The 111,775-nt window shown below is 63.7% G+C and carries 108 protein-coding genes and 2 pseudogenes (1 of these 110 cut by a window edge); 68 read left to right on the forward strand and 42 right to left on the reverse strand.

Translation table 11 applies throughout. The features are described from left to right. Both AC57BR_RS11700 and AC57BR_RS11705 read left to right on the forward strand, forming a co-directional pair. A protein-coding gene (locus AC57BR_RS11700; RefSeq protein WP_496360663.1) for an HNH endonuclease crosses the window boundary here: on the forward strand, positions 1-190 show its final stretch. It extends 389 nt beyond the left edge of the window; the window shows 190 of its 579 coding nt (coding positions 390-579); its start codon lies off the left edge, out of view; its stop codon occupies positions 188-190. Between the two features lie 115 nt (positions 191-305). Continuing rightward, entirely contained in the window at positions 306-1,217 is a 912-nt protein-coding gene (locus tag AC57BR_RS11705) for a GIY-YIG nuclease family protein (protein ID WP_496360664.1), read from the forward strand. Between the two features lie 55 nt (positions 1,218-1,272). Here AC57BR_RS11705 and AC57BR_RS11710 read toward each other — a convergent pair whose 3' ends face one another. Both AC57BR_RS11710 and AC57BR_RS11715 read right to left on the reverse strand, forming a co-directional pair. Then, positions 1,273-2,469 (reverse strand): McrC family protein, encoded by a 1,197-nt coding sequence (locus AC57BR_RS11710; protein WP_496360666.1) that lies wholly within the window; start codon positions 2,467-2,469, stop codon positions 1,273-1,275. A 3-nt stretch (positions 2,470-2,472) separates the two neighbouring features. Next, positions 2,473-4,596 carry an AAA family ATPase gene (locus AC57BR_RS11715; RefSeq protein ID WP_496360668.1) on the reverse strand — a complete coding sequence of 708 codons (2,124 nt, stop codon included), beginning with the start codon at positions 4,594-4,596 and terminating at the stop codon, positions 2,473-2,475. Positions 4,597-4,779: 183 nt separating this feature from the next. On the opposite strand from AC57BR_RS11715, the gene AC57BR_RS11720 reads away from it, so the two are divergent. Then, positions 4,780-5,562, forward strand: coding sequence for a GntR family transcriptional regulator (locus AC57BR_RS11720; protein ID WP_496360670.1), 783 nt, complete (start codon positions 4,780-4,782; stop codon positions 5,560-5,562). Positions 5,563-6,231: 669 nt separating this feature from the next. Here AC57BR_RS11720 and AC57BR_RS11725 read toward each other — a convergent pair. After that, positions 6,232-6,381 (reverse strand): hypothetical protein, encoded by a 150-nt coding sequence (locus tag AC57BR_RS11725; protein ID WP_496360672.1) that lies wholly within the window; start codon positions 6,379-6,381, stop codon positions 6,232-6,234. 28 nt (positions 6,382-6,409) lie between these two features. On the opposite strand from AC57BR_RS11725, the gene AC57BR_RS11730 reads away from it, so the two are divergent. Further along, on the forward strand, positions 6,410-6,862 hold the full coding sequence (locus AC57BR_RS11730; protein WP_496360674.1) for a hypothetical protein: 453 nt from the start codon (positions 6,410-6,412) through the stop codon (positions 6,860-6,862). Between the two features lie 397 nt (positions 6,863-7,259). On the opposite strand, the gene AC57BR_RS11735 is transcribed toward AC57BR_RS11730, so the two are convergent. Both AC57BR_RS11735 and AC57BR_RS11740 read right to left on the reverse strand, forming a co-directional pair. After that, positions 7,260-8,258, reverse strand: coding sequence for a nucleoside hydrolase (locus AC57BR_RS11735; protein WP_496360676.1), 999 nt, complete (start codon positions 8,256-8,258; stop codon positions 7,260-7,262). 34 nt (positions 8,259-8,292) lie between these two features. Beyond that, positions 8,293-9,723, reverse strand: a complete 1,431-nt coding sequence (locus AC57BR_RS11740; protein ID WP_496360678.1) for an MFS transporter — start codon at positions 9,721-9,723, stop codon at positions 8,293-8,295. 142 nt (positions 9,724-9,865) lie between these two features. On the opposite strand from AC57BR_RS11740, the gene AC57BR_RS11745 reads away from it, so the two are divergent. From AC57BR_RS11745 to AC57BR_RS11765, 5 genes are all read left to right on the forward strand, one after another. Continuing rightward, on the forward strand, positions 9,866-10,774 hold the full coding sequence (locus tag AC57BR_RS11745) for a ribokinase (RefSeq protein WP_496360680.1): 909 nt from the start codon (positions 9,866-9,868) through the stop codon (positions 10,772-10,774). A 395-nt stretch (positions 10,775-11,169) separates the two neighbouring features. Beyond that, positions 11,170-11,652 carry a DUF4365 domain-containing protein gene (locus AC57BR_RS11750; protein WP_496360874.1) on the forward strand — a complete coding sequence of 161 codons (483 nt, stop codon included), beginning with the start codon at positions 11,170-11,172 and terminating at the stop codon, positions 11,650-11,652. A gap of 50 nt (positions 11,653-11,702) precedes the next feature. Next, positions 11,703-12,830, forward strand: coding sequence for a hypothetical protein (locus AC57BR_RS11755; protein WP_496360682.1), 1,128 nt, complete (start codon positions 11,703-11,705; stop codon positions 12,828-12,830). A gap of 1,763 nt (positions 12,831-14,593) precedes the next feature. Further along, positions 14,594-14,998, forward strand: coding sequence for a (deoxy)nucleoside triphosphate pyrophosphohydrolase (locus AC57BR_RS11760; RefSeq protein ID WP_496360684.1), 405 nt, complete (start codon positions 14,594-14,596; stop codon positions 14,996-14,998). After that, entirely contained in the window at positions 14,991-17,975 is a 2,985-nt protein-coding gene (locus AC57BR_RS11765; protein ID WP_496360686.1) for a DEAD/DEAH box helicase, read from the forward strand. The genes AC57BR_RS11760 and AC57BR_RS11765 overlap by 8 nt, the downstream gene beginning before the upstream one ends. 423 nt (positions 17,976-18,398) lie before the next feature. On the opposite strand, the gene AC57BR_RS11770 is transcribed toward AC57BR_RS11765, so the two are convergent. The 3 genes and pseudogenes from AC57BR_RS11770 to AC57BR_RS11780 all read right to left on the reverse strand — a co-directional run. Next, positions 18,399-18,611 carry an ester cyclase gene (locus tag AC57BR_RS11770; protein ID WP_496360688.1) on the reverse strand — a complete coding sequence of 71 codons (213 nt, stop codon included), beginning with the start codon at positions 18,609-18,611 and terminating at the stop codon, positions 18,399-18,401. Beyond that, complete coding sequence (locus AC57BR_RS11775) at positions 18,608-18,757, reverse strand: hypothetical protein (RefSeq protein ID WP_496360690.1); 150 nt, start codon at positions 18,755-18,757, stop codon at positions 18,608-18,610. The genes AC57BR_RS11770 and AC57BR_RS11775 overlap by 4 nt, the downstream gene beginning before the upstream one ends. 109 nt (positions 18,758-18,866) lie before the next feature. Then, positions 18,867-19,543: pseudogene (locus tag AC57BR_RS11780) on the reverse strand (MFS transporter); the annotation flags it as partial. A 20-nt stretch (positions 19,544-19,563) separates the two neighbouring features. Here AC57BR_RS11780 and AC57BR_RS11785 point away from each other — a divergent pair. Beyond that, positions 19,564-20,106 (forward strand): DUF6023 family protein, encoded by a 543-nt coding sequence (locus AC57BR_RS11785; RefSeq protein WP_496360692.1) that lies wholly within the window; start codon positions 19,564-19,566, stop codon positions 20,104-20,106. Between the two features lie 22 nt (positions 20,107-20,128). On the opposite strand, the gene AC57BR_RS11790 is transcribed toward AC57BR_RS11785, so the two are convergent. Further along, entirely contained in the window at positions 20,129-20,377 is a 249-nt protein-coding gene (locus tag AC57BR_RS11790) for a hypothetical protein (RefSeq protein ID WP_496360694.1), read from the reverse strand. A 296-nt stretch (positions 20,378-20,673) separates the two neighbouring features. On the opposite strand from AC57BR_RS11790, the gene AC57BR_RS11795 reads away from it, so the two are divergent. Then, positions 20,674-21,924 (forward strand): MFS transporter, encoded by a 1,251-nt coding sequence (locus AC57BR_RS11795; protein WP_496360696.1) that lies wholly within the window; start codon positions 20,674-20,676, stop codon positions 21,922-21,924. Between the two features lie 50 nt (positions 21,925-21,974). On the opposite strand, the gene AC57BR_RS11800 is transcribed toward AC57BR_RS11795, so the two are convergent. Continuing rightward, the gene (locus AC57BR_RS11800; protein ID WP_496360698.1) at positions 21,975-22,406 is read right to left on the reverse strand and encodes an ester cyclase; all 432 of its coding nucleotides are present in this window, start codon (positions 22,404-22,406) and stop codon (positions 21,975-21,977) included. 347 nt (positions 22,407-22,753) lie between these two features. On the opposite strand from AC57BR_RS11800, the gene AC57BR_RS11805 reads away from it, so the two are divergent. The 3 genes from AC57BR_RS11805 to AC57BR_RS11815 all read left to right on the forward strand — a co-directional run bounded on the left by AC57BR_RS11805 (position 22,754) and on the right by AC57BR_RS11815 (position 25,990). Then, positions 22,754-24,439 carry a helix-turn-helix transcriptional regulator gene (locus tag AC57BR_RS11805; RefSeq protein ID WP_496360700.1) on the forward strand — a complete coding sequence of 562 codons (1,686 nt, stop codon included), beginning with the start codon at positions 22,754-22,756 and terminating at the stop codon, positions 24,437-24,439. Between the two features lie 107 nt (positions 24,440-24,546). After that, positions 24,547-24,867 (forward strand): hypothetical protein, encoded by a 321-nt coding sequence (locus AC57BR_RS11810; protein ID WP_496360702.1) that lies wholly within the window; start codon positions 24,547-24,549, stop codon positions 24,865-24,867. Next, the gene (locus AC57BR_RS11815) at positions 24,845-25,990 is read left to right on the forward strand and encodes a flavin-containing monooxygenase (protein WP_496360704.1); all 1,146 of its coding nucleotides are present in this window, start codon (positions 24,845-24,847) and stop codon (positions 25,988-25,990) included. Before AC57BR_RS11810 ends, AC57BR_RS11815 begins: the two co-directional genes overlap by 23 nt. Positions 25,991-26,047: 57 nt before the next feature. Here AC57BR_RS11815 and AC57BR_RS11820 read toward each other — a convergent pair whose 3' ends face one another. Continuing rightward, positions 26,048-27,562, reverse strand: a complete 1,515-nt coding sequence (locus tag AC57BR_RS11820) for an MFS transporter (RefSeq protein ID WP_496360706.1) — start codon at positions 27,560-27,562, stop codon at positions 26,048-26,050. A 256-nt stretch (positions 27,563-27,818) separates the two neighbouring features. On the opposite strand from AC57BR_RS11820, the gene AC57BR_RS11825 reads away from it, so the two are divergent. After that, positions 27,819-28,394, forward strand: coding sequence for a hypothetical protein (locus AC57BR_RS11825; RefSeq protein ID WP_496360708.1), 576 nt, complete (start codon positions 27,819-27,821; stop codon positions 28,392-28,394). Between the two features lie 7 nt (positions 28,395-28,401). Further along, complete coding sequence (locus tag AC57BR_RS11830) at positions 28,402-28,725, forward strand: hypothetical protein (RefSeq protein ID WP_496360710.1); 324 nt, start codon at positions 28,402-28,404, stop codon at positions 28,723-28,725. A gap of 59 nt (positions 28,726-28,784) precedes the next feature. Here AC57BR_RS11830 and AC57BR_RS11835 read toward each other — a convergent pair whose 3' ends face one another. Next, positions 28,785-29,267 carry a winged helix-turn-helix transcriptional regulator gene (locus AC57BR_RS11835; protein ID WP_496360712.1) on the reverse strand — a complete coding sequence of 161 codons (483 nt, stop codon included), beginning with the start codon at positions 29,265-29,267 and terminating at the stop codon, positions 28,785-28,787. Positions 29,268-29,394: 127 nt separating this feature from the next. Between AC57BR_RS11835 and AC57BR_RS11840 the strand changes: the two genes are divergently transcribed. Genes AC57BR_RS11840 through AC57BR_RS11850 form a run of 3 tightly spaced genes read left to right on the forward strand, consistent with a single transcriptional unit; the run spans position 29,395 to position 31,681 of the window. Next, entirely contained in the window at positions 29,395-30,111 is a 717-nt protein-coding gene (locus AC57BR_RS11840; protein WP_496360714.1) for an SDR family oxidoreductase, read from the forward strand. Between the two features lie 47 nt (positions 30,112-30,158). Continuing rightward, positions 30,159-30,683 (forward strand): PaaI family thioesterase, encoded by a 525-nt coding sequence (locus AC57BR_RS11845; RefSeq protein WP_496360716.1) that lies wholly within the window; start codon positions 30,159-30,161, stop codon positions 30,681-30,683. Beyond that, complete coding sequence (locus AC57BR_RS11850; RefSeq protein WP_496360718.1) at positions 30,680-31,681, forward strand: SLAC1 family transporter; 1,002 nt, start codon at positions 30,680-30,682, stop codon at positions 31,679-31,681. Before AC57BR_RS11845 ends, AC57BR_RS11850 begins: the two co-directional genes overlap by 4 nt. 254 nt (positions 31,682-31,935) lie before the next feature. Here AC57BR_RS11850 and AC57BR_RS11855 read toward each other — a convergent pair whose 3' ends face one another. Next, positions 31,936-32,682 (reverse strand): VWA domain-containing protein, encoded by a 747-nt coding sequence (locus AC57BR_RS11855; RefSeq protein ID WP_496360720.1) that lies wholly within the window; start codon positions 32,680-32,682, stop codon positions 31,936-31,938. 713 nt (positions 32,683-33,395) lie between these two features. Here AC57BR_RS11855 and AC57BR_RS11860 point away from each other — a divergent pair. The 11 genes from AC57BR_RS11860 (at position 33,396) to AC57BR_RS11910 (ending at position 44,389) form a co-directional block, all read left to right on the forward strand. Then, complete coding sequence (locus tag AC57BR_RS11860; protein WP_496360722.1) at positions 33,396-34,514, forward strand: DUF475 domain-containing protein; 1,119 nt, start codon at positions 33,396-33,398, stop codon at positions 34,512-34,514. A 24-nt stretch (positions 34,515-34,538) separates the two neighbouring features. Further along, on the forward strand, positions 34,539-35,129 hold the full coding sequence (locus AC57BR_RS11865) for a TerD family protein (RefSeq protein ID WP_496360724.1): 591 nt from the start codon (positions 34,539-34,541) through the stop codon (positions 35,127-35,129). A 36-nt stretch (positions 35,130-35,165) separates the two neighbouring features. Further along, entirely contained in the window at positions 35,166-35,747 is a 582-nt protein-coding gene (locus tag AC57BR_RS11870) for a TerD family protein (RefSeq protein WP_496360726.1), read from the forward strand. A gap of 78 nt (positions 35,748-35,825) precedes the next feature. After that, a complete protein-coding gene (locus tag AC57BR_RS11875) occupies positions 35,826-36,407 on the forward strand; it encodes a TerD family protein (protein WP_496360728.1) in 582 nt (193 codons plus the stop codon). A 25-nt stretch (positions 36,408-36,432) separates the two neighbouring features. Further along, complete coding sequence (locus tag AC57BR_RS11880; RefSeq protein WP_496360730.1) at positions 36,433-37,626, forward strand: toxic anion resistance protein; 1,194 nt, start codon at positions 36,433-36,435, stop codon at positions 37,624-37,626. Positions 37,627-37,656: 30 nt separating this feature from the next. Further along, entirely contained in the window at positions 37,657-38,169 is a 513-nt protein-coding gene (locus AC57BR_RS11885; RefSeq protein WP_496360732.1) for a hypothetical protein, read from the forward strand. Positions 38,170-38,178: 9 nt separating this feature from the next. Then, positions 38,179-38,721, forward strand: coding sequence for a TerD family protein (locus AC57BR_RS11890; RefSeq protein WP_496360734.1), 543 nt, complete (start codon positions 38,179-38,181; stop codon positions 38,719-38,721). Positions 38,722-39,202: 481 nt separating this feature from the next. Further along, positions 39,203-39,655 carry a hypothetical protein gene (locus AC57BR_RS11895; RefSeq protein WP_496360736.1) on the forward strand — a complete coding sequence of 151 codons (453 nt, stop codon included), beginning with the start codon at positions 39,203-39,205 and terminating at the stop codon, positions 39,653-39,655. 29 nt (positions 39,656-39,684) lie between these two features. Then, positions 39,685-40,917 carry an HpcH/HpaI aldolase/citrate lyase family protein gene (locus AC57BR_RS11900; RefSeq protein WP_496360738.1) on the forward strand — a complete coding sequence of 411 codons (1,233 nt, stop codon included), beginning with the start codon at positions 39,685-39,687 and terminating at the stop codon, positions 40,915-40,917. Between the two features lie 17 nt (positions 40,918-40,934). After that, positions 40,935-43,520, forward strand: coding sequence for a phosphoribosyltransferase domain-containing protein (locus AC57BR_RS11905; RefSeq protein ID WP_496360740.1), 2,586 nt, complete (start codon positions 40,935-40,937; stop codon positions 43,518-43,520). Between the two features lie 5 nt (positions 43,521-43,525). Further along, positions 43,526-44,389, forward strand: coding sequence for an HAD family hydrolase (locus AC57BR_RS11910; RefSeq protein ID WP_496360876.1), 864 nt, complete (start codon positions 43,526-43,528; stop codon positions 44,387-44,389). A gap of 250 nt (positions 44,390-44,639) precedes the next feature. On the opposite strand, the gene AC57BR_RS11915 is transcribed toward AC57BR_RS11910, so the two are convergent. Then, complete coding sequence (locus tag AC57BR_RS11915; RefSeq protein ID WP_496360742.1) at positions 44,640-45,356, reverse strand: excalibur calcium-binding domain-containing protein; 717 nt, start codon at positions 45,354-45,356, stop codon at positions 44,640-44,642. Positions 45,357-45,401: 45 nt separating this feature from the next. Beyond that, entirely contained in the window at positions 45,402-46,733 is a 1,332-nt protein-coding gene (locus AC57BR_RS11920) for a GmrSD restriction endonuclease domain-containing protein (protein WP_496360744.1), read from the reverse strand. A 593-nt stretch (positions 46,734-47,326) separates the two neighbouring features. On the opposite strand from AC57BR_RS11920, the gene AC57BR_RS11925 reads away from it, so the two are divergent. Beyond that, on the forward strand, positions 47,327-48,286 hold the full coding sequence (locus AC57BR_RS11925) for a TM2 domain-containing protein (RefSeq protein ID WP_496360746.1): 960 nt from the start codon (positions 47,327-47,329) through the stop codon (positions 48,284-48,286). A 467-nt stretch (positions 48,287-48,753) separates the two neighbouring features. Here AC57BR_RS11925 and AC57BR_RS11930 read toward each other — a convergent pair whose 3' ends face one another. Further along, a complete protein-coding gene (locus AC57BR_RS11930) occupies positions 48,754-50,142 on the reverse strand; it encodes an MFS transporter (RefSeq protein WP_496360748.1) in 1,389 nt (462 codons plus the stop codon). A gap of 244 nt (positions 50,143-50,386) precedes the next feature. Here AC57BR_RS11930 and AC57BR_RS11935 point away from each other — a divergent pair, with 244 nt between their 5' ends. The 3 genes from AC57BR_RS11935 (at position 50,387) to AC57BR_RS11945 (ending at position 52,044) form a co-directional block, all read left to right on the forward strand. Beyond that, positions 50,387-50,803 (forward strand): excalibur calcium-binding domain-containing protein, encoded by a 417-nt coding sequence (locus AC57BR_RS11935; RefSeq protein ID WP_496360750.1) that lies wholly within the window; start codon positions 50,387-50,389, stop codon positions 50,801-50,803. Positions 50,804-50,973: 170 nt separating this feature from the next. Then, entirely contained in the window at positions 50,974-51,516 is a 543-nt protein-coding gene (locus AC57BR_RS11940) for a class F sortase (RefSeq protein ID WP_496360752.1), read from the forward strand. Positions 51,517-51,819: 303 nt separating this feature from the next. Further along, a complete protein-coding gene (locus AC57BR_RS11945; protein WP_496360754.1) occupies positions 51,820-52,044 on the forward strand; it encodes a hypothetical protein in 225 nt (74 codons plus the stop codon). Positions 52,045-52,081: 37 nt separating this feature from the next. Here AC57BR_RS11945 and AC57BR_RS11950 read toward each other — a convergent pair whose 3' ends face one another. Beyond that, positions 52,082-53,032: a helix-turn-helix transcriptional regulator gene (locus tag AC57BR_RS11950; protein WP_496360756.1), complete on the reverse strand. Its 951-nt coding sequence runs from the start codon at positions 53,030-53,032 to the stop codon at positions 52,082-52,084. A gap of 63 nt (positions 53,033-53,095) precedes the next feature. Here AC57BR_RS11950 and AC57BR_RS11955 point away from each other — a divergent pair, with 63 nt between their 5' ends. Beyond that, positions 53,096-54,250, forward strand: coding sequence for an epoxide hydrolase family protein (locus tag AC57BR_RS11955; protein WP_496360758.1), 1,155 nt, complete (start codon positions 53,096-53,098; stop codon positions 54,248-54,250). Between the two features lie 29 nt (positions 54,251-54,279). Here AC57BR_RS11955 and AC57BR_RS11960 read toward each other — a convergent pair whose 3' ends face one another. Continuing rightward, complete coding sequence (locus AC57BR_RS11960; RefSeq protein WP_496360760.1) at positions 54,280-55,029, reverse strand: TetR/AcrR family transcriptional regulator; 750 nt, start codon at positions 55,027-55,029, stop codon at positions 54,280-54,282. A gap of 100 nt (positions 55,030-55,129) precedes the next feature. Between AC57BR_RS11960 and AC57BR_RS11965 the strand changes: the two genes are divergently transcribed. The 4 genes from AC57BR_RS11965 to AC57BR_RS11980 all read left to right on the forward strand — a co-directional run bounded on the left by AC57BR_RS11965 (position 55,130) and on the right by AC57BR_RS11980 (position 58,479). After that, the gene (locus tag AC57BR_RS11965; protein WP_496360762.1) at positions 55,130-55,930 is read left to right on the forward strand and encodes a DUF4386 domain-containing protein; all 801 of its coding nucleotides are present in this window, start codon (positions 55,130-55,132) and stop codon (positions 55,928-55,930) included. Between the two features lie 5 nt (positions 55,931-55,935). Next, entirely contained in the window at positions 55,936-56,532 is a 597-nt protein-coding gene (locus AC57BR_RS11970; RefSeq protein WP_496360764.1) for a hypothetical protein, read from the forward strand. Next, positions 56,529-57,488 carry an NAD-dependent epimerase/dehydratase family protein gene (locus tag AC57BR_RS11975; RefSeq protein WP_496360766.1) on the forward strand — a complete coding sequence of 320 codons (960 nt, stop codon included), beginning with the start codon at positions 56,529-56,531 and terminating at the stop codon, positions 57,486-57,488. Before AC57BR_RS11970 ends, AC57BR_RS11975 begins: the two co-directional genes overlap by 4 nt. Positions 57,489-57,663: 175 nt before the next feature. Continuing rightward, the gene (locus tag AC57BR_RS11980; RefSeq protein ID WP_496360768.1) at positions 57,664-58,479 is read left to right on the forward strand and encodes a slipin family protein; all 816 of its coding nucleotides are present in this window, start codon (positions 57,664-57,666) and stop codon (positions 58,477-58,479) included. A gap of 128 nt (positions 58,480-58,607) precedes the next feature. On the opposite strand, the gene AC57BR_RS11985 is transcribed toward AC57BR_RS11980, so the two are convergent. Genes AC57BR_RS11985 through AC57BR_RS12000 form a run of 4 tightly spaced genes read right to left on the reverse strand, consistent with a single transcriptional unit; the run spans position 58,608 to position 62,070 of the window. Next, the gene (locus AC57BR_RS11985; RefSeq protein ID WP_496360770.1) at positions 58,608-59,000 is read right to left on the reverse strand and encodes a hypothetical protein; all 393 of its coding nucleotides are present in this window, start codon (positions 58,998-59,000) and stop codon (positions 58,608-58,610) included. A gap of 5 nt (positions 59,001-59,005) precedes the next feature. Next, the gene (locus AC57BR_RS11990; protein ID WP_496360772.1) at positions 59,006-59,788 is read right to left on the reverse strand and encodes a carbon-nitrogen hydrolase family protein; all 783 of its coding nucleotides are present in this window, start codon (positions 59,786-59,788) and stop codon (positions 59,006-59,008) included. A 40-nt stretch (positions 59,789-59,828) separates the two neighbouring features. Continuing rightward, a complete protein-coding gene (locus AC57BR_RS11995; RefSeq protein ID WP_496360774.1) occupies positions 59,829-61,181 on the reverse strand; it encodes an APC family permease in 1,353 nt (450 codons plus the stop codon). Between the two features lie 10 nt (positions 61,182-61,191). Further along, positions 61,192-62,070, reverse strand: a complete 879-nt coding sequence (locus tag AC57BR_RS12000) for a carbon-nitrogen hydrolase family protein (protein ID WP_496360776.1) — start codon at positions 62,068-62,070, stop codon at positions 61,192-61,194. A gap of 96 nt (positions 62,071-62,166) precedes the next feature. Between AC57BR_RS12000 and AC57BR_RS12005 the strand changes: the two genes are divergently transcribed. Beyond that, complete coding sequence (locus AC57BR_RS12005) at positions 62,167-62,955, forward strand: FadR/GntR family transcriptional regulator (RefSeq protein WP_496360778.1); 789 nt, start codon at positions 62,167-62,169, stop codon at positions 62,953-62,955. A gap of 12 nt (positions 62,956-62,967) precedes the next feature. Here the strand turns inward: AC57BR_RS12005 and AC57BR_RS12010 are convergent, their stop codons facing one another. Continuing rightward, positions 62,968-63,708 (reverse strand): TetR/AcrR family transcriptional regulator, encoded by a 741-nt coding sequence (locus tag AC57BR_RS12010; protein WP_496360780.1) that lies wholly within the window; start codon positions 63,706-63,708, stop codon positions 62,968-62,970. Between the two features lie 111 nt (positions 63,709-63,819). Here AC57BR_RS12010 and AC57BR_RS12015 point away from each other — a divergent pair, with 111 nt between their 5' ends. The 5 genes from AC57BR_RS12015 (at position 63,820) to AC57BR_RS12035 (ending at position 67,306) form a co-directional block, all read left to right on the forward strand. After that, the gene (locus AC57BR_RS12015) at positions 63,820-64,881 is read left to right on the forward strand and encodes an NAD(P)-dependent alcohol dehydrogenase (protein WP_496360782.1); all 1,062 of its coding nucleotides are present in this window, start codon (positions 63,820-63,822) and stop codon (positions 64,879-64,881) included. Between the two features lie 9 nt (positions 64,882-64,890). Next, a complete protein-coding gene (locus AC57BR_RS12020; RefSeq protein WP_496360784.1) occupies positions 64,891-65,640 on the forward strand; it encodes a DUF2306 domain-containing protein in 750 nt (249 codons plus the stop codon). A 178-nt stretch (positions 65,641-65,818) separates the two neighbouring features. Next, positions 65,819-66,289, forward strand: a complete 471-nt coding sequence (locus AC57BR_RS12025; protein WP_496360786.1) for a DUF4383 domain-containing protein — start codon at positions 65,819-65,821, stop codon at positions 66,287-66,289. 119 nt (positions 66,290-66,408) lie between these two features. After that, on the forward strand, positions 66,409-66,906 hold the full coding sequence (locus AC57BR_RS12030; protein WP_496360788.1) for a DinB family protein: 498 nt from the start codon (positions 66,409-66,411) through the stop codon (positions 66,904-66,906). 4 nt (positions 66,907-66,910) lie between these two features. Beyond that, positions 66,911-67,306 carry a DUF1801 domain-containing protein gene (locus tag AC57BR_RS12035; protein WP_496360790.1) on the forward strand — a complete coding sequence of 132 codons (396 nt, stop codon included), beginning with the start codon at positions 66,911-66,913 and terminating at the stop codon, positions 67,304-67,306. A gap of 22 nt (positions 67,307-67,328) precedes the next feature. On the opposite strand, the gene AC57BR_RS12040 is transcribed toward AC57BR_RS12035, so the two are convergent. Continuing rightward, positions 67,329-67,898 (reverse strand): TetR/AcrR family transcriptional regulator, encoded by a 570-nt coding sequence (locus AC57BR_RS12040; RefSeq protein WP_496360792.1) that lies wholly within the window; start codon positions 67,896-67,898, stop codon positions 67,329-67,331. A 163-nt stretch (positions 67,899-68,061) separates the two neighbouring features. On the opposite strand from AC57BR_RS12040, the gene AC57BR_RS12045 reads away from it, so the two are divergent. Then, the gene (locus tag AC57BR_RS12045) at positions 68,062-69,000 is read left to right on the forward strand and encodes an SLAC1 family transporter (RefSeq protein ID WP_496360794.1); all 939 of its coding nucleotides are present in this window, start codon (positions 68,062-68,064) and stop codon (positions 68,998-69,000) included. A gap of 17 nt (positions 69,001-69,017) precedes the next feature. Here the strand turns inward: AC57BR_RS12045 and AC57BR_RS12050 are convergent, their stop codons facing one another. Next, entirely contained in the window at positions 69,018-69,338 is a 321-nt protein-coding gene (locus AC57BR_RS12050) for a GYD domain-containing protein (RefSeq protein WP_496360796.1), read from the reverse strand. A gap of 312 nt (positions 69,339-69,650) precedes the next feature. Between AC57BR_RS12050 and AC57BR_RS12055 the strand changes: the two genes are divergently transcribed. Together AC57BR_RS12055 and AC57BR_RS12060 are read left to right on the forward strand one after the other, a co-directional pair. After that, entirely contained in the window at positions 69,651-70,694 is a 1,044-nt protein-coding gene (locus AC57BR_RS12055) for a GmrSD restriction endonuclease domain-containing protein (RefSeq protein ID WP_496360798.1), read from the forward strand. Positions 70,695-70,706: 12 nt separating this feature from the next. Continuing rightward, positions 70,707-71,831 carry a hypothetical protein gene (locus AC57BR_RS12060; RefSeq protein WP_496360800.1) on the forward strand — a complete coding sequence of 375 codons (1,125 nt, stop codon included), beginning with the start codon at positions 70,707-70,709 and terminating at the stop codon, positions 71,829-71,831. Between the two features lie 18 nt (positions 71,832-71,849). Here AC57BR_RS12060 and AC57BR_RS12065 read toward each other — a convergent pair whose 3' ends face one another. Further along, positions 71,850-72,536 (reverse strand): GntR family transcriptional regulator, encoded by a 687-nt coding sequence (locus AC57BR_RS12065; RefSeq protein ID WP_496360802.1) that lies wholly within the window; start codon positions 72,534-72,536, stop codon positions 71,850-71,852. A gap of 160 nt (positions 72,537-72,696) precedes the next feature. Here AC57BR_RS12065 and AC57BR_RS12070 point away from each other — a divergent pair, with 160 nt between their 5' ends. Further along, positions 72,697-74,412 (forward strand): L-lactate permease, encoded by a 1,716-nt coding sequence (locus AC57BR_RS12070; protein WP_496360804.1) that lies wholly within the window; start codon positions 72,697-72,699, stop codon positions 74,410-74,412. Then, entirely contained in the window at positions 74,412-77,276 is a 2,865-nt protein-coding gene (locus AC57BR_RS12075) for an FAD-binding and (Fe-S)-binding domain-containing protein (RefSeq protein ID WP_496360806.1), read from the forward strand. The genes AC57BR_RS12070 and AC57BR_RS12075 overlap by 1 nt, the downstream gene beginning before the upstream one ends. Before the next feature lie 39 nt (positions 77,277-77,315). Here the strand turns inward: AC57BR_RS12075 and AC57BR_RS12080 are convergent, their stop codons facing one another. Beyond that, a complete protein-coding gene (locus tag AC57BR_RS12080) occupies positions 77,316-78,113 on the reverse strand; it encodes a DUF2182 domain-containing protein (RefSeq protein ID WP_496360808.1) in 798 nt (265 codons plus the stop codon). Next, the gene (locus AC57BR_RS12085) at positions 78,091-78,708 is read right to left on the reverse strand and encodes a DUF1326 domain-containing protein (protein WP_496360810.1); all 618 of its coding nucleotides are present in this window, start codon (positions 78,706-78,708) and stop codon (positions 78,091-78,093) included. Before AC57BR_RS12085 ends, AC57BR_RS12080 begins: the two co-directional genes overlap by 23 nt. A gap of 315 nt (positions 78,709-79,023) precedes the next feature. On the opposite strand from AC57BR_RS12085, the gene AC57BR_RS12090 reads away from it, so the two are divergent. Then, a complete protein-coding gene (locus AC57BR_RS12090; protein WP_496360812.1) occupies positions 79,024-79,917 on the forward strand; it encodes a potassium channel family protein in 894 nt (297 codons plus the stop codon). Between the two features lie 30 nt (positions 79,918-79,947). Here the strand turns inward: AC57BR_RS12090 and mmuM are convergent, their stop codons facing one another. Continuing rightward, entirely contained in the window at positions 79,948-80,907 is a 960-nt protein-coding gene (mmuM, locus tag AC57BR_RS12095; protein WP_496360814.1) for a homocysteine S-methyltransferase, read from the reverse strand. A gap of 142 nt (positions 80,908-81,049) precedes the next feature. Here mmuM and AC57BR_RS12100 point away from each other — a divergent pair, with 142 nt between their 5' ends. From AC57BR_RS12100 to AC57BR_RS12110, 3 genes are read left to right on the forward strand one after another with little or no spacing between them, the layout of a single operon-like run. After that, entirely contained in the window at positions 81,050-81,535 is a 486-nt protein-coding gene (locus tag AC57BR_RS12100) for a hypothetical protein (protein WP_496360878.1), read from the forward strand. Continuing rightward, on the forward strand, positions 81,532-82,284 hold the full coding sequence (locus AC57BR_RS12105; protein WP_496360816.1) for a cyclase family protein: 753 nt from the start codon (positions 81,532-81,534) through the stop codon (positions 82,282-82,284). Before AC57BR_RS12100 ends, AC57BR_RS12105 begins: the two co-directional genes overlap by 4 nt. A 32-nt stretch (positions 82,285-82,316) precedes the next feature. After that, positions 82,317-83,093 carry an IclR family transcriptional regulator gene (locus tag AC57BR_RS12110; RefSeq protein WP_496360818.1) on the forward strand — a complete coding sequence of 259 codons (777 nt, stop codon included), beginning with the start codon at positions 82,317-82,319 and terminating at the stop codon, positions 83,091-83,093. Here AC57BR_RS12110 and AC57BR_RS12115 read toward each other — a convergent pair. Next, positions 83,090-83,890: an IclR family transcriptional regulator gene (locus tag AC57BR_RS12115; protein ID WP_496360820.1), complete on the reverse strand. Its 801-nt coding sequence runs from the start codon at positions 83,888-83,890 to the stop codon at positions 83,090-83,092. The two genes, AC57BR_RS12110 and AC57BR_RS12115, sit on opposite strands and share 4 nt — an antisense overlap. 125 nt (positions 83,891-84,015) lie before the next feature. Further along, positions 84,016-85,455 carry an amino acid permease gene (locus AC57BR_RS12120; protein ID WP_496360822.1) on the reverse strand — a complete coding sequence of 480 codons (1,440 nt, stop codon included), beginning with the start codon at positions 85,453-85,455 and terminating at the stop codon, positions 84,016-84,018. A gap of 296 nt (positions 85,456-85,751) precedes the next feature. Here AC57BR_RS12120 and AC57BR_RS12125 point away from each other — a divergent pair, with 296 nt between their 5' ends. Continuing rightward, positions 85,752-86,804: a homoserine dehydrogenase gene (locus AC57BR_RS12125; protein WP_496360824.1), complete on the forward strand. Its 1,053-nt coding sequence runs from the start codon at positions 85,752-85,754 to the stop codon at positions 86,802-86,804. Further along, the gene (locus tag AC57BR_RS12130; RefSeq protein ID WP_496360826.1) at positions 86,797-88,209 is read left to right on the forward strand and encodes an aldehyde dehydrogenase family protein; all 1,413 of its coding nucleotides are present in this window, start codon (positions 86,797-86,799) and stop codon (positions 88,207-88,209) included. The genes AC57BR_RS12125 and AC57BR_RS12130 overlap by 8 nt, the downstream gene beginning before the upstream one ends. A 95-nt stretch (positions 88,210-88,304) precedes the next feature. On the opposite strand, the gene AC57BR_RS12135 is transcribed toward AC57BR_RS12130, so the two are convergent. Then, a complete protein-coding gene (locus tag AC57BR_RS12135) occupies positions 88,305-88,772 on the reverse strand; it encodes an Lrp/AsnC family transcriptional regulator (RefSeq protein WP_496360828.1) in 468 nt (155 codons plus the stop codon). A gap of 74 nt (positions 88,773-88,846) precedes the next feature. Here AC57BR_RS12135 and AC57BR_RS12140 point away from each other — a divergent pair, with 74 nt between their 5' ends. The 3 genes from AC57BR_RS12140 (at position 88,847) to AC57BR_RS12150 (ending at position 90,846) form a co-directional block, all read left to right on the forward strand. Next, a complete protein-coding gene (locus AC57BR_RS12140; protein ID WP_496360830.1) occupies positions 88,847-89,578 on the forward strand; it encodes an HAD hydrolase-like protein in 732 nt (243 codons plus the stop codon). 112 nt (positions 89,579-89,690) lie between these two features. After that, on the forward strand, positions 89,691-89,840 hold the full coding sequence (locus AC57BR_RS12145; RefSeq protein ID WP_496360832.1) for a hypothetical protein: 150 nt from the start codon (positions 89,691-89,693) through the stop codon (positions 89,838-89,840). A gap of 58 nt (positions 89,841-89,898) precedes the next feature. Continuing rightward, complete coding sequence (locus tag AC57BR_RS12150; protein ID WP_496360834.1) at positions 89,899-90,846, forward strand: SAM-dependent methyltransferase; 948 nt, start codon at positions 89,899-89,901, stop codon at positions 90,844-90,846. Positions 90,847-90,895: 49 nt separating this feature from the next. Here AC57BR_RS12150 and AC57BR_RS12155 read toward each other — a convergent pair whose 3' ends face one another. After that, complete coding sequence (locus AC57BR_RS12155; protein WP_496360836.1) at positions 90,896-91,441, reverse strand: flavodoxin domain-containing protein; 546 nt, start codon at positions 91,439-91,441, stop codon at positions 90,896-90,898. Between the two features lie 188 nt (positions 91,442-91,629). Here AC57BR_RS12155 and AC57BR_RS12160 point away from each other — a divergent pair, with 188 nt between their 5' ends. After that, entirely contained in the window at positions 91,630-92,721 is a 1,092-nt protein-coding gene (locus tag AC57BR_RS12160; protein ID WP_496360838.1) for a glycerophosphodiester phosphodiesterase family protein, read from the forward strand. 98 nt (positions 92,722-92,819) lie between these two features. Here the strand turns inward: AC57BR_RS12160 and AC57BR_RS12165 are convergent, their stop codons facing one another. Both AC57BR_RS12165 and AC57BR_RS12170 read right to left on the reverse strand, forming a co-directional pair. After that, positions 92,820-93,341, reverse strand: coding sequence for a copper chaperone (locus AC57BR_RS12165; RefSeq protein WP_496360840.1), 522 nt, complete (start codon positions 93,339-93,341; stop codon positions 92,820-92,822). Positions 93,342-93,360: 19 nt separating this feature from the next. After that, positions 93,361-93,966, reverse strand: a complete 606-nt coding sequence (locus AC57BR_RS12170; protein ID WP_496360842.1) for a DUF1326 domain-containing protein — start codon at positions 93,964-93,966, stop codon at positions 93,361-93,363. Positions 93,967-94,290: 324 nt separating this feature from the next. On the opposite strand from AC57BR_RS12170, the gene AC57BR_RS12175 reads away from it, so the two are divergent. Further along, positions 94,291-94,974 carry a haloacid dehalogenase type II gene (locus tag AC57BR_RS12175; protein ID WP_496360844.1) on the forward strand — a complete coding sequence of 228 codons (684 nt, stop codon included), beginning with the start codon at positions 94,291-94,293 and terminating at the stop codon, positions 94,972-94,974. A gap of 28 nt (positions 94,975-95,002) precedes the next feature. Here the strand turns inward: AC57BR_RS12175 and AC57BR_RS12180 are convergent, their stop codons facing one another. From AC57BR_RS12180 to AC57BR_RS12200, 5 genes are all read right to left on the reverse strand, one after another. After that, positions 95,003-96,343, reverse strand: coding sequence for a hypothetical protein (locus tag AC57BR_RS12180; RefSeq protein WP_496360846.1), 1,341 nt, complete (start codon positions 96,341-96,343; stop codon positions 95,003-95,005). A 241-nt stretch (positions 96,344-96,584) separates the two neighbouring features. Next, complete coding sequence (locus tag AC57BR_RS12185; RefSeq protein WP_496360848.1) at positions 96,585-97,667, reverse strand: TM2 domain-containing protein; 1,083 nt, start codon at positions 97,665-97,667, stop codon at positions 96,585-96,587. A 368-nt stretch (positions 97,668-98,035) separates the two neighbouring features. Then, entirely contained in the window at positions 98,036-98,452 is a 417-nt protein-coding gene (locus AC57BR_RS12190) for an ester cyclase (RefSeq protein WP_496360850.1), read from the reverse strand. 140 nt (positions 98,453-98,592) lie between these two features. Beyond that, positions 98,593-99,351, reverse strand: a complete 759-nt coding sequence (locus AC57BR_RS12195) for an SDR family NAD(P)-dependent oxidoreductase (RefSeq protein WP_496360852.1) — start codon at positions 99,349-99,351, stop codon at positions 98,593-98,595. Further along, positions 99,348-100,751, reverse strand: a complete 1,404-nt coding sequence (locus AC57BR_RS12200; RefSeq protein ID WP_496360854.1) for a DUF6421 family protein — start codon at positions 100,749-100,751, stop codon at positions 99,348-99,350. The genes AC57BR_RS12195 and AC57BR_RS12200 overlap by 4 nt, the downstream gene beginning before the upstream one ends. Before the next feature lie 570 nt (positions 100,752-101,321). Between AC57BR_RS12200 and AC57BR_RS12205 the strand changes: the two genes are divergently transcribed. From AC57BR_RS12205 to AC57BR_RS12215, 3 genes are all read left to right on the forward strand, one after another. Beyond that, positions 101,322-102,884 (forward strand): amino acid permease, encoded by a 1,563-nt coding sequence (locus AC57BR_RS12205; RefSeq protein WP_496360856.1) that lies wholly within the window; start codon positions 101,322-101,324, stop codon positions 102,882-102,884. Positions 102,885-103,089: 205 nt separating this feature from the next. After that, positions 103,090-103,416 carry a YegP family protein gene (locus AC57BR_RS12210; protein ID WP_496360858.1) on the forward strand — a complete coding sequence of 109 codons (327 nt, stop codon included), beginning with the start codon at positions 103,090-103,092 and terminating at the stop codon, positions 103,414-103,416. Between the two features lie 162 nt (positions 103,417-103,578). Further along, positions 103,579-105,414, forward strand: coding sequence for a RecQ family ATP-dependent DNA helicase (locus tag AC57BR_RS12215; RefSeq protein ID WP_496360860.1), 1,836 nt, complete (start codon positions 103,579-103,581; stop codon positions 105,412-105,414). A 30-nt stretch (positions 105,415-105,444) separates the two neighbouring features. Here the strand turns inward: AC57BR_RS12215 and AC57BR_RS12220 are convergent, their stop codons facing one another. Together AC57BR_RS12220 and hisC are read right to left on the reverse strand one after the other, a co-directional pair. After that, a complete protein-coding gene (locus AC57BR_RS12220; RefSeq protein WP_496360862.1) occupies positions 105,445-106,887 on the reverse strand; it encodes an amino acid permease in 1,443 nt (480 codons plus the stop codon). 54 nt (positions 106,888-106,941) lie between these two features. Continuing rightward, a complete protein-coding gene (gene hisC, locus AC57BR_RS12225) occupies positions 106,942-108,051 on the reverse strand; it encodes a histidinol-phosphate transaminase (protein WP_496360864.1) in 1,110 nt (369 codons plus the stop codon). A gap of 93 nt (positions 108,052-108,144) precedes the next feature. On the opposite strand from hisC, the gene AC57BR_RS12230 reads away from it, so the two are divergent. From AC57BR_RS12230 to aspA, 4 genes and pseudogenes are all read left to right on the forward strand, one after another. Continuing rightward, entirely contained in the window at positions 108,145-108,648 is a 504-nt protein-coding gene (locus AC57BR_RS12230; RefSeq protein ID WP_496360866.1) for an Lrp/AsnC family transcriptional regulator, read from the forward strand. A 121-nt stretch (positions 108,649-108,769) separates the two neighbouring features. Next, positions 108,770-110,473 carry a thiamine pyrophosphate-binding protein gene (locus tag AC57BR_RS12235; RefSeq protein ID WP_496360868.1) on the forward strand — a complete coding sequence of 568 codons (1,704 nt, stop codon included), beginning with the start codon at positions 108,770-108,772 and terminating at the stop codon, positions 110,471-110,473. A 211-nt stretch (positions 110,474-110,684) separates the two neighbouring features. Next, positions 110,685-111,392, forward strand: coding sequence for a FadR/GntR family transcriptional regulator (locus AC57BR_RS12240; RefSeq protein ID WP_496360870.1), 708 nt, complete (start codon positions 110,685-110,687; stop codon positions 111,390-111,392). Between the two features lie 226 nt (positions 111,393-111,618). Next, positions 111,619-111,775, forward strand: a pseudogene (gene aspA, locus AC57BR_RS12245) (aspartate ammonia-lyase); the annotation flags it as partial.

The following is a 111,775-nucleotide window of genomic DNA, read 5'->3' on the forward strand; positions in this document are numbered from 1 at the left end:
TTTCTACCCCTGGTCCAAGGGCGGATCCACCAGCCTGCAGAACTTCGTCGCGGCGTGCAGCAGGTGCAACCGCGCGAAAGGTGCGCAGATCCCGTCGCCTGCGCAGCAGGAAAGGCTGGAAGAACGACGGCGGACGTACGTTCTGTCCGAGGACAGTGTCCGCGTCGGCGAACGCCGGGACCTTGCCTGAAAGTTCCCTCTTCCAGGTCCACGTGTTGCAGAACGTGAGAATCCACCAGCACCCATAGACTCGTGTGGGCTCGTTGCTGGACGAGCTTTAGGCAGAGCTTAGAAGGACAAAACGCATGACTGTTGGCAAACAAGTTCGGTTGTTCCTTGTCGATGGCACGCCAGGCGGAATGCTGACGGCAGAGATAATGAACTGGACCGGACACGTCATCGCCGCCAGCAGGTCGGACCTAAAGGAATTCCTTCGCCGCGAAGAAGTTCAGCGCACAGGCATTTATCTGCTGCTTGGCTACGGCCTTGAGGATCCGGATGAAACGCTGATTTACATTGGTGAAGGCGACAACGTCGGCGAGCGTCTAAAGATGCATCACCGGTCAGAGGACAAGGGTGGCAAGGACTTTTGGAACCGTGCCATTGTGCTGACCAGCAAAGACGCAAATCTTACGAAGGCGCATGCCCGGTATCTTGAAAGTCGCTTTATCAGCATTGCTAAGGACGCAGGCCGAACAACTGTGACCAATGGGACTGCACCTCCACCACTTCCCCTGCCGGAAGCGGACAAGTCGGACATGGAGTACTTCATTGATCAGGCTAAAATTATTCTCCCTGTTCTTGGTGTCGACGCCTTACGCAGTCTGCCCTCCCCTGCCGAAGCCGCTGCACCTTCAGATGGCAGCCCGTCGAGTTCTTCTCCGGTCTTTGAGATGACCCTGCAGAATTTCGGAATTCGGGCATACGCCCAAGAGACCGACGGTGAATTCGCCGTCCTAGAGGGGTCGGCGGCTCGGCCTGCATGGGTCGGAACGAATCATGCCTACGACAAGCTCCATCAAAAGCTCTTCGCGGCGGGCGTCCTTGTTGCTGATGGAGCGGTAGCCCGATTCGCCAAGACGCATGTTTTCAAGAGCCCGAGCGCAGCGGGCGCCGTGGTCAAAGGCAGGAATGCCAACGGCCGGACGGGCTGGCGGGATCCGGCATCTGGGCTTACCTACGGTCAATGGCAGGAGCAGGGAATCACCACGCCTTAGGGACAGTGAGGCGTCCGCAAGCGCCGAGAGCCTTGCTGTTCGGCGCTGCTGGTCCTCAGGTCGGCTCCTCCGCTCGTGTCGTGACGGGCCTCGCGATCCTGGCGGCCAGCAACTCCATGTCTGCCAGCAGCCGCTCCGGGATTTGATCCAAGTTGAGGGCGTGACAGTGAATAGTCACACCGGGAGGGTCAATGACATAAGACTTCACGTCTTCCTCGCCTCGCGCATAGATTAGGTGCCCCTCCGTCAGCCCAAACTTCAAGCAATAGGCCAGTATCTGATAGACATCCGCGTGCGGAAAGCGCCCGTTTTTCTCTGACTTGTATTTCGCGTCCACAACAGCTCGTACGCATCCATTCGCGCGCACCAAGATGTCGGGTCTGATCTCGACCTGGCCACCTCGATCAAGGAAGGAGGAAGATTGCATCTCAACTTTTTCACCTAGTCCCGCCAAACTCTCATGAAGAGCCTTTGACACGAAATCTTCGAATATTCGCCATGTGTCGAACAGGAAACCACTAGCCGCCGAGATTCCTTGCCGATGTTCAAGAGATGCATTGCGCAGAATCAGTTCCGACAGCCCGACGGCACCCCTGTATCTGTCGTTAAGTCTGTGGAAATGCACAGACGGAAGGGAGCGTCCGGGGCTTATGGGCGTTACACCTTCAAGACGCTGAGTCAGTTTTATGATGGCTGCCCTGTTAGCGGTACCCAATGATGGCAGGGCTAGCAGCCTCAGCGCAGCGGACAGCAGCAATTGATTCTCTGCCGTATCGACTGTGAACTCGTCGAATATGACCTGTGCCGGCAGAACCAGCCCTGCCCGTCGGCCGATCTGCGCCGGGATATCCAGCCGTCCCCGAATCATCGGTACGGCATCATCAAATGTTTCGTAGGCCTGATACATTCCTCGCCCGAGAGCGAGTCCGGCTTGCCTAATGAATGAGTGCGCGATCGTATCCAGAAGGGTGGGTGCGCTGCCCATAGCGACATCATGTTCCTGCCAGAATCTCTGATGTGAAGAGAAACACATCAGGAAGAAAAGCCGTGCAACAGGAACCTTTGGTGCAATTTCCACCTGCCAACCGGCGACGTGGATGACGCCGACCTTGTTGACACCAGAGATCGACCAGTCCCCATTGCTGAGGGGACTGACATTGGCCACGCCCAGAGCAGATATCGCGGCGGCGACACGGGCGGGGAACGAGACGGATTCCTCGTTACGGCCTTCCTCAAGGTTCAGGCGCTGCATGCGTTATTCGGTTCTCGCCGCGGAGTCTGGTGACGGGTCTTGGCGGCGCAGGGCTTCAATCCCGTAGGTCTTTTCGATGTCCATGCCTTGGCCAAAGTGGTGCTCGGCAAGCAACGGCAAGATGTCGTATTCCCAGATTTCCTCTAGTTGGCCCGGTTCGAATGCCAGATGCCCAGGCATAAGGTAGCTTGGTCCGACTTTAAAGTCAGAGTCACCAATTCGCTGGTTGAGTGATCGCAGGAGACGTGCTGGTTCGGCCTCAAGCCCATGATGCTGAAGCCATCTTTCCAGAACGTGCTGAACCGGGTACTTGTCCGGATGCAGCTCAACAAACGAGAACCGTCGCCTCATAGCCGCATCCAGCAGAGCAATTGACCGGTCTGACGTATTCATCGTGCCGATGATGAACAGGTTGGAGGGCAGCTCGAAGAAGTCATCGTCATCACGGCTGTACTGAAGCTTGATGGGACGGTTTCGATACTCAAGGAGAAAGTACAGCTCACCGAAAATCTTGGCCAGGTTTCCTCTATTGATTTCATCAATCACGAGTACATACTTGTATTCCGGATTGCGGACCGCTTGGTCCACAATCCGCCGCAAGGGCCCATCCTTCAGCTCGTAACTCAAAGCACCCGAGTCAGTCGTGACAGGCCTGTAGCCCTGGAAGAAGTCCTCGTAAGAGTAACTGGGATGGAACTGAACAAGCTCCGTGTACTTTGCATCCCCGGCAATGTGCTCCGCGACGGCCAGAGCAACGTAGGTTTTTCCCGTTCCGGGAGGGCCATAGAGGATGACCTGGCGACGGCGGTCAATCAGGTCTAGCTGTTTCTGCAGCCAGTCCTCGTCCATGTGAAGCCGCGTGGAAAGTTCATCGTTCGCCCGTCGGAAGAGCTTGCCCTCTGCAGGCTCTGTTTCCGGCGTAAGTGGTTCATCGATAGGCTCCTGAATCGAACCAGGACCACGCCATTTGGGAAGCAAGGCATCGCTGTAAAAATCAATCGGGCCGCTTTCCGATTGCTGCAGCGCCAGTACGATCTGGAAAAGATCCTCATCAAGGTCGCCACTAGATTCCCCGATTTCACCAAGGAACCTGTCGCGTATTGCTTTCTTGTCCACATCGGGGACGATGGACGTGAAGTAGTCAGGTCGCCCCACATATAACAGTGAATTCCGTTGGGTAGGGTAAGTGTTATCAGGAACCTTTGAAGTGAATTCTTTCCAAGATCGATGGTCTTCTAGGATCTTCTCCTGATCTTCAGGTGGCAATTGGAGCCATTCGTGAATCATGCGGACATGAATGCTGATGGCAGTATGGGCACTACTTACCATCCAAGGACCGGGGTGAAACACCCCATCCTTGAGTGCCTCGCGGATCTCCCGTGGCACCTCAACGGGATGATTCATGGAGGCGAGAATTTTCTCGATACGGGCAAGCTTCGAACGCTCGCCCATCGCGCTCTTATGGAAGGGAAGCAATTGCCAAGTTGTAAGTTCGGCGAGCAGGAGCTTCGCGTCATCATTGAGTCCAGCCAATTGGACCTCTAGCTTGGTGAGGAAGTCGGAACCCTCTACTTCCACGGCGCTTACAAAATGTGTGAGCAACGCGTCGACATTCTGTTTGGTCCAGATAGAGCGCCCGGGGGAAAACACTGAACTGGACTGTGCAAGACCCCTCTCGCGAAATAGCTGAGCGGCAGTTCGAACCCGCTCTTCGCTGGCGTGGCGGGCGACGATCGTTGATCGCAGGAGTTCGGCTTTCTTTTGCCTGTTCTGCTTGCTCCATTCGTTGTACCGAGAACGGGCCTCGAGAGCGAGCGACTCATCATCCGGATACTCGGCCAGCGCCGATTTTCCCGCCTCAGTTATTCTCCAGAGGCCGTCGCCTTCGGGGTTCTTCCACAGCCACCCAGCCTTTTTCAGATCTTCAGAAGCCCAGGAGAGGTTCGCCGTTCCTCGGATGCCTCCGCTCGGGAGCGCCTCTAGTTCGTGTTCAGTCCATGGCACACGTTCCGCGGCGATCGCCATAATTCCCTGCTCGCCCGGCTTGTTGTAGAGGCCTTCCGGATGCTCGCTCAAGAGCTGCAGAATGAGTCGCGATCGAGCGATGTTGCCACTGGTAGCTGCCATGTTTAGTCCTGGTCTATGGATGCTGACGTTGTTACCGAGTCTGCATCATGGGCTCGGCCGCGCGTGGTATTCGTGACCGACTTCTGTCATGGTGTCGAGGGAGATCTTTAGGCCCTGAGTTGTCCGACAAGCGCGTACCACTTGCTACGCTGGAATCCCGAACAAACGCAAGCGAGGCATAACGTGCACGAGGACGCCGTCCGGTTCCTGTCCCAGCCGGTGGAGGCCCAGCCCGGCTCCCCGCTCCGGGTTGCCGTGTACTCACGGATCGCCGAGGCCATCCGCAACAACCTGCTCACGCCCGGCTCCATGCTCCCCACCGAGACCGACCTCGGCACCGACATGAAGGTCAGCCGCACCGTGGTCCGCGAGGCCCTCATGCTGCTCGAGGAGGACGGCCTCATCCGTGCCCGCCGCGGCGTCGGCCGGTTCGTCTCCGACACCCTCCCCCGCATCGGCATCGAACGCATCCGCCCCTTCGAGGAAGTCCTCGGCGGCCCTGGACACCGGGTCCAGATCAAGCGCATCCAAGTTGAACGGCAGCCGGCCTCCGAGTTCGTGGCCCCCGGCGTCGGCGTCGACCCCGGCAGCGACGTCTGGCTCTGGGAGTCTGTCCTGATCCGCGACGGCGAGCCCATCGCACACCTGCAGGAGAACGTCTCCGCCCTCCCCGTCAGCTTCGCCGGCGCCGCCGCCGCGCCTTTGGATGTAAAGGACGACGGCGGCACCACCTTGCTCACGGCCCTAAACAAGGCGGCTGGCAGGGGGCTCGGTCCGGGCGAGTGCCAGATCGGGCTCAGCCAGGTAGGGCCCAGCCGGGCCAAGCTGCTGGACCTGCGCGCCGCGGACCCGGTCCTCGTTCTGACCCAGTACGTGCGGCACGCAAACCGGCCCTTCTACCTGGCCAAGTGCCTCATCGCCGACCGCGCCGGCCACCTCTCCGTCATGCAGTCGCTCCAGTCCTAGTCCTACAGCCGCGTCCGGAGTAGCCGTATCTGGAGTAGAGGCAGCGCCAATTTACGGCATCCCCAACATCGCCGGCCCGAAGATTTTCCCTGATTTGAGCTGGGCCGGATCACCCTATCCCGCAGCGGCATCAAACGCATCCGCCAGAGGAAGTCCTCGGCAGCTTCTGCGCCGCACTAGTCCGCTTCCGGCGGCACCGCCGCGCCCTTGGACATTACAGACGGAGACAGGCCAACCCTTGTCGTGGCGCTGAACAAGGCAGGTGGCATAGGCCCTAACCCGGCGAGCGCCAGATCACGGTGCTGCTGCTGGCGGGCACCCCAAATGCTCGCAGCCTTACGCCCTGCCGCGCCGGCCGTCACATCCAGTCTTGAACCCTTAACAGCTACTACGCTACCGCTGCCGCTGCTGTCTTGACCGATTCTGTCATCTCAATATGCATATTTTATGCAAGATTTAGTGTTAAGCTCGGCGAGCAATTCGCATCTGGACCTGATTTTTGGGGGTATTAATGAATACGTTCTTTCGCCGCAGTGAAGCACGGAAGATGATCAGCCATGAGGCTTCCAGCCCGGTAGGCGCCGGGTCACCACAACGGATTTCTCAACACCGCGCTCGAGGGGCGGCTATAGCGCTCGCCGTCCTACTCTCAGCAACGGCATGCGGAGGTCAATCGGCCGCTTCGTCCACGACGCCCCTGGCCACCGACTCCGCGTCCCCAAGCGCCACGCCGACACCCACTCCAACTGCACCGGCGTCATTGAGCTGCGCCACGGAAAATGCGATCGAAAAGTACTTGCCGAAGGTCTTCATTTGCACGAAGGGCCAAGCTGGACAACTGCTGTGGATGGAGCAGTCGGAATCGAAAAAGGTAACGGACGCGCGTGCGGCGGCAGCCAAGATTGCTGCCGAAAAGGCCGCAGCTAAGAAAGCTGCTGCCGAAAAGGCCGCAGCCGACAAGGCAGCGCAAGAAGCGGCGGCTAAGGCCGCGCAGAAGCAGGCCGCCGCGGAGGCGGCCCGCCAACAGGCTGCGGCCGAGGAGGCGAAGCGTCAGCAGCAGGCAGCTGCCGCTGCAGCCGCCGCGGCAGCGGCAGCCCAGAAGCCCGTGCAACCTGCCGTGCCCGCAGCTCCGTCAGGATGCGATCCAAACTATGCAGGGCCCTGCGTGCCCATTGCGTCGGACGTAGATTGCGCGGGAGGAAGCGGCAACGGTCCCGCGTACGTAGGCGGGCCGGTCACCGTCGTCGGTTCCGACATCTACGGCCTCGACAGGAACGGTGACGGCGTAGGGTGCGAGTAGTTCCTAGCTAGTCTCTCGCTCGCAGGTCCGTCGCCTATGGCTTTCAATTGCCGTGGGCGACGGTCCTGCGTCAGAGACATCTGGGATTTTGGGCCTGACCCAACGCACGTATTGAAAAAGACGATCGATTTCACCAGCCGCGGCGCCGCTCGGGCGCTGCGGCGTGTGTCTCAAGGAAACACACTGGGGCTGAACCTCGTGCACTGCAGCCGAGAGACTCTGCGATAGTTCGCAGAATGTCCGGCGCCGCTCTCGCGGCAGTCGTAGCAGTACCGCCTCCGCCGTCATCTTGAGCAATTACCCCGGACATGAGAGCACGCGATGTCCGCCGCTGCGATCCTCTCCAGCCTGAAACGCCAGCCGCAATAGCGGTTCACCGAGCAACACCCGTTAGACGTCAGGTGTAAGCGCCATCCACCGCCCCTACCGTGGCCTCAATGGAACCAAACGCCAGCAGCGTCTCCACCAGGTGCGGCGCGAAGTCGTCCTCCAGCGACAGCACCACGCGGCAACGGGCGCCGGGCTGCTCCGGGTAGTCCATGTACAGCCCGCGGAGATCGCAGACGGTCTGCCCGCGGCCCGGCCCGGACGTGGTGTCGACGTCGACGTGCACCACCGGGGCAACCGCGGCGGTCACAGCACCAACCGCGAGCGCGGCGGCGAGGGGGTCGTGCATGGCCGAGCAGGCGCGGCCGAAGATGCCCTCGTAGAACCGGAAGTAGTAGCCCAGCATCTCCCCCAGCGCCCGCGGCACGGCGCCGGACGAGGCCAGCAGCTCCTGCCGGTGGTTCTCCTCCAGCACGTTGGTCATGGTCACGTCCAGCGGCACCAGAGTCACGTTCCAGCCGGCGGACAGCACCAGGGCGGCGGCCTCGGGGTCGTTGGCGATGTTCGCCTCCGCCACGGGCGTGAGGTTCCCCGGAGCCAGGGCGGCGCCGCCCATGATGGTGATCTCCGCGACCAGCGATGGCAGGGAAGGCTCCAGCCGCAGGGCCTCGGCAATGTTCGTGAGCGGGCCGATAGCCAGGACCCGCAGAGTGCCGGGGTGCTCGTGGGCGAGCCGGACCAGCATCTCCGCTGCAGTTTCCGACGCGAGCTCGGCGGCCGCCGTCGTAAGGTCAACCTCGCCGATGCCGTTGGCGCCGTGCACCCACGGCGCTCCCCCGCCGAAGGAACCGGCGAGCGGGTCGTGCGCGCCGAGGGCAACGGGGATGTGCGCGTGCCCGGCGAGCTCGAGCAGGTCCAGGGTGTTGCGGGCGCCGACGGCGGCGCTGACGTTGCCGCTGACGGCGCCGATCCCCCGCACGTCCGCCTGGGGCGAGGCGAGCAGGTAGGCCAGGGCGAGGGCGTCGTCGATGCCGGTGTCGCAGTCGAGGTAGAACGGGTGGCTGGTCATGGGTATGGTTCTTCTTTCGGTTGGTGCGGGAAGGTCAGAGGGTCTCGCCCTTGGGGGCGGCCACGAAGAGGCTGACCATGAACGCGGCCGCGGTGATGCCCACCGAGATCCAGAGGGCCGTGGTGTAGCCGGCGGAGGTCGCCTGGGCGGCAAACGGCGCAACAAGAACGACGCCGAGGCTCGCCCCGATGCCGAAGGAGGCGCCGTTGATGCTGGGCAGGGAAGCGGGTGCTTCCTTGGGCGAGAGCAGGACGGAGAGTCCGTTGATGGCGGTGAGGAACAGGCCGTTGTAGAAGATGCCGAGGGACGCGACGGCGACCATCACCGCCACTTGGTTGCCGGAAAACAAGGCGGCGGCCACGGCGCAGGCCAGGCTCAGGGCCGTGCCGGTGCGGAGGGTCTTGATCCAGCCGCGGCGGCCGGCGAGCCAGCCGGCGAGCGGGGCGGCGAAGACGCCGATGAGAGCGGCCGGGGTGAGGAACAGCAGGGCGGAGAGTGACGGGCTGAGCCCGAAGCCGGAGCGGCCGTCCTGGCTGAGCAACACCACGGTGAAGTTCATGACGGCGAAGATACCGGCGAGGGTCAGCACAGTGGTGGCGATGACGGGCCAGACCTGGCGGGAGCGCAGGTGGTGAACGGCGATGAGGGGGTTGCTGCGGCGTTTCTCGATCATCCAGAAGGCGGCGAAGGACGCAATGGTGCCGGCGAGCAGGGCTAAGGTGCCGGGGGCGGTCCAGCCGGCGGCCGATCCGCCGGAAACGAAATAGGTGATGAACACCAGGAACACCGAGAGCGAGCCCGCTCCCCACCAGTCCATGGCGCCGCGGACGTGCTGCGGCCGCCCCTTCGGGACGGTCTTGAGGATGCAGCCGGCGGCAACAGCGGTCAGCACCAGCACGACGGCGAAGATGGACCGGAAGCCGAGGGTCTCGGACATCAGGCCGCCGACGTAGCCGTCCACGCCCCCGATGCCGCCGTTGATGGCGGCAATGATGCCCACGGAGGTTCCGAAGACGCGCGGCTGCAGGTTCTCGCTGAGCACGATGTAGGACAGCGCGAAGACGGCGCTGGACACGCCCTGCAGGAAGCGGCCGGCGATGAGCAGCGGCAGCGTGGGCGCGGCAATGCAGAGGACGGTGCCGGCGCCCATAATCGCGAGCACCAACAGGAGCGCGGCGCGCCGGCCGATGAAGTCGCTCCACCTGCCAATCACTGGGCCGGCGATGGCGCCGGCCAGGAAGAACATGGACTGCACGGGGGCTGCGGCGTCGGGAGCCTGGCCGAAGCTGGCGGCGATCCGCGGCAGCGCCGGGGTGACCATGCTGGCGTTGAGCTGGAAGGACAGCACGCCGAGCAGCAGGGTGGAAATGAGCAGGGCGGCGGGGCGGCCGGCAAGTCTGTTCACATCGGTTTCGCTTTCGACGGCGGTGGGCGGCGAGGCGGTGGCGTTGGCTGGGGTGTTCACATCAAACTCCATTGTTCTCTGCAGGGGATCCTGCGGATGGGAAATCAGTTGTTATACAACCATGTATGACGAACAAGTACAACCATGCCGTACACTATTTCCTAATTCAGCCGCCCTTGGCTCGACCTGATAGGACTTCCTTATGAGCACTCAGCTTCCTGCCGTCACCGTCGTCGGCAGCATCAACCTGGACATCATCGCCACCACGGACCGGCTTCCCACCGCCGGGGAGACCATCGGCGGTGGCGTGCTGCAGCAGCAGCCCGGCGGCAAGGGCGCCAACCAGGCCGTCGCCGCTGCCCGGCTGGGCGGGAGCGCCCGGATGATCGGCGCGGTGGGTGACGACGCCCAGGGCCGTCTGATGCTGGAGGCTCTTTCCGCTGCCGGCGTGGACAGCGCCGACGTGGCAGTGGTCGACGGCGACGCGACCGGCACCGCGCTGATCGTGGTGGACCGCGACGGCGAGAACCAGATCGTGGTGTGCCCGGGGGCGAACGCTGCGTTTTCGCTGGAGGGCGTGGCGTTTGCGCCGGATGAGACGGTGCTGTGCCAGCTCGAAGTCGGCCTGCCCGTGGTGCTGGAGGCTGCACGGAAATCCTCAGGATTCTTCGTGCTGAACGCGGCGCCGGCGATGGACCTGCCCGCCGAGCTGCTGGAGCGCTGCGACCTGGTGATCGTCAATGAGACCGAGTACGAACTCATCCCGGCACTGGCCGACACGAAGCTCGTGGCGGTGACGTACGGAAAGGACGGCTCGGCGATGTTCGAGCACGGCAAGAGGGTGGCCGAGGCGCCAGCCGTGGCAACCGCCGTGGCGAACACGATCGGCGCCGGTGACGCGTTCTGTGCCGCGTTGGTTCTGGCACTACGGGACGGGCTTTCTTACGAGCGGGCGCTGGCCGTGGCTAATGCCGTGGGGGCGGACGCCGTGGGTGATCCCTCATCGCAGCCGAAGCTGAATCCGCTGGAGGAGTACGTCACGCGTGGCTGGACACGGGATGTCGGGCCGATAAACCTTAGTCTGCCGAGTGGAGACCCTTCATCCTGTTGAGAGCGGGAATTTTGTTCCCCTGGTCGAAGGCTGGAGCCGTGAGGGAGACCCCGCGGGGCCGCCAGACAGTGCGATGGCGTTTGAACTTGCCCTGAGTTTCGAATCTGTTGGAAAGATCGAAAGGAACCCCTAGAATTCAATGTCTTCTAAGGATTCCCTTGCTGGCCCGAACATTTTCGACTACTTATGCGCCTCCACCACTTTCGTCCGACACCCCGAAGCATCGTCACTTTGCCGTCACCCCGCCACAGGCGATCACAACGCAGTTGAGCTCGCTGATAAGCTCACACGACAGCGATGCGACGGGGCGCACAGTCCGGCTAGCTAGTCGGATAGGGGGCGAATTGACCACGGTCACAGAGCTGACAAGAGGCGATCTGCCGAAATCTTCGGCAATGGAGGTACTGCAGATTGGCTATCTTCACAGTGTTGCGGCAGCGTCGGGGTGTACACTCGCGCCACCGAACCCTGACCGGGGCATTGACTGGATTCTGACCCACGGATCCTCGACCCATACGGTTGACAGCGAAGCCACTTTGAAAGTCGCCCTCAAAAGCACCTATCAGTTGGCACCGAATCCGCCAGGGCAACATTTCGCTTTTCGCTTGGAAAATGAGCACCTCCGAAAACTGTCACAGTCCCCTGTTACTGTTCCACGCATATTGGTGGTGATGATCGTGCCAAGGTCGATGGACGACTGGATACGCGCGGGCGTTGATTGCCTCTCTGTGAGTCACTGCTCATATTGGGTGAACTTGGAAGGAGTCCAGGCAACGGGCGCGAGCACGACTACGGTCCACGTGCCAACCGAGAATGTCTTTGACCATGTGGCTTTGTGCGGCATCATGGCCCGCATCGGGTCGGGAGGGCGGGCCTAGTGGACTTGAGTGCCCTTTCGGCAGACTTGATACACGCTAGCCCTTCAGTCTTGCCCGAATACCTCAAAAAGAACGGTTGGATCCGAGTCGGTGGCCGAACCAATCTGTATGACCGGTTCAAACCCGTTGCCGACCATGGCAGTGCGCCGAGTCTCATCCTCCCACTGGACCCATCCCGCGCCGATTACTCCGAGCTATTAACCGATCTTCTCGGGCGGCTCGCCGCCGCCAACCCCAAGTCAATCGCTGATCTACAGCGGACCCTAGGAAGTCTTGGCACACCCGGGGATGAGCTTAAGTTCCGCAAGGACGTCCCAACGCTCCACGGGGCCGTGCCTTGGCCAACCGGCCATTCGCTAGTCAATGCCGCACAAGACGTGTTGCTTGCTGGCGCTAAGTCACGGTTGTCCCGCCGCCCTTACTACGGCCAAGCCAACGGACGATTTGCTCACAGGTTCCTGAACGCCGTTCTCATGGGGCAAACAGAAATGGGAAGTTATGTAGTAACTGCCTTCGCGCCTCCAAACCAGTCATTTCCAGATAAGGCTCCTAAGAAAGATGCACCCTCCCTTGAAAGGGTTGGCTCCTATACGGGCCGGGAGATTGTGGAGAGCGTGGTCGGAGGGCTGGAGGCGACGCTGGAGGCAGTACAGCACCACAAGACAACTCATTCGTTAAGCGGCTTCAAAGACGGCGTGAGAGCAGGCGTATCACGGGAAATGGTGGACTCGGTACGCAGGATTGTGGAGGGGTCCGACGGCGCTGACATCAGCGTCGAATGGTCCAAGGAAGGCGACCATCAGAACCTCAAGAAGGAGCTGACGCTCATTCGTTTTGATGGATCGTCTGCCGCCGTCCTCCTGCAGGCTTCTCACCAGCTCGCAAACACCGAACCCGCAGAATACGTGACCGTGACCGGCTGGCTATCTCTCGTTTCCCGCCCGAAGCGCGGTGAGATGGGCGTCGTGCGATTGAAAGTAGTAAAAGGCAGCAGTGCTCCGACCCTCCAGCTGAGATTAGATGAAGATCAGTTCGAGAGGGCGGCGACAGCCATCGCACGGGAAGAACAGCTAACTGCTGCTGGCAGGCAGGAAAAAGACGGAAACCGTTATTGGTTGTTCGATGCGGTGTTGCGCAGCGACGAGGATCGTCCCAGCCGGAAACCCAGCCTTTTCTGAGCTTTGTGCATGAATATCGCGGACGTCACTGAGCCACGAAAGATACCAACATGATCGCCCCCATTGCCCACACCGCACAGGCTGTTGTCGCTACGGATCAAGACAAAGTTGCATTCCTGGGTATTCACCCAGATATCGCGACTGTGCTTTCCCTACTTTTGGCGGGCTTGGTGGCCGTCGTGGCATCCTTCTTTGCGATCCGCAAACATAGGAAGGAGGGCACCTGGATAAAAGTAAGGCTCCGGCCAGCCCTGGCAGACGGCAACGACAAGGTCGTGGCTTACTCAAGGAAACCTCGCTGGGCCAAACATCATCAGCCAGGTTCAGACCATCCCGGACCTCTATCCGAAGTGGCTCTGCTATATGTCGAGAACGTCGGGCGCACCGCAGGAACTGTCTCCGCTCCATCCCTACTCCGCAGGAGGTGGGTCGGATTCAGACCGCACCATTGGTTCCGTAGACCGCCCCGAAGCGGCTGGTGGGACGATTTCAGCGCGGTCCCTCGATTCGAGGCCCTGACGCTGGATGGGGAACCCACAGAAACAAATCCCTCCGTCCTTATTCAGCCATCCACCCATGTGGTTTATGCGGCTCGATTCAAGCCATTTGTACTTCAGAGACGCATCGGCAGTTGCCTGCGCCATTGAGGATTTGTCTGCTTACTTGGGGGACGCCGGCGATTTGAACCCTCAAAGCCTTCATACTCGGATAACTTCTGAGTTCTTTGAATCAGAAAAAATCTTTGCCGCAGATCCCAGGATCCAGGCAGGCATCGAGGTCCGGCATTCCCGACGTGGTGCTGCGGCCCTAGCTAAAGCCCGAGACGCAGGGTCCTAGCCGAGCAAGTTCCCACCCGAGAATCTTGGCAGTGAGCCACGGTCCTTAGTCAATGCACTAGCTTGGCTATTAGCAGCCGCCTTCGCGGGACCTTATCCAGTTCCTTGCACTCGCGACGGACGCGGGGTCGGTATGACCGATGCTGAGCTGGAGATCATGCAGGGTGGCCCCCGAATCGAGGGCGGCCTTAGAAAAGGTGTGCAGTGGGCCATGGAGGTTGATCTTCAGCGGCGCGGGAAAGACGTTGCACTGTGCGGAAGGCCTCGGGAAAGACCTCCGCTTGCCGGTGGCGATGGTGAAAGGAAAGGCCGGCGCCCGACCAGTTGTCTTCACGAGGGTACTCGGCGCAGAGCCTGGCTATGGCAAACGCGGTCCCTCCTCTGCCGAGCCACGGGCCGGGCACAGAATATGCGCAGACCGCACGGTTGGCCTCAGCCAACACACGGCGGAGGAAATGCCGCAGGGAGGTTACGAACTGAGGCGGATGTATCGACCGCCGGTCACGTGGTCCACATGGCGCTTCACTTGTAATGCGTTTCATTGATCGCAACAGCCTTGGCTGCTACTTCGCGGCAGGCCGAGCAACGAGCTATCCGTCCGCCCCGGTTGGCTCGTCGGCACTGACCGTAAGCGAGCACGTAAAGGACTGTGGAGAATAGTCTGGACAGCGTGCTTTGTCACGGCCTTCATCGACAGGCCGCATTCCGACGAAGCACGCATACTCAGGGGGAAATGGGCAGTGCGGCCGCTGACCTCTCAGAAGCCACTCGGGAGGTACCGGACGAGCCCGGCGAAACGGTCCAGAAGCGCGACTAAACTTTCGGCACCTTTTTGAAGTGAATCGGCTGGCCCGACGTTTCGGGTAGGGGATCGTCAATTTTGAGGCACCCGCTCCCCTAGACTGGAACCGACGAAATGAGGTACTTGTGGCGAAGCAGATCAATGTCGTTGGAGCGGTAATTCTCAAAGATGGTCACGTTCTCTGTGCCCAGCGAGGCCATGACAGCGCTCTTGGTGGCATGTGGGAATTCCCCGGCGGAAAGATCGAGGCCGGGGAGACGCCCAGGGAAGCCCTTGAGCGTGAAATTGTGGAAGAGCTCCATTGCCAGGTGGAAGTCGGCGCGGAGGTTACCACCACCATCCACGAGTACGACTTCGGCGTGGTGAGCCTCACGACGTTCTACTGTGAGCTTGTGACGGGAGAGCCGCGCCTCACCGAGCACGCCGAAGTACTGTGGCTCGAGCCGGAAGAACTTGACTGTTTGGCATGGGCCCCCGCCGACATTCCTGCGGTGTCTATGATCAAGGGCGCTCTCGTTAAGAATGGTTGATGTCATATGGGAGTCCGTACCGTTCGTCCTTGAACAAGATGTTCGCTTTGGATACCTGAATCGTCATCTTTCTACCCCCAGGCAGCTCAGCCCGGAAATTGTTTTCAACACCGACGGCAACACCATGCTGCGCGTCCTGCGTCAGAATCTTAGAAAATGTAAATCGTTTACATTTTCTGTCGCGTTCGTGTCCCCACGCGCCATCGCACTACTTAAACAGGAACTTGCCGATTTCAGAGGCAAGGGTCGCATAATCACGTCTGATTATCTCGGCTTCAATTCACCTGAAGCTTTCTCCGAGCTTCTCAACCTAGCGCGGCCAAACAAACTTTCCCAGGCCACAATAGACGTCCGGCTTCACCATCGCAGCGACTTCCACCCTAAAGGCTACGTATTCCATCATCCGAGTAACGTTACCGCCATCCTCGGAAGTTCAAACTTGACCGAGAATGCGTTGGTCAGGAACCACGAGTGGAATCTCAAAGTTGCCGCCGCTCATGACAGCGACCTGGCGGGACAGATCGCTGACTTGTTGAAAAGTGAGACCGATAATTCGGACGCCCTCACGGCCGAATGGATCGAGGAATATCGCGCGGTATATCGCTCTCCTCTCCAGAACGTACGCACAGGAAAGCGAACGGGCCTGAAGCGCAATTCACTAACAACCGAGCGAGCGGAAGTAGAGCACTCCTTATTGACCGATGCTGAGGACCAGGAACTTCCTCAGATCATTGTTCCCAATGCAATGCAGCGCGACGCGTTGCATGCCATCCAAACCATGCGGTTGGATGGCAAAGACAAGGCACTCGTGATCTCTGCTACGGGAACTGGTAAGACGATTCTCTCCGCACTGGATGTTCGTCACGTAGCTCCCAAACGGATGTTGTTTGTTGTGCACCGGGAGCAGATTCTCGACAAGGCCATGCGCGAATTCCAACGGGTGCTAGGCGCTGATGCCTCAAACTTCGGCAAACTGTCAGGCGGATCAAAAGACTTCCACGCCAGGTATGTGTTCGCCACGGTCCAGACCCTCTCTCAACCGGAGGTCTTGCGGCAGCTCGCACCGGACGCCTTCGACTACGTATTGGTGGATGAAGTTCACAGGGCCGGAGCCGAGAGCTATCGTCGCGTACTAGAACACTTCGAGCCACAGTTCCTTCTAGGGGTCACTGCCACACCGGAGAGGTCTGATGGGACAAACATCTATGAGCTCTTCGATTACAACGTGCCTTATGAAATTCGTCTGAACCATGCCCTTGAAGCCGGCATGCTGAGCCCCTTTCACTATTACGGCGTTGCCGATTACGAATTTGATGATGGAACCGCGTCTGCTGATCTGCCCTCTCTCGCCACGCTAACGAGCGGGGATCGCGTTAGCCACATTCTCGAAGCCATCTCGCTGTATGGACAAGCCGGTGTTCCGCCTCGCGGCTTGATTTTCTGCAGCAGAAAAGACGAGGCTGCAAAACTTTCCGAGCAGCTTAACAAACGCAGTCTGCATGGACGGCCATTGAAAACTGTCGCTTTGACAGGCGAGGATTCTATCCAGCGCCGAGAGCATCAGGTGGATCGCCTCGAGCGCGGTGAATTAGATTATATCCTGACGGTGGACATCTTTAATGAAGGCGTCGACATCCCCTCGATCAACCAAGTGATTATGCTTCGGCAGACTCAGTCCGCGATTATCTTCGTCCAGCAGCTCGGCCGCGGACTACGCAAGGATGTGGGCAAGGAATACGTAGTGGTGATCGACTTCATTGGGAACTACTCAAACAACTACTTGATTCCTATCGCGTTGTTTGGCGACGAATCCCTGAACAAGGAGTCGTTGCGACAGAACCTCATCGCTGCCGAAGAAAGTGGAGTGCTGCCTGGACTTTCGAGCGTGCGCTTCGATCGAATTTCACAGGAACGGGTTCTGCAATCTATCGTTGACACCAAACTGGACAAAATGCAGCACATTAAGGCTGCTTTTGAATCACTGAAGAATCGTCTGGGTGGTAATCCAAAGCTTATGGATTTCTACCGATTTGAGTCCGTGGATCCTGTGCTTCTAGCAACCAAGTCGGACAATTATCCGAGTCTTGTGTCCCGCCTGACCAGAATCCCAAGCGGTCTGACGCGAGTCCAGAACCGTTTATTGACCCTCCTGTCCCACGAGGTTCTAACCGCGAAGCGCCTGCATGAAGTCGTCCTGTTGAAAGAACTTCTTCAAACGGGGCAACTCACGCTTGAGGAGATTCGGCGCTTATTCGAAACGCAAGGGCTAACAGCCGATCGCCTGCACGCGCAAAGTGCGGTTGGATCGCTCACAGCGGACTTCAATACCGATGCCGAACGGAGCAAGTACAGTCATGCGGCTGTGAAATGGGTTGATGACAATACTGTCGAACCTACGCCGGAGCTCGCCGACAGTTACACCTCCTCACCAGAGTTTTCAGCCAGCGTAGATGACGTCCTCGATACCGCCCACGCGCTCATATCCGACAGGTATGCCGGCGAGTATCCGTTTGTCGTAGGCAAACAGTATTCTCGCAAGGACGCGAGCCGCCTGCTCTGCTGGCCAAGGAACGTCCAGTCCACCATTTACGGGTACAGGGTGGACCGGAACACGATGAGCTGCCCAATCTTTGTGACCTATCACAAGGCAGAAGAAGTTACCACCAGCACGGACTACGGTGATGAACTCCTCGACCACTCCACCATGCGGTGGTTCACTCGCAGCCGTAGGCGACTGACAAGTGGCGAAGTGGTCCCCATCGTGGCCAATACGGTTGCGCTGCACATTTTCGTAAAAAAAGATGACAATGACGGAGCCGATTTCTTTTATCTAGGGAGGGCGTGGTCAACGGATGCGACTGAAACCAGCATGCCGAATGACCGCAATTTGAGCGTCGTTCAAATGAATTTGAGATTTGATTCGCCCGTGCCACCGGAGATTTACGACTATTTCAAGAGACCAATTACAGTTGGATGACGGCCCTAAAACGGCCCTTAAAACCTTCACGTCGCGACGGCCCGGCGAGCCGATTTTGCCCACGCTGGCCCACAATGGAGGGGCCAAACAGGGTGTGACAGGGCCTGCCTCGCGCTGAAAACATCAGGTAACTCGGACGAAGGACTCTGGCATAGGCGCCGTCCTTCTATCCCACCCCTTGAATGGATCCGCTCCCCATGACTTCGGCCCCGCCCCTGCCTGCGCCCAAACGCTTCCCGCTCTCTGCGATGCTGGTCCTTGCCACCATTACGTTCACGGCCATCACCACCGGCGCTCTAGCACTGACAGCGGCCCGGCGAGCCGGCCCCTGGTGTTTCCTGCCTTCTGTAATCACATCGTGGGCATCAGCCCGGGCTGGCCCATCATTGAGGCCACGTCCGGACGGGCGCGGAAGGAGACGATCTAGCCTTCCATGACGGACCCGAAATACGTCCCGGACCCGACCACCGACTTGCCTGTGGCCGGAATTTCCTTGTCTCCCATGTGGATCGGCCCGGTGTTGGTGCCGGTGGATTCGATTTCCGCCGCCACCTCGTCGTCGCTGACCACCCTTCTGGTGGTTCTGGCGTGTATATCCGGAAACGCCTCAAACCATGCGTCCTTGTAGGCCTTCACCTGGGCCGCGTACGGAACGGCTCCGGCGCCATGACGTCCTTAAAGGTGAAATCATCGGCCAGCAAGTCGGCGAACGCCGCCGTGTCATGCTGGTCCCAGGCCGCCATTCCGCGGTCGTCGAGCTGCTCTACTTCAGCGCGTGACATCACACATCTCCTCCTTGTAATGTCCTGATGCGGCTCATCGTAGGCGCACGGGAGCCACAGTCAACGCTCAGTTGCTAATGCCGAATTGGGACTGGTGACCCGTCCCGGTTCACATCACTGGCGGCCTGTTGGGATGGTCCCCGTGTGCCGCCCGCGCGGCCTCATAGCTGCTGTCGAACGGCAAGGTGTCCATTTCCAGAAGGGGGTTATGGTCCTGTGTCGCCACGAGCTCGCGGGCGGCTTCGTCCGAGTCCACGCTGGGCATGGAGCCTGGCAGGTGCCGCTGGGCGGATTGGGAAGGAAGTGCATCGCGACCGCGGCGATGGCCGACGTCGCCATGAGGTAGAACGCCGGCATCAGGTCGTTGCCTGTCGCCTGGATGAGGGCTGCGATGATGAACGGGGCGGTGCCGCCGAAGATCGCCACGGCGAAATTGTAGGCGATGCCCGTGGCGGAGTAGCGGTGGGCCGTGGGGAACAGCGCGGGCAGCGCCGACGCGAGAATGGCGACGATGAACGCCACCGGAAACGCGACCATGGCCAGGCCAGCGAGGGTGGCGGGAACGGTGCCGATCGAGACCAGCAGAAACGCCGGCAGTGCCAGCACCACCGTGCTGAGGGCCCCTATCCAGAGCGCGGGGCGGCGGCCGATCCTGTCCGAGAGGCGTCCCGTCAGCGGGATGCACAGGGACATGACCACCAATACCGGAACGGTCAGCAGCGTCCCGTGGATCTCGTCGTACCCCTTGTTGGTGGTCAGGTAGGTGGGCATGTCGGACGTGAGCGCCTAACCGATAGGGTTGGGGCATGTCAGCAATTGGGGGAAATCGTTGGTCACCGGCTATTGCGCTTTTGCTGGTTCTGGCCGGTTCCGGAGTCGCACTGAGTGCCTGTGAGTACCAGGACGATAGCCCGGCTTCGAGTAGCACGCCAACCCAAACCTCCCCGCCAGCACCACCTCCCCTGCCGAAGGCCGACCCGGGCATTGCCAAGGCGCAGGCAAGAAACCAAACGCAACTCGACAGGCGCCTGGGCCCCCAGCCTGACAGTCTTGTCTTGGCCGGATCAGGCGGGCTCGGCAACGACGGATTCCGGACATCGGCCGCGGGAATACCAGAGGGCAGGTACAGAGTTACCGCTGCATGCGTTGGAGTAGTCAAAGCATCGCTCACCATCTCGCAGCCCGACCGACGGGGAGGAACAACGCATGATTTGGCCCTCGACTGCGGAACCAGAACGAGCGTGAAAGTGGATCTGCAGGTGGGACCCGTGTCCGCCCACTTCACTCGTATGACCACCGAGTCGGGTCGCGCCGCCGTCGCCGGATTCTGGATGATCCCGGCGAAGTAATCGAGAACGCTCCGCCAAGCCGTCACCACCAGCGGTGAGGGCACTCCGGGTTCTGGCATGCCCACTCAGGTACGCCGGACTCAACCTTGCCGGTGGCGGGATAGATCCGTACTTCTTCAGTCATGCAGCAGCCGGCAAACTCCGTCTTCGGATGCTCCGCCATGGCGTCGGGCATCATCATGCCGTATGCGATCCGCCAGGCCTCCTGCCCGCACACGGGACATCTGCGGACCGCCGTTCGCTTCTTTGCGGACCTCGCTTCTGTGGTCATGGCTGAAATGTATCCCCCGCCACCGACATCTGCAGCACTTACAAAAATTGCGCAGACTCCAAAAATTTTTGTAGCTGCTCCGGACGGAAGGATAGGGTCGCAAGCGACCGGGCCCGGCGTCCACAGCGGATCATCCACCGGATTAACCCGTGACGCGCCCTAAATGGAATGCCCCCTAAACAGGCACTGGCAGGGCCTGCCTCAACGCGAATAAACCGGGTACCTTTGTGGTTGGAACTTCCGGGCCAGCGACGTCCCCTTCCGCTCCTCCCCCTCTTGAATGGATCCGCTCCCCCATGTCGTCCGCCCTGCCTCCGCCTGCGCCCAAACGCTTCCCGCTGGCCGCGATGCTGGTCCTTGCCACCATCACGTTCACGGCCATCACCACCGAACTCATGCCCTCCGGCCTGCTCCCGCAGATCAGCGAAGGCCTGAGTGTCTCCGAACCTGTGGCCGGCTACCTCGCCGCCGCCTATGCCGCCGTCATCGTGGTCACGGTGATCCCGGCCGCACGGCTGCTGGCCAGAATCCCGCGGAAGACCCTGCTCGTCTCGCTCGTCCTCACCTTCGCGCTCAGCAACGTCCTCGTCGGCCTCGCACCAAACTTCGCGGCGGCCATGGGCGGGCGGCTTGTCGGCGGCCTGGCGCACGGCCTGCTCTGGACCACCGTGGCACCGTTCGTTTCACGGGTGGTCCCGGCCGACAAGGTGGGCAAGGCCCTGGCTATCGTGTTCAGCGGCAACAGCCTGGGCATGGCCATCGGCGCACCCGTCGGCACCGCACTCGGCGCGCTCCTCGGCTGGCGGGCATCGTTCCTCTTCCTGGCCGGCTTCGGCCTGCTCCTGACGGGCCTTGCTGGCTGGCTGCTGCCGCAGGTCCGCCGGGTCCCCGACGCCGTCCGTCCCTCAATGCGCAAGGCCATCGCCCAGCCCGGCGTGAAGTCGGTGGCCATCGCCTGGCCGCTGCTGGTCCTGGCCCACTTCGCGCTCTTCACCTACATCGCGCCGTTCATCCGCGAAGCCGGCCTGCCCGACTACGCCATCAGCCTCTCCCTCACCGTCCTCGGCGCCTCCGGCCTCATCGGCATCTGGATCGCCGGCATCACCGTGGATTCGCGGCCCCGCCGTTCGCTATTGATCACGACGGCGGCCATCGCCGTCGCGATGCTCCTCCTCCCGCTGGGTGGGGGAACCATCCCCGGCGCAATGATCCTCATGACTGTGTGGGGCGCTGGCCTCGGCGCCGTCGGCATCTACAACCAGGCCGCCATCCTCCGCGCCGGACGCGAAGACAGGGACGCTGCCAACGGCCTCACAGTGCTGACCATCCAGCTCGGCATCACCATCGGTGCGGTCTACGGTTCCGCTGCCCTGGTGCTGGCAGGCCCGCTCATGGTGCCCATCGCCGCGGCGGTGCCGGTCGTCGTCGCCCTTTTCATCACCTTGGCGGGCCGGAGGCACGCCTACCCGGCCGGCCGCAAAGAACGTGGCTGGTCAGAAGCCCAGGCTAACGCGCCGGAAGCCGCGGAACCGGCGCTCCAGCAGTAAAAGGGGGCCGGCAAGCCGGCCCCCTGGTGCTCAGATACCGCCTTCCCGGCTCACATCCCGGGCATCAGCCCCAACTGTCCCATCATTGAGGCGACGTCCGGATGGGCGCGGAAGGAGACGATCTTTCCGTCCCTGACCGAGGCGAAGTACGTCCCGGACCCGACGACCGACTTGCCGGTGGCGGGAATTTCCTTGTCTCCCATGTGGATCGGCCCGGTGTTGGTACCCGTGAATTCGATTTCCGCCGCCACCTCGTCGTCGCTGACCACTCTTCTGGTGGTTCTGGCGTGCATGTCCGGGAACGCCTCGAACCATGCGTCCATATAGGCTTTCACCTGCTCCCGCGTACGGAAGGGCTCGGGCGCCATGACGTCCTCAAAGGTGAAATCGTCGGCCAGCAGGCCGGCGAACGCCGCCGTGTCATGCTGGTCCCAGGCCGCCATTCCGCGGTCGTCGATCTGCTCTACTTCAGCACGTGACATCACACATCTCCTCCTTGAAATGTCCTGATGCGGCTCATCGTAGGCCTACGGGAGCCACAGTCAATGGGCTGTTTAAAAGCGCGGCTGGTCTGAGCCGGAAGTCAGGGAAACCGTCCCCTGCGCTAACTGAGCGGACACCGCGAACCGTCGGCCCGTCGTCGGCAGTTGAGGCCGAGACGGACTGGTACAAACGGCTAAGGGCCACCCTCAACCCCCGCACCTTGCCGCCGTCTTAACCCCGGCGGTAGCCTGAAAAACAGATGACGGGCCGCGTCCACCCCGGATCCGAGGGTGCCGGGTCCGGCAGCGCTCCAGGCGCAGACCCGCCACCGGAAACGGAAGTCGCGATGTCCACACTCGCACAGGGCCGGGAAGCCTACGCGGAACGGCGCTGGCCGGACGCCGTCGGGCAGTACACCGCCGTCGACCAGGACGCCGAACTTCCGGCCGGCGACCTTGAACGGCTGGCCACCTCCATCATCCTCACCGGGCGTGCCTCCGAAGGGGTGGACACCCTGGCGCGGGCGCACCTGAAGTACCTCGCCGACGGCGACTACCCCGCCGCCGGCCGCTGCGCCTTCTGGACCGGGATGAACCTCATGCTGCTGCACGAACCGGCCCGCAGCGCCGGCTGGTTCGCCCGCGCCCGCCGGATCGTCGAGGACCTGCCCGAGCCCTGCCCCTTCGAGGGCCTGCTGTCCGTCCCCGCCGGGCTGAGCTCCCTCTACCAGGGTGACGGCGCCGCCGCCGCGGAAGCCTTCGCCCGGGCCGCCGACCTCGGCCGGGAACGTGGCGACGCGGACTCGGCGGCCCTCGGCACGCTGGGCCTCGGGCAGGCAAAAATCCTGCTGGGCCAGCTCGACGACGGCCTGGCCCTGCTCGACGAAGCCATGGTGGCCGTCACCGTCGGGGAGATCTCCCCGGTCCCCGCCGGGATCATCTACTGCGCAGTGATCGAAACCTGCCACCTGGCCTTCGACCTGCACCGCGCCCACGAGTGGACCCGGGCGCTGGACCGCTGGTGCGACGCGCAGCAGAACCTGGTGTTTTTCAGCGGCCAGTGCCAGATGCACCGGGCCGAGCTGTACCGGCTGCACGGCGCCTGGGCCGAGGCGCTCGGTGCCGCGAAAACCGCGCAGGACCTCGCCTTCCAGGGCGACCGGATGGCCACCTACGGCGGCTACTACCAAGAGGCCGAAATCCACCGGCTCCGGGGCGACTTCGGCGCCTCCGAGGCCGCCTACCTGAAGGCCCAGGAGACCGGCTTCCCGCCCCAGCCCGGGCTGGCGCTCCTCCGCCTGGCCCAGGGCAGGCCGGACCAGGCCCGGACCCTGCTCCGGCAGGCCCTGGACGTCGCGGGTCCCGACTACCGGCGCCTTATGCTCGCCGCCGGCGTGGAGATCGAACTGGCCGCAGGCGACGCACCGGCAGCACGATCCGCCATGGAGGAGCTGGCCGCGCTCTGCGCCTCGATCGACATGCCCATGCTGCACGCCCTCGCCGAGCAGTCCGAGGCCGCCGTCCTGATCCACGACGGCGACCATCAGGCTGCCCTGGTCCTGCTGCGCGGGGCCTGGTCCCGCTGGCTCGGCCTCGACGCGCCGTTCGAAGCGGCCCGCTGCCGCGCCCTAATGGCCAGCCTGTGCGCCGAGCTGGGTGATGAGGAATCCGCCAAGCTGGAGCGCGAGGCGGCCCGGGCAGTGTTTTCTGAGCTGGGCGCCGCGCCGGCGCTCTCGGCGCTGGAACAGTCGCTGCCTGAGCAATCAGTTCAGGACGCGCCCGCCGCCAAGACAGTCCCGTCGCCAGCCGCCGGGAACGACGCCGGCCACTCCCCCGACGCCGGGCCGCTCACCGCCCGCGAAACCGAGGTGATCCGTCTCGTCGCCGACGGACTGAGCAACCGGGACATCGCCGTCGAGCTGTTCATCAGCGAGAAAACGGTGGCCCGGCACCTGAGCAACATCTTCACCAAGCTGGGCCTGACCTCGAGATCCGCGGCCACGGCCTACGCCTACCGGCACGGACTCGCCTGACGCCCCTCCCTGCATAAAATTGCCCATTGCCCGCGGGCGAGAGCTCGCCAAAGAAATGGGTGATTCGCCCGATTCGCTGCGCCGCGGCGAAAAATAGCGTTAGTGGCATGAACGTTTCAGTGCTCGCAGGAATGGTTTCCACCGTCCTCTTCGCGATGAGCTACCTGCCCATGCTGCTCAAGGCCCTGCACACCAGGGACCTCGACTCCTACAGCCTCGGCTACCTCGCGCTGAGCAACGTCGCCAACGCAGTCCACTCCGTCTACGTCTTCAGCCTCCCGCTGGGGCCGATCTGGCTGCTGCACTGCTTCTACGTCGCCGCCTCCGCGCTGCTGCTCATCTGGTACCTGCGCTTCAGCGTTCATAACCACCCAACTGCACCTGCATCACCAAGGAGGCACCACCATGAACACCACCCCAGCAACTGACACCGGCGGCACTGCCGGAACCGCCGCCGTCGACACCGTCATCATCGGCGCCGGACAGTCTGGCCTGGCGCTGGGCTACTACCTGGCGCAGCAGCACCGGAACTTTGTGATTCTCGACGGCGGCACCCGGGTTGGCGACGGGTGGCGGAACCGCTGGGATTCGCTGCGCCTGTTCACGCCCGCCAAGTACAACGGCCTGCCCGGCCGGCCCTTCCCCGGCGACCGCCTCGCCTTCACCACCAAGGACGAGCAGGCGGACTACCTGGAGGACTATGCCTCCCGGTTCCACCTGCCGGTCCGGCCCAACACGGCCGTCACCCGGCTGACCCACGACGGGCATCGGTTCCACGTCACGGCCGGGGCGCAGCGCTGGACGGCGGCGAACGTGGTCCTCGCCACCGGCGCCTGCCACCTGCCCAAGACGCCGGGCTTTGCGGCGGAACTGCCGTCCGACATCGTCCAGTTCCACTCCCACAGCTACAGGAACCCGGCCCAGCTCAAGCCTGGTCCGGTCCTGCTGGTGGGGGCGGGCAACTCCGGCGCGGAGATCGCCCTAGAAACCAGCCGCACACACGAAACCTGGCTGGCCGGCAGGACAACTGGCGAGATCCCGTTCCGGCACGGCCGCGCCGCGGCCCGGTTCCTCATCCCCCTGGTCCGCTTTGCCGGGATGCACGTGCTGAACACCGGCACGCCGGTAGGTCGCAAGGTGCTGCCCAAACTGGCCGGCAAGGGCAGGCCGCTGATCCGCACCAAGACCGCGGACCTCCGCGCCGCCGGCGTCCACCTGGTGCCGCGGGTCGCCGGAGTTCAGAACGGCGAGGTAATGCTCGACGACGGCCGGAGCCTTCGGGTGGCAAACGTCATCTGGTGCACGGGGTTCACCGAGGCCTATCCGTGGCTGGACATCCCGGCGCTGCCCGCGGACTGGCGGGGGCAGCAGCACCGCGGGATCGTGGATGCGCTGCCGGGCCTGTACCTGCTGGGGCAGGACCTCATCTTCGCGGCAGCATCGGAAACCCTCCCCGGCGTGTGCCGGGACGCCAGGTATCTGGCGAAGCGCCTGGCCGAGACCCGGGTTCCGCAGGACATTGCGGAGGTGCAGAGTGGGCTGGCGGCCTAGCGTATGGTTCTCCGGCGCTGGCTCAGCGGCAATAACTCAGCGGCGGCCGGAGAACCTTCACATCACCGTCGGCTTGTCCGGCCGTCCCCCATGGGACGACCGGGCTTCCTCGTAACTGCTGTCGAAGGGCAGGGTGTCCATCTCCAGCAGCGGGTTGTGGTCCTGCGTCGCCACGAGCTCGCGGGCGGCTTCCTCCGAGTCCACGCTGGGCATCGAGCCGGGCAGGTGCCGCTGCGCGGATTCCGGGAGGAAGTAGATCGCGACCGCTGCGATGGCCGACGTCGCCATGAGGTAGAACGCGGGCATCAGGTCGTTGCCTGTCGCCTGGATAAGCGCGGCGATGATGAACGGGGCGGTGCCGCCGAAGATCGCCACCGCGAAGTTGTAGGCGATGCCCATGGCGGAGTAGCGGTGGGCCGTGGGGAACAGCGCGGGGAGCGCCGAGGCGAGAATGGCAACGAAGAACGCCACCGGAAACGCAATCATGGCCAGGCCGGCGAGCGTGGCCGGAACGGTTCCAACCGAGATCAGAAGAAACGCGGGAAGCGAAAACACCACCGTGCTGATGGCCCCGATCCAGAGCACGGGGCGGCGGCCGATCCTGTCGGACAGGCGCCCGGTCAGCGGGATGCACAGCGACATGACCACCAGCACCGGAACAGTCAGCAGCGTCCCGTGGATCTCGTCGTAGCCCTTGTTGGTGGTCAGATAGGTGGGCATGTAGGACGTAAGCGCGTAGCCGACGGTGTTGCCGGCGGCCACGAGGATCATGGCCAGCACGATGTGCCGCCAGTGGTCCTTGAAGATCCCCACCGGCCCCACCGGGCGGAGCTCGTCTCCGGTTTCGTGGTGTGCGGCGGCCACGGCTTCGGCCTCCTGGGTGGCCTTGAAGGCGGGCGACTCCTCGATCTTCATGCGGAAGTAGATGGCCACGATGCCCAGCGGTCCCGCGACAAGGAACGGTATGCGCCAGCCCCAGGCCTCCATCTGTTCCTGGCCCAGGATCAGCTGGAGGGCGGACACCATCCCGGCTCCCAGTGCGAAGCCGAGGTAGCTGCCCATGTCCAGGAAGCTGACGAAGAAGCCGCGGCGGTGGTCCGGCGAATGCTCGCTCACAAATGTGGTGGCGCCGGAGTACTCGCCGCCGGTGGAGAAGCCCTGGATCAGCTTGGTGACCACCAGCAGCACCGCGGCCCAGATGCCCAGCACCGCGTACCCGGGAAGCAGGCCGACGACGAAGGTGGCCCCGGCCATCAGCATCAGGGTCATGGCCAGGACCTTCTGCCGGCCGATCTTGTCGCCGAGCCAGCCGAAGAAAACGCCTCCCAGGGGGCGGGCGATGAACGTGGCGCCGAACGTCCCCAGCAGGAAGAGGTTCTGCACAGCCCTGTCCGCCTCGGGCAGGAACACCGGGCCCATGGTGGTGATCAGGTAGCCGAACACTCCGACGTCGTACCATTCCATCGTGTTGCCCACGATGGTGCCGCCCAGCGCTTTCCGCAGCGTTCGGTGGTCGACGACGTTGATGTCAGAAACGCGCAATCGTCGCTGCTGCAGGGGTCGCTCGGTCATGGCTCGGTCACCGCCTGTTTTCAGGCTGGGCGCGTGCCGTCAGTTCGTCGGCATCCCCGTTCGGTGGAGGCCCAACTCTCCGATCATCTTCCCACTGGCGTTCTGGCACAACAATGAAAAACCGCAGCCTGCTCACACCGCCCGCGCTACCGCCGTCGTGCGTTTATCGGCGACTGGGATAGGCTCGCTTGCGGCCAAAACAAGGCATCGACTCCAACGGTAAAGGGCTGGGAATTTCTTGGATCTACTGGGCGGCATGAGCCGCGACGAACTCAGCATCTCTTCTTGGGTTGCGGCCGCCGTCTTCGCGCTTGCGGTCGGTGTTTTGCGTCCCGGCAAGCTTCATTGGACTGTGCTTGGTGCCGTCCTGCTCTTCGCGGCACTCAACGCCGGGGCTGGGATCTACGTCCTGAACCATGTCGGTGACCCGCGCTGGTCTGCGGGGGAACAGCCGCTGAGCCCTCCGTCGTTATCCGGTACGCCCATGGTGGGGCAGTTTCTCGGCCCCCTGGACGACTCTCTAAAAGCAGTGGTCGGCGGGGTGAACGCATTGCTGGCATTCAAGCAGGCGCTGCCCGTAGCGTTGGGCTTCCTTGGCACATCCGGCTGGGCCCTGCTGGTGTCGTTCCCGCTTGGCATTCTCGCCACCGTCGTCAGTTACTTCATAGATAGGCGCCGAAAGGCGGACTTCGATAAGTACCGTGCCACGGTTGATCAGCTCAAGATTGAGTTGGAACAGGTGAAGCGGCAGATCGCGTTGGGTGATTCCGCCGGCATGGCACTCCCTGCAGGGGACGACGACAGGGAGCAGACGCCCCGCCGCGCGGGATAATGGAAGCATGACCGATCGGGATCACGACGAGGATTTGTGGCAGGAGTTCGACCGGCTCCCTCCCGCAGGGCCCGACCGCGTCCGGGGACTGCCCGGCGGACAGCCGCAGGGCTTTGGCTTCCGCACGGGTGTGCGCAGTGCCAAGGTGGCCCTCGGGTTCGCCGTGTACGCCCTGGCGCTTGGAACCGTGCTGGTTCTCACCGGCGCGGTCGTGTTCATCAGCCAAGGCCGGTGGCTGCTGTTTGGGCTGATGGTGCTGATCGAGGCCGTCTTCATCTTCGCCTTCAGCCGGCTGGCGCGCCAAGCACGCAACCGGCGCTCAGCGCAGTAGCGGTGGCCATGGGACGACGGCGGGAGGTACCGTCGTCGTCCTCTGTTTCGGTTTTGTTCTTACTGGTCCGACGCCGGGTCCGTACCGCCCGTTGACACCAGCGGTCCCAGCATCAGACTCCCTGGCACGAACTCCTCACCGCATTCCGCGCACAACACCAACGGTTTCAGGTCGGCCCCGCAGCTGTGCCGGTAAGAGGCACGGGGCGTCTCGTCGCGCATCCACGTGCTGCTCCACGCTGCAAGGGAAATGAGGATGGGTGCGACTTCGGCCCCGGAAGTTGTGAGGTGGTACTCATAGCGCGCGGGGCGCTCGGAGTACTGGACGCGCTCGATCACGCCACGGCTTTCGAGGGTGCGCAGTCGGCCCGTCAGGATGTCGCGGGACGCGCCGGTATTGCGTGCGATCTGATCGAACCGGTGAACGCCCAGGGACATCTCACGAAGCGCCAGCAGCGCCCACCGCTCCCCCAACACGTCGAGGCCTGCCGCGATGAAACATGCCCTCGGAGCATCCACTGCCTTATCGGTCGGCCGATTCACCGTTCACCTGCTTTCAGTACATTTCTTCAATTATATAGTCAGTTGGAAAATCCAACCGACTCAGCTAATCTAAAACTCTGAGGCCACGGCAACCGTGTCGCCGCCCGATCCGACACCAGGAGAAACCATGCCACTGCTATCGGGCGCCGTCGTTCTTGTCACCGGCGCGAACGGAGGGCTGGGCCGTGAGCTCGTGGAACAGGCCCTCGCCCGCGGCGCTGCGAAGGTGTACGCAACAGCCCGCCGTCCGCAAAAGTGGAGCGACTCCCGGGTCGTCCCTCTTGCCCTCGATATCACCAACGCCGACTCGATCCGGGCAGCCGTCACCCAGGCCCCGGACGTGACGGTCCTGATCAACAACGCCGGCATGAGCGTCGAATCGGACACTTTGTTGGCCCTCTCCGACGCGGAGATCCGTGAAGTCATGGAGACCAACTTCTTCGGACCCGTTGCCCTGACCAGGGCGTTCGCTCCGGTGCTCGCCGCAAGCGGGACATCAGCGGTCCTCAACATCCACTCGGTGCTCAGCTGGATCGCACTCACCGGCGCCTACAGCGCATCAAAGGCCGCGCTATGGTCGGCCACCAACTCCTTCCGAGTAGAGCTGGCGCCCCAGGGCACGCAGGTCACGGGTGTGCACGTCGGCTACATCGACACGGCCATGGCTGAGGGCGTGGATGCCCCCAAGACCTCCCCAGAGGAAGTCGCGCGGAAGTCGTTCGATGGGCTCGAGCAGGGTGACTACGAGGTCATCGTGGATGACATCAGCGCCGGCGTGAAACTAGGCCTGTCCGGCTCGATCGCGGATCTGTACCCGGCCCTGGCAGCCAACGCCCCAGACTGACCGCCACCAACCGTGAAGATCTGCAGAGAACCTAAGGAGGAAACCCCTTGTCAACCAACGCCTCAGCGGAGCGCTCGGAAACCTTCACCTGGATGGACCCGGCCATCGCACTCGAACAGCTGCCACGACTGTCGGGTCTGGACTACTTTTCCGGCCTCCGCGACGGCAGCATTGCGCCCCCGCCGATCGCTTCCCTGATGAATTTCGATCTCGTCGATGCTAAGTACGGTCACGTCGAGTTCCAGTGCGAGCCAGGCGAAGCGCACTACAACCCCCTGGGGATGGTGCACGGTGGCCTGGCATGCACGCTCCTCGACACGGTACTCGGCTGCGCAGCACACAGCACTTTGGAAGCAGGGATGGGCTACACCTCCATCGATCTGGCGGTCAAATACCTTCGGCCCATCACGCTTCAGAAGGGTGCTCTTCGCGCAGAGGGGTCGGTGGTGAAATCCGGCCCGCGGGTGATATTCACCGAAGGCCGCCTGAGCACCGCCAGCGGAGAACTCCTCGCCACCGCGACGAGCACGCTGCTCATCTTCCCCCACCAACCGGGCGGATTGACGAGATGACTGAGACCGCCACCGCAGTTGCCCTGACGCCTGCCGCCCATGACCGCGTCTTGTCCCCTGCCGCCCCTTCGGGGATGCCGGCGTTGAGCCGCTTCGGCATTCCCCTGGGGCTTGCCGGCCTCGGCGGCGGCTGGTCCGCCGCGAGGGGCACACTCGGATCCCCGATATGGCCGGAGGAAATCCTGTTCGGAGCAGCCGGCTCTCTGTGGCTGGTTCTGACGGCCGTCTACGTGCTCCGGGGCCTTCGCCGAAAAGGAACATTCAGGGCCGACCTGAGACACGAAGTGGCAGGGCCCTTTGCGTCCTTCATCCCGCTGGTGGGGATCCTGCTTTCGTCCCACTACGGCCAGTATCTGCCGCCATGGGGCGCCTGGCTGTGTATGGCTTTCATTGCCGCCCTTGCCATCGTCGCCGCGCAGCTCCTGGCCCACTGGGTCACCCGCGGGGTATCCATGCAATCCATCCATCCCGGCTACCTGCTGCCCGTCGTGGCCGGATCCTTCGTTGCCAGCATCGGATTCTCAAGCATCCACGCCCATGATGCGGCCATGGCCGCGTTCGGCGTTGGCGCGTTTTTCTGGCTGGTCGTAGGAACCGTCGTCACCGTGCGCCTGATGACCGGGGGCGCGCTGCCACCAGCCGCTACGACCGGACTGTCCGCCTACCTGGCTGCGCCAGCAACAGCCAATATCGCCTGGATGGTGTCACATCCAGGACCCGCGGGGGCAGTGCAGCTCGGCCTCACGGGCGTGCTGGTCATCATGGCGCTGATGCAAGTCATGCTCCTCCCCGAGTACCGCAAGCTTCCCTTCACGCCGATGTTCTGGGTGTTTACCTTTCCTGTTGGCGCAACCGCGAACTATTCCATCCGCTGGCTTGCCACAACCGACCTCCCCGGCCGGGAAATCTACGCCTGGACGATTCTGGGCCTCGCAACAGCCTTTACGTTGGTCATTGCGGCTCGCACCGTGCCGACAGGAAACCCACGCCGAAGTTAGCGCGACTCGCGGCGCCACGAAACACAGAAGTGCCCTGATGAGGCCCTCGGCCGGGATACGGATCCGCACACGGGGTTCAGCGACCACCCGGTGTCAGTGCCTGATTACAACCTTGCCGAGGTGAGCACCCCTCTCCAGGTAGGAGGCTGCGTCGGGTGCTGCCTCGAAGGGAAGACACGGTCGACCACCGGCTGCAGCATGGCAGCAGGTGGAGAATCAGCGGTCAGGCCGGGATTAACGGCTCATTGAGGCCGTTACTTGATGAGACCCTTGGTGCGCGCTTCCTTGAGCCAGTCCGGAAATTCCTCCAGCATCTTCTCGAACAGCAGGGCGTCGCTGATCGCGTCGACGTCGCCGATAGGCTCGTAGTTGGCATTGTCGACGTAACGCTGGGTGAGCGTGTCCAGCTGCTCGAGAAATGGCATCGGTTGCCGCCCGATCGAGAGGAATTTCCAGAAGATCGGGGCAGTGGACACTTCGGTCAGAGCCTGAATGGCATCGTTCTTGTTATCCGGGGCACCGTCGGTAAGGAACAGGGCATACACCGGGATGTCTGCGGGGCCGGTCAGAGTAGGTTGTGCCTTGCCGAGTCCGAAGAACCCCCTTTTGGGCGGCGCAAACCCGAAGTGGTTCCGGATGGTGAGGAACGCGTCGCCATAGTTTGTGGTGCCCATATGCCGCCCCTTGGTCAGGCGGTCTACGGAGCCTGCAAAGTCACCGATGCTGATCTCGCCCAAGTACGCGGCTTTAGTGTCAAAGACGAAGAAGTCGATGGCCCCGTCGTCGTCGAACTGAGTTGCCAGTGCTAGTGCCTTTTCGACCAGGCGCTGCATAGCCCCTGAGGCATAAACCCCGCTCATGGAGCCTGAGAAGTCTAAGGCGACCGCAACTTTCGCCGTCTGGCCGTTCAGACCTGAGAGGTCGACGGCGTGAGATGCGGACTTGGCCAATGAGAGAAGGCCGGGCGCCTGTGAGCTGATTTTGTCGAGGGAAAGTGCCATTACTTGTCCTTTTCGTTGAGTGTTGCCTGCAAGCCGTCGCCCGTGGCGAATCCGACAGGGTCCCCGCGTCAGCATCGCCGGGGCGGCCGTCAGCTGTATCGGGTTACCTAGTCGACTTGCTTAGTTCTGGCTGTTGGACCGCATGTGCACGGCTACGAGAGCTACCGCCTCGCCATCAGCTCGTGCATAGCGGACGATCGCGCGAATACATCCGTAGAGCCCGAAGACGATCGCTCCCCAGAAAACAATGTAGGTGCCGCCAGCTCTTGTTGCGGACGTCAGTGTCCCTAGGCTGACGACCAGTCCCGCAGCGAAAATGGCGCCGTTAATCAGTGCAGAGTTACGCGCTTTCCGGCGGATCGCGGAAGCCACCTCGTAGACCGTTCGACTGTTTTCCGACATTTGATACCCCCATCAATTTCGGGCTCGTCAGAGCCTGCCTCCTCGTGGTAGCCCTAGTCCTTGAGCGCGTTGACGCAATGGCTGCGGCTGTAAAAGGAAGCATTTCTGAGTTAATGACTCGTTCCTCAAGATTTGGGCAAGATCGAGAAAGGTTTTCCCAAGGGTGTGATAAAAGGCCCTCTGCAGCCCTGTTCAAGCGACGGAGGGCCGCTAAGATAATCAATGAGTCAGGGGGGACTTACTCCTGGTCGCACGGTCGGAATCATGCCGTTTACTCAGGCAGGACTCGCTTTACAGGAGTTGGTTTAACTTTGTTTTTCAAGACTTTTGGTTGGTCTTTCGCGGTCACCGCTGCCGCCCTAATCATTGCGCTGCTCTACGGCGGCCCGCAGGCGCTCATACTTTGCCTCATATTGGGCATCCTTGAAGTCAGCCTCAGCTTCGACAATGCAGTGGTCAATGCCCGCATTCTGGAACGGATGAATCCTTTCTGGCAGAAAATGTTTCTGTCCGTCGGCATCATCATCGCTGTGTTTGGCATGCGGGTCCTCTTCCCGCTTCTGATCGTCGGCGTCACCGCTAAATTGAACCCGGTAGAAGCTGTCAATCTGGCACTCCAGAAGGGTGACCCGCACACGCCGGGGACTTACGGATACCTGCTGCATGAAGCACACCCACAGATTGCCGCCTTCGGTGGCCTGTTTCTGCTCATGCTCTTCCTGGACTTTATTTTCGAGGACCGGGACATCAAATGGATCAAGGCGCTGGAGATTCCCCTCGCAAAGCTCGGCAAACTCGAGGGCGCGTCTATGGTGGTGGGCCTCTTTGCTCTGGCCGTTGCCGGCCTCCTCTCAGGAGAACATCAAGGCATAGTTCTGCTGTCGGGTCTCATGGGAATGATCACCTACCTCCTTGTCAACGGGCTGGGTAACTTCTTCGATGTGGACGCAGACGACGACGTCGATTTCGACGATGCCGCCGCCGTCACGCACACGGGCCCAAGCGGTGCAGCCAAGGTCGCAGGCAAAGCCGCCTTTATGCTCTTTTTGTACTTGGAAGTCATCGACGCCTCCTTCTCGTTCGACGGCGTCATCGGTGCGTTCGCCATCACGGCGGACCCGATCATCATCGCTCTTGGTTTGGGCCTGATTGGTGCAATGTTCGTGCGTTCGCTAACCGTGTACCTTGTCCGCCAGGGAACGCTTGACGAATTCGAATATCTTGACCATGGCGCCCATTGGGCCATCGGCGCCTTGGCCGTCATCCTGCTTGTAACCATCTCTGTGCCTGTCAACGAGGTTGTGACCGGCCTGATCGGCGTCGTATTCATCGGCGCTGCTTTCGCGGGCTCGATCACCCGGAACAGGAGAAAAGCCCTGGCCGGGGATTCCGCCGAAACGCCAGAAATGGTTACGACAAGTACCAAGTAAGCAATAGACGACAGGAGTAAAACAATGGGGTTGAGTCTGCAAAAAGGCCAGTCGCTATCTTTGACCAAGCAAAACGGTGAGTCCTTGACTTACATCCGCCTCGGGTTGGGCTGGGACTCTGCTGTTCCAGCCAAGCGAGGTATTTTCGGGGGGACAAAGACTGTCGACATCGATCTGGATGCTTCAGCGATCCTTTTTGATGCCAATAAGCAGCCACTGGAGGCGGTGTTCTTCAACCAGCTGCGCAGCAAGGATGGTTCCATTCAACACGCTGGCGACAACCTCACCGGCGACGGCGATGGCGACGACGAGACGATCACTGTCAACTTGGCGTCGGTTTCCCCGGCGGTGGAACACATCGTGTTCGTCATCACGAGCTACAGCCAGCAGACGTTCGATTTGGTTCAAAACGCGTTCTGCCGCGTGATTGACGACTCCGTACCAGGCAGCCCTGAAGTAGCCAAGTACCAGCTCGGAGAATCCGGCCGCTACACGGCAATGGTGATGGCCAAGCTCTCCCGTATTGGCGGCACATGGAACTTTCAAGCAATCGGTGCACCGGCAAATGGGAAAACGGCCCATGACGTTGTCGGCCCCGCAGCCGCAGTCCTCTAACATCCGACCCGACACACAACTAAGGAGACAACAACCTTGGCAAGCCTGACTCTCACCAAAGGAAGCAACCTGTCCCTGAGCAAAGCCGACCCGCAGCTGCGCAAGGCGATGATCGGACTCGGATGGGATCCGCGGACGACTGCTGGCGAACAATTCGACCTGGATGCTTCGGCTCTGCTTCTGACCGCAGCAGGCAAAGTCCGGTCGAATGACGACTTCATCTTCTACAACCAGCTGCAATCAGCGGACGGTTCGGTTGTTCATCAAGGTGACAATCGCACGGGCGAAGGCGAAGGCGACGACGAGCAGATTCTCATTGATCTTGCCGCTGTTTCTCCAGAGATCGAAAAAATCGTCATCGTCGTTTCGATCGATCAGGCTGAGGCTCGGCGACAGAACTTCGGCCAGGTTCGCGACGCTTTCTGCCGGGTAGTGAACGAAGACACCGACAATGAGATCGTCCGGTACGACTTGACTGAAGACGCAGCGGCGGAAACTTGCATGATCTTCTCCGAAATATACCGGCACAACGGTGACTGGAAGTTCCGTGCCGTGGGCCAAGGCTACGCGACAGGCCTTCGCGGCATTGCGTCCGATTTCGGCATCGCACTCGACTAGTTTGACCTGAGGCTCTTGGACGTCTGTGGCGTCCAAGGGCCTCAAACTCATCAGGCGCCAACTTCAAGGAGCATGACAATGGCCGGACTTACCCTAACTAAAGGCAGTAACCTATCGCTTACCAAGTCTGATCCAGGCTTGAGCAAAGTTCATGTCGGACTTGGCTGGGACCCGAGGACAACAACAGGCGATGCCTTCGACCTCGACGCCTCAGCTTTATTGCTGGGTAATGACGGAAAGGTCCGATCCTCCGCCGACTTCATTTTTTACAACCAGCCCTCCACTGCGGACGGTACCGTCGTCCATAAGGGCGACAATCGCTCCGGCGAGGGGGCCGGCGATGACGAGGCCATCGCTGTCGATCTCTCGACCTTGGCCGCGGACATCGCCCGTATCGTGTTTGTCGTTTCAATCGATCAGGCCGACACCAGACGTCAGAACTTCGGCCAAGTCCGGTCCGCGTACTGCCGTGTGGTTAACCAGGAAACTGACGCGGAGGTTGTTCGATACGACCTCAGCGAAGATGCCGCCCCCGAGACCTGCATGATCTTCTCTGAGCTTTACCGCTATAACGGCGAGTGGAAGTTCAAGGCCGTAGGACAGGGCTACGCCTCGGGACTAGCTGGTGTCGCAGCTGACTTTGGCGTCCAACTCACCTAACCTCCTCAACGCGAAGGATCAAACAATGAGCATTCAACTGACCCCGCCGGACGCTTCCGATTCGGCCCTTCTGCTGAAAGCCCCGGAGCCCCCGGAGATCGTCAAGGTAGACGCAGCACCGGGCATGGTTCCGGTGCCGGTCGAGCGCCAAGCGGAAATCAATGAGCAGGCGAGGGAATACATCGCAGAAGTTGCTACCCTAAACCCACTCAGCCCGGAATACACGAGCAAGATTGACGGGATAAACAGGCTGGCCGGTCAGCAGCTCGTAGCGTCTTCCAACACCTCGAGCCGCCTCCTCGAGCGATCCTCCACATCCGTTGCCGGTGCCAAGAAGTCAGGAAACAGTGCCCAAGTGTACGTGGCTTCCACACTGGGTGAATTGCGGTCGACTGTCGAGGACCTCACACCCAACCAGGCAGATTTTAGCGTTGGACGCAAGATTCTCGGTGTGATTCCCGGCGGAAACAAGATGGCTAAGTACTTCCAAAAGTACGAGTCCTCGCAAAAACAGCTGGACAAAATCATCAAGTCCCTCATGGCGGGGCAGGACGAACTGCTGAAGGACAACGCCAGCCTTGCGGAGGAAAAAGCGCAGCTTTGGGAAACCATGCAGGGGCTGAGCGAGTACGCTGTTTTCGCGAAAGCACTTGACACGGCTACAGCCGCAAAGATCGATGCAATGAAGCTTCGAGGACAGATCGAGGAAGCCAATAAGCTGGACTCGGATGTGCTCTTCCCGATCCGTCAGCGACACCAGGACATCCTGACTCAGCTTGCCGTCTCAGTCCAGGGCTATCTGGCCATCGACATGATCCGCAAGAACAACACCGAGCTCATCAAGGGCGTCGAGAGGGCCCGGACAACCACCATTTCCGCGTTGCGGACGGCTGTGATCGTGGCCCAGGCCTTGGCAAATCAGAAGATGGTGCTCGACCAAATCGACGCCATCAACACGACCACCAACAACATGATCCTGAAGACAAGTGAAATGCTGAAGGAACAGACCGGCAGAATTCACCAACAGGCGGCCAGCTCCGGGGTCAGCGTTGAAACACTCCAGAGAGCGTTCGACAACGTCTTTCAGACAATGGACGCTATCGACACCTTCCGTTCCCAGGCCAACAAGAGCATGGAGGGAACGGTCCTAGCGCTCGAGTCCGGGCTGGAACGTGCTAGGCCCTATCTGGAACGAGTGCGTCAGCAAGAGGGCAACTGATGCAGCGCATAGGCAACTCGTGCCGATAACATGGTCGGTAAGTTTCTAGGGTCCCTGTTCGGCAACGGCTCTACGAGCCACGCCGTTGCCGAACAGCGATACGTTGTTGAAGACGAACGCGCCGACGAGCTAGCGGCAAGTAAAGTTGCGCTGACTGAACTGCGCCGCATTCTCCGCCTCAACGGCGCGGAGTTGCCTACCGTCGCCTACTCTCAGTTCCGCCAAATTGATGACCTGCTTGCCGTCTTGATTGCGCACATGCAGGAGTCAGGCGTTTCGACCGAACAGAGCATACTCTTGGGGGCTATCGTAGGTGACTACCTGCCGACGTCGTTGCAGAAGTACCTAATGCTTGGGAAATCTTCCCGGCGCGAAGGTTCTCCGGAATCCCGTACTCTGTGTGCGCAGCTAGCCACTCTGTATCCAACGGCACTGAATCTCGACAACCAGGTCCGGAGCGGGGCCGCTACAGAACTAGCCATTCACGGCCGCTTTCTGCAGGACAAATTCGATCTGGGCAGTCTTCATCTGGAAGGAAGTTAATTGCCATCTATGATTCCCGGCAGCAACGCGTCGTTGACGGCCGAGAACCCCGAACTACGTCGGGTCCTCGTCGGCTTCGGATGGACCGTTACGCCGAGCCACGGACCGCAGTCCGAGCTAGTTCCCATGGCAATCATGTGTGGCCATGACGGCCGAGCTTTGTCCGACGAGCACCTTGTATTCTTCAATCAGCTCTCTAACCCGGAGGGTGGCGTCGAATTTGTGGGCACTCAAGACGAAGAGCAGATCGACGTTCACTTGGAGCTCGTTCCCGACGACGTTCGAAAGATCGCTTTCGTTGTCTACGTCGATCCTGACGTGAGAGGGCTGGGAAATTTTGGCGCCGTGAAAAATTCTTATGTTCGTTTGGCAGATGAACGTAACCGCGAGCTGCTGAGGTTTGACATTCCCGGCGGCAGCCAAAGTCAGATCAAGGCCATGATGTTTGGTGAAATATACCGCCACGGTGACGGCTGGAAGTTCCGAGCCGTCGGACAAGGCTACCAGAACGGGCTAAACGGCGTGGCTGCTGACTATGGATTGCAGCTCTGAAGTGGATATGAACCGGCGGACTCCGCGCCCGGACATCGTCTATATTTCACGACGCACTAAAAGGGTTGAACCGGCCGGAGGCAGCGATGACGTCGTTGGCAGCGCCGCCCATGCGGAGCCACTTGATGTTTCCAGCCCTGGGTCATCGACGAAACGGCCGACCGGCCCGCTGGACCTTACTCGTCCCCTACGTGAGGGCGGAGGATCTTCGCGGGCGGCCTCCCCGTCATCGCCTTCACGATCTTCAATTGAAAATGGGCTCACGCTCCGCCGATCCCCCGCAGCTGGAGCCGCTTCAATGTCCGCCGATTACGTTGCTGGGCGCCCTCGTTCCCTCAACTTGGCAAGACACAGCGGCGGAGTGCCCTCACCCCGGGAGGCCACAGCCGAACCTCCGCGCCGGGCTCAGGACGGCGCTTCTTCCCTCCTGTTTCCGGCTCCTTCTTTCGCTAGCGTCCGCCACCTTTCTCAGGAGACTCCCGTGGTCCGCCTGAACTCGCGTCAGGCGGGGATCGGTACGCTTCTGGTCTCCGGAGCACAGTCAACGGCGTGGGAGGGGAACGACCTGACCACTGGTGCGGAATGCCTTAATGGACAAAAAATGGGTACCACCGTCTTTACCCGGGGGAACCGGCCGCTGGTGGCGTTTCACGAAGGGGCGGTCGCGGTCACTCTTCGCCATCTCCGGCATCTGCGACGCGCCATATTCATTTCAGGACAGGCACCATTGATAGTCCGACTTTTCGATGGAGCAGCAGCAGCCGTCCCTGCCGCGATATCAAGGGACGAAGTTGCTGTCTTGTACCTGTCACGTATTGATGAACTCATTGAGCTCCGAGCCGAGTATGTGGCGAATACCAGTGACGACAAGATATGGGCTGATTTTGGTTTCCGGATGACCACGCCGGTAGACGGCCACATCGCAGGCGGCTGACGCTGCATGACTGAACAAGTTGGGGGAACGTGCGGCATTTCAAAAACTTGAGCCAGGCCGAGAGGGACCGGCTATTTCTCGTCGCGCCGGAAACGCTGGATGTTCGCACCGATTCCTCGCTGCTAGCGGTCGCGCTGGGCGCCACGCTTTATTCGCCGGCTAATCGTTCAGACCTAGCGAAAAGCGTTCTCAGACAGACCGAGCGAGGCTGTGTGAGTCTCGTGCTCTGCTTGGAAGACTCCATCCCGGACACTGACGTCACGGAGGCGGAGAGCAGCCTACTTGCCGCACTGGCGGAGCTTTACTCCCTGCCAGACCGGGACCGGTCACTTCCGTTCCTATTTGTCCGGTGCCGCACACCCGAGCAACTGCTTGACCTCGGGCGAAGGGCAGGTGCCAGCCTCGACATCGTGACAGGATTCGTTCTGCCCAAATTCGAAAACGAGACAGGTCGGGGACGTGCCTTCCTGGAAGCGCTGCAACAACTGAACCGCGAGTGCGGACGAACAAACGCTCGTGCCGGCAGCAAAGCAGACGGTGCACTCGACAACGTAACTAGGCGTCAGGTCCCTCCATTGCGCGCCATGCCGATCATCGAGCACAAGCTAATGACTCACGTTGAAACCAGGCGTGGAGCGCTGGCCAACGCGCTCGCCGTCATGAACGCCTTTCGTGAGCTCGTGCTATGTGTCCGGATCGGGGCTACAGACATGTCCAGCACGTTTGGCCTCCGCCGCTCACGGGATCTCACCATTTACCACGTGAACGTGATCGCCAACGTCATCGGCGACGTCGTCAACATTTTTGGGCGCACGGATGATGGCTGGGTCATCACAGGACCGGTGTGGGAACACTTCAGCAACAAGGAGCGCGTGCTACGTCCGCTCCTACGTGCTACCCCTTTCAGTACCGTCAATGAAGCAGAGCTACGTCAGCGGCTACTCATGGACAATCTTGACGGACTAATCCGCGAAATCGAACTCGACCAGGCAAACGGGCTAGTAGGGAAGACCGTGATTCATCCCAGTCACGTCCCTGTGGTCCATTCGATGTCCGTCGTCAGCCACGAGGAGTACTTGGATGCGGTGGATATCATGGCCGATCTCACCGGAGGCGTGAAGGGCTCGTCGTACGGAAACAAGATGAACGAACTGAAGCCTCACCGCTCTTGGGCTGAGCGAACTCTGCTCCGTGCCCGGGCCTTCGGTGTGGCGAACGTAGGCATCAGTTTTGCAGAACTTTTGGAAGCGAGCATGAGATGAGAGCCCACAAATGCGACTTGGACATCCATGAAGCGGATGTCCTCAACGAACTTGGGGTAACCTTCACCTCGGTTTCGCTCCCCACTTTGCTGCCCGTGGAACAACTCGTGGATTTGGCCCTACGCCGAAACCCAAGACGTGCTCATCTGCTCGTTTCACGAGTCTTGGCAAAGCACGTCCCCACGGAACCGGGAATCGCGGTTGCTGCCGGTCTCCTCCTTGGCCTCGTGGTTCAACGCGGGCTGATAGGGGACGGCGGTTCCATGGACGGAACCCGCGAGGATTTGCAACAGGTCATTCATGACGCCTCCATCAGATTGCTGGGGTTTCTGACTTCTCCCGACGAGCCTGAACCGATCGGAGGGGACCGAAAACGCGCCCTTGACCGCTTCTGCCGCGACCTTCGAGCCCACTCGTCGATCATGTCCGAAGTTGCCACGATCGGATACGCCGAAACAGCCACCGGGTTGGGGCAGCTGGTGGCCGAGGCTCTCGGGACCTACTACATCCACTCGACTCGCCATTCAGCAGTTGGCACAGGAGCGGTGCGCCCGTACGGGATGTTTGAAGAAGCCCATTCGCACGCCCCATCACATCAACTGCTTCCGACCAGACATGCAGCGCTAAGCCAAGTCGACACTATTGTTCTCGTCGACGACGAACTCAGCACCGGGGCGACCATTGTCAACACCATCGTCGCGCTGCACAAGGTTGCGCGTCATGGACACTACGTGGTGGCGACTCTGGTTGATCTCCGCTCAGAGGCGGACAAGGGAAGGCTGGAAGCGCTGGCTGCTGAACTTGGCTGTCGGATTAGCGTTGTGGCGCTCGCCAATGGCGACATTCACCTGCCCGACGACCTGCCCAGTAAGGCAGCTTCGTTGATCGAGCAGTTTCCTGTCCGCGACAACCGGAGCTTAAAGTCGGGACGCATATCGGTGCTCGACCTTTCCGACGTCGTTTCTGGTGTCCGCAGTCCCCGTTTCGGCGTCGACGCCGGCGCGGCTCCGGAGCTGGCGGTGTGCATAGCCGATGAAATAGCCGGCGTAACCCCGGACTCGGGACGCATCCTTGTCCTCGCTACCGAGGAATTCATGGCCTTGCCTCTGGCCACGGCTCATCGCCTTCAATCGCGGCTTCCGAACGCTCACATTCGGTATTCCACTAGTACCCGCTCGCCCATAGCCGTCCTTGACCAGGCCGGGTATGCCGTTCGATCTTCGGTGAGATTTCACAGCCACGACAAAACCATGGACGGTCCCGGGCCGCGATTCGCCTATAACTTCGCTCATGCCGGGGGATGCTTCGACGAAGTCGTGATCATGGCGGAACCGGGCACCGCGGCAGACGAGTTGATCGGACCGGCGAGCATCTCCCACGCGGTCGCGAGTACAGGCACAAACGTTCGCATCTTGCTGCTACGCACTGATCATCCGTTTCCGGAGCCGCAGCTTGGCCCCGCCTTTGGTTCCTATTCGCGAGACGAGGTCCGGTGGCTGCTGAAGGACATCAGCTTCGCCCAGCTCGAAGCCCCAACGGCGAAGAGAGAGGCAGCCATTCAATCCGGATCGGCCCACTATGCAGAATCTCTCCCCCAAGAGTATGAACCCCCGGCTGAGTATCAGGAGCTGTTTCACCAGGCCTTGATGCGTTCGTCGGTCCGGGTGGCACACGCCGTCGGAGCTGTCACAGAAAAGGTCATGGCCCTTCGGGAAGGCCAACCCGTTTTGGTCTCGCTCGCCCGGGCCGGAACGCCTATCGGAATCTTGATGAAACGATGGGCGAAGGCAACACACGACATCGATGTGCCCCATTACACATTGAGTATTGTGCGCGGCGTTGGCATAGATCAAACCGCATTGAGCTACCTTGCTTCCCACCACCGACCCGAGGACGTCATTTTCGTGGACGGGTGGACGGGCAAAGGTGCCATTACCCGGGAACTTACGTCAGCGGTCGAGTTTTTTGAAAGGACTGACGGCGCCCGGTTCCATCCAGACCTCGCCGTGCTGGCGGACCCCGGGCACTGCGTCCAGATATTCGGCACAAGGGAAGATTTCCTCATACCCTCGGCTTGTCTGAACTCCACAGTTTCCGGTCTCGTATCGAGGACCGTATTCAACCGCGAACTGATTCTTCCCAACGATTTCCACGGGGCCAAGTTCTACGACCATCTTGCTGGCCAAGACGCCTCTGGCAAATTTTTGGACGTGGTGACAGAACAGTTTTCCGAAGTGCGGGCTGACGTACTCGCCGAGTCTGTTAGTACCGCTGCAGATGGCCGAGACGTCCCCACGCCCGACTGGTCCGGATGGGCAGCAGTCGAACGCATCAGCCAGGAATTCGGTATTACAAACACGAACCTGGTGAAGCCAGGAGTCGGGGAAACAACTCGAGTCCTGCTGCGCCGGGTACCTTGGAAGGTTCTCGCGCGGCCGGATGCGCGCGAGGATATTGCGCACGTTCTGTTGCTAGCCGAACTCCGCCAAGTGGAAGTGGTCTATGTGCCGGATCTGCCGTACAGCTGTGTCGGCTTGATCCACCCACTGCAGGCTGGACCCGAGGCCGCTGAAGCCCCGATCTCTGCGGCGGTCGGTGCGTGACCGCAATGGCAGTGGGGCCGAGGGGTTTGGGCGAGGATTCGGTCGACGAAACCACGGTGATGGTGGCCTGCGACCTTGACCGCACGCTAATCTACTCGGCTAACTCCATGAAACTCGAAGGCCTGGACCGCGACGCACCGTCTCTGGTGGTCTCCGAGGTATACGACGGGGTTCCGCTCTCCTTCATGACCCGTGCCGCTGAAGGTCTACTGGGCGACCTTGTACGGGAAGCAATTTTCGTACCAGTCACGACGCGCACGAAGGAACAATTCCACCGGGTCCGCATTCCTGGTCGCGGCCGAGGCTACGCAGTCACTACGAACGGAGCTGTCCTGCTGCACAATGGAGAGCCGGACCGGGCGTGGGGCGACCACATCCGGCAAACTATCGAAGCACATTGTGCTCCCCTTACCGAGGTGCTGGACCACCTCACCGGCCCAGGTGCAGTTGAGGCAATACTTCGAGTCCGGTGCGCGGAGGATGTGTTTGTGTACGCCATCGTCAACCGCGAGGATCTATCCGCCCAGTATCTCGAGAACTTGACCGGATGGTGCCAAGAACGGGGATGGAGTACGTCGCTCCAGGGCAGAAAACTGTACTGTGTGCCTTCTCCCGTGACTAAGGAGTCGGCCGTGTCAGAAGTCCGCCGTCGGATGCCGGTCGACATTTTGGTCGCTGCCGGCGACTCGAAACTCGATGCCGGCATTCTCGAATTGGCCGACAGGGCCATTAGACCCTCTCACGGTGAGCTCGAGCAGATGGCCTACAAGCGAGACCATGTCAGCGTGACCTCGAGGTCTGGCATCCTGGCGGGCGAGGAGATACTGCACTTCGCACTGGCGCAGGTAGGCGCGGCAGCGAAAGTCTAGTTGCAGGTGCCTTGGAATTTGTCGCTCGGCGTAGCTGATTGTCCGATCGGTTCCGGTGCTCGCCCAATGAGTTGATCTGCGTCCCGAACCCGCTGCTCAGTGCTCAGCGAGGCTCGCAACGGCGTTAGGGCCGCGAACCATGGACTTCTGCCATAGATCCGGTTCACGTTCTGCGTGGCCCCACGCAATAAGCAGTGGCAGCGGATACCTCCGATAACTGAGGCATCCACTGCCCTACAAGTTTCGGCAACTACTCGCAGGCCACGCCGTCGTGATCGCGGTCAAGGCTGGTGCTGTAGCCAGCCTGCCCCGAGTACAGCGGTGCGGCACCGGCAGCTCGGGCGGCAGCGCAATTGGGGTAGTAAGCGGCGGCTGGCGCTACGGCAGGTGCGACAGGCGCCGGCTGTACCGCCGCCTGCTGTGCGACCAGCTTCGCAGCAGCGGCTTGATCTGCCGCTGCCTTATCTGCCGCAGCTTTGTCTGCCGCAGCCTTCGCTGCGGCAGCTTTGTCAGCCGCGGCCTTGTCTGCCGCGGCCTTCTTGGCTGCTGCCGCCTTCACCGCCGCAGCCTTCACGGCCGCAGCTTTGTCAGCAGCTGCCTTGTCGGCTGCCGCCTTTTCCGCAGCCAGCTTTTCCAGGGACTTGACACCGAGGTGAACGATGGAGCCCTCTGCCACCTGTTCGCCTTCCCCGGCGTTCTGGGACATCACCTGCCAGTTCTTCTTCAGGACGATCGTTTTGCCGTCGACGATGTCCACGGAGTCGACCTCGAACCCGAGATTTTCCAATTGATCCGTGGCCTCGTCCAGGGTCAGGCTCACCACGCTTGGAACAGTGACAGTCTCTGGAGTGGCCGTGGCCGTTGCAGTTTCTGTCGGCTGCGGTGCCGCCTGCTTATCCGCCTGGTTGCCGCCGCATCCAGTGAGCATGAGGCCGGTCAGCACAAGTAGAGTGAGTGTCTTTTTCATTTTTCCCCCTTGGAAAGATTGAAATTGTGGAGTGATGGAATGGGTCTAGCGTTCGCAGGCCACGCCGTCGGAGTCGCGGTCCAGCGCAGGCCGGTAGCCCGCTGACCCCGCGTACAGCGGAGCCGCACCTGCGGCCTTCGCCGCCGAGCAGTTGGCGTAGTAGACAGCCGCCGGCGCCGGCACCACAGGTGCGGGAGCAACAGGAGCCGGGGCCGGCGCCACGGCAGCGGGAGCGGGCGCTGCCGGGGCAGGCGCGGCCACCACAGGTGCGGGTTGGGTGGCGGCAGGTGCTGGTGCCGCAACGGCTGGCGCCTTCTCGTTGGTCGGAGCCAGTTGCCCCGAGCAGTTGGCAAGGATCGTCGCCATCGCGTCGTGTTCCGCTTGGGTTACCCACAGGCTGTACGTCGCCTTCACGGAAATTTGCCGGGCGACGTATTCGCACCGAAAGCTCTTGTTCGGCGGCAGCCAAGTGGCGGCGTCACCGTCGCCCTTTTTCATGTTGGTGGGACCGTCCGTCGACTGGAGGTTGAGCGGGTCGTTGGCGAACGCAGTCCGCTGTTCCGTAGTCAGCTGTTGTGCGCCCTTCTGCCAAGCGTCGCTGAGGGCAACTACATGGTCGATCTGCACGGCGCTGCTTGTGGCGCTCCCCCGCAAGAAGTTGATGGTGGTGCCGGTATATGGATCGGCCAGCGTCCCGGACTGCACCTTGCAGGGCACGCTGTTGGTGTAACTGATGCCGGTGAGGTCACGCTGGAGGATGTCATTGCGTGTGTCGCAACCATTGCGGTCAACGTCGGCCCACGCCTGCCCGAAAAGGCCCCGGTCATATCCCGTCTTGGGCGCGCGGCCCTTGACGGGAAGGGTAGCCAGCAGGTCGATGGCCTCTGTGGCGTACGCAGGCTGTGACGTCGGCGCCGCTACGCTGGCGCCCTGCGCCACGACGCTGGGGCTGTCAGGATCCAGCGGAGCGCCGGTCTTCTGCACGGTTGGGACGGTCGACGGCGTCGGTGTCGCTTTGGCAGTTGCGCTCGCTTCGGGGGACGCTGGCGATGCAGCGCCCTCTGATGAAGCGGCCTGAAGGTCCGTCATAACGGCCCGCGGTAATGCGGCCGCGCCCCCGACAAACAGGGCAAAGGAGACGGCAAGGGCGATGGCCCCCGCCTTCCGCTTGGCCGGGAGCCCAGCCCATGAACGGCGGCCGGTCGCCCAGACATAGAGACCGGTTAGGGCGACCGTGATGGCCAGGAAGACAAGTGCGCCACCAAGGCCGCCACTGAACGCCCCCATGACCATGAAGAGCGCCGTGATGCCTCCAACAATGAAGGTGGAAGTGCGCGGCTTCTTGGGCGGCCCCGAGGCCGATACTCCTGACCGCAAGATAGTCTGATACCTCGACATTGTTGCCCCCATAAATAAGGGCCCGGCATATGGCCGGGCCCTTTGTCTAAAGCCGAATTTTGTTCCAGTGACGATCATATTTCTTCGACGTCGCAGGAAACCAAAACTGCGGTGATCTTGGGACAACGTTGATTGATTCTTGAGCCAATCTTGAGGGTGCTTATGAGCACTGTACTCTCAGCGCCCTCCGTATTGACGTCAGCTAATCATCGGACCTATTGGTGATCAGTGTGGGAGGGATTGCTATGCCCAGACACTTTGTGTTTTCCAAGGCACTACGAAACTCCGTCCGCCGCGTTAATTGTGCAATCCCGGAGCCAGCCCTTCCTCGCGTGTACTGCCACAAATTGTGTAAATCCTGTGTCAAATATGGCCGAAACCGTGCTGTTGCTGAGGCATGATTAATGCGCGGTGCACAGCGGACGCACTTATGGGGGCAATTTAACGACACATCAGCCTGCCATAGCGCGCGAGCCGATCCCCTGCACTTCCCACACGGCCAGCGGCACATTCTCGCACCCGCTCGACCCACGGACGCCCAGCATCAGGACGCCGTATTTGAAAGGAACCCAATGAGTTCAACAGACCCCTTCGGCGCACGGCAGAAGCCGCAGCAGGTCCCCTACGGACAGGCACCCTCTTACGGGCAAGCGCCCGTGTACACACAGCCTTACCCCGGTGCCCCTGGTCCCTACCAGGGCGCTCCAGCGCCCTTTCCCGGAGGTCCGTCCATGGGCCGATACGGCGTGAGCGACAAGTCTTTCCTCGTGACCTGGCTGCTGTCTCTGCTCGTCGGCATATTCGGCGTTGACCGTTTCTACCTGGGCAAGATCGGTACCGGTCTGCTCAAGCTGTTTACCTTCGGTGGCTTTGGAATCTGGGCACTTGTTGACCTCATCCTCGTACTGACGAACAAGCAGCGGGACAAGCAAGGTCTGCCGCTCGAAGGCTACGACAAGCACAAGAAAGTCGCCCTCATCGTCACCGGCGTCGTGATCCTTCTCAGCATCATCTTCAACTCCACCCGAGGTGCTTCAGCCCCTGTCTCTGCACCCTCCACTGGCGCCACTGCCGCCGACGCTCCAGCAGCACCAGCTGCTCCGGCAGACGCGCCCGCAGCCAAAGCTCCGGCTGCATCCTCGGGAAAGAAGGTCGGCGAGGCGTTCATTGCTGACATGGGCAACGGAAACACCGCCAGGATCACCATCCTTTCCGCCACCTACGGTGACGCCATCACCACCGGCCCGTACGTCAGCCCGGCGAAGAACGGCGGCTACCTGATCCTTGATGTGCTTTGGGAGACGGAGAAGGGCCAGACCAGCAGCAACCCGCTGTACTTCAAGGCCAAGGACGCTGACGGCCGCGCCGCCAACGTTGAGCTCTTCGCGGATGACGCGATCGGTTCGGGCGAGATCCCTGCCGGCGACAAGGCGCGCGGCAAGGTTGCCTTCGACATCAAGCCGGGCACTTCTACCGTCATCATCACAAACCCGATCCTGCAGGAAGTCGCGCGCATCAGCGTAACCCCATAACGACCGCCATTCCTGAGGAGCCCCCGCAAGCAGTTCAAGGTTGCGGGGGCTCCGTCTTGCACTTCAGAAGATGACGCTGTCTATGGCGCTGGCATGAGAGCCTCCGCTGGAGCCACGTTCCCGGCGGGCGGCGTTTCAATTCTCCCTGATGAAAGCAGGGAGAACCCTCATCGATCCGAAGCTGGACCTCGGCTCTGTGTGGACCCTCGCTCCGGCGCCTGCCACCTGCAACGGCCAAAAAGCAATCGGCCGCCAACAAGAGATGAGGTAACCCGCCTGGCACTTCGTAACGAGGCGAGTATGCTCTCGCCCCATCCTCTTCGCCGCACGCTCGAGAGGTCTTTGCTTCTCCAGGGTGGAAGCCCTGATCCTGGCAGAAGTTCCTGGCCGAGGTCCTTTAGTCTTGCTCACTGCGCGGCATTACTTATCGGTACCTGCACGGGATGCCGCTCGTGCCGTCGTCCTCCCTACGCCGCCTTCCGCTCCCGCCACAGCAGCGACACCACGAACGTCACCACGCAGAGGCCCAGCATCACCAGCACCATCTGGCCCCAGTTCTCCTGGCTGACGCCGGTGCCGTAAAAGATGCCGATCATCACCGTGGCGCTGATGGCCCCGACGTACCGGCAGGTCTGGAAGATCCCGGCGGCCACTCCCCTGTCCTCCGGCGCCGCGGAGAGGTACAGCCCCTGGTTGGAGGCGATGCTGACCGACCCGTACGGCACGCCCATCAGGGCGGTCAGTACCAGCACCAGCAGGATGGCGAACGACGCGGTCAGCAGCCACAGCGCCGCTGCCGCCAGGGTCAGGAGCGCGACGCCGGCGATGAGCACCCGCCGGACGCCGAACCGGTCGATCGCGCGGACAGCGAGCGGCGTGACGACGACGGACATCGCCGCCAGCGGCAGCATCAGCACTCCCACCAGGCCGGGGTTGTAGCCCGCCGCCTCCTGCAGCAGCTGCGGGAGCCCGAAGAACGCGAAGTAGTAGACGCCGCTGAACACCGTGAAGCCCAGGTACACCAGCAGCAGCGGCCGGTTCCTGCCGAGCAGCCGCAGGTCCAGGAACGGTTTATCGAAGCTCAGCTCGCGCCAGGCAAAGAGCACCGCCAGCACCATGGCGCCGCCGAGCAGCCACCAACGGAAGCCTGGCAACGCATTCAGCAGGCCCATGAGCAGCAGCACCATGGCACCCACGAACGCGAGGATGCCGGGGATGTCGGAATCGCGCAGCAGGGTGGCAATTTTTCCCTGTTCCCTGCGCTCGTCCCGTGGGGCGGCCTTTTGCACGATGAGCAGTGCGGCCAGCGCCAGCGGCACATTGATCAGGAACAGCGCCTGCCAGCCGACCAGGCTCACCAGCAGTCCGCCCACCACCGGACCGACCGCGGCCCCGGACGTGTTGGCCATCTGGATGCGCCCGAGCGGCCTGGTTGAAGTCGAGTCCTCCAGTTTGGCCAGGGTCCCGACCATGACGACGGCGCTCGGGTACGCCGTCGCCGTCCCCAGTGCCATGAGGGCGCGGGCGATGCAGACGAACACGAAGTTGGGCGAGAATGGCGCCAGCGCGCAGGACACAATCACCAACCCCATGCCGAGCATGAAGAGTTTCCGTGGCCCGAAGCGGTCCGCGAGCCTGCCCATCAGTGGCTGGCCCGCGGCTGAGGTGATGTAGAAGGCGGTGATCACCCAGGTGACGGTGGCGACGTCGAGCCGAAAGTCCTCGCGCAGCACCACCAGCGCGACGGCGATCATCGATGAGTTCAGCGGGTTCAGCGACGTGCCCAGGCTGAGGCCGGCGACGGCGAGGCCTGTGCGCTGGCGGGTTTGGCTGCCCGTGCGGGGAGAGTTGCTCACGGCAACAGTCTTCCGTATAGACCACCCAGGTCCCCAACTTTGGCATTAAAAATACCCAGCGTAACACCGGAGCCACCGCGCGGATTTGCGACGGGCGTCACATTGACACTTCAACCATTTTGATTGATATAACTTGCAAGGCAAATGCCAATTTCAATCGCCCACGGGGCGTGCTGCAGGCTTCCCCCTTCACTGATGGTCTGCGCTCGCTCCGTGTGGCGCGCACCAGAAGAATGGGGACAAAATGAAGAAGAGTGTATCTGCCCTTGCAGTAGCAGCGGTTCTGGGACTGTCAGCGATGACAGCTGCCCCGGCCAACGCAACAACCCTTTCCTTCCAGAACTGCGCTGCGGCACGGGCGGCCGGCTACGTCAATATCCCGGCCGGCGCACCGGGCTACGCGCTGCACCTCGACGGTGACAAGGACGGCATCGCCTGTGAGCGTGGCGGCGCTGGCAGTGGAACCACGAATGTCGCTCCGGCTCCGGTAGTTGGCAATCAGGTTCCGGCCCAGGTGGCCCAGATGCCCGTAGGCGGAGCCGAGACCGGCGTTGCTCAGCCGGTAAGCCGGGGCACGGACTTCCTGGCGCTTGGTGGTCTCGCGGTCGCGGCAGTCGCCGGCTCGGTGATCGTGCGCCGCCGCGCCTCCGTCCGCGCTTAAGCTGCGGGATCGGAACAACGCGTCGTATGACTAGCTCAACCGGCGCCCGCCGCAGATGCCAGCTGGCGTCTGCGGCGGTCGCCCTGCTACTTCTAACTGGCTGTGCAACGAGCACTTCTGCGCAGACGGCTGCTTTACCGGCGGAAGCCACTGCTACACCCGCGTCTCCTGTGGAGACCCCGTCTCCCTTCAAGGCTGCGGATGCCACCGAGACCGCGGAGTCATCAGCGCCCGCTACCTCGAAGTATCAGGAGGTTTTGCCAGCCTCGAACCCGGTTTCTGTCAGCATTCCTGCCGCAGGCATCGAATCCGAACTATTAAGTCTCGGCATAAAGGGCGACGGGTCACTGGAAGTGCCACCCGATGGTCCGGGCGCTCCGGCCGGGTGGTACAACGGTTCTCCGACACCTGGCGAGCTTGGCCCGGCTGTCCTTCTCGGACACGTCAATGCAACCGACGGAGGTCCGGGCGTCTTCGCAAACCTCCGTGGACTTAAGGCGGGTGACCTCATCAGGGTTGCCCGTCAGGATGGCACCACGAGCGTTTTCACTTTTGATCACGCTGACGCGTACTCCAAGGACGCGTTCCCGACACAGACCGTGTACGGGAACACCGAGGGGCCGGAGCTTCGGCTCATTACCTGTGACGGTTACGATCCGGCGACGGGCCTGTTCGACGACAATTATGTCGTCTTTGCAAAACTCGTGGCATAGAGGGCTCGTCCTGTCTGCGCTGAAAATATTGGAGGCTTCAACGAGGGCGCACTGAAATACGTGTGAGTTGAAATTCCACGAGGCGGGGGGGTTTGGGGGGCCCCCACAACCCCCCCGCCTCGTCCTCGTTGGGCCTGTTGTTTCAGGAGCCTTACTGATTTCGCTCTACTGCACAGCGGCCCGCATAAAAACCTGAACAAATCCTGCACAAATCTGGCCCATTGCTTGACCGATTCTTGAGCGCTGCCCGCCATAGTCGCTTATATCAAAGGCAAGGCTCAGGACACGGGGAAGGACAGGGCCATGAATGCTAAGACAGTACTTACCAGTCAGCATACTGACAGCCATTGGACTGCTGATGAGGTCAGGGAAAAGCTAGGGCGGGAGCTGGAATCTGATCCAGGTTTGGCCGAATTCCTTGCCGCAGCCCCCAACATGGCGCGCGCCCTCAAAGCCGTCCTGAACCTGGACCTTGGCCAACTGGCCGAGCGGCTGGTCAAAGCCGAGATTAGCGCGATTTTGCATTAGAGGATGCCGGCGGCTTGGGAGTCTCCCGGCCGGGGTATTAATCGGTCGCGCTGGCAAGCCTGGCTGCCAGCGACCTGACGTGCTCGACAAGCTCCTGGGGTTCGTGCACCCGGAAGTCGAACCCTTTGGTTGCCACGTATATGGCCAACTCGTCCAACGAGTTGGACCCGGCCCGCAGGGAGCAGCTGTGCTCGTCGATCGGCTCCAGCGTTCCGGTGGTGGGGGCAATCCGCTCCGCCGCGGTCTCGGCGCTGACATACAGGGTGAACCGGGCCTGGTAGCGGTAGGCCGACGTGGAGATCGCGCGCGAGGTATACCCGCTGATATCCGCGTGTGGCGGGGTGCGCGGCGTGAACCGGGGGCCGGCGGGCGTGCGCGGATCGAGGCGGTCCACGCGGTAGGTGCGCCAGTCCTGGCGGTCGACGTCCCATCCGACGAGGTACCAGCGCCGGCCAGCGTGCACCACCCGGTGCGGCTCGGTCGTGCGGATGCTGCTGGTTCCGTCGTGGGTGCGGTAGTCGAAGCGAAGGCGCAGCGAGTCGCGGCAGGCGGCGGCGATGGCCGTGAGGGTGCCCGGGTCGACGGTGGGGCCGGAGTTGGCCATCGGCACGACCATCGACTGCAGGGCGTTGATCCGGTGGCGCAGCCGGGACGGGAGTACCTGTTCGAGCTTGGCCAGTGCCCGCACTGAGGTCTCCTCGATGCCGGTGATCGAGCCGCCAGCGGCCGTGCGCAGTCCCATCGCGACCGCGACGGCTTCGTCGTCGTCGAGCAGCAGCGGCGGCAGGTCCGCGCCGGCACCCAACCGGTAACCGGCGGCGCCCGCGGTGGCCATCACGGGGTAGCCGAGGCCCCTAAGCCGGTCGATATCGCGGCGCACGGTACGTGAACTGATCTCCAGTCGCTCGGCCAATTCGGTCCCGGACCAGTCGCGTCGGGTCTGCAGGAGGGAGAGCAGTCGCAGCAGTCGTGCCGAGGTTTCCCACATGATTTGGAGTCTGCCACACTCCTAGGACCGAACCTGACCTAACCGCTTCCTAGAGTTGTCGGCATGGAGAACAACACAGAGATCCGGCCCTTCACCATCGACATTCCCCAGGCTGACTTGGACGACCTGCGGGACCGGCTCGCCAGAACCCGGTGGGGCGCGGACCTGCCCGATGTCGGCTGGAGCCGCGGGGTGCCGGTTGGCTACCTCAAGGAGCTGGCCGAGTACTGGCGTGATGGCTATAACTGGCGCGTCCACGAGCGGGAACTGAACAAGTACCCGCAGTTCACCACCGAGATCGACGGGCAGAACATCCACTTCTTGCACGTCCTCTCGCCCGAGCCGGACGCGCTGCCGCTGATCCTGACCCACGGCTGGCCCGGGTCGATCGTGGAGTTTGTGAACGTCATCGGCCCGCTGACCGACCCCAGGGCACATGGCGGAGACCCGGCGGACGCGTTCCACCTGGTGATCCCGTCGATCCCCGGCAGCGGATTCTCCGGCCCCACCGGCGAGACCGGTTGGGACACCAACCGGGTGACCAGGGCCTTCGCCGAGCTGATGAACCGACTCGGCTACGACCGCTACGGCGCGCAGGGCGGGGACACCGGCGCGGTCATCTCCCCGGGGCTCGGCCGGCTCAACCCCGACAAGGTCGTCGGCGTGCACGCGAACGGGCTCTCCGCCTTCACCGAGGTCAGCCCGGACGAGGCGGGAGTGCTGACCGAGGCCGAGCGGACGCGGCTGGATCACCTGCAGTACCTGAAGACCGAGCAGTCCGGCTACGTGATGATCCAAATCACCCGGCCGCAGACCCTGGCGCACGGGCTGCACGACTCCCCGGTCGGGCAGTTGGCCTGGATCGTGGAGAAGTTCAAAGAGTGGACCGATCCGGCCGCCGAACTGCCCGAGGACGCGGTGGACCGGGATCTCTTGCTCACAAACGTGATGCTCTATTGGCTGACCGGCACCGCCGGTTCCTCGGCCAACAGCTACTACGAGACCGCGCACGCCGGAGCCTGGGGCGCGAGTGAACGTTCCACAGTGCCGACCGGGGTTGCCGTATTTCCCATGGACGTGTCGATCCGGCGCACCGTCGAACTCGAACACACTCTCGTGCATTGGTCCGAATTCAGCCGCGGCGGCCACTTCGCCGCCATGGAGGCCCCTGACCTGCTCGTCGACGACGTCCGGGAGTTCTTCAGCAAGCTGCGCTGAAACCAGCGCGGCACTGCGACTGGACCGGATTACCGAGAACTCAGCCGGGAGCTCGTTGGTCCGCCTTGCAATGCCTTGGATGTGTCTGATTCTGAATTGAGTCCGACCGTGATGCCGTCGAGCACCTTGTGCAGTCCCCACACGTATTGCTCGGTGGAGATGTAGCCGGCCATAGTAACTGCAGCGGCCGCGGACAGCGGATGGGTTTCGGCCGGGATGGCGGCAAAGCCGGCTTGGCGTGCGGCTATCCGTTCTCCTTCCGGAGGCAACCGGTGTGTTTCTCCGGACTCCGCGACTTCCAGGGCTATCGAGCCGAAGACGTACACGATCAGCAGATAGGCCGCCTTAGCAGCTTCCCCTGGCGTAAGGCCGGTATCCACGAGAATCCCCATGAGGCGTTCGTTCAGGGCGAGTGCGTGCGGGCCGTTCATGGGGCCGCCAATCATCAGGTTGACCGCGCCCGGATGCGCGGTCAGGCGTTCCCGCAGCTCCAGGGCGAGAGCTTCAATTCTTTGGCGCCAGGGCATGTCGCGGTCCGCGAAGACCGCATGGTCGACCAGTCCGAGCAGGTGCTCGACAATCGCCTGAACCACCGCCGCCTTGTCCGGAAAGTAGGTGTAGACCGCGTTGGGGGCCACGCCGACCCGCGCAGCGATGCCCCGGATCGACGCCGCCTTCATGCCGCCCTCATCCAGCAGGCCAAGGGTGGCCTCCAGGATCTCCTCCTCAGTGAGGGTACGGCGGGGTCCGGGCCTGGATTTCCGGGCTGGTGACGGCATTGTCTCGGGTCCTCTCTTGACAATCTTCTGTACAGCGTACAGTATTTGTACATCGTACACTATTTGTACGGCGTGCAACATTCTCTGGAAGACGGACACCATGGCATCCACGTATCCGGACAGGAACCTCCAACGGGTTACCGGCGGATTGTTCGTGGTGAGCTCCCTGACGTTCGCAGCGGCAGCCACGACCCTTTCGGTGACGTTTGACTGGCCCGACATCCTGCGGGAACCTGCGGGCGTTGTGCTGCCCGCCTTCGCAGCCGGCGGACCCGGGCTGGTCTGGACCTGGTTTGCAACAGCCTGGACCTACGGGCTCCTGGCTGTACCGGTCCTGTTGCTGCCCGCAGCGCTCGGCCTCCGCGACCATCCAGTCATGCGGGTCGCCACTTATGCAGGTGCCGCTTCGGTGCTCCTGTCTCTGATCGGGTTCCTGCGCTGGGTGTTCGTCGTTCCGCCCCTCGCCCGCTCCTACATCACGGGAGATGCACCGACACAGGCGGCGGTTGACGCCGCCTGGACCGCGCAGCACCAGTTCGGCGGGGCGCTGCTGGGAGAACACCTGGGCCAATTGCTTGTCATCGCGTGGTCAATCACCCTCAGCGTGATCATCCTGCGCAGCAGGATTCTCCCGCGCTGGCTCGGCATCGCAGGGCTCCTCGTCAGCATCGTCTACCTGCTGAACCAGGGCGACATCCTCGCCACGGCAGTCCCTGGATTCCCCGTCTGGGACCTGGCCGGCCTCCTCGGCAGCACCGGCTGGGGACTGTGGGTGGCCGCACTGGGCATTTGCCTCCTGATCCGCTCCGCCCGCCGCAGCCCCACAGCCACCACCCCCGCTGCTCCGTCCCCCTCAGCGCCCACAGCGCCCCGGCAGCCAACGACCGGCAAAAGGAATTGATCCCCATGACCCATAGCAAAGCATCCCGAACGACGTTCCTTCGCAGCTGGTTACTCTGGACCGCCGGATTCCTGGCCCTGCCGCTGGCCGGGTTCGCCGGAAGCGCTGTCATAGGACGCGTGGATGGCCCTCTTGCAGCCCTGGCCGGCGGAGCCATCGCCGGCCTCATCATCGGCGCCGGCCAGACACTCACCAGCAGCCGCCGGCTGCCGGCACGGCAATGGATCCCCGCGACTGCCATCGGAATGAGCGCAGGACTATTCCTCGGCGCTGCCGCCGTCAATTACCGCACTTCCCTCGCCGATCTTGCCCTGATGGGAGCCATCAACGGACTCATCCTCGGTTCCGCCCAGGCCCTGGCCCTGCCCCGCCGGACGCACGGGCGCTGGATCTGGGCCGCCGCCATGCCAGCCTTGTGGGCGCTGGGATGGACTGTCACCACGCTCTTCATGATCCAGGTCGGCCAGCAATTCATCGTCTTCGGCGCCAGCGGAGCACTCGTCGTCACAGCAATCGCCGGACTCCTACTGCAAATCCTCCTGCCCGTCCCGGCGCCCGGGGAGCAGCGCCCCGGACGGCCGACCGCTGCGGCCACGGCATGAGCACCGGGCTGCACGTCATCTTCGGCACCGGAGCCATCGGCCTCGCCACGTTCGACGCACTCCGGCGCCGCGGCCAGACCGTCCGCCTCGTGAACCGGACAGGACACGCACGCGTCCCCGACGGCGTCGAAGTTGCCGGCGGGGACGCCAGCGATCCCGCATTCGCCGCCGACGCAGCCCGCGGCGCCGCCGTCGTTTATCAGACCCTGAACCCGCCATACCCTCAATGGAGCACACAGTTCCCCGCGCTGCAGTCCGGCGTTCTCGCCGCCGCAGAAAGCACCGGCGCCCGCCTGGTCAGCATGGAAAACGTCTACATGTACGGACGGCCCGACGGACACCCGCTAACGGAAACCCGGGCTAACAACGCCCACACGAAAAAAGGCCAACTCAGGGCCAGGATGTCCCAAGAACTCCTCGCGGCCCACCGAGCCGGCCGCGTCCAAGTCGCCATCGGCCGCGCCTCCGACTACTTCGGCCCCCGCGGTGGCGCGCAATCCAACCTCGGCGACCGGGTCTTCCCCGCAGCCCTGGCCGGAAAAACCGCCACCGTGCTCGGCGACCCGGACCAGCCCCACACGTACACCTACGTCCCCGACATCGGCGAAGGCCTCGCCGTGCTCGGCGAACACCCCGACGCCCCGGGAGAAATCTGGCACCTGCCCAACGACCCCGACACCCGCACGACAAGAGAACTCGTCAACATGATCTACAGGCTTGCCGGCCAGCCCCGGGCCATGCTCCGAGCCATGCCGCCGCTGCTCCTGCGCGGCCTCAGCCTCATCAACCCCACACTCCGTGGACTCCTCGAAATGCAGTACCAATTCGAAGAACCCTTCATCGTCGACAGCAGCAAAATCGCTGACAGACTAGGGCTGACAGCGACTCCGCTGGACGTGGCCATCGCCGGAACACTAAAGACCTACACCTCTGACAAGTCCTCTCCGCTGCGATAGCACGCTCAAGCTCCTGACCACCATGACGACAGAAGCTCCTGTTACAGGCCTTTTTCCGACTACCGGCTCAAGGGCCTCTTTTGCACCTTTGATGGGAAAATAGAGCAAGGACACCTGTCACGGCGCCGGACCCGGCACCGGCACGTCCCGCTCAAGAGACCAGGAGGGGATCCTGATGGACCCCACCACCAGCGTCGTTGTCATCGTCCTCGTCGTACTGCTGCTCATCGTCGCGAAAATGTCGATCCGGATCGTGCGCCAATTTGAGAAGGGCGTGCTCTTCCGGCTCGGCAGGGTCATCGGAGTCAGGGATCCCGGCCTGCGGCTGATCATCCCTGTCATCGACCGGCTGCCGCTGGTGAGCCTGCGGATCGTGACCATGCCCATCCAGTCCCAGGGCATCATCACCCAGGACAACGTGAGCGTCGACGTCTCAGCGGTCGCATATTTCCGGGTAGTCGACGCGGTGAAGTCCATCGTCGCGATCGAAAACGTGGCCGCGGCCATCGACCAGATCGCCCAGACGACCCTGCGGAAAGTTGTCGGCCAACACACCCTTGACCAAACACTGTCCGAGACCGAACGGATCAACGTCGACATCCGTGAAATCCTCGACGTGCTCACCGTCGAATGGGGTGTCGAAGTCACCTTGGTGGAGCTCAAGGACATCCAGCTGCCCGAAAGCATGAAGCGCGCCATGGCCCGCCAGGCTGAAGCCGAACGCGAAAAGAGGGCGAAGATCATTGCGGCCGAAGGCGAAGCCATCGCCGCGGCGGCCCTCGGAGACGCCTCCGACACCATGATGGCCCACCCGCTGGCCTTGCAGCTAAGGAACCTGCAGTCCCTGGTGGAAATCGGCGTCGACAAGAACACCACGGTCGTCTTCCCCGCCCCGCTGATGAGCACCATCGGCGAACTCTCGGCGTTCCTGGCCCGCGAAAACCTGGCCGCGGCATCATCCGCCGGCAAGGCACCCATCAAGGCGGCATAACTTCCCATCAGGGGCGGCCACGTCCTGGAGTCCTGTGGCGACGTTCTTGTTCCCGGACCGCGCAACGGGCGAAGGTCAGTTAGTGACGATGCGGAGCGGTATGGAAGTCTGCTTCAACCGGACATTTCCTACTCCGCGGGGCTCACCGACGCTCGGTGCTGGTGGAGGGTTTCCTGATAATCCTCGTCGGACCTTTCATCCCGGGGTTCATCGTAGGGATAGCCACCGGGAAGCGCCCCTTTGGCAAGACCGCCCAGGACCAGGTGATGCAGCGAGGTTTGGCCGTCAGCCATGATGGCCGACATAGTGGCCGACGTCGGACTGTGAATTTTGGCGTTTGCCATCTGGTCAACGCCGGACGCGCTGGCGGCACCTAGGAAAATGACCGCCAAACCCGCTATTCCAGGCACAATGGCCCTTCTCCGAAGCCCCATTGATTGATCATCGCCCACGAACATGAAGGCAGCGACAGAAGGCCCTTTGAAGAGGCTGTGAGAGCGCCACGCATCCTGCAGTGGCATCCGAACTACCCCAGCCGCCGCTGCCGGAACATCGGGAACTGCTCCCGGACCCGCGCCACCGTCCCAAGTGAAACCTCCACCGCCCGCACCCCCGGCTCCAGCCCGAGGTCCGCCTCCACGTACCCCATCGGATCCACCAACAAACTCCGGCCCACGGACACCGGCGGGGCCTGGCACACTCCGGCCACGTAGACGCTGTTCTCGATGGCGCGGGCCGCGTTGAGGGCCAGCCACTGCTCCGTCTTGTGCGTGCCGGGCACCCAGGACGAGCAGACCAGCAGCACCTGCGCGCCGGCGTCGGCCAGGGACCTGGCCAGTTCCGGGAACCGCAGGTCGTAGCACGTCATCAGGCCGAACACCGCTCCCCCGGACTCGAACACCACTGGCTCTGTGGACGGCCCGGGTTTGATGAACGTCGACTCCCCGAAGCCCTGCGCGTCGAACAGGTGGATCTTCCGGTACACGGCCAGCCGAGCACCGGAAGGCCCGAAGGCCACCAAAGTGTTGTACGCCTTGCCAGGTTCGTCAGAGGTTTCCACCACACCCGCCACGAGCGTGATCCCGTGGCGGGCCGCGGTGGCTGCGAGTTCCCGGCAGATGGGGCCGTCCAGCGGCTCGGCCACCGCCGGGAACGAGGCGTCCACGATCTTCTTCTCGTACGTGGCGTACTCCGGGAAGGCCACCAGCCTGGCGCCGTCGCCGGCGGCGGACGCCGCGAACCGGTCAATCGCGGCGAGATTGGCCCCGATGTCCGTGCCGGACTCCAGCTGCCCCAGGGCAATCCTCACGCCGGTTCCTCCAGTCTCGTCAGCATCCAGTACAGAAAACCTAGGCGGCGGCCTCGACGGTGGCCTTCTCCGTCGTCGTCATTTCCGGCGGCGCGGCCCGGAAGCCCCGGGTGATCAGCGCCAGGACCACGATGCCGAGCGCCAGCCAGGACAGTCCCAGCGTAATGGCATTGCTGTCCAGCTGGGAGAGCAGGTAGGCGCAGACGATGGCGCCGACCGCCGGGACCACCACGTAGGAGACCGGGTTCAGCTGCTCCCCGGCACGGCGCCGGCGCACGTAGTGGAACACCACGGAAGCGTTGACCAGCGTGAAGGCGGTGAAGGCACCGAAGTTGATGAACGACGTCGACGTCGCCACGTCCAGGAAGATCGCGATCAGTCCGACGACGCCCGTGACAACCAGGTTCACCACGGGCGTGTGGAACTTGGCGCTGAGCCGGCCGAAGACCGCCTTGGGCAGGACCGAGTCGCGCCCCATGGCGTAGATCAGGCGAGATGCGCTGGCCTGCGCGGCCAGGCCGGAGGCGAACTGCGCCACCACCAGCCCGGCGAGGAACACCGCGCCGAAGACCTGCCCGCCGATCTGCAGCGCGATGGCGCTGGCCGCGGAGGCCGAGTCCTCGAACACGCCGCCCGGGTGCACCAACTGGGTGACGTAGGAGACGGCCACGAAGATGCCGCCGCCGATCAGCGCGATGAGCATGATGGCGCGGGGGACGTTCCGCCGCGGGTCCACGGTTTCCTCGGTGAGGGTGGTGACGGCGTCGAACCCGAGGAACGAGTACGCCGCGATGGCGGCGCCGGCGGAGATGGTGGCGAAGCTGGACGTGCTGTTGAAGAACGGTTCCGTGCTCGCCAGTCCGCCCGCGCCCGAGGTGGACACCACGTTGCCGATGGCCAGCACCACAAAGAACACGATCACCAGCAGCTGGAACGCCATCAGCACATAGTTCGCCTTGTCCGCCACCTTGATGCCCAGGATGTTCAGGACCGTGGTGATCAGGATGAAGCCCACGATCCACACCCACATGGGCACGCCCGGGAACTGCGCGCTCAGGTAGGAGGAGCCGATCAGCCAGATCACCATGGGCAGGAACAGGTAGTCCAGCAGGATGGCCCAGCCCACCAGGAAGCCCACCCGCGGATCGATGGACCGGCGCACATAAGTGTAGGCGGAGCCGGCCACCGGGTAGGCGACCGCCATCCGCCCGTAGCTGTGCGCCGTGAACAGCATGGCCACCATCGCCACGAGGTAGGCCGACGGCGCCGCCCCGCCCGTGGTCTCGGCGATGAGGCCGAAGATGGCCAGGACAATCAGCGGGGTCAGGTACGCCAGGCCGAACAGCACCAGCGAGGGCAGCTTCAGCGTGCGGGTCAGGGTTGGTGTGGTCACGTGGTTTTCCTTAGGCATTGAAGGATGGGGGCGTCCAGGTCAGCGGATTGATCCGGCCCTGGTAGACGGGCAGTTCGACGGCGGCCTCGCCGTCGCGGAACTGGGACCAGGGACGGTTGAGGTTCTCCGTCCCGTGGGTGCGGACGTGTTCGACGGCGGCCAGGTCCAGGTCCGCTGTGAGCAGCTCCGGGGCGTCGTCTTTCGCCTCCGCGATGGTGTTGCCCTCGGGGTCGACGATGATGCTGTGGCCCTTGCCGGTGGGGCCGGCGCAGTTGACGCTGACCACGAACACCTGGTTCACGATAGCGTTCGCCTTGGCCAGCACCAGCTCCTGCCGGCGGTCCGGGGTGGTGGTCTTGACGACGTTGAGGATCACCTCGGCACCCATCCAGGCCAGCTGGCGGGAAACTTCGGGGTACCAGGCGTCGTAGCAGATGTTCAGGCCCACCCGGCCGATCCCGGCCAGGTCCACGGTGGTGAACCGGTCGCCGGGGTCGTACGGCTCGAACGGGCGCCAGGGGAAGATCTTCCGGTAGTAGCCGGCCAGCTCCCCTTCTGGCGACAGCACCAGCTGGGTGTTGAACAGCTGGCCTTCCGGGCCGCGCTCACAGACGCTGCCAGGGACCAGCCAGATACCCAGGTCCGCGGCGAGCTGCTGCAGTTCCTTGACGCGCGGGCCGTCCAGCGGCTCGGCGGAGTCCTGCAGGGCCTCGGTGCGCTGCCGGTCCGGGGTCCCGTCGCCGAAGAGGTGGAGCTCCGGGAAGACCACGAGTTTGCTGTCCGGCTTGGTTTCGAGGGCAGCTTTGACCTCCTCCGCGAAGGCCGATACGGGTTCGCCGATGAGCCGGGGCGCTGCCTGGGCGGCAATGAGGGGAAGGATGCGTTGCATGGGTTTGTCTCCGCGTTGGGGTGTGATCTGCACTATATTAGATCAGAATGATCCAATAATGGGAAGGGGCTGCGGATGGGCCGTAAAGTAGCGGATATGACCCGTCAGTTGGAGGACACCGCTTCCCCCGCCGGCGCCTCCCTCACTGGTGCCTCGCGCATCGGCGCCGGAGCTCTGGCCGGCATCGACCGCCGGAGCGCCATCGACGCCGTGCGGCTGCGCATCGGCATGGCCATTTCGCTGGGGCTATTGAAGCCCGGCGAGCGCCTGCCCGACCAGGAGGACGTGGCGCTGGGCCTGTCCGTCAGCCCGATCACCGCCCGCCGCGCGCTGGCGAGCCTGGCGGACCAGGGCGTGGTGGTCCGCCGCCGCGGCCGGGCCGGCGGTACCTTCGTGGCGGATGAGCCGCCCCGTCAGATTCTGGCTGAATTGACTGCATCGCCGGCGGAGTCCCAGGCCGTGAACCGGATGGTGGACCGGCGGCTGCTCTTCGAATGCGCGGTGACCCACTACGCGGCCGTCAACGCAACACCGGAACAGCTGGACGAACTCGAGGGGCTGACGCGGGATATGGCCGAATCCACCGACTGGTCCGGCTACCATCAGGCGGACGAGCAGTTCCACCAACTGGTGGGCACAGCCTCCTGTCTGGGGACCGCCGTCGGGGTTTACCACGAGACGCTGGCCGAGCTCTACGCCTACTTCATCCCCTACCCCATCGAGCTGCTGCACAAATCGAACTGCGACCACGTCGCCCTGGTGGCGGCGCTGCGGGCGGGCGACGTTTCCGGTGCCGTGGAGGTCTCCCGAAAGCACGTGGACATCCTGCACCGGACCATGTTCATGGGGCTGACCGAGGGCGGCACGGGGTCCACGTCGGAGTGATGAACGCCGCCTTCAACCTTTGTTCCGCTGGTGCTTCCTTGCCTGCCGTGATGTCCATCCCTGCCGGTGGAGCCGCTCGAAGCCGTCCAGGAGCAGGTCGAGCGCAAACTCAAACTCAAACTGGTCGTCGCAGCCGGGGCCGACCACGGAGCCTTCATCATGGTTCGCTGCGGTGGCCACCTGAAGGATGTTTGGATAGCGCGCCGCCATCTCCTCGAAGACTGCGGCCTGCACCTCGGGTGCCAACTCAACGGCTCCTCCCCCGCCCGGGCCAGCAGAATCGTCGAACAACTCTTGGGTGAATCCCCAGATGCGGCTGCCCATAGCGTGCATGACGTGGTGGGTAAGGTCCACTGAAAAGCCGCCGGCCAGGAACATGGCAATAAAGGAATCCATGTAGCCGAGGACGGCGGGGGTCTGATTGGTTCGTGATTCCAGGACCTGCCGGGCCCATCTATGCCGCTGAAGCACCGCCCTGGCCGAAAGCACCCGCAGCCTGACAGCGTTCTTCCAGTCGGCGCCGCCTACCGCCGGGTCGATCTCGGAGACGATCGCCTCAACCATGCCGTCAAGGAGTTCCTCCTTGTTGGCCACATGCTTGTAGAGCGCCATCGGCACGACGCCCAACTCCTGCCCGAGCCTGCGCATGCTGAGCTCGTCAATACCGGCCTCATCCGCCAGCGAAACGGCAGCCTGCAGCACGCGGTTTCTGTTCAGACGCACGCGCCGCTGCCCTTCAATCTGCTGGGTCACGGACCATCCTTTCGCTGATTCCAATCTACGGCATTGACAGGTGTACTGCGTACACTTTACTCTCTTTTCATAAGGTGTACGCAGTACACCAAGAGGTGCGAGGAGCATCCCATGAATGCAAAGCAGGCAGGCACGGATCTCGACCGACGTCCCATTGACGCAGACGGCCGCAGCCGCTCCGGCAGCACGATGAGGGCGGCTTCCCACCGCCGGTTCGGCCCGCCTGGAGTGGTCCGCATCGAGGAAATCCCCATGCCGTCACCGGGCCCCGACGAGGTCCTCATCAAAGTCCACGCCAGTACGCTCAGCGCCGCCGACCACCGGGCACGCAGCCGCACCGTCCCGTCAGGACTGCAAATCCTGACGGCCCTCGGACTCGGCCTCCTCAGGCCACGAAACGGGGTTCTTGGGATGGACGTCGCCGGCGTGGTCGCGGCCACGGGTTCGGATGTGAGCAAGTTCAGGGTTGGTGACGAGGTGGTCGCTATGCTCGGGGCCAAGTTCGGCGGTCACGCCGAATACGTGACGCTCGCCCAGGACTCCGCCATCACCGCCAAACCACGCACCATGGATTTCGAGGAGGCCGTCACGCTCGTTTTCGGCGGCCTCACGGCCCGCGGCTTCCTGGCCCGCGCTGACGTCAAGCCCGGCGACACCGTCCTCATCAACGGGGCCTCGGGGGCGGTGGGCACGGCCGCGGTGCAGCTCGCCAGGAACCTGGGCGCCCATGTCACGGCCGTCTGCAGCAACGGCAACCGGGACCTTGCGATCTCGCTGGGCGCAGACCGGGTGATCGACTACACCGCCGAGGACTTCGCCGCCGGGGACCGCACCTACGACGTGATCATGGACTGCGTCGGCAATGCTGCCTTCAGCCGGGTATCCGGCAGCCTGAACCCGGGCGGAAGACTGCTTCTCGTCGTCGCCGATCTGAAGGGGATACTCCAGGCGTCGGGCAACAGCCGCAGAAGCGGAAAACTGGTCACCGTCGGCGACCTGAAGCTCCGGTACACGGCCGAAGACCTCGCCTGGCTCGTCCGGCTCGCGGAAGCGGGCGGGTACAGGGCCGTCATTGACCGGGTCTACCCCCTTCCCGAGATCGTCCAGGCGCACCGGTTTGTCGATGCCGGACGCAAAAGGGGAAATGTCATCGTCCGGGTCGCCGGCGAATAGGAGGCTCCCGTGAACACCACCGGCAATACCAGCACCCAAACTCCCGGTCGCACCGGCAACCCCAGGCCCGGCTCCCGCCAACGGCCTCGCTATCGCTGGCTTGTGCCGGCGGGCCTGATCTTCCTCACCCTCATCCCTTTGATCGCCGGAGCGGCACGCCTCACCGAACTGACCGGTGGCGCCACCATCACCCCGAGGAACGAGAGGTTCTTCACCTCGCCCATCCCGGTGGTTACGCACATCGTCAGCGTCACCATCTATTCCCTCCTGGGAGCTTTCCAGTTCAGCCCTTCCCTTCGGCGGGGCAGGCGCAGCTGGCACCGGGCAGCGGGACGCATCCTGATACCCGCCGGCTTCCTGGTGGCTCTGTCCGGACTGTGGATGGCCCTGTTCTACGCGCTGCCACCCAGCGACGGGCTCCTCCTGCTCATCCTCCGGCTGGTCTTCGGCAGCGCCATGCTGGTGAGCCTGGTCTTCGGAGTCCTTACCATCACGCGCCGGGACTTCGTCAAACACGGCGCCTGGATGACCCGCGCTTACGCCATCGGAATTTCGGCCGGAACACAAGGCCTTATCCTCATCATCCCGGAACTCCTGACCGGGCCGCCCGACGTGACAACGCGGGCTGTCCTCATGGGGGCAGCGTGGACGATCAACCTGGCGGTGGCCGAATACGTCATCCGCCGGCGCTCCCGGCCCAACAGGCCGGCATGGCCCAGCCACCCGAGTCGGCCGGCAGCATCCATTCCAGGGCAGTGAACGTCCCCGTCAGCGTCCTCGCCCACACAGCGGGAACGCTCCGGAAAGCGCTGTTTTCCCCTGCACACGCAAGGTTTTCAGGAGTAGGCTATGGCCGTCGGCAGGGAATCCTGCGACTCCTTGCCGCGAGGCCGGTTCTCCACCTGAAGAGCCGGCAATTAGCGTGAAAGGGAGACTAATGACAACCGCTTCACACCCCGCACACCACCACGCTATGGGGTTGTCCCTTCACAACACCGCATTGGGTCTTGGTGCGGTTTTCCTGCTGGTTGGAGTCCTCGGGTTCATCCCGGGAATCACCACCAATTACGGCGCCATGACGTTTGCCGGACATGATTCCGGGGCCATGCTGCTTGGCGTCTTCCAGGTGTCCGTACTGCACAACATCGTCCATTTGCTGTTCGGCGCGGCCGGCATTGCTATGGCCCGCACAGACCCGATGGCCCGCTGGTTCTTGCTTGGCGGCGGCATCGTCTACGTGGTTCTGTGGATCTACGGCCTGCTCATTGACATGGACGGGGGCGCCAACTTTGTCCCGTTCAATACTGCCGACAACTGGCTGCACCTGGTCCTCGGCGTCGCCATGATCGGTTTGGGCCTCTGGCTAGGCCGGGATGCGATGGCGAAGACGAGGGGAAGCGCCACATAGCGCGCCCCACGCTTCGTGGGAAACCTACGACGGCGGCCGTCCCCCGTGCAGGAAATCTGCTGTGGGGACGGTCTACGTCCGTCATTGCTCATGCGCCGCGCCCTTGGCATACTGCGTGCATGCCTTCCCTTCCCGCCACCTTCGCCGAGGACGTCATCAACCAGCCGGCGCGGGCGCAGTTCGACGCCTTCCTTGATGAGCACCGCCGCGTGCTCAATGCCTGCCTCGACGGCCTGACGGAGGAGCAGGCACGCCGTTCTTTGGTGCCCTCCCGGACGACGCTGCTGGGCCTGGTCAAGCACGTGACGTTCGTTGAAAAGGTCTGGTTCGATGAAGCCATCACCTGCCGTTCCCGCGCAGACATCGGCATCCCGGCCACGCCTGACGAGTCATTCATCCTCGAGGACCACGACACGGTGGCCGGCATCCAGGAAGCCCACCGTGACGCCTGCGAGGCATCGCGCCAGGCGGCGGCAGCGCTGGGCCTCGACGACGTGGTCAACGGCAACCGGCGGGGCCCGCTCCCGCTGCGCTGGGTGTACCTTCACATGCTGAGGGAACTCGCCCAGCACTGCGGGCATGCGGACATCCTGCGCGAGCAGATCCTCCATGGCTGACGGCATGGACTACAGAAAAGACCCTCGCGTCGACCAGTACATTGACGCTCTCCCCGCGTGGCAGCAAGAAGTCTGCCGGCACGTGCGGGACCTGGTGCACGCCGCCGATCCCGCCGTCGAGGAAACCATCAAGCGGACCGTCCAGCCGTACTTCGTCCTGGACGGCAACATCTGCGCCCTGCTCGCTGCGAAGGACCACGTCAACGTTTTCCTGTACGACGGGGGCCTCGTCCCGGATCCTGAACACATAATCACCGCTGGTCACAACAATAAGACAGCCCGCACCGTCGCCTTCCGCGAGGGCGAGTCCGTGAACGTGCCGGCACTCGGCGAAATGTTCAGGACGATCATCGCCACCAACCGGGCCGGTGGCTGGCGGAAGATCAAAGGAAACCAGTAGGCACTCGCGAGCCTGCTGGACGTCACAGTCCGTCGACGACGCCGTCGATGACGGCGCGGAACCTCTCGGGTGCCCCGCCTGCCTTGACGAGCACGCTCAGCCCGATCACGGAGGCCAGCAGTTCGCTGGCGGCAGTGTCTGCAGCCTGATCCAGGCCGAACTCTCCAGACTCCTGCCCCTGCGCGATGGCTTGCCGAAACACGGCTTCGATCTGGGTGAAGAGGTGGTCCGCGATGCGGTTCACTTCATCGTCGGCGGTGCCCAGCTCCGCGGCAGCATTGACCATGACGCAGCCCCGCCGGTGCTCGCCCACGCCGGCAAGGACGGCCATGGCCTCTTTGAGCCGCGGCCGAACAGGCCCGGGCGCCGAGAACATGTCCCTCAGGTACTCGAGCCGCGTCTCGCTGTAGCGCCCCAGGGCACGCATGAACAGCGCGTGCTTGCTCTCAAAAGTGTTGTAGAGGCTGCCTTTGCCGATTCCCAGCTCGCTGGCCAACTCCTGCGGCGTGGTGCCGGCGTACCCCCGGCGCCAGAACAGGTCCATCGCCCTGTCGACGGCCTCGGCGGCCTCGAACTGCATCGGTCTACCCATGGGAAAAGCCTAACCCCCGTGATATTGTACTTCAAGGTCAAAAACCCGCCCGAGCACATCGTAGGGGCCTTCGTGCCCCCTTGTCAGAAAAGGGATTTCATTGTCCGCTCAAATGTTCCTGGCGCCTGCCGCCGCTCCAACACCGGGGCGCACCCGTGTCCCGTTGAACACACTCGCTATCCCCCTGGGCCTGGCCGGCCTGGCCCAAGTCTGGTCCGTGGCGGCTTCCGCGCTGGGCCTCCCGTTCGAGCTGGGGCAGGCGTTCTGGCTGGTCGCTGCGGTCGCCTGGATCTGGACCGTCGTGGTGCACGTGCACCGCGGCACCCGCACAGATCAACCGTTCTCCCATCAGCTCACGCACTTGGCCCAGGGCCCGCTTGCGGCGCTGCTGCCCCTCGCCGCGATGCTGCTCGGAGCAGGCCTACACCGCACGGTCCCGCTTGCCGGAACCGTGCTGACACTGATCTCCATGGCCGCCGCAGCAGCGTTCGCCGCATGGATTCTGAGCTTCTGGATGCGCGGCGAACTGCCGCTTGAATCCGTTCACGGCGGCTACTTCCTGCCCATCAGCGCAGCCGGCCTCATCGGTGCACTCGCCGCCGCACAGACGGGACTCGACTGGCTGGCCGTTGGAAGCTTCGCGGTGGGCATCGTCTTCTGGCTGGTGATCTCCGTGTTCTTCTTCCTCCGGCTCGCACTCCGTCCGACCATGCCGGCACCCCTCGTGCCGACCCTCGCGATCCTGGTCGCTCCCCCGGCCGTCGGGTCAGCGGCGTGGCTCACGATCTCCGGCGGCCGGCCCGATCATGTGTTCGAGGGGCTGACGGCGATGACGGTGTTCATGGTGCTGATTCAGGTGATGCTGCTGCCGCGCTACCGGGCACTGCCGTTCTCGCTCGGATTCTGGTCCTTCACCTTCCCCGCGGCGAGCGTCGCCGCACTTGCGATCACTTGGTTGCGCCTACTCCAGCCGCTTGGCTGGCAGGCCATCACCGTTGGAGTACTCGCCGCCGTCACGCTTCTCGTCGTGCTGATCGCGGTGAAGTCAGTCCTCCTGCTCTTCGCCACGGCCCGGGAGGCAAGGCGGCAAAGGGTCGCGTAACGCGGGACGCCGCGGCCCTACTGACCCGGGGCCCGGTACGACGGCGTCTTCTTGGCCGCTTCGTCGATCTCTTCCGGCGTCATGAGGGGCTTCAGACGCACGTTTACGTTGCCCGTCGAATTGATCATCAGCGACAGGGCTGCGGCACCGGCCTGGTCCGGGACATCAAAGACACCCAGGACGTCCGTGTCCCCGAAGGCGTAATAGAAACTCTCGAGTGAGCCGCCCACGGAATTGAGGGCGTCGGTCAGCGCGGCACGCCGCGCCGTACCGCCTTCCCGCATAAGCCCCTTAATTCCCTCGCCCACATAATTGGCTTCAAACAAATACTTGGTCATGGTCTTTTCCTGTTCCGCGATGTCCAGGACACAGGCAACCGCGGGCGCGCCCGGCACCCTTCCGGCAGGTCCTGGAACGGTCCCCGAATGGGGCCGTGCGCACAGCGTAGGCCCACTTCCATGCGCTGACAACGGCCCGCAGAAAGTCCGCCGACGGCTGGAATTGAGGGCCGTATCAACTCCGCGGAATCCGTGCCATTCATCCATAATTAAGGGCTGTCGCAGCCTGCTGTGGCGGAGTAGGATCCGGGCACAACCATGACGTGCAAAAGGTCGGGCACTGCGATGAAGCGAGCTGTGAAGCACTGCACCATGTTGGTGGCAGCTGGCCTTCTGGCCCTCTGCGGCAGCGGGGCATCCAATCCCGCCGGGCAGTTACCGGCCACGGCCGACAGTCAAAGCGCGGCCTCGCCGAACCGGTACCCCTTCGAAGGAGAGGCCACAGGCAAGGCGCTGCTGAACACCCTGGTTCGGCAGGCGCCCGGAGGTCCCGAATTCGATGAGTCCGCCTTCGAATACCCCATAGTCGGACCCGACGGCTGCACCACCCGCGAAAGGGTAATAATCGACGGCGCCAGCGAGCATACGCTCGGTTCGCCCTGCACCGTGCTCTATCCGCAGTGGGTGTCCGTCTGGGATGTCACCGTTTTGGCGGACCCGGCCGAGGTGGATGTTGCCCACATGGTCCCGCTGGAAGAGGCCTGGTACTCCGGAGCGTGGGCATGGACAGCGAAGCAGCGCCGCGACTTCGCCAATGACCTGTCCAACAGCATATCTTTGCGGGTCCTGACCGCCGCTACCAACGCGGAGCGGGGATCGTCGGACCCGGCCCACTGGTGGCCGCCATACTCCGGAGCCCACTGCAACTACGCCGCCGAATGGGTGTGGGTGAAGACCCGCTGGAACCTGAGCGTCGATCCTGCCGAGTACGCGGCACTCATGACCCAGCTCGACGAAATGGACACAAACAACTGCCGCGACAAGCCCGTCTACGTTCCGCCGCCCGGCCTTACCCCCGGAATGGGCCCCGCATCGATCATCGGCGGCATCGGGGCGCCGTCCGGCACGCTTTACAGCCTCATCAGCGTGCAGGCATTTGACGCAAACCACAAGGTGGTGCGGGAAACCCGGGTGCGGCCCGAGGGATTCTACGAACTGACAGGCTTGCCGCCCGGCGACTACACCGTCAAATTCCTCGGCGGTACCAGCGGAACCTCCGACCAGTGGTACAGCGACCTGCCGGGCGGCCCGGCGGAGGTGATCTCGTTGGCTGCCGGCAGGATTGCCAGCGGTATCACCGTGGCGATGGTCGCAGCTCCAGGCTCAGCGGCACCGGTTCCGGTGTCCGGACGCTAACGCCCGCTGACAATGACGACACTAAAGCGCAAGGCGCGTGGCGGCCTCAGCCCAAGTGCCCGCGACCTGGTCACCGAACTCCTCGGCCTGTGGCTGCTGCTGGCCGTCTTCCTCGACGGCTGGGCTCACATCAACCTGCCCAGCCTGGAGACGTTCTTCACCCCATGGCACGCGGCTCTCTACTCCGGCATGCTGGCGACGGCGGCGTGGACCGCCGTCGTGATCTGGCGCAACCGGGCACCCGGGCAACCGCTGCTGAAGACAATTCCCCAGGGTTACCGCGGGACTGCCGTTGGCGTGGTCCTGTTCGCCGTCGCCGGCGGACTCGACCTGCTGTGGCACGAGATCCTGGGCATTGAAGTCTCGCTGGATGCCCTGGTCAGCCCCACCCACCTGCTGCTCGGCTTCAGCCAATTCCTTATCCTGGGCACCGCAGTCCGCAGCGCTCGCGCAGCCGACTACCGCGGCGCCGGCCACTACTCAGCCGGCCACGCCGCAGCCGGCCACGCCGGAAACTTTGCGTGGACCCCGGCGGTGATTTTCGCCGTCGTCCTCATGACGGGGCTGGGGGCGTTCTTCCTCATCTACGTTTCCGCGTTCGTCCGGCCGGGGCCAACGGCCGTCTTCGTCCCGGCGCCGGTGGGCACGCCCGGCCGCATCCAGTCGGAGCTGCCGGTGGTCATCACCCTGGCGAGCTACCTGCTGACCACCGCGCTGATTATCGCGCCGTTCCTGTTCACGCTCTCCGCCACCCGGCGCCCCGCCCGCGGGATCGTCACCCTGCTGGTGGCGGCGGCGGCCTGGCTGCCCATGGTGATGATCGGCCTGCGCCCAATCTCGGTCGCCGGAGCCGCGGGGACAACGGTGGCCGCCGTCGTCGTCGACCTGCTGCTGACCCGGGTTCCGGACACCTGGCTGAGCAGGGGGCTGCCGGCGGTCACGGCAGGAATCGCGGCGCTGCTGTGGACGGGCCAGCTCGTAGCGTTCGCCGTGACGGACGCGATACGCTGGCCGGTCTCGCTCTGGCTGGGCGCGGTGGTGCTCAGCGCGGCGGTGGCCGCGGGCCTCGCCCTCCTCAGCTCCTGGGGTCCGGCGCCGGACGCCGTCGGCGGAAGTCCCGCCGTTGGAAGTCCCTGACAACGAGCGCCGCCCCGCCTACCCTGTCAGCTTCGACGGCAGCTCCGCCTCCGGGCCCGCCTCGCCGCCCATCGTGGCGACCAGCCGTTCCCGGGCCCGTCCGAGGTGTACGTCCAGGAGCTGCGCGGCGTCGTCGCCCTTGCCCTCCCCGATCAGTTCGAGGAGCTTCTGGTGCTCCGCCTGGATGAGGGTGGTGTCCAGCAGGTGCAGTGACTGCACGCGGGACATGCAGAGCCGGACCTCCCCCACCAGCGACAGGTACATCTTGCTGATGCGCTGGTTGCCCAGGGCGTCCACCAGGCTGGTGTGGAACCGCATGTCCGGTTCCACCACGTCAAGGGGCGCGCCCGTCTTCAGGGCAGCGATGTCCTTGTTGGCCCGCACGGCCTCCTCGGGCACGGTCCGGTTGGATGCCAGCCGCCGGAGCACCTCGCTCTCCAGGTAAGCCCGGGCAAGGTAGATGTCGCGCACGGACTCCGGGCCGAGGTCGGCCACCCGGGCGGTTTTGTGCACTCCCCTGACCAGCAGCCCTTCCGCCACGAGCTTCTCAATCGCGGCCTTGGCTGTGGGCCGGGCAACGTCGTACGAGGACGCGACTTCGGTCTCGGTCAGCGCATGCAGCGCCGGGAGCTCACCCGAAAAGACCCGGGCTCTGATGTCCGAGGCGATCGCCTCGACGATCGATACAGCTGAAACACGGCTCACGGCTCTCCGCTTCTCCACGTCTTCTACACGTCGCTTGAGGGGCTGGCTTCCTTCATTTTGCCAGACAAGCCGCCAAGTAGTCTTGACCGACTTGTGTACTTGTTAGACAATCAAAAGGCGCCACGAAGCTGTGACGCCTCACACATCCTGGAGAGATCTCATGTTTCAGCAGATCCTTGACCCCATCGGCGGGTCGCTAGTCCTTTCGGCCCTTTGCGCCGCATTACCGCTCGTCCTGCTCTTTGTTCTTCTGGGCGTCTTCCGGGTCAAGGCACCCAAGGCCGCCATCGCCAGCCTCGCCGTCTCGCTGATCCTGGCCATCGTGGGCTGGCAAATGCCGCTTGGCCAGGCCCTCAGTGCCACCGCCGCCGGCATCTTCTACGGTCTCTTCCCGATTCTCTGGATCCTGGTTAACGCCCTCTGGATCTACAAACTCACCGTCGCCACCCCATGGTTCGAGGCCCTGGGCCGCACCATCCGCTCCATCTCCGACGACCTCCGCATCCTCTCGATCCTGATCGCCTTCTGCTTCGGTGCCCTGCTGGAATCCCTGGCCGGCTTCGGCGCCCCGGTGGCAATTTCCGCGGCCATGCTGATGGCCGCCGGGATGAAACCGCTGAAATCCGCGGTCGTCTCACTGCTGGCCAACACGGCACCCGTGGCCTTCGGCGCCATGGCGGCCCCGATCATCGCGCTCAACGGCGTCACCGGCCTGCCCCTCCACGATTTGTCCTCGATGGCCGGACGGCAGACCCCCTTCATCGCGCTGCTCGTGCCGCTCCTGCTGGTGTTCATCGTGGACGGGCGCCGCGGCCTGAAGCAGGCCTGGCCCGTTGCACTGGTGGCGGGCCTTGCCTTCGCCGTCTCCCAGTTCGTCACCTCCAACTACCTCGCTGTGGAACTGACGGACGTGGTTGCCGCCGTCGTCACTGTGGCCGCGGTTCTGGTTATGCTGCGGTTCTGGAAGCCGAGTGAAACCATCGGCATGGCCGGCGGCGTGACATCCGTACCCGTCGAGGCGAACGTCTCCCGGGCCGCTGTTGGATCCACGACAGGAACGACGGCGGCTTCCCGCCGTTCCGCTTCCGGCTCGGCTGCCGACCCAGCCATACCAACGGACGCCACCCGCCCGGAACCGCGCCAGATCTGGATGGCCATCGCCCCCTACCTGATCATCATCACGGTGTTCTCCATTGCCCAGATCCCGGCCATCAAGGCCTGGCTGAACCAGGTGGGCACCGTGACGTTCCACTGGCCGGGTCTGGACGTCGCCGACTCCGCCGGCAAACCGGTGGCGGCGACCAAGTTCAAGCTCGACCACCTCAAGGCCACCGGCACCCTGCTGCTGTTCTCCGGCCTGATCACCATGGGCCTCTACAAGATCACGGCCAGCCATGCTTGGCGGATCTACCGGGAGACGCTCGTTCAACTCCGCTGGACCATCGTCACCGTGACCTCCGTCCTTGCCCTGTCCTTCGTGATGAACCTGTCCGGCCAGACCACCACCCTGGGCTTCGCCCTGGCCTCCGCCGGCGGATTCTTCGCCGTGCTCTCCCCGCTGATCGGCTGGATCGGAGTGGCCCTGACCGGTTCCGACACCTCGTCTAACTCCCTGTTCGGCCAGATGCAGGCCACCGCCGCCCAGCAGACCGGGCTGTCCCCGGTCCTGATGGCGGCGTCCAACTCCTCCGCCGGGGTCATGGGCAAGATGCTCTCACTGCAGAACCTCGCGGTGGCCTCTGCCGCCGTGGGGCTGGACGGCTCCGAAGGGACCCTGTTCCGTAAACTGATCGGATGGAGCGTTGGGCTGCTGGCCCTCATCACCATCCTGATCCTCCTGCAGTCCACCCCCGTACTTGGCTGGATGGTTCCCTGATGACAACACTGCAACTTGCCGGTCTCCGTGAGGCCGTGGCCGATCCCGCCCAGGTGAAAACCCGGCCCATCGACCTGCACGCCAACGCGCACGATGCCTCCCATTTCCTGCTCATCCCGCAGGCTGTGGTGGTGGCCGGGAACGCGGACGAGGTGGGCCGCCTGCTCCGCGCCAGCGCCGCCCAGGGCGTTCCGCTGACGTTCCGCTCCGGCGGCACCAGCCTCAGCGGACAGGCCGTGTCCGACGGCGTCATGGTGGACGTGCGCCGCAACTTCCGGAACGTTGAGGTGCTCAACGGCGGTGCCCGGGTCCGCGTCCAGCCCGGCGTCACGGTGCGTGCGCTGAATGCCCGGCTGGCGCCCTACGGGCGCAAGTTCGGGCCGGATCCCGCCAGCGAGTCGGCCTGCACCGTGGGCGGCGTGGTGGCGAACAACTCCTCGGGCATGAACTGCGGCACGGTGGACAATGCGTACCGCACGCTCGAATCCCTGACCGTGGTGCTGCCCTCCGGCACCGTGATCGACACGGGCGCGCCGGACGCGGACCACAAACTGCGAACGCTGGAACCGGAGCTGTACGCGGGGCTGGCGGAGCTGGCCCGTCGGGTGCGCGGCAACAGCGATTCGGTGGGCAGGATCCGGCAGCAGTTCGCCATGAAGAACACCATGGGCTATGGCCTGAACTCCCTGCTGGACTATGACAGCCCGGTGGAGATGATGGCCCACCTGATTGTCGGCAGTGAGGGCACGCTCGGCTTCGTGGCGGAGGCCGTCTTCCGGACGATTCCGCGACTGACCCACGCGGCCACCGGGTTGCTGGTGTTTCCCGACCTGCAGAGAGCCAACGAGGCACTGCCCACCCTGGTGGAGTCCGGGGCCGCGACGGTGGAGCTCATGGATGCCCTGTCGCTCAAGGTTGGCCAGACGCTCAAGGGGACTCCCGCCGTCGTACAGGACCTGGCGGTCCGGGACCACGCCGCACTGCTGGTGGAGTACTCGGCCGAACGGCCGGACGAGCTGGCTGCGCTGCAGCAGCGCGGCGAGGGAATGCTCACTGACCTTGGTTTGGCCGCCCCCGCGCAGTTCACCGGCGACGCCTCCGCCCGGGCCCAACTGTGGCACCTGCGCAAGGGCCTGTACGCCTCGGTGGCCGGAGCCCGTCCGCAGGGAACCACGGCCCTGCTGGAGGACATCGTGGTTCCGGTTCCCGTGCTGGGCCGCACGTGCCGGGAACTGATCGGGCTGTTCGACAAATACAGCTACGCCAACAGCGTCATCTTCGGCCACGCGAAGGACGGCAACGTCCACTTCATGCTCACCGACGGCTTCACCACCCCGCAGGAACTGGACCGCTACAGCTCGTTCACTGAGGACATGGTGGACCTGGTCCTGGGTGAAGGCGGCTCGCTCAAGGCCGAACACGGCACCGGCCGGGTCATGGCGCCCTATGTGCGGCGGCAGTACGGCGACGAGCTGTACGCGGTGATGCGCCGGATCAAGGAGCTGTTCGACCCGTCGGGGATGCTCAACCCCGGCGTCCTGATGGACGACGACCCCCAGGCGCACCTGCGGCACATCAAGACGGCGCCGCCGGTGGCCGAGGAGGTGGACCGCTGCGTCTCGTGCGGATACTGCGAGCCGGTGTGCCCCAGCAAGGACCTGACCCTGACACCGCGGCAGCGCATAGTCACGCTCCGGGCCATCGAGCAGGCCCGCCTGGCGGGAGACTCCTCGCTGGTGCGGCAGCTCGAGAAGGACTACGACTACGAATCTGTGCAGACCTGCGCGGTGGACGGCATGTGCCAGACGGCCTGTCCCGTGGAGATCAACACGGGCCTGCTGGTGAAGCGGATCCGGCGGTCCGAGGCCGGTCCGGTGGAAAACGGCGTGTGGAACGCCGCCGCGAAGCATTGGGGCGGAGTCACGCGCGGGGCGTCGCTGGCTCTCACCGTGGTGAACAAGCTTCCCGCCGCGGCGGTGGTTCCGCCCAACAAGGCAGCCCGCGCAGTCCTCGGGACGGACACCCTTCCGCTGTACTCGGCGGAACTTCCCGGCGGCGGTTCCGCGCGGAAGCGGCCGACGCCGGATGGCGCACCGGACGCTGTCTACTTCCCGGCGTGCGTGGGGACGATGTTCGGCCCGGCGGGTTCTGGCGGCCCCGGTTCTAGTGCCGCAGGTTCCGACGGCGGGGCCGGGGCGGCGGACCGCGGCGTCCAGTACAGCTTTGAGCAACTCTGCGAGCGGGCCGGGGTGACGCTGCTGGTGCCGGACGGCATCGACGGGCTGTGCTGCGGCACGCCCTGGTCCTCCAAGGGCATGGCCGCCGGCCAGGCCACCATGCGGGAGAAAACGCTGGCGGCGCTGCGGCAGGCCACCCGCGACGGGGAACTCCCCATCATCTGCGACGCGTCCTCGTGCACCGAAGGGTTGCGGCAGGCGGTGGAATCCGACACTCCGCTGCCCGGGCAGCGCGAGATGCGGATCGTGGATGCCGTGGACTTCGCCGCCGAGCACATCCTGCCCAAGCTGCCGGACCACGAGAAGCTGGATTCCCTGGCGCTGCACCCCACCTGCTCCTCCACCCGCATGGGCATCAACAGTTCGCTGACTGCCGTTGCCCAGGCCGTGGCCGAGAAGGTGGAGGTACCGGAGAACTGGGGCTGCTGCGCTTTCGCCGGGGACCGCGGCATGCTCCATCCCGAGCTCACCGCCTCCGCCACCCAAAAGCAGGGCAGCGAGGTGGCCGAGATGGGTGCCTCAGCACACGCGTCCTGCAACCGCACCTGCGAACTGGGCATGACCCGGGCCACCGGCAAGGACTACCGTCACGTGCTGGAACTGCTGGAGGAGATGACGCGGAGCTGATGCGCCAGTTCGGCTGGGCGATCCGGGGGTATTGAGGGGTCACATCGTCATGCCTGGCGCCGCCCCGGGCACCAGCACGATTCCCACTGCGATCAGCACCAGCGCCGCCGAGACCGAGCGGTTGGCCAGCCGCTTCCAGGGCAGCATCTTCTCCACGGCAATGAACGCGCCCACCAGCGCCATCCATCCGACGCTCATCACGCCCAGCGCAAACAGCGCCACCATGAGCGCCCAGCAGCAGCCGACACACCAGGCGCCGTGCTCCATTCCCATCCGCAGCGCGCCGCCGTACCCAGTCCGCATGCGGTGCAGGATGAAGTCCAGGGGCGTGCGGCACTTGGTGAGGCAGACGTTCTTCGCCGGCGTCAGTTGGTATACCGCGGCTGCCAGGATCACCCCGGCTGCGGCATAACGGCCGCCGGCGTCTGCGGCGAAAGCAGCGGGAACCAGCTGTGCTGCCGCCTCGTAGAGGGCGTACGCCACCAGCCCGAACGCCGTCCACGAAACCAGGTACCCGGCCACGAACAGCGTGGTTGATCCCCGCGGGGCGTAGCGCCCGGTTTCCCGACGGCGGCGGCTGATCTTGGCGTAGGCCGTCACCATGGGTGCCACCGAGGGAAACATCATGGCGGCCAGCATCACCACCCAGGTGGTGACGAAGAAGTCCAGCGGCCCCGGGTCCGTCCAGCCTCCCATGTCCATCCCGCTCATCCGCCCGGCGGTGAACACCCAGCCCGCCGCCGCGAGGATGAGCAGGACGGCAATCAGCCCGGCCTCGCGCGCGTCGATGGCGCGCAGAGTGTGCTGCCAGGACTCAGGCCCGGCCTTTCGGTCCACCTTCGGCCATCTCGCTGGCGAAGGTGAAGTCCGCCGTCTCGCCGTAGACCGCCTGGTAGTCGAGGCCGAACAGGTCCGAACCGCCCGCGCCTTTGCCGACCCTGAACTCCGGCGCGAAGCCGAACATGGCATTCTTCACCGTGGTGGCTCCCCCGCCGGGGCCGGGAAGGGGTTCGAAAGCCAGGTTGAGGTGCCCTGTGACCGAAGCCGACGGCGTATCCCCGTCGGAGAAGCTGACGCTCCCGCGCTCGACGCCGAGCCACTCGCCGTAGAGGGCGGCGAAGTCGGCGAACGGGCCGCCCTCGTCACCGTGGAGGATGCGCTCCAAGGCCGAGGCCTGGCCCTCGGAGATGCCGTCGTCGAGGACGATGCCGACCTTCCAGTTGCCCGAGGTCAGGTTCGAGGGGAACAGGTTGCAGAAGGCGAAGTCGACGCCCGCGAGATCGGTATCATCGAGCCGGCCGCTGGCGATATGGAAGACCGCCGAGCCCCGACATTCCCCGTTGGGCCCCGTGGGCGGGCTGTCCACCGGGCACGGACAAATCAGCTGGCAGTTGCAGTTCGCAACATACGTTCCGGACATTTCCCATGACATTGAGGACTCTCCTTGGTGGCGCCGTTGCCAGGCGGAAGCGGCGAGGTCGCGCGCCGAAACTACTGGGAAACAGGGCGAAAGGGTCCTGATAACGCTGAGAATACTCAGGGCCGCATGCGTGTCAATAAGCTGTTGCTTCGTCCGTAACGGCCGGCGGTCCACCTGTTCAGAACGCGCTGTCAGAGCGCCACAGCGACCATCTCCAAGGCACTGTTCGAGAAGGTGGGTATGGGGAGCCGCGGGGAGCTCGTGGCCAAACTGCTTGCCTAGATGGGCGGCGGGCACGCCGGGACGGCCCTGATCCTAAGATGAGGCATGGACTTCTGGGACGTGTTGTGGACTGTGATGGGGGCCGGGCTGATTCTGCTGATGCTCGTCGACGTCTTCCACACACTGCTTTACCCGCACGGTTCCGGACCGGTGTGCAGGACAATAATGCACGGATGCTGGCGTCTCTCCAGGCTGTCCAGGAGAGGGGCCTCTTCGATCGCGGCTCCCGTGGCCATGGCCGCTGTCATCGGCGCCTGGGCCGCCATGGCCATCTTGGGCTGGGCGCTGCTCTACCTGCCGCACCTGCCGGAAAGTTTCATCTACGGTGACAGGGTCCCCCGGCAGGCAGATTTCCTCGAAGCGGTCTACATTTCCATGGTCACTCTTTCCACCGTAGGGTTCGGGGAAGTGGTGGCAGGCCACCCTCTGCTGAGGCTGGTCTCCGCCTCCCAGGCGCTCACAGGTTTCGGTCTGCTGACGGCCACGGTCTCCTGGATCCTGCAGATGTACCCAGCCCTGAACCGCCGCCGTGCCCTTGCCCATCAACTGAACCTGTTCAGGGAGGCGGCAAGTCCTGGCGACCCGTTCTCGATGGGTCCCAGCCATGCCGCCGGGCTGCTCGAGTCGCTGGCCGGCAGCGTGGCCTCCGTCAGCATAGATTTGCTGGCCTTCCACGAAACGTACTATTTCCAGGAAGTCGAGCAGAGGGGCTCCCTGCCGGCTACGGTCAAATACGCACAGGAACTCGCGGCGAAAGCCAAGGCCAGCGATCACCCCGATCTCCAGTTTGCCGGGCGGATGCTGGAGGCGGCCTTGGAGGATCTCGCTGGGGTTCTCCGTGGCAGATTCGGGCATGCCGGGACAACGTCGTCCGAGGTGTTCGAGCACTATTCCACGCACCACAGGCATCGCCGGCCCAGCGGGACGGGCACTGATTAGTTCCTGGGCGCTAAGCATTGAGTCCGGCCGTTAGGGATTTTCTGTCCGCCTGGCCACGGCGGCTATATCCTCCGGGGTGGTTCGGCAGCACCCGCCAATGAGCCGGGCACCAAGTTCACGCCAGATGGCGGTTCCTTCCGCAAGGCTTGCGGCATGCTTACGTCCCGGTCCCGCAATGGGCGTGGCCGGCCGCCATGTTTTACTGACGGCGTCATAGCTTTCGCCGGAATTTGGATACGCGATCAGCGGCGTGTCCGTGGCTTTGCCCAGGGTGCCCAGGGCTGGGGCAACCAGCTCCAGCGGCACGCAGTTCACGCCAATGGCCACAACGGACGGCTGCGCCCTGCTGAGCTTTGCCACCTGAACAAGCGGCGTGCCATCGCTGATGTGCCCTCCGTCCCGTAGCGTGAAGGAGAGCCAGCCTTCGACGTCGAACTCTTTCATGAGTGCCACCAGGGCCTCGGCTTCCGGCAAGGACGGCAGCGTCTCACAGGCGAGGAAGTCCGCTCCGGCGTCCACCAGCGCGGCAATTCGCGGCCGGTGGAACTCCAGGAACTCGTTTCGGCTGAGGAAGTAGTCTCCCCGGTATTCCGACCCATCGGCCAGGTACGCGCCGTACGGACCGACCGATCCTGCAATCAGCAGGGGGCCTGCACCCGGGTTTTCGGCCAGGTGTTCGCTGCGAGCCTCGTCGGCCAGGCGCACACTCAATGCCACCAGTTCCAGGGCCTTTTCTTCGCCAATGCCGCGCCGCGCAAATCCCTGAGGTGTTGCCTGATAGCTCGCCGTGATCGCGACCGCGGCCCCGGCGCGGAAGTAATCGCGGTGCACACGCTTGACGAGCTGCGGCTGTTCCAGGAGGACTTTAGCCGACCATAAGGGATCGTCCAGATCGCAGCCGTGCGCTTCCAGCTCGGTGGCAAGTGCGCCATCCACTGTCAGGTTCGCTCCGGCATCAAGCATGCGGGAGAGCTTGGTGTTACTGGGCATCGTTGGCTCCGAGCTGTTCGTTCATCCATGCCTGTCCGGCGTCCGGCACGAGGCACCGGATACACGCGTTATGGACGACGCATCTGTTCATAATAAGCATTTTTCAATGCTTGTAATGATCATCACACCGTGCCACGATGGCATGCAAACACGTTACGAACCGATCAGGAGGCTTCCCTTGAAGATTGAAATGAAAGCAGTACGCAAGCTGCGTGTGCATTGGCCCGTAGCTTCGGAAACCTTCTCGCGGCTCGCCAGCGGCGACGCCGAAGCATTCAGAGACGAAGCGGGCATTGCGGCCCTGCTCGACGCTGTCGCGGAATCCCCTGACCTCGGGGACTTTGGCAACTACCGGCATGTCTTCGAATCCGGTTTGGGTTTCGAGGGGTTCACCTGCGCTGAAGGCGCCAATCCCACGTTGGGGCAGGTTGGTCAGCGGACAATTTCGCCGACCCTGGTCTTGACGACGTATTTCGATGCCGCGCTTGACGACGACGCCGTGGAACGCTTCCTGCAGCACATCGTGGATATCCACCCCTGGGAGGTACCCGTCATTGAGCTGACAGGGCCAATCGGCGTTTCCAACACTGCCCTTCCTGCGTTGGTTGAAAGCCAGGCCACGTCATGACTCCAGTCACCACAACCGCCCTCTGGGACGGCCTGCAGACGCTGTTGGCCGGCAGATCATTCACTGACCTGACGCACGCCTTCCACCCCGGCCAGCCACACTTCCCGGCATTCCCCGACGAAATCAGGGAGCCCGTCTTCGATCTGGAGAAAGGTGACGGTTTCACCGCTCACCGCTACTCGATCATCGGACAATGGGGAACACACGTTGATCCTCCCTCGCATTTCATCTCAGGAGGAAGGACCCTGGACCAGATTCCCGTGGAGGAGATGGTCCTTCCGCTGGCCGTCCTGGACATCACCGAGCGCGTCACCGCTGATGCGGACGCCACTCCCCAGCTGGAGGACGTCCAGGCCTGGGAACACCGCAATGGTGCCATCCCACGCGGGGCCTTTGTGGCATTGCGGACAGGCTGGAGTGACCGTTGGCCTGACGCTGCCGCCATGGCAAACAGGGACGATCACGGTGTCAGCCACACACCTGGCTGGTCGCAGGAAGTCCTCTCCTTCCTGATTGAGGAGCGGTCGGTTACCGCCGTCGGCCATGAGCAGACGGACACCGACCCGGGGCTGGCCACATCCCGCCAGGATTTCGCACTGGAGACCTACGTCCTGGCGCAGAACCGGTGGCAGATCGAGCTGATGGCGAACCTGGACGGACTTCCGGAAGCGGGCGCTGCCCTCATTGCCACCTGGCCCAAGCCACTGCAGGGCAGCGGTTTTCCCGCCCGGGTCTTCGCCGTCCACTAGGAGGCGTTCCTCCAGTGACTAGAATCGGACCTATGTCTAAGACATCCAGCATGGGCCGGGGAATTATGGCTGTCCTAGCGGTGGGCTCCCGCAACGCAGAAGGCCTGCCAGGCGGAACGGTCGCTGATATAGCAACCGACATGGGCAAGGACCGCAGCCAGGTAGCGCGCAGCCTGCGGACGGCCCAGCAGGAGGGGTTCCTGGTCCGCAAAGACCACCGGACCTACACCGTCGACTGGTCGCTCCTGACGGACGCGCAGCTGTTGTCCGAACAACGGTTGCAGACCGACGGCGCCACCGCGCTGGCAGGCTTGGCTCGTGAAACTGATGAAGGATGCTTCCTTGGAATTCTGAGCGGAGACAGCACCGTCACCATCGGTGAGCATGTTCCGGCAAGCAGCAACATGATCGGTTCATGGCTGGGCCGGCCCTATCCGGCCTACTGCAGCGATGCCGGCCAGGCACTGCTGTGGGAAGCCTCCGACGACGAGGTCCGGACCCTTTTCGCCGGTGTCGCTTTCATGCGTCATGGCCCCAATACACCCCTTGACGCGGAGGACTTCCTGTCCCGGCTATGCGCGGCCCGGGCACGGGGATACTCCATCGTCGACGAGGAAGCCGAACCCGGGCTGTATTCCCTGGCCGTTCCGATTCGGGACTTCAAGGGCGACGTGGTGGCAGCGCTGCAGGTCGTCGGCGCCAAGACCCGCCTGCAGCCGAAGCTGGAGGCCTGCGCCACGGCCCTCGTGTCCTGGGGAGGGTGGCTTGAGTCCAAGCTGGGCCAGGCCCCGCCGCAGAACATGCCTTAGCTGGCAAGACCCTTCCGGCCAGCGCTGTTCCGCGTGCCGCCCTGGCACGACCCCAGCCGTTGGGCTGCTTCCCACAGGGCCTTGGCAACGCCATCTGCACCGGACGTGATCTCGGCCCGGCTGCCCAGGACGCTGAGCGCTGCAAGAACGGAACCGTCGGCGGCGCGGACCGGAACCGCCAGTTCGTAGACTCCATGCTCGAACTCTTCCTCCGCGACAATGAAGCCCCGCGCCCGGTCCCGGTCCATCAATTCGACGACTTCCTGAGGCGAATGGGCCGCCCCCGGGCCGCCTACGCCAATGAAGTTGACGTCCGTGAGGAGGGCCTCAACGGCTGGCTGCTCCTCGTCCCACAGCAGGGCCCGGCCGGACCCGGTGCACCACACGGGTGTCACCATGCCGGGTTTCACGAAGCTGCCGGGAACCGCGTCATTGCTGGAAGTCCGCAGGAGAATGACGCGGAAGCCCTCCCGGACGGAAAGTCTGGATCTAAGGCCGAACGAGGACACCAAAGCCTCAAGTTCGGTTCTTGATTCGCGGACCCAGCCGGTATTCAAAGCGGCAGCCAGGCTGAAAAATCGTGGACCGGTCCGGAATGGCCCGCGTTCGACGCGTTCCAGCAGTCCCAGCTCGCACAATTCCTGAGTCAACCGGGAGACACGGCTTTGGTCCATCTCCAGCTCGGATGCGATCTGGGAAACGCCGAGTAGCCGCCTTCCCCGCTTCTCCCGGTCCGCCACCAGCCGAACTATCCGAAGGCCTTGGGCCATGGATGACGCTTCCGAGGAAGAATCCATGCTCCGTGCTCCTTCCGCCTGATAACTACGCCTATTCTCACACGCCCCCACAGAACGCCGAGCCTGGTGGCGGGGGACGAAAGTCTCCCGCCACCAGGCTACGTGGACGATAGGTGGTGACGGCGTCAGGAGGGCTGGTTTGCGCGCGGCTTGCGTCCGTACTTGAAGTAGAAGAAGGCGTAGCAGGCGCCAACGAAACTGAATCCGAAATAGAGCGCTGCTACCTGGTTCGGGTCAAAGGCGATGCCGATGAGCGAGATGAGGCAGAGCGAGAAGGCCAGGATCGGCACCAGCGGGAACAACGGGGCCCTGTAGGGAAGCGCAGAGACATCACCACCGTTTTTGACGAAGGATCTCCTGTGGAAGAAATGCGAGGCGGTGATGGACATCCAGACCCCGACGACGGCGAAACCTGCCACCGATACGAGAGCCAGATATACAGTTTCAGGCGCAACGACGCTGCTGATGAGGGATGCCAGGCCACCGAGCATGCTGACGGAGAGTGCAGTCATGGGGATACCGCGTCGGGTCAGCTTCTTCAGCGCCCGGGGCGCATGCCCCTCGTCGGCAAGGGAGTAGAGCATCCGTGCGCAGGAGAAGAGGCCGCTGTTACCGGCTGAAAGGAGTGCGGTGATGATGACGAAGTTCATGATGTCGGCGGCATAGGGAATGCCGATGGATGAGAAGACCGTCACGAACGGGCTTTCATCGAGCCCGACCTGCTCGAAGGGGATGGTGGCGGCGATGACAGCGATTGCCCCGACGAAGAAGATCAGCAGACGGATGACGGTGCTGCGCATCGCTTTGGGGATGCTGGTGGCCGGGTCAGCGGTTTCGCCCGCCGCCACACCGATGAGCTCTGAACCGGAGAAGGCGTAGAAGACAGCAAGCGCAGTGACCAGGACACCGGTGAAGCCGTTGGGGAAGAGGCCGCCGGAAGTGTTGAAGTTTTCAAACATGGTGGCGTGGTTGGCCGCCTCGCTGAGCGGGTGGAAGCCGAACAGCGCCGCGCCGCCGAAAACGATGAGAACCACGATGGCGCCGACCTTGACGATGGCAAACCAGAACTCGGATTCGCCGAAGAATTTCGAGGAAACCGCATTGAGGCCGAAGAGGACCGAGGCGAAGATAAGGCACCAGACCCAGACGTCAACACCCGGGAACCAGCGCTGCATCAGGAGACCGGAAGCCGTGAACTCCGATCCGATGGCCACCGCCCAGCAGAGCCAGTAGAGCCAGGCGGTGGTGAACCCGGTGGCCGGCCCGATCGACCTCGCCGCGTAGATATGGAAGGCCCCTGACACGGGATAAGCGATGGCCAGTTCACCGAGGCAGGCCATCACGAGGTACACAACAAAGGCGCCAATGAGATATGCGATGACTGCCCCGAGCGGCCCGGCCTGGGAAATGGTGTACCCCGAGCTCAGGAAAAGCCCGGAGCCGATCACCCCACCCATGGCGATCATGACCAGGTGCCGTGCCCCCATGGACCGCCGGAGGCCCGAATCGGTCGACGGCGGAACGGTGGGCTGAGGTTCCAGCTGGACAGGTGATGACGGTTCCATGGTTTCTCCCAGGTGAGTGGCGGGTCTGATGCGGAGGATGCGCACGTGGCCCGGCGTGGGTCAAGCCGACTCGAGCTGCGCAGTAGCGACAGTGATGAAAGTAACACGAAAAGGCGAATTTGATCATTAAAAACATCTCCACATGTCTATGTTGAACGCAGGTTACGTCCTGCGCACATGACGAATCGGCAGGCGGATGGTCAGTTCGCCCTGCTTTTCGGTCACAATCACATGCGCTGACGGACATGGAATGCGGCCAGCATTGAAGGACCGATGTAACTGACTGAAGGAGCACCATGACCACCTACGACATTGCGCTGATCGGCTTCGGCGGCGTCAACAGGACACTGGCCGAACTGATCGCTACCCGTGGTGAAAGGCTTCGTTCCGAACTGGGCTTCGGCCTGCGGGTCGTGGCCATCACCGACCTGCGGCTCGGATCCCTGGTCCAGGCCGAAGGCGTGGACCTCTCCGTTGCCCTCAAACTGGGCGGCGGCAATGCAACCTTTGCAGCGTACGGCGGATCCGCCGACACCAACAACGAATCCGTGATCCGCAACTGCACAGCGGACATTGTCTGCGAGGCCACCTTCACGAACCCCGAAGACGGCGAGCCGGCAGTTTCGCACGTGCGGTGGGCACTCGAATCCGGCAAGAGCGTCTGCACCACGAACAAGGGCCCCGTTGCCCTCCGAGGCACCGAACTGGCTGCCCTGGCCGAACAGAACGGCGTGCACTTCGAGTTCGAGGGCGCCGTCATGAGCGGCACCCCCGTCATCCGCCTTGCCAGGAAGATGTTCGCCGGGCTGAAACTGAACGGCTTCGAAGGCATTCTCAACGGCACCAGTAACTATGTGCTCGGGCGGATGGAAGCCGGCCTGGACTTCGACGCGGCCATCAGGGAGGCGCAGGAACTCGGCTACGCCGAAGCAAACCCCGCAGCCGACATCGAAGGCCACGACGTTCAGCTCAAGGTTCTCATCCTCGCCAACGAACTGCTGGACGCCGGGATAGAGCTCAAGGACGTTCACCGGCAGGGGATTTCGACCGTGACGCCGGAAGATATTCGGAAGGCAGCCCGCGCGGGGCGCCGCTGGAAGCTCGTCGGCGCGGCACGGCGGAATCCGGACGGGTCCGTAACTGCAGGCGTATCCCCAGTAGCGCTCCCCCTTGATCATGGGCTGGCCGGGGTTTCCGGCGCGACCAATGCCGTGTCCTTCGAGACCGATCTTCTGGGCGCTGTAACCGTCTCCGGACCGGGGGCCGGGCGCGTGGAGACCGCCTATGCGCTGCTCTCTGACATCATCGCGATGCACGCAGCCAGGACGGAGGTATCCGCAGATGCCTGAATCCACGCTGTGTTCGACAGAAACCGCGCTGCCACAGTTCCGTGACGTGACGAGCCCCTACGACGGCAGGGTGGTCGGCGCGGTTGCGCTGACCGAAGCCACCGCCGCCAAGTCCGTGATCGAAACCGCCCGCGTCGGCGCCCGGAAGGCACGGGCCCTGTCCCGCGCCGCACGCGGGAAGATCCTGGACGGTGCCGCAACGGAGATCGAGCAGCGCAGCGAGGAGTTCGCACTAACGATAGTGTCCGAGGCCGGGAAAACGATCCGCCAGGCACGGAAGGAAGTGCTGCGCGCGGTCAACACGCTCCGCCTGTCCGCTGCCGAAGCGCGCCGGAACGCAGGCGACGTCATCCCCTTCGACTCCTATGAAGGCTCAGAGGACCGCACCGGGTGGTACTCGCGCGAACCACTGGGCATCATCGCCGCGATCACCCCGTTCAACGACCCCCTCAATTTGGTGGCGCACAAGGTCGGCCCGGCAATCGCCGGAGGAAACGCCGTGATTCTCAAACCCTCTGCGCTGACGCCGCTGTCAGCCCAGCGGCTCGCGGACGCCCTCGTGAGCTCGGGGCTCCCGCCGGAGGCCCTCACGGTTGTCCACGGCGGCCGGGAAGTGGCCGAAACAATCATCAGGTCGCGGGACGTACGAATGGTCTCCTTCACCGGGGGGTTCTCCACGGGCGAAAGCATCGCCCGCACGGCCGGCTTGAAGAAGCTGTCCATGGATCTCGGCGGAAACGCCCCCGTGATCGTCCTGGACGACGCCGACATCGAAAATGCAGTGGAATCCTGCGTCTCCGGAGCATTTTGGGCCGCCGGCCAGAACTGCGTGGGGGTGCAACGGATTCTCATCGCCGCCCCGGTGTACGGCGCGTTCCGCCGGCGCTTCCTGGAGGCGGCGGCCAGGTTGGTTGTTGGAGATCCTTTAGATGAACGGACGGACGTCGGGCCCATGATCAGCCCGGCTGCGCTGCATGAGCTGCAAACCAAGCTGGACGAGGCCCTCGGCGCCGGCGCTGTCCTTCTTTCAGGCAATGTCACGGACGGCAATGTGCTTCACCCGACCGTCCTGGAAGCGGTCCCGACGGACAGCCGGCTGTGGAAGCAGGAGGTTTTCGGGCCCGTGGTCATGTTCCGCCAGTTCAGCACGTTCGAAGAGGCTATCGAAGTCGCCAACGCCATCGAGTTCAGTCTTCATGCGGGCATCTTCACCGACTCCCTGGCCAGGGCCATGGACGCAGCCCAACAGCTCGAAGCAGGCGGCGTCATGATCAACGACTCCTCTGATTACCGCTTCGACGGCATGCCGTTCGGCGGGGCCAAGTACGGGAGCATGGGCAGGGAGGGCGTCCATTTCGCGTATGAGGAGATGACCCAGCCAAAGGTCATCTGCATCAGGAACTGATAGAACTGGAGGGGGCGCGACGCCGCCGTGCGCCCCCTCCAGTTCCTCGCGGTGCTGCCCGCCGGACGTGCGGACCTGTCCGGAGCCTGACCGCATCACTCGGTGGCGCGGGCATCTCCGGGGCCCCGCCTGATGTAACTGGACAGCGTCATGGCCGTCACCGTGTCCGTGACGCCGGGAATGGCCGCAATCTGCTCCCAGATCTCCTGAACCCTCTCCAGCGACCGGGCCTCGACCCTCACCAGCAGATCAAAATCACCGCTCACGACATCACACAAAACCACTTCCGGAATCGACCGCAGTACGGTGATGACGTCCGATCCCCGCACCCGGTCCTTCCTGTAAACCATCAGGAAGGCGGACACCGGCCCCTGCCCCGGCGGGCCGGCAACGATCGTGTACCCCTGGATATACCCTTGCCGTTCCATGCGTTCGATCCGCTGGCGCACGGCATTCCTCGACAGCAGGACTTTGGTCGCCAGCTCCGCGTGGCTCATCCGGGCGTTCTTCGTTAGCTCCGCAAGAATCCTCTGGTCTATCTGATCAAGACTCACTCGATCCATGCCTACCCTTCACACCAAAATTTCCCCGGCACGCCAGCACCGAACCAATTCCACGACCGAAAGCACTCGAAAAAATGACATTTCTGCAGCAAGACCGTCCGCCTCTCACCGGCATTAGCTGCGTCCTGTTTGACATGGACGGAACGCTGCTGGATTCAGCACCCGGCGTTACGGCAAGTGCTGCCCGAGCCCTGGCAGCCGTAGGCGCGCCGGTCCCCGCGATGGACAAACTGCGACAATTCGTCGGCCCGCCGATGATCGAGTCCTTCAGAACAGTCTCACAGTTGGACGACATAACCGCCCAAAGGGCCCTCCAACACTACCGCAAGGCATACGCCGACCACGGCGCCGAACAGTCCAGCCCATACGACGGGATCATCGAACTGCTTGACCACCTTCACTCGGCCGGCATGCCGATGGCTGTCGCCACATCCAAGGTGGAAGATCAAGCGCTAAGACTCGCACGAAGGTTTGGAATCGAAGGCCATTTCATCAACATCTGCGGGGCGTCCGACCGCGACGGAAGAGCGAGCAAGGCAGAGGTCGTCGCCGAATTGCTGCTCCGCCTTGAATCCGAAGGCGTAGATATCTCCAGTCCCGTAATGATCGGAGACCGGAGCTACGACATCGCCGGAGCCGCCCAACATGGAATCCCGACAATTTTCGTGCTCTGGGGCTACGGGGACGCCGGAGAAGCGTCGCAGGCGGCCGCCGTCGTCACGTCCCCCGCAGACCTGCTGCCGCTGATCGTGGCCAACCGCCGCCCGTCGGCCAGTTCCGCGAAGAGGGCCTGCGCCGCTATGTGAGCACACGGATACACAAACGAAACGTTGAATCGATGCGCTGAAACATACCGTGGCTACGCTAATTCCAACCTGAAAGAGGGTCGTCCGCACCCTTGATTGAAAGGAAATAGCCATGCTTTGGAATACCTTGAATCTGTTCTTCACCGCGCGCACTGACGGGAACTCCCAATTCGGAGAGTCCGTGTCGAATACCGATTTTCCCCAGGGCCAGCTCACGTCCGCTGCTTGGGAAGGCTGGTGGGACAGCGCCGCGCAGCTCTGACAGGCATCACCGGGAGTAGGCTCACCAAAAGGGAACCAGCGAACGGGGAGGGTATGGCGTGACAGAGCAAGGACGCAGTACCGAACTTGAGGACCAGGGGCTACCGCTGACGGCGCTGGCCGTGGCGGCGGGCCGTGCCGTCGAGACGTCGCGGGCCGACGCGCTCGTGGCGGATCCTTTCGCCTCCGCCCTAGTGGTGGCCGCCCGCTCCCACCTGGACCTGCCGACGGTGTGGCCGGCTGAACCGGCGGAGGCCCCTCCCCTGCAGCAGCCGCTCCTGCTTGCGTCCATTTACATTGGCATGCGGACCAGGTTCATCGACGATTTCCTGCAGTCCGCCCCCGCTGCCACGCAGACCGTGGTTCTCGGCGCGGGGCTCGACACCCGGGCCTTCCGGCTGCCGTGGCCGGCCGGCGCCAGGGTCTTTGAAATCGACAGCGCCAACATCCTGGAGTTCAAGGCCCATGTGCTGGGCCGGCTGTCCGCGGAGCCCCGGTGCGAACTGATTTCCCTGCCTGCGGACCTTTCCCTGCCGTGGCGTGAGCCGCTTCTGGCAGCCGGTTTTGACCCTTCCCGGCCTACGACCTGGGTCCTCGAAGGCCTGCTGCCCTACCTCGATGCCGCTTCCCAGCTGGCTGTGCTGGGGGAAGTTGCGGTGCTGTCGGCGCCGGGATCCCGTGCGGTGATTGAGCGGGCTGTTGCCCTGCCGAAGACTGACGGCATCGAGGCCAAGCTGCGTGAGTTCAGCGAGCAGACGGGCCTGCCCATGAGCGAGCTGCTGGCGCGGGCCGATCCGCCGGACCCGGCGGAACTGCTGGAAGCAGCAGGCTGGCGCTGCACACGACATACCATTGAGGAGCTGTGTTCGATGTATGGCCGCGTCCTGGCGCTGGCCGCACCCGACGCGGCAGCTCCGGACGCGGCAGGACCCGGTGGGCCGGCACCAGAGCAGCAACCGATCCCCGACCAGTCCCGGGGCGGCTTCGTCACCGCCTTGCGGCCGTAGGCCGTCTCCGGCGCCCACTCTTGGCGAAACCATGCCGTATCCAGAGAAACTATGCCGGGTCCGTGTCCGACGATGCGGACGAAGCAGGCTTCGCGAGTTCGACTGTTATCTGATCCGTCCAGGCGTCGACGGCCGCCCAGTCGCGCAAGTCTCCGAAGCGGCCGCCGGCGAGGCGGAACAGCCCCCGGAGCGGAGCCGACAACTGGGTGGCCTGGTAAACGCCGGAGAAGACAGCGTGGCCGCGAAGCTGGACTTCCTGGAACTGCGTCTCCTCCAGTCGTTGCTGTTGCAGTGCCGCACCGCGCTCGCGGAACAGCTTTGGCAGGCCGTCGGACATCCCCACGCTGAAGGCCCAGACAGGCCGTTCGGCCAACTCGGGGCCATGCTGTGTGAGGAAGGCTAAAGCAGGGGGCAGCCACGCCTGGTTGTGGATGGCGCTGCCGATCATTACAGCCTCGTAGCCGGCGACAGATTCGACCTCCTCCACCGACCGGCACTCGACCTCGCCCAGGGCCACCGCCATTCGTTCGGCCACATGTTGAGCTATTTCCCGGGTGGAACCCAGAGCGCTCGCGTAAGCAACAAGGACAGTCATGGTTGAGCCTCCTGTCTTTTCTTTCTCCATTCTGATGGAAGAAGTGCCAGCTGGAACCTGCCGTACGTCCGGCACTGCCGTTAACCTCACCGCCACCTGCCCGCATGCCGTTCGCCATCTGACCTCCCTAGGGTGAACGGGTCGGCGGCTCAGCGCCGGCCACAGTCTTTCCGGGAGGAACAATCACCATGCGCAAAGTACTGACCGCAGCGGCCGCCGTCGCGCTTTTCACCGCCGCCTTTGCCTCAACGGCGGGACCCGCCGTCGCTGCCCCGACGGCGGACGCCGTGACGCCGTCGTCGAACGCTGCCGGCACCTCGCCAACGGCGAAAACAACAGCCATCAAGACCGACGAGCGCAACGGCTCCTTCGACCTGCAGTCGCACCGCGGCGGCCGCGGCGAGTGGACCGAGGAGTCCCTGGCCGCGTTCGCGAACTCGCTGAAGCTGGGCGTAACCACGCTCGAGCTGGACACGCACCTGACCGAGGACGGCAAGGTCATCGTCTGGCACGACGACACGATGCAGGCCAACAAGTGCGTGGACACAGCCCCGGTTACGCCGAACGACCCCGAGTTCCCGTACGCCGGCCGCCGCGTGGCTGAGCTGTCGCTCGCCCAGATCAAGACCCTCAACTGCGGCTACAAGCAGCTGTCCGGCTACCCGGAGCAGCAGGTCATCGAGGGCAACCGCATCGCCGAGCTCAAGGACGTCTTCCAGCTGGTCCGCGATCTCGACGCCAAGAAGATCCGCTTCAACGTGGAGACCAAGGTGGAGGATGGCCAGGCCGGCGGCGAGGGATCCGTGGAACTGACCAAGGCCGTGGTCACCGAGATCTACATGGCGGGCATGTCCGGCCGCACCACCGTGCAGTCGTTCGACTGGTCCACGCTGAATTACACCAGGAAGATCGCCCCGCAGCTGCCCGTCGTGGCACTCTCCAGCGGCGACGCCTGGCTGCAGGTGGGCAAGCCCGGCGCGGCGCCCGAGCTTGGCGGCATCGACATCGACGACTACGACGGCTCCCTCGCCAAGGCGGCCAAGGCCCTCGGCTACGACGTGATCTCCCCCGCCTTCGCCTCCGTCACGCCGAAGATGATCGCCGAAGCCCACGAGTTCGGCCTGCCGGTCATCCCGTGGACCGTCAACACCACCGCGGACATGGCGCGCCTGATGGATCTCGGCGTGGACGGCATCATCACCGACTACCCCACCCGCCTGCGCACCCTCATGGACGAGCGCGGCCTGAAGCTGCCGAAGGCTTACGCGGTGGCTGGGTAGTTCTCGCTCCCCCATCGATTGCTCCATGGCTGCCGTTTTGCGGCCTGAAAAGTGCAGTTACGGAGCAGTCGATGGTCAGGACAGCACAAGACCGGAGCCTACATCCCTGATGACATGTACAGGCCGGGCAGCAGGGCGGGATTTCTCAGTGCGAAAAAGGCGAAGATGATCAGCGCCGCTCCGACAATCCTGCTCAGCGCACGCCCGTGGCTCCACGACTTCTCCAGCAGCACGGTTACGGCGATGACGGCCATCCAGGCGAGGTTCATGACGCCGACGGCGATAAGGACCACCATCAGCCCCCAACAGCATCCGGTGCAGTACAGACCGTGGTAGAGCCCCACGCGCAGGTCGCGGAGCCGGCCCTTGTAGCTTGAGACAGGGAGCAGGAACGCAACGGGTGAGCGGCAATGGCGGAGGCAGAAGTCTTTGAGCGGCGATAACGCCGGAAGCATCATAGCCGCCATCATCAGCGTCCAAGCCGCCAGGAAGCCGGCAAGCCCCAAGCCCATCGTCCCGGGCCCGGGGGTCATCTCGCGGAAGCCCAGGACGGCGAAATACCAAGCGACAGCCGCGCAGCCAAACAGAACCAGCAGTGCCGCCTGGTTGCGGACTGTCACATGTGCCTGCCCCGACAAGTCAGGCCGACCAGGCGAACGGTGCCGAGAAGGAGTTCTTTCCGGCGTTGTCCCACGACAGGCCGAAGACATCCACCGTGGACTTGGTGGCGTGTCCGGCGGCCAACGTGTCGGCGGGGAAGCCGATGCCGCTGACCTTGACGCCGGCGCCGGTCGGGTCCAGTGGCGAGACGAAGTCCTCCACCGACATGTCGACCGCCGTGCCTATCCGGACGCGGTGTTCCCTCCCGTCATCCTCATAGGTGAAGTCGCGGGATTCCATACCCAGCATCTCGCCGATCAGGGGGGCCATGCCCTCCATCGGTCCGCCCAGCTGGCCGCCGAACACGGCCCCGAGCGCCTCGGCCTGTTCGGGGGAGGCGGCTGCGTCCATAAGGACGCCTACCTTCCAGCCGCCGTCGCTCATCAAGGCAGGAGCATCGGTCACTACGCAGACGTTCAGGCCGCCGACGTCGACGCCGTTGACGTCACCCTTCTGGACGTGGAAGGCCAGCGCCACCTTGCAGCGGTCCTCATCCCCAGGCACTGTAAGGCCTGAGGTCGCACACGGGCAGACCATATCGCAGTTGCAGTTTTCGAAGTACGTGCCTTCGATTTGCCATGCCATTCGGGGCTCCTTTCCCACGCCCCCCTTACGCTGAGTGTGCTCCGGGCTATGGACCGCGTCAATAAGGAAATACCGCGGTACAGAAGCCCGGGCAGACGCGGAAAACGCGGGGCCGGACCGCTGGTGCAGAGGCCACCGCAAGCTGGCGTACTGCTTGGTGAACCTTGAGGGATGTCTTGAAAATCGTGCCAAGCAATATGGGGGGCTGTCCCCTTTCGAGGCGGCCGCCGTTTGCTTTCCAAACCCAAGTCATTGGGGCCTACCGCCGGGACATTAGCTGCGCAAGACTGGGGACGACCCAGCCTCTGCCGAAGGAGCCGCTCCGTGCCGACCCAACCCTCCGTCGTCGTCTTCGACGTCAACGAGACCCTGTCAGACATGTCCCCGATGGCCGACCGTTTCGCGGAGACCGGCGCGCCGGCGTCGCTCGCCAAGCTGTGGTTCGCCACCCTGCTGCGCGATGGCTTCGCCCTCACGGCGGCTGGCGACAACAGCGCCTTTGCCCAAATCGGGGCCGAGGCACTGCGCGGACTGCTGGCCGGGACCGACCTGACCATGGAAACCGACGCCGCCGTCGACCACATCATGCAGGGCATGGCCGGCCTCGGACTCCATCCCGACGTGCCCGATGGAGTGTCCGCCCTGAAAGCTGCCGGGTACCGCCTGGTCACGCTGACCAACGGCTCCACCAGCGTCGCGGAGAAGCTCTTCACCGACGCCGGGATCCGGGATCAATTCGATCTCCTGCTGTCCGTCGAGGACGCCCCGGCATGGAAACCGGCCCGCGCAGCCTACGACCATGCCGCCACAGCGTGTGGCACGGACCCGGAGCAGATGCTCCTGGTGGCGGTCCATCCCTGGGACATTCACGGCGCCGCGCGGGCCGGACTCGGGACCGCCTGGATCAACCGCTCGGGCGCGCCCTACCCGGCATACTTCACCGAACCGGACTACACGGTGTCCGCTCTCACCGACCTGGCTGGCGCATTGCCCAACGCCGCGGGTTGAACGCACCGCCTCCGGCGAAGCCTGACGCTCAGGCCACCTTGTAGCTCAGCCGGTATTTGGCGCCGTCTTTCGTGAATTCCATGATCCCGTCCTTGCCGCCGGGTTCGAGGACCCGCTGGCCGAGGTAGTCATCGCCCTCGACGTCGTTTTCATAGAGCTTCACCGAAACGTTGCCGGTGAACTGGACCGTCCTGTCGATTTTCTTCTTGTCGCCCTCGCTGATCTGCACGGATTTCCCCAGGTTCTGGTCCTCGACCCGGATTCGGATCTCATCATCGCCGACGAAGTCCTCCTGCTCAACGCAGTGCAGGGTTCCGAGGTGGATCTTGCCGCCGGGCAAGGAGATCAGAGTGCTGAGTTTGGCCCGGTGCACGCCCTTGATGACGTTGATCGCCGGGTTCCCGCTGGCACCGTTGTACTTGTACGAACCGGATTCGAACAGCAGGTACGCCTCGCCATTCGGTGTGGCGGTGATTCCTTCCGCCATGCTCGGTGCGCGGAAGCACCGCACGGACGCCCTGTCCAAATTCGTTTCACCCTTGTTCGTGACGTAGAGGTTGCTGCGGTACTTGCGCCCGCTTGACGTACTGAAGAGGAAGCGTCCATCCGCGACCGCCACCCCCTGCGTCCACTGGGGCACCTCCCAGCGCAGGCCGTTTCCGTCCGCTTTCCTGTCCAGGGTCAGGGATCCGTCGCCGGCGATCGTGTAGCTGTACATCCAGTCACGGTGTTTGTTGCTGAACTTGCCCGCGTAGAGGTGGCTGCCGTCAATGGTCATGAATGACGCGCCGTAGACTTTGCGGTCTCCGCCCGCCGGGTTAACGGATCCGCCTTTCGCCGTCATCGACTTCTTGAGATCGGACAGGCTGTACTTGCGGATCGTGTGCCAGCCGCCGGACTTGGGTCCGTCGACGAAGGCCCACTTGTCGTTTACTGCGATGGCACCGGCGTGGGTCTGCTGCGAGTCGTTGACCCTCGGCTCTATGTCGACGGTGCCCACAGTTTTGTCCCCGGCCTTCGGATCGAGGCCGACGATGTGAGCCTTGCCCTTGCCGTAGGTTGAGACGAGCAGCAGATTGTTGCCTTTTCCGTCCCAGTTCTTCCACCACGCGACGCCCTGCGGCGTGTGGTCGCTGAGTTCTTTGCCGGTCAGATCCGGGCCCGGCTTGAAGCGCGCGTCGTACATGTGCGAGGCGGACTTGCCGTCGTACAGAGGCGCCGTCCCGCCCGTCGCCGCCTCCTCGCACTTGATGGTGGTGGTGGCCTCCGGTGGTTTTGCTTCCTGCGCTCCCGCGACACCCGCCGTCGTCAGAAGCAGAAGCGGCGCGCTGAGCGCCGCGAGCGTGGTTCTCCTTATGTGCATGTCCATGACACCCCCAGTGTGTCCGTTGGTCTTTGCCCGTTCCGGTCAAGGAACCCGGCCGAACTATCACGCCTATCACGGGAAAGCTGGGGCGTGCATGTCACACAGTGGCCGGACCCTGATACGGGGAAAGTCGACGACGGCGGGCTACGCTCCGGTTTCGACAGGCTCGACCAGCGGACACAAAAGGCCCCGCGGGACCGGGCGTGGTGCCGGATTCCGCGGGGCCTTCAGTTGGGAGGGGACGCTACTTCGCCGTAATGGTCCAGTCGCCGTCGGAGTTGACCTGGACGAAGCCCGGGGTGAGCTTCACGGTGCCGCTGTAGTTGCCAATTTTGTTGACTGCGAGCTCGGGGACTTCGCTGCCGAAGCCCTGCACGACGAAGTCGCTCTCACCCTTGTTGGTGATGGTTGCCTTGTCGCTCGCCACGTCCCAGTACAGGACCTTGTCGCCGTGGCCCGTGACCTTGTCCGTGGAGGAGGGAACGCTGTCGATGTCCTCGATTTTCAGCGTCCAGGCCGAATCGGCGCTGACGTTGAACTCGGTGGTGGGCGCACCCGCGCTGGTGTCCACGAGGTGCGAACCGGCGTAGGCGCCGGTGGTGTTGACCAGCAGTATCTCGGCGCCGTTCGTTTCCAGGACGGTGTTGCCGCTGCAGGCTTTGCAGGTGAAGGTCACTACGGCCGGGAGTCCCTTGAGGTCAACTGTCTTGATGTCGTCGCCTGTACCCGTGAGCGTCTGGGCCTCGAGGTGCGGCCGGTCCTCTCCGGCAGCTGCTTCCTCCGACGCTGACGGTTGCGCGGAAGAACTGGCGGCGCTCTCCTGCGTGACCGGCGCGGCCGAGATTATCGGCGGGGTGGCAGCCTGCCGGACAACAGCGGCAGCAGCAATCCCGCTGATCACACCGATCACCAGGTTGACCACCAACAGGACCAGCGTGACCACAACGGCCACCGTCTTGTGCTGCGCATACCCTGCCAGCGGCCGCCGGTTCTTGTCCGTCTGCCTCCCGGCCAGTGTGACGATCAGGTCCACGAGCGACCAGATGCCCAGGCCGCCCAGGGTCAGCAGCTTGGCGATGCCCGTGCCGATCTTGCCCAGGTAGAAGCGGTCCACGCCCAGGCTGCCCAGGAGCAGCGAGAACAGCCAGGTGACCAGGAAGGACTTCTGCGGTTCCGCTCCGTACTGCCCCGGGAAGGTCCCGAACTGCCCCGGATACGCCTGCCCAGCGTTCTGCCCGTCCAACAACTGCCCGTTCGCATACTGCGGTGCGCCGTAGGTGGTGTAGTCGGAGGGCGGCGTCGGCGGGGTTGGGCCGGGGTGGCTCATTGCGGTCCTTTCAGGGCAGGCGACGGCAGGGGTCGCCGAGGTGGCGGAGTGAGAAAAGAGGGTGGGCAGTGCGGAATGGGGGTGGTGCGGACGGGTGGGTCGAGCGGGAATGACTCGTCGTCTGACAGCAGGCACATGGCTTCAGGTAGCCCGTTTGCTTAAGGCTTTATGGCTTGCACATCTGCTGCTGTCCCCCAGTTTGACGCTTTGGCGTCACCGCCCCCAGAAGGGATGATACAGGGCTTCCGGAGGGCATGCGGGGACGCCACGGCGCGTCCCGGAAGACGCGCCGGAAAGACGTCCGACGACGGCGGTCCCCGCCCGCCGTCGTCGTACTTTTGCTCTCTATCAGGGCCGCTATTCCGGCCCTACTTTGGCACGGCCCCGATCTGCTGCATCAGGTTCAGCATGTCGGTCGATCCCCAGTGTTCGGCCACCTTGCCGTCCTGCACGCGGATGATGTCGATGCCCGCGAACTCAACGCTTCGGCCGCTGGCCGGCACTCCCGCGAAATCCCCCTGGTGCGTCCCCGTGAGGACGGTGTGGACGGCCTCCAGGTTCCCGTCGGCGAGCGCCGGCTCGGACGTCTTCACCGCGAGGTCCGGAAACGCGGTCCGGATGGCGTTCACATAGAACTTCACGCCCTCCTTGCCCGGGGGCTGGCCGGGAAATCCCTCCTCGTGGTCGACGACGTCGTCCGTCACCATCTCGTCGATAAGCGACAGATTGCCGCCCGTCAGTACCTCGTCGTAAAAGCGCTTGATCAATCCCTGTCCGCCAGCCATCTCCGGCTCCTTAGTGGTTGTGGCTGTGTATGGCAGTTGCATTGTCCTCCCGCCCGAATGCCGCTTCAACGGTCAAATGCATTCCCCGAACCCGACGGTCGTGAATCGCGCGGTAGCAGTTGTTCCGAAGTGGGACTGGATCATGCCAGTGCGCCCACGAGGTGGCCGGCCGGGAGGGGCAAGCGCTGCCCGTTGATCTGTTCTGCCTCCAGGCCGAAGATCCGCTGCACAGCGTCGGCAAGGACACTGACATCGGTGAAGCCCGGAAATTTCCGTTCCGGCTGGGCTGCGCGCATCCGGTCATCGACCAGAGCCTTGACGACGAAGACCAGGGCGGCTGAGTGCCGAGCGGACAGGGGGCCTTCGTTTCCTCCCTGCAGGTGCCGGAATCCGTCGGCCACGGCCAGGGTCCACGCCTCGGCGGCGGACTTGACGGCGGCATAGGCGGCGCCGTCGGCCGTCGGCGAGGATGCGGACTGTGCGGAAACGATGGCCAGGCGACCCACAGGGGAGGTCGCCAAGTCATGGTGGAATGCGCGGCTGGTGTTCCTCAGAGTGGTGAGGACGCTGGTGTGCAGGAAGTCCCAGTCTTCATCCGTCTGGCCGTTAATGCCGGTACCGCCTCGCCACCCTCCTACAAGATGGATGAGGCCGTCCACGGGACCCAGTTCTTTCCGGACAGACGCCGCCAAGTCCTCAACGGCTTGCAGGTCCGCGAGGTTGCAGACATAGCCTCTGACGTTGTCGTACTCCGCCGAGAGCTCCTGCACTCGGTCCTCAAGAATGTCCACGGCGGCCACGCGTGCCCCTGCGTGCGAGAGGGTGCGGACTACCGCGACGCCGGCAGCGCTGGTCGACCCGGCGACGACGACCGTACGCCCCGAGAGGTCCTGGCTCATGCGCCCGCCTCGCCCTCGGTCTTCACAGGGCTCTTACCGGTGATCCCGGCAGTTGATTCAATGACCGAGGACATCTTCTTTTCCAGTGCCTCGTAGAACATCGACAGGGGGAATTCGTCATCAAGGATCTGGTCGGTCAGACCCCGGGGAGGGCCGTCGAGCGGAAGGGCGTCCGGCCCCTTGGCCCACACAGAGGCCGGGTGGGGGGTGAGGGTTTCCGAGACGAGCTCGTAGGCAGCTAGCCAGTGTGCGGTCTTCGGCCGGTCGATTGAACGCCAGTAGAGTTCCTCGATGCGGAGACCCAGCTCGACGACGACGCCGGCGACGTCCTTCCAGTCGATGCTCAACTTTCCGTCGGTCCAGTGCAGGACCCGGTGCTGGTGCATCCAGGCGAACAGCAACTGGCCGCCCACGGCGTCGTAGTTTCGGACCCGGTTCCCGGTAATAGCGAAGCGGAAAATGCGGTCGAAGATCACGGCGTACTGGACCAGCTTGGCGTGCTTGCGGGCGTCCTCGGAAGCCGTTTCGTCCCGCTCGATGAGGACTGATTCACGGAAGGCTGTCAGGTCACAGCGGAGCTCCTCCAGGGAATACAGGAAATACGGCATCCTTTGCTTGATCATGAACGGGTCAAAGGGCAGGTCACCGCGCATGTGGGTCCGGTCATGGATCAGATCCCACATCACGAAGGTCTTCTCCGTGAGGTGCTGGTCGTCGAGGAATTCCGCGGCGTCAGCGGGCAGGTCCAGGGAGGTGATGTCGGCAGCAGCTTTCAGGACGCGACGGAACCGGGCAGCTTCGCGGTCCGCGAAAATGCCTCCCCACGTGAAGGACGGTGTGCTCCGTACCGCCACGCTCTCGGGGAAGAGAACTGCGGAGTTCGTCTCGTAGCCGGGCGTGAAATCGACGAAGCTGATGGGGACGAACAGCTTGTTGGAGTAGTTTGCTGCCTCCAGCTCAGCGACGAAAGAAGGCCAAATGACCTCGATGAGGACGGCCTCGAAGTAGCGGTTGGTGCTGCCGTTCTGCGTGTACATGGGGAACACAACCAGGTGCGGCAGCCCATCGATGCGCCACTGCTCGGGGTGGAAGGCTACCAATGAGTCGAGGAAGTCCGGTACGACGAAGCCCTCGGACGCCCACCGAAGGAAGTCCTGCACGAGCAGTTCAAGGTAGTCCGTGTCGTGGGGGAGGTGGGGGCGCAGGTCGTTGATTGAGTCAGTAATGATGCCGATATTCTTGCGGGCCCGGTCATGGTCAGCGGGTTCCGGAACGGAACCGTCCTGCACTTGAACCTGCTGCAGCCCGATGACGGCCGCCTTCAGCGCCAGCCACGCCGGGAGCGCCTTGAGGTCTTCTGCCCGGGTGGTTGTCACTTCCGGGTTGGCGATTACGGTCATGCTCGTTCCTTCCGTTGAGGTCGTCCGTTGAGGGGATTCCTGAAGAAGCTAGCAGTGCATAAGCGTTCGTGAAGAGTTATTCCATAGTGAATAAGAGATACTTGTGCTTGGGGCGGTCTCTTCACTGCCATGCCTGCGCCCGACCTTAAGGTCGAGTGTCTTCAGCACCTCCCAGAAATGGGGCATCCCGATTGAATAAGCCGCAGTATGCGGACGACCCGAGCATTCACCTGACGCCAAGCACCCGCCATAGCAGATCGTGAGAGCTGCTTACTCACCGGGCGGAATCAAATCAGCAAATCTTACGCTCAAATCGGGTTAGCCATGCCTATTCGTAAGGACTTGGCCCGTCGGACGTGCAACATTCGCCACGCCAAAGGTCGCTTCCTTCACGTGTGTTAGCTTGATCACCATCCTTCCCGGCCCGGGGCTCCGGAAGGCTTAAATCCACCGCAGCTACCTTTTCGGAGGCACCATGGGACTTGGCTCCCACACGCAAATAAGTGACCGGGCTATTGCTCCCGGCGGGAACCCGACCCGGCCCGCATTGATACCCCTTGGTGGTGTTGCATGACACCAATGAGCGGAACTTCCACAGACGTCAGACCCGATGAAACGGCACAGCAGGCGTCCTCCCTTGCGGCAGGGGCAGATCGCGCTTCCGGCGAAACCACCAACGAACTCAAGCGCGGGCTCAACAGCCGCCACCTGCAGATGATCGCTATCGGCGGGGCGATCGGTACCGGGCTGTTCGTAGCCTCGGGCAGCACCATTTCCCAGGCGGGTCCCGGCGGTGCGTTGGCCGCCTACGCGCTGGTCGGGCTGATGGTATTCCTGTTGATGCAGTCACTGGGCGAGATGTCGGCCAAAATTCCGGTCGCCGGTTCTTTCCAGTCCTTTGCCACCCGTTTCGTCTCCCCGTCCTTTGGCTTCGCGATCGGCTGGAACTATTGGTTCAACTGGGCCATCACGGTGGCCGCCGAGCTGGTCGCGGCCGGAATCATCATGGATTTCTGGTTCCCGGGGGTCCCAGGATGGGTGTGGGCCGGGATCTTCCTGCTGGTGCTGACGGGGCTCAATGCCCTCTCCGCGAAGTCCTTTGGCGAGTCGGAGTTCTGGCTCTCCCTGATCAAGGTCAGCGCAGTGGTGCTCTTCCTGATCGCCGGCGTGCTGATGATTTTCGGCATCCTCGGGGATGACTCTCCGGGACTGAGCAACTGGGAAAACCGCGATGACGTTTTCCACGGAGGTTGGGTCTCGATCATCTCGGTCTTCATGGTTGCCGGGTTCTCCTTCCAGGGCACCGAGCTCGTGGGAGTCGCCGCAGGCGAAGCCAGGAACCCGCGCCGCGAAGTGCCGAAGGCTATCCGCACTGTCTTCTGGCGCATCATGCTTTTCTACATTGGTGCCATCTTTATCATCGGCTGCCTGATCCCGTTCACCGATCCGAGCCTGCTGGCCTCCGGCGAGTCCGATGTTGCAGCATCGCCGTTTGCCTTAGTCTTCTCGCGCGCCGGAATCGCCTTCGCAGCGGCCTTGATGAACGCCGTGATCCTGACCGCAATCCTGTCCGCGGGCAACTCCGGACTGTATGCCTCCACCCGGATGCTTTACGCCATGGCCCACGACGGCATGGCCCCGAAGATCTTCGGCCGAACCAATGCGCGTGGTGTGCCGATCCCGGCGTTGCTGGCGACCGCGGCCGTGGGACTCTTCGGGTTCCTCTCCGCGATCGTCGGTCAGGGTGCCGCTTACTCCTGGCTGCTCAACATGTCAGGCCTATGCGGCTTCATCGTCTGGGCGGGAATCGCGGTCTCCCACTACCGTTTCAGGCGCGGCTTCCTGGCCCAGGGAAACAAAGTCAGCGACCTGCCGTACAAAGCATCCTTGTTCCCCATTGGCCCACTGCTGGCCTTCGCCCTGCTGATACTGGTGATCGCAGGACAGAACTACGAGGCCGTGCTTGCCGGACGGACCATGGAGGTGCTTTCCTCCTACATCGGGTTGCCAGTCTTCATCGTTCTATGGCTGGCTCACCGCTTCATCACCAAGTCCAAAGTGGTGCCGCTGCTCGAGATGGATCTCACGGCACCCAAGGACCTCGACGACGAACCCAGGGGCGGCACCCAGTAACCATGCAGCTCGGCTACCGCGGTAGCCGAGGGCGAGAACGCGGGATCTGGACCAGAAAGAGGGAAGCCGGGTGAAAATTGCACCCGGCTTCGCTCTTTCCCCAGGTCAATCTCGACTGTTCTACAATCTACTGCTGCAATTCACATCCGCCGGGCACCCGCGCGGTCCGTCCGGGCAGGAAGGGTCCAGAATGTACCTAGGGGACATGCCAGGAAACGCAGCACAGATGGAGGGAACTATCATGGCCGGGCACTTTGAAATCATCGACGCTACGGACGGCGGCTTCCGCGTCCGGCTGCTGGATGGCACAGGAACCCTGGTGGCGACTTCGGTGAAGTACCCCACCAAGCAGGCTGCTGTTGCCGGGATTTCCCACACCAGGGAGGTCGCCGGAACAGGCCTCATCCGCGACATGAGCCGTGGCGGCCACGGCGAAATCATCATCCCCAAGTCCAGGCACGGCCACGCAACCGTCAGAATCCACTCCCACACGCGGTTCCCGGCCGCGGATCGACAGGCCCGATCCATCTGACCGCTCGAGCTTGACCCGGCTGACCCGTCGGACTGACCCGCCGGGAGGCATGCCGCCGGGAGCCACGAGGTCGGAAGGCATGACGCTGGGGCGGGCCTGGGACTAGGGTGGATTCACGGCTGAAGACACCCGGCCTTGGAACGCCCCTATGGAGCTGCCACCATGACCGAAGCCCTCGCCCCCACAGCCGCCGTCCCAGCAGACGCAGGAACTGAAGCCGCCACGCGGACAGCCGCCGACGAGTCCACCCGAGCCGAGTCCACACTCCGTCGCATCGCCTCCGAGAACCTCGGCCTCCCCCACCTCCGGGACGGCCAGCTTGCCGGCATGCGCGCCCTTGTCCAGGGCCGCGACGTCCTCGCGGTCATGCCCACCGGCTACGGCAAGTCGGCCATCTACCAGGTGGCAGCCCTGTTCATCCACGGCGGCCACGGCACCCACGGCACCCACGGCACCCACGGCACCCACGGCAGCGTGAAGCACCCCGACGGCACCGCCGCCGGCAGCGCAAGGCGCGGTCCCGCCGTCGTCGTATCCCCCTTGATTGCGCTGCAGGAGGACCAGCTGGACGGCCTGCTGGAGGACCTCGGCGGGGAGTCCGCCGTCGCCATTAACTCCGGCCGGAAGGACTCCGAGGTGAAGGACGCCTGGGCGGCCGCCGAGCGCGGCGACGCTGCGTTCCTCTTCCTGGCCCCCGAGCAGCTGGCCAAGGCCGAGACTGTGGAGCGGCTGGCCGCGCTGAAGGTCTCGCTGTTCGTGGTGGACGAGGCCCACTGCGTCTCCTCCTGGGGCCACGACTTCCGCCCCGATTACCTCCGGCTAGGCGAGGTCCGCGGGCAGCTAGGCAATCCGCCCGTCGCCGCCCTGACCGCCACGGCCTCTCCCCCGGTACGCGACGAAATCCAGCAGCGCCTGCACATGGTGGACCCACTGGTGCTGGTCCACGGCTTCGACCGCCCCAACATCCGGCTGGACGTCGTCCGGCACCTTGAGGACCGGGACAAGGAGCGCGCCGTCGTGGAGCAGGCGGCCGAACTCCATGCCGGGCTCAAGGGCCCCGGCCTGCTCTACGCCGCGACCCGCAAGGACACCGAAACCTACGCCGCCGAGCTCGCCGGGCGCGGGCTCCGCGCCGCGGCGTACCACGCCGGCCGCAAGCAGAGCGAGCGGGACGAGGTCCACGAGCAGTTCCTCGACGACGAACTCGACGTCGTGGTGGCCACCACCGCCTTTGGCATGGGCATCGACAAGCCCAACGTCCGCTTCGTGCTCCATGCCGACATCCCCGAATCCCTGGATGCCTACTACCAGGAGGTCGGGCGCTCCGGCCGCGACGGGCAGCCCGCCTCAGCCGTCCTGCACTACCGGCCCGAGGACCTCGGCCTACGCAAGTTCTTCGGCACCCACAAGCCGGACGAGGACGCGCTGCTCGCCGTTCTCACCGCCCTCCGCGCCGCCGATGGCCCGGTCACCCAGAAGGCGCTGGCCGAACAGACCGGCATTCCCGGCCGCCGGCTGACGGGGCTGCTGAATGAGCTGCAGGAGACCCGCTCCGTGAAGGCCGGCAAGCGCGGCGTCCGGCTGGAAGCCGGAGCCAAACTGCCCAAGGTGGTGGAGCACGCCGTCGAACTCGCCGAAGCACGCCAGCGCGTGGACCGCTCGCGGATCGAGATGGCGCGCGGCTACGCGGAGACGGACGCCTGCCGGCGCCAGTTCCTGCTGGGCTACTTCGGCGAGGACCTGCCCGAGCCGTGCGGCAACTGCGATAACTGCGCCGAAGGCTCCGCCTACGAAGAGGATTACGACGACGGCGCCGCGGCGGCCGCGGGCGGCGAACCGTTCCCGCTCCAGGCCGCTGTGGTGCACAAGGAGTGGGGCGCGGGCATCGTGATGCGGCACGAGGAGGACGTGATCACCGTGCTCTTCGAGCAGGAGGGCTACAAGACCCTCTCCCGCCAGGCCGTGACCAACGGGAAGCTGCTGACGCTGGCGGAGTGAGTAATCAGCCGGACTTCAGTCGATGAGGTTTCAGTCGATGAGCACCGGAGTCTCGGCGCGCTCCGAAGACTCCACGGGGCCCGGAGAATCCACGTGGCCCGGGGCCTTGGCAGATGGCTTCATGAAACGGTGGTGCAGCCAGTTCGCCACTGCCAGGAGGGCCACGAGGCCGAAGGTGCTCAGGAGCTGGGGACGGGAATCCTCGCCGATGAAGCCCACCGTGAAGATGGCCGCGAGAATGAGCAGGCCGAGGCCCGTCAGCCAGGGGAAACCGGCCATCCGCAGCGGAAGGACGGTTCCTTCACGGTCCGCGCGGAGACGCAGTGCAAGTTGGGCGAGCAGGGCCGAAGTCCACACCAGCAGGGAGGTCGAGCCCACGATGTTAAGCAGGAGGGGAAGGATCTTCTCCGGGAAGGCCACCTCGAGCACGGCCGTGACGACGCCGAAGGAGACGCTGGCCAGGACTGCGACAACCGGGACCCGGGCCTTGGACACGAAAGCGAGAGCGCGCGGCGCTTCACCGCGCTCGGCGAGGGAGAATGCCATCCGGGAGGCCCCGTAGAGGTTGGCGTTGAGGGCGGAGAGCAGTGCCGCGACGGCAACGAAGGTGATGGCGGTGGCTGCGCCGGGCATGCCTGCGGCCTGGAGTACCGCAGCGAACGGGCTTTTCAGGCCCGCCGAGCCCGCGGGAACCACAGCCGCGATGATGAAGATCGCGCCGATGTAGAAGATGAGGATGCGCCAGAGGACCGTGCGGACAGCCTTCCTCACGCTGCGGGCAGGATCCTGGGTTTCGGCCGCGGCAACGGAGACAATCTCGGTGCCGCCGAAGGCGAAAGCCACCACGAAGAGCGCCGTCGCGATCCCAGCGAAGCCGTGCGGAGCGAGATCGCCTCCGGTGAAGTTGGCCAGGCCCGGTGACTGGATGCCCGGCAGCCAGCCGAAGAGGAGGGCGACGCCGATCAGGAGGAACCCGACGATTGCGGCCACCTTGAGCAGCGCGAACCAGAACTCGAATTCGCCGAAGTTCTTCACCCGGGTGAGGTTCACGGCGGTGAGCACCGCGATGAACACGAAGGCCATCAGCCATACCGGCAGGGCGGGGAAAATCGTGGAAAGCAGGCCTGCCGCACCGAGCGCTTCAGCCGCGATGACAACCACCAGCTGCAGCCACCAGAGCCAGCCCACCGTGGCACCGGCCACGGGCCCGAAGGCCCGGGCGGTATAGACGGAGAAGGCGCCGCTGTCCGGGTTGGCGGCAGCCATCTCACCAAGGGCCCACATCACGAGGATGATGAGGGTGCCGGCGACCAGGTAGGAGATCAGCACCGCCGGGCCGGCGGCCTGGATGCCGGCGCCCGAACCGATGAAGAGACCCGCGCCGATGGCGCTTCCGAGTCCCATCATTGTGAGCTGCCGGGGTTTCAGGGCGGCGCCAAGCGCCGGGGCAGACGTCATTGTCTGTTGTTCCATGGGGAGTCCTCTGGGTTGTCTGTCGAACGGGTAAAGGTGGAACGGGTGGGGTTTTCAGGCCGCGTGGGCTGCCAGGACCGCTTCCATAACCAGGAGCACGCGGTCGTTGGAAGCAGGGTCGGCAACGGTGATCCGGATGCCGTCGCCCTGGTATGCGCGGACAAGGATGTCCGCTTGGTCGAACGCTGCCACGAGCCTCGCCCGGACATCATCGTCTGCTCGGATCCACAGGAAGTTCCCTTGGCTTGGCTCCAGCTTCCAGCCTTGGGCTTCCAGCCGTGCGGCCAACCGTGAGCGCTCTTCCTGGACGACGGCGACCCTCGCCCGCATCTCGTCGGCCGCGTCCAGCGAAGCGACGGCAGCCTTCTGGGCCAGGGCCGTCACGGAGAACGGAATGGCGGTCCTGCGCAGCCCCTCCGCGATGCCCGGAGCTGCCACGGCATACCCCACGCGCAGGCCGGCCAGCCCGTAGGCCTTGGAGAAGGTGCGCAGGACGCAGACGTTCGGGTACTCGCGGTAAAGGGCCAGGGAGTCGGGGCCGCTGCCCGCCTCGGCGTATTCCACGTAGGCCTCGTCAATGACCACGAGGATGTCGGAGCGGACGGAGCGGAGGAACACCTCGATGCGGTCATGGCTGATCGGGACGCCGGTCGGGTTGTTCGGGGTGCAGAGCAGGATGACCTTGGTCCGTTCGGTGACGGCCGCGGCCATGGCGTCGAGGTCATGGCCCTCGGCGTCGTCCAACGGAATGCGGACCGGTCGGGCACCTGCCAGCTCCACCAGGATGGGGTAGGCCTCGAAGCTCCGCCACGCGAAGATCACTTCATCCCCGGCGTCGCAAAGCCCGGTGATGATCTGCTGGAGGACGCCTACGCTGCCGGGTCCCACCGCGATCTCCCCCGCGCTGACCGCAAGGTGCCCGGCGATCCGTTCGCGGAGCTCGACGGCGGCCATGTCCGGATAGCGGTTCATCCTGCCGGCGGCTTCGGCCACCGCGGCGGCGGCCGCGGGCAGGGGTTCGTAGTGGCTTTCGTTGCTGGCAAGGGCTGCGATGTCCTCGCCGGCGCTACGGCGGCCCGGGACATAGGACGGCAGGCCGGAGACGGCCGCACGAAGGATGGGAAGCGGGGTTTCCGTTGCCATCAGAATTTGATCGCTGGTCATGAGGCTTGATCATGGAAGTGACCCCGGCCACATTGCAAGATACTGTTAGGCCCTTGGGATTTCTGCTCAACTTCTATCGTCTGTGGTGAAAATATGACCATCCCGAATCCCCGCACCTTCGATTCCTTGGACGCCAGGATCATCCTCGCCCTCGACAAGGACCCGGAAGCCAGCGCCCTGGCTCTTTCCCGGACGCTCGGCGTCGCACGGAACACCGTGCATGCACGCCTGGCGAAGCTTGAGGGCGGCGGCGCCCTCAGGTCCTTCAGCCGGAGACTGGACCCGGCGGCGCTCGGATACGGCCTGCTGGCCTTTCTCTCCCTGGCCATCAGCCAGGCCCACGCGAAATCGGTCGAAAGCGGGCTCGCTGCGATCCCGGAGGTCATCGAGGTCCACGCCACCACGGGAGATGCGGACCTCATGGCCAAAGTGGTGGCCAGGGACACGGGCGATCTCTATCGCATCACCAACCAGATCCTGGAAATCGACGGTATCCAACGGACCAGCACGGCCATCTCCGTACTGGAGCTCATGCCGCCCCGCTACGACGGCCTCCTGGGCCGGCTCTCGCAGCAGGAGGGCCGCCCGCCCGGCTAGGGTGGCGGTCACATGTGCCACGTCTGGGCATATTTTCACTAATTACCTAATTCAACTGACAAATGTCCCAGCCGAATTCCGCGCTCTTGCCTATTCATAAACTAGATCCGACGATTCCTGCATGACTTCACTTACAGTGTCCGGCCGCGTGGCGCAGGTTCTCAGCAGCTATGTCAGCGATGTGTTCGGTGTGATGGGCAACGGAAACGTCTACTTCCTCGACGCCGCCGAGAAGGAGGGCCTCCGCTTCACGGCCGTACGCCATGAAGGTGCCGCCATCGCGGCTGCGGACGCCTACTATCGGGCATCCGGGCGCCTGGCGGCGGGGACCACCACGTACGGCCCCGGTTACACCAACGCCCTGACGGCCCTCGCCGAAGCGGTCCAGGCGCAGATCCCCGTGGTACTCGTCACCGGGGACGCCCCGAGCAGCGGCGCACGTCCGTGGGACGTGGACCAGACGGCGATCGCCGCCGGGCTGGGGGCGGCGACCTTCACCGTCACCCGTGAAGCCGCGGGCTCCATCACGCAGGAAGCGGTGGAGTACGCACTTGCCCGGCAGACCGCCGTCGTAATCGCCGTTCCGTACGACCTGACGGCCCTTGAGGCGGCCGAGGAAGAGCTTTTAGTGCCTCCGGCGGCTACGGTTCCGGACGCCGTCGACGGCGGACCCGGACGGGCGGCCGAAGTGCGGGCAGCCGAATTGCTGGCGGGCGCCAAGCGGCCGCTCATCCTTGCCGGGCGCGGTGCCCACCTCGCAGGAGCCGGCCCCGAACTCCGGAAACTCGCCGACCGTCTCGGCGCGCTCACGGCCGGCACCGCACTGGCGCTGAACCTGCTGCAGGGCGAGGGGTACCTCGGCGTCGCGGGCGGCTTCGGCACGGATACCGCCGCCGGGCTCATGGGCGAGGCGGACGTGGTGCTCGTGGCGGGAGCAAGCCTGACCCCCTTTACCATGCGCTTCGGCCACCTGATCGGCCCGGACGCCACCGTGATCCAGATCGACACGGCCATGGAGCCGACGGACCCGCGGGTGGACCTGTTCGTCAGTGCGGACGCGAAGGCCGCCGCCGGCCGGATCCTCCGGCTGCTGGATAACGCCGCCCCATCCGAGGCCGACCCATCAAAGGCCGGCGCCCCGAAGGCCTGGCGCGCGGAAGCACTCAAGCGGCTGGCCGAAGGGCCCGGCCACCACCCTGGCACCGCGGAGACCACGGACGGCCGCCTTGACCCCCGGGCGCTTGCCTCGGCGCTGGATGCCGTCCTGCCGGAACGCCGCACCGTGGTCCAGGACGGCGGGCACTTCCTGGGCTGGGCACCCATGTACTGGCGCATCCCCCGCCCCCAGGACCTGGTCATGGTGGGAACCGCCTACCAGGCGATCGGGCTCGGCCTGGCCAGCGCCGTGGGGGCCGCCCGGGCAGTGGACGACGGCAATACCCTGGTGCTGGCCGCGGGCGACGGCGGCTTCCTCATGGGCCTGTCCGACCTGGAATCGCTCGTGGGCGCGGCGAGCAGCGCCGTCGTCGTGATCTACAACGACGCCGCCTACGGGGCCGAGATCCATCAGTACGGCTCACGGGGACTCACCGAAAAGCCCATGCTGATCCCCGAAGTGGACTTCAGCGGCATCGCCCGCGCCCTCGGGGCCGAATCCGCGATCATCCGCACCCTGGCGGACCTCTCCGCGCTTCAGGACTGGATCGATGCCGGCGCCAAGGGAACCTTCGTGGCCGACTGCCGCATCACCTCAAGCGTCCGGGCTCCGTGGCTGAGCGAATGGATGAGGGCCTCGCAGGCGGCGAAGGAGTCGGTGGCGGGCTAGGGCCGGCCCCGCCGAAGTGCCTCCCTCCAACCCAACTCAGTAGCAGCACAGGGCGTTCTCAGGGCTGGGAACGCCCTGAGCTGCTACTCAGTTTGGGAAGAGCGGCACGTCAGCATCACCCCGATCACCGCAGCCTGGCCCGTCTCGACATTCGTATTAGCCGGGAAAGTAACGCGTTGACAGAGTTGGTGACGCCTGTCATATTTGAGGCATGAACCTGTTGGACAGCTGGACAGTTGGACAAGATAAAGTAATACGGGTCGGGGCCGCCGAAGCCGTATTCGCGTCCCTCCGGAACGCCATCGAAGGCGGCAAGATCCCCGTTGGAGCCCGGCTTGATTCAGAGGCATCGCTGGCCCAGCAGTACGGTGTGAGCCGGTCGATGGTCCGGGAAGCCCTGAAGTCCTGCAACGCGCTCGGCCTGACTGCTACCTTCACCGGCAAGGGCACCTTCGTCATTGCGGACCGGGCCGTTCAGGACCTGAAGCTCGGCAAATACTCCGCCCGCGACCTGGTGGAGGCGAGGCCCCACATCGAGGTACCTGCCGCCGCCCTTGCCGCCGAACGGCGGACTGTTGAAGACGTGGAGGCCCTTCGCGACATTCTCGGGGCAATGTCTGATGAAGATGATCTCCAGCAGTGGATCCTTCTTAATGCAGAGTTTCACGCCACTATCGCCCGGTGCAGCGGCAACGGGGTCTTTGTTGGGGTTCTGACCGACATCCGCGAGGCCATGGCTGACCAGTCCAACACGCTGAACCTCGTAGCTGACAGGCGGAAGGAATCCGATCGCGAGCATGCCCGCATTTTCGCTGCCATCGAACGCGGGTCCGCCCAAGAAGCGTCCAGGGCCATGACACGCCACCTGCACGGTGTGGAATGTGCGTTGGGGAGCATCGTGCCCGGGGGCGAGAACTGATCGGCGATTCCGCCAGTCCCTAAAACATCCCGGCAGCAAATTGCTGCGAGCTCCAGCCAGGGATCAGTTTTGCCCTGCGAGTGTCACCCACCTGTCGCACCATTCTGCCCATCACACTGCCAGCCGCAATGCCAGTGCTCCCGCCCTGCGCGAGCATGCCCTCAATCACGCCTGCCGCACAACTGATTTTCCGTCCAGACCCGTCAATGAAGCCGTGAGGACCCCCTTGACCATCACTAACACTGCCCCCAGCGTTCGCTCTGAGCATGATCTGCTCGGCGACCGCGATATCCCCGCCGGCGCGTACTGGGGCGTCCACACGCTGCGCGCCGTGGAAAACTTTCCCATCACCGGCCAGCCGCTCTCGTCCAACATGCACCTGG

The sequence above is a fragment of the Arthrobacter sp. BGA-UO-ETr-C19 genome, from assembly GCF_059568005.1.

What these genes read in the sequence shown, in the direction of transcription:
- AC57BR_RS11820 (WP_496360706.1), bottom strand. Translation starts at nt 27,562, where the DNA reads ATGACCGAGCGACCCCTGCAGCAGCGACGATTGCGCGTTTCTGACATC.
- AC57BR_RS12190 (WP_496360850.1), bottom strand. Translation starts at nt 98,452, where the DNA reads ATGGCTGGCGGACAGGGATTGATCAAGCGCTTTTACGACGAGGTACTG.
- AC57BR_RS11750 (WP_496360874.1), top strand. Translation starts at nt 11,170, where the DNA reads ATGGAGGTACTGCAGATTGGCTATCTTCACAGTGTTGCGGCAGCGTCG.
- AC57BR_RS11865 (WP_496360724.1), top strand. Translation starts at nt 34,539, where the DNA reads ATGGGGTTGAGTCTGCAAAAAGGCCAGTCGCTATCTTTGACCAAGCAA.
- AC57BR_RS12135 (WP_496360828.1), bottom strand. Translation starts at nt 88,772, where the DNA reads ATGGATCGAGTGAGTCTTGATCAGATAGACCAGAGGATTCTTGCGGAG.
- AC57BR_RS12120 (WP_496360822.1), bottom strand. Translation starts at nt 85,455, where the DNA reads ATGGAACCGTCATCACCTGTCCAGCTGGAACCTCAGCCCACCGTTCCG.
- AC57BR_RS11825 (WP_496360708.1), top strand. Translation starts at nt 27,819, where the DNA reads ATGAGCCGCGACGAACTCAGCATCTCTTCTTGGGTTGCGGCCGCCGTC.
- AC57BR_RS12110 (WP_496360818.1), top strand. Translation starts at nt 82,317, where the DNA reads ATGTCTAAGACATCCAGCATGGGCCGGGGAATTATGGCTGTCCTAGCG.
- AC57BR_RS12000 (WP_496360776.1), bottom strand. Translation starts at nt 62,070, where the DNA reads ATGCAACGCATCCTTCCCCTCATTGCCGCCCAGGCAGCGCCCCGGCTC.
- AC57BR_RS12085 (WP_496360810.1), bottom strand. Translation starts at nt 78,708, where the DNA reads ATGTCATGGGAAATGTCCGGAACGTATGTTGCGAACTGCAACTGCCAG.
- AC57BR_RS11775 (WP_496360690.1), bottom strand. Translation starts at nt 18,757, where the DNA reads ATGTCACGCGCTGAAGTAGAGCAGCTCGACGACCGCGGAATGGCGGCC.
- AC57BR_RS12125 (WP_496360824.1), top strand. Translation starts at nt 85,752, where the DNA reads ATGACCACCTACGACATTGCGCTGATCGGCTTCGGCGGCGTCAACAGG.
- AC57BR_RS11890 (WP_496360734.1), top strand. Translation starts at nt 38,179, where the DNA reads ATGATTCCCGGCAGCAACGCGTCGTTGACGGCCGAGAACCCCGAACTA.
- AC57BR_RS12240 (WP_496360870.1), top strand. Translation starts at nt 110,685, where the DNA reads ATGAACCTGTTGGACAGCTGGACAGTTGGACAAGATAAAGTAATACGG.
- AC57BR_RS12100 (WP_496360878.1), top strand. Translation starts at nt 81,050, where the DNA reads ATGCAAACACGTTACGAACCGATCAGGAGGCTTCCCTTGAAGATTGAA.
- AC57BR_RS11955 (WP_496360758.1), top strand. Translation starts at nt 53,096, where the DNA reads ATGGAGAACAACACAGAGATCCGGCCCTTCACCATCGACATTCCCCAG.
- AC57BR_RS11855 (WP_496360720.1), bottom strand. Translation starts at nt 32,682, where the DNA reads ATGGCACTTTCCCTCGACAAAATCAGCTCACAGGCGCCCGGCCTTCTC.
- AC57BR_RS11705 (WP_496360664.1), top strand. Translation starts at nt 306, where the DNA reads ATGACTGTTGGCAAACAAGTTCGGTTGTTCCTTGTCGATGGCACGCCA.
- AC57BR_RS12220 (WP_496360862.1), bottom strand. Translation starts at nt 106,887, where the DNA reads ATGGAACAACAGACAATGACGTCTGCCCCGGCGCTTGGCGCCGCCCTG.
- AC57BR_RS11810 (WP_496360702.1), top strand. Translation starts at nt 24,547, where the DNA reads ATGAACGTTTCAGTGCTCGCAGGAATGGTTTCCACCGTCCTCTTCGCG.
- AC57BR_RS11970 (WP_496360764.1), top strand. Translation starts at nt 55,936, where the DNA reads ATGACCCATAGCAAAGCATCCCGAACGACGTTCCTTCGCAGCTGGTTA.
- AC57BR_RS11910 (WP_496360876.1), top strand. Translation starts at nt 43,526, where the DNA reads ATGGCAGTGGGGCCGAGGGGTTTGGGCGAGGATTCGGTCGACGAAACC.
- AC57BR_RS12070 (WP_496360804.1), top strand. Translation starts at nt 72,697, where the DNA reads ATGTTTCAGCAGATCCTTGACCCCATCGGCGGGTCGCTAGTCCTTTCG.
- AC57BR_RS12235 (WP_496360868.1), top strand. Translation starts at nt 108,770, where the DNA reads ATGACTTCACTTACAGTGTCCGGCCGCGTGGCGCAGGTTCTCAGCAGC.
- AC57BR_RS11875 (WP_496360728.1), top strand. Translation starts at nt 35,826, where the DNA reads ATGGCCGGACTTACCCTAACTAAAGGCAGTAACCTATCGCTTACCAAG.
- AC57BR_RS11885 (WP_496360732.1), top strand. Translation starts at nt 37,657, where the DNA reads ATGGTCGGTAAGTTTCTAGGGTCCCTGTTCGGCAACGGCTCTACGAGC.
- AC57BR_RS12055 (WP_496360798.1), top strand. Translation starts at nt 69,651, where the DNA reads ATGTTGGTGGCAGCTGGCCTTCTGGCCCTCTGCGGCAGCGGGGCATCC.
- AC57BR_RS12200 (WP_496360854.1), bottom strand. Translation starts at nt 100,751, where the DNA reads ATGACCGTAATCGCCAACCCGGAAGTGACAACCACCCGGGCAGAAGAC.
- AC57BR_RS11710 (WP_496360666.1), bottom strand. Translation starts at nt 2,469, where the DNA reads ATGCAGCGCCTGAACCTTGAGGAAGGCCGTAACGAGGAATCCGTCTCG.
- AC57BR_RS12025 (WP_496360786.1), top strand. Translation starts at nt 65,819, where the DNA reads ATGACAACCGCTTCACACCCCGCACACCACCACGCTATGGGGTTGTCC.
- AC57BR_RS11730 (WP_496360674.1), top strand. Translation starts at nt 6,410, where the DNA reads ATGGAGCAGTCGGAATCGAAAAAGGTAACGGACGCGCGTGCGGCGGCA.
- AC57BR_RS11950 (WP_496360756.1), bottom strand. Translation starts at nt 53,032, where the DNA reads ATGTGGGAAACCTCGGCACGACTGCTGCGACTGCTCTCCCTCCTGCAG.
- AC57BR_RS12210 (WP_496360858.1), top strand. Translation starts at nt 103,090, where the DNA reads ATGCCAGGAAACGCAGCACAGATGGAGGGAACTATCATGGCCGGGCAC.
- AC57BR_RS11850 (WP_496360718.1), top strand. Translation starts at nt 30,680, where the DNA reads ATGACTGAGACCGCCACCGCAGTTGCCCTGACGCCTGCCGCCCATGAC.
- AC57BR_RS11975 (WP_496360766.1), top strand. Translation starts at nt 56,529, where the DNA reads ATGAGCACCGGGCTGCACGTCATCTTCGGCACCGGAGCCATCGGCCTC.
- AC57BR_RS11735 (WP_496360676.1), bottom strand. Translation starts at nt 8,258, where the DNA reads ATGACCAGCCACCCGTTCTACCTCGACTGCGACACCGGCATCGACGAC.
- AC57BR_RS11715 (WP_496360668.1), bottom strand. Translation starts at nt 4,596, where the DNA reads ATGGCAGCTACCAGTGGCAACATCGCTCGATCGCGACTCATTCTGCAG.
- AC57BR_RS11765 (WP_496360686.1), top strand. Translation starts at nt 14,991, where the DNA reads ATGGTTGATGTCATATGGGAGTCCGTACCGTTCGTCCTTGAACAAGAT.
- AC57BR_RS11965 (WP_496360762.1), top strand. Translation starts at nt 55,130, where the DNA reads ATGGCATCCACGTATCCGGACAGGAACCTCCAACGGGTTACCGGCGGA.
- AC57BR_RS12060 (WP_496360800.1), top strand. Translation starts at nt 70,707, where the DNA reads ATGACGACACTAAAGCGCAAGGCGCGTGGCGGCCTCAGCCCAAGTGCC.
- AC57BR_RS12140 (WP_496360830.1), top strand. Translation starts at nt 88,847, where the DNA reads ATGACATTTCTGCAGCAAGACCGTCCGCCTCTCACCGGCATTAGCTGC.
- AC57BR_RS11915 (WP_496360742.1), bottom strand. Translation starts at nt 45,356, where the DNA reads ATGAAAAAGACACTCACTCTACTTGTGCTGACCGGCCTCATGCTCACT.
- AC57BR_RS12195 (WP_496360852.1), bottom strand. Translation starts at nt 99,351, where the DNA reads ATGAGCCAGGACCTCTCGGGGCGTACGGTCGTCGTCGCCGGGTCGACC.
- AC57BR_RS12005 (WP_496360778.1), top strand. Translation starts at nt 62,167, where the DNA reads ATGACCCGTCAGTTGGAGGACACCGCTTCCCCCGCCGGCGCCTCCCTC.
- AC57BR_RS11795 (WP_496360696.1), top strand. Translation starts at nt 20,674, where the DNA reads ATGTCGTCCGCCCTGCCTCCGCCTGCGCCCAAACGCTTCCCGCTGGCC.
- AC57BR_RS12130 (WP_496360826.1), top strand. Translation starts at nt 86,797, where the DNA reads ATGCCTGAATCCACGCTGTGTTCGACAGAAACCGCGCTGCCACAGTTC.
- AC57BR_RS11815 (WP_496360704.1), top strand. Translation starts at nt 24,845, where the DNA reads ATGAACACCACCCCAGCAACTGACACCGGCGGCACTGCCGGAACCGCC.
- AC57BR_RS12185 (WP_496360848.1), bottom strand. Translation starts at nt 97,667, where the DNA reads ATGAGCCACCCCGGCCCAACCCCGCCGACGCCGCCCTCCGACTACACC.
- AC57BR_RS12160 (WP_496360838.1), top strand. Translation starts at nt 91,630, where the DNA reads ATGCGCAAAGTACTGACCGCAGCGGCCGCCGTCGCGCTTTTCACCGCC.
- AC57BR_RS11830 (WP_496360710.1), top strand. Translation starts at nt 28,402, where the DNA reads ATGACCGATCGGGATCACGACGAGGATTTGTGGCAGGAGTTCGACCGG.
- AC57BR_RS12215 (WP_496360860.1), top strand. Translation starts at nt 103,579, where the DNA reads ATGACCGAAGCCCTCGCCCCCACAGCCGCCGTCCCAGCAGACGCAGGA.
- AC57BR_RS12155 (WP_496360836.1), bottom strand. Translation starts at nt 91,441, where the DNA reads ATGACTGTCCTTGTTGCTTACGCGAGCGCTCTGGGTTCCACCCGGGAA.
- AC57BR_RS11985 (WP_496360770.1), bottom strand. Translation starts at nt 59,000, where the DNA reads ATGCCACTGCAGGATGCGTGGCGCTCTCACAGCCTCTTCAAAGGGCCT.
- hisC (WP_496360864.1), bottom strand. Translation starts at nt 108,051, where the DNA reads ATGACCAGCGATCAAATTCTGATGGCAACGGAAACCCCGCTTCCCATC.
- AC57BR_RS11805 (WP_496360700.1), top strand. Translation starts at nt 22,754, where the DNA reads ATGTCCACACTCGCACAGGGCCGGGAAGCCTACGCGGAACGGCGCTGG.
- AC57BR_RS11880 (WP_496360730.1), top strand. Translation starts at nt 36,433, where the DNA reads ATGAGCATTCAACTGACCCCGCCGGACGCTTCCGATTCGGCCCTTCTG.
- AC57BR_RS12040 (WP_496360792.1), bottom strand. Translation starts at nt 67,898, where the DNA reads ATGGGTAGACCGATGCAGTTCGAGGCCGCCGAGGCCGTCGACAGGGCG.
- AC57BR_RS12170 (WP_496360842.1), bottom strand. Translation starts at nt 93,966, where the DNA reads ATGGCATGGCAAATCGAAGGCACGTACTTCGAAAACTGCAACTGCGAT.
- AC57BR_RS11980 (WP_496360768.1), top strand. Translation starts at nt 57,664, where the DNA reads ATGGACCCCACCACCAGCGTCGTTGTCATCGTCCTCGTCGTACTGCTG.
- AC57BR_RS12180 (WP_496360846.1), bottom strand. Translation starts at nt 96,343, where the DNA reads ATGGACATGCACATAAGGAGAACCACGCTCGCGGCGCTCAGCGCGCCG.
- AC57BR_RS11935 (WP_496360750.1), top strand. Translation starts at nt 50,387, where the DNA reads ATGAAGAAGAGTGTATCTGCCCTTGCAGTAGCAGCGGTTCTGGGACTG.
- AC57BR_RS11785 (WP_496360692.1), top strand. Translation starts at nt 19,564, where the DNA reads ATGTCAGCAATTGGGGGAAATCGTTGGTCACCGGCTATTGCGCTTTTG.
- AC57BR_RS12015 (WP_496360782.1), top strand. Translation starts at nt 63,820, where the DNA reads ATGAATGCAAAGCAGGCAGGCACGGATCTCGACCGACGTCCCATTGAC.
- AC57BR_RS12090 (WP_496360812.1), top strand. Translation starts at nt 79,024, where the DNA reads ATGGACTTCTGGGACGTGTTGTGGACTGTGATGGGGGCCGGGCTGATT.
- mmuM (WP_496360814.1), bottom strand. Translation starts at nt 80,907, where the DNA reads ATGCCCAGTAACACCAAGCTCTCCCGCATGCTTGATGCCGGAGCGAAC.
- AC57BR_RS12050 (WP_496360796.1), bottom strand. Translation starts at nt 69,338, where the DNA reads ATGACCAAGTATTTGTTTGAAGCCAATTATGTGGGCGAGGGAATTAAG.
- AC57BR_RS11945 (WP_496360754.1), top strand. Translation starts at nt 51,820, where the DNA reads ATGAATGCTAAGACAGTACTTACCAGTCAGCATACTGACAGCCATTGG.
- AC57BR_RS11960 (WP_496360760.1), bottom strand. Translation starts at nt 55,029, where the DNA reads ATGCCGTCACCAGCCCGGAAATCCAGGCCCGGACCCCGCCGTACCCTC.
- AC57BR_RS12205 (WP_496360856.1), top strand. Translation starts at nt 101,322, where the DNA reads ATGACACCAATGAGCGGAACTTCCACAGACGTCAGACCCGATGAAACG.
- AC57BR_RS12035 (WP_496360790.1), top strand. Translation starts at nt 66,911, where the DNA reads ATGGACTACAGAAAAGACCCTCGCGTCGACCAGTACATTGACGCTCTC.
- AC57BR_RS12030 (WP_496360788.1), top strand. Translation starts at nt 66,409, where the DNA reads ATGCCTTCCCTTCCCGCCACCTTCGCCGAGGACGTCATCAACCAGCCG.
- AC57BR_RS12145 (WP_496360832.1), top strand. Translation starts at nt 89,691, where the DNA reads ATGCTTTGGAATACCTTGAATCTGTTCTTCACCGCGCGCACTGACGGG.
- AC57BR_RS11925 (WP_496360746.1), top strand. Translation starts at nt 47,327, where the DNA reads ATGAGTTCAACAGACCCCTTCGGCGCACGGCAGAAGCCGCAGCAGGTC.
- AC57BR_RS11745 (WP_496360680.1), top strand. Translation starts at nt 9,866, where the DNA reads ATGAGCACTCAGCTTCCTGCCGTCACCGTCGTCGGCAGCATCAACCTG.
- AC57BR_RS11840 (WP_496360714.1), top strand. Translation starts at nt 29,395, where the DNA reads ATGCCACTGCTATCGGGCGCCGTCGTTCTTGTCACCGGCGCGAACGGA.
- AC57BR_RS11790 (WP_496360694.1), bottom strand. Translation starts at nt 20,377, where the DNA reads ATGACCACAGAAGCGAGGTCCGCAAAGAAGCGAACGGCGGTCCGCAGA.
- AC57BR_RS12075 (WP_496360806.1), top strand. Translation starts at nt 74,412, where the DNA reads ATGACAACACTGCAACTTGCCGGTCTCCGTGAGGCCGTGGCCGATCCC.
- AC57BR_RS12230 (WP_496360866.1), top strand. Translation starts at nt 108,145, where the DNA reads ATGACCATCCCGAATCCCCGCACCTTCGATTCCTTGGACGCCAGGATC.
- AC57BR_RS11800 (WP_496360698.1), bottom strand. Translation starts at nt 22,406, where the DNA reads ATGTCACGTGCTGAAGTAGAGCAGATCGACGACCGCGGAATGGCGGCC.
- AC57BR_RS12115 (WP_496360820.1), bottom strand. Translation starts at nt 83,890, where the DNA reads ATGGATTCTTCCTCGGAAGCGTCATCCATGGCCCAAGGCCTTCGGATA.
- AC57BR_RS12105 (WP_496360816.1), top strand. Translation starts at nt 81,532, where the DNA reads ATGACTCCAGTCACCACAACCGCCCTCTGGGACGGCCTGCAGACGCTG.